This window comes from Lachnoclostridium phytofermentans, assembly GCF_000733755.1.
GTDB classification, from domain to species: Bacteria; Bacillota; Clostridia; order Lachnospirales; family Lachnospiraceae; genus Lachnoclostridium; species Lachnoclostridium phytofermentans_A.
Genome location: NZ_JPOF01000008.1, coordinates 57,672 through 173,014, shown reverse-complemented (window position 1 = coordinate 173,014; position 115,343 = coordinate 57,672). Strand labels below are relative to the sequence as shown.

At 35.0% G+C, this 115,343-nt stretch carries 86 protein-coding genes, 2 pseudogenes and 1 riboswitch (1 of these 89 only partly in view); of the genes and pseudogenes, 10 read left to right on the top strand and 78 right to left on the bottom strand.

Annotated elements, in window-relative coordinates; genetic code table 11:
• Positions 1-245 precede the first annotated feature (245 nt).
• Positions 246-902, top strand: coding sequence for a GNAT family N-acetyltransferase (locus CC92_RS0119385; protein ID WP_029501860.1), 657 nt, complete (start codon positions 246-248; stop codon positions 900-902).
• A gap of 3 nt (positions 903-905) precedes the next feature.
• Here the strand turns inward: CC92_RS0119385 and CC92_RS0119380 are convergent, their stop codons facing one another.
• The 3 genes from CC92_RS0119380 to CC92_RS0119370 are packed head-to-tail and all read right to left on the bottom strand — an operon-like array spanning position 906 to position 2,695.
• Positions 906-1,592, bottom strand: a complete 687-nt coding sequence (locus tag CC92_RS0119380; RefSeq protein ID WP_155998274.1) for a FadR/GntR family transcriptional regulator — start codon at positions 1,590-1,592, stop codon at positions 906-908.
• Positions 1,593-1,619: 27 nt separating this feature from the next.
• Positions 1,620-2,312 (bottom strand): LrgB family protein, encoded by a 693-nt coding sequence (locus tag CC92_RS0119375; protein WP_029501862.1) that lies wholly within the window; start codon positions 2,310-2,312, stop codon positions 1,620-1,622.
• A 5-nt stretch (positions 2,313-2,317) separates the two neighbouring features.
• On the bottom strand, positions 2,318-2,695 hold the full coding sequence (locus CC92_RS0119370) for a CidA/LrgA family protein (protein ID WP_029501863.1): 378 nt from the start codon (positions 2,693-2,695) through the stop codon (positions 2,318-2,320).
• A gap of 467 nt (positions 2,696-3,162) precedes the next feature.
• On the opposite strand from CC92_RS0119370, the gene CC92_RS0119365 reads away from it, so the two are divergent.
• Entirely contained in the window at positions 3,163-3,585 is a 423-nt protein-coding gene (locus CC92_RS0119365) for a PPC domain-containing DNA-binding protein (protein WP_029501864.1), read from the top strand.
• Between the two features lie 88 nt (positions 3,586-3,673).
• On the opposite strand, the gene CC92_RS0119360 is transcribed toward CC92_RS0119365, so the two are convergent.
• The 11 genes and pseudogenes from CC92_RS0119360 to CC92_RS0119300 all read right to left on the bottom strand — a co-directional run bounded on the left by CC92_RS0119360 (position 3,674) and on the right by CC92_RS0119300 (position 15,192).
• Positions 3,674-4,471: an SDR family NAD(P)-dependent oxidoreductase gene (locus CC92_RS0119360; protein WP_029501865.1), complete on the bottom strand. Its 798-nt coding sequence runs from the start codon at positions 4,469-4,471 to the stop codon at positions 3,674-3,676.
• 290 nt (positions 4,472-4,761) lie between these two features.
• On the bottom strand, positions 4,762-5,187 hold the full coding sequence (locus tag CC92_RS0119355) for a flavodoxin (RefSeq protein WP_029501866.1): 426 nt from the start codon (positions 5,185-5,187) through the stop codon (positions 4,762-4,764).
• A gap of 35 nt (positions 5,188-5,222) precedes the next feature.
• Positions 5,223-5,777, bottom strand: a complete 555-nt coding sequence (locus CC92_RS0119350; protein ID WP_029501867.1) for a DUF3793 family protein — start codon at positions 5,775-5,777, stop codon at positions 5,223-5,225.
• 637 nt (positions 5,778-6,414) lie between these two features.
• Positions 6,415-7,062: a potassium-transporting ATPase subunit KdpC gene (kdpC, locus tag CC92_RS0119340; protein ID WP_029501868.1), complete on the bottom strand. Its 648-nt coding sequence runs from the start codon at positions 7,060-7,062 to the stop codon at positions 6,415-6,417.
• Positions 7,063-7,093: 31 nt separating this feature from the next.
• Positions 7,094-9,142, bottom strand: coding sequence for a potassium-transporting ATPase subunit KdpB (gene kdpB / locus CC92_RS0119335; RefSeq protein ID WP_029501869.1), 2,049 nt, complete (start codon positions 9,140-9,142; stop codon positions 7,094-7,096).
• 15 nt (positions 9,143-9,157) lie between these two features.
• Positions 9,158-10,882, bottom strand: a complete 1,725-nt coding sequence (kdpA, locus tag CC92_RS0119330) for a potassium-transporting ATPase subunit KdpA (RefSeq protein WP_029501870.1) — start codon at positions 10,880-10,882, stop codon at positions 9,158-9,160.
• A 40-nt stretch (positions 10,883-10,922) separates the two neighbouring features.
• Positions 10,923-11,000 (bottom strand): K(+)-transporting ATPase subunit F, encoded by a 78-nt coding sequence (kdpF, locus tag CC92_RS23690; RefSeq protein ID WP_155998595.1) that lies wholly within the window; start codon positions 10,998-11,000, stop codon positions 10,923-10,925.
• Between the two features lie 697 nt (positions 11,001-11,697).
• On the bottom strand, positions 11,698-12,516 hold the full coding sequence (locus CC92_RS0119320; protein ID WP_029501871.1) for an immunoglobulin-like domain-containing protein: 819 nt from the start codon (positions 12,514-12,516) through the stop codon (positions 11,698-11,700).
• Between the two features lie 113 nt (positions 12,517-12,629).
• A complete protein-coding gene (locus tag CC92_RS0119315; protein ID WP_155998597.1) occupies positions 12,630-13,133 on the bottom strand; it encodes a peptidoglycan-binding protein in 504 nt (167 codons plus the stop codon).
• A gap of 125 nt (positions 13,134-13,258) precedes the next feature.
• Positions 13,259-13,603, bottom strand: a pseudogene (locus CC92_RS21235) (IS110 family transposase); the annotation flags it as partial.
• Positions 13,604-14,316: 713 nt separating this feature from the next.
• Positions 14,317-15,192 (bottom strand): arginase, encoded by an 876-nt coding sequence (locus CC92_RS0119300; RefSeq protein ID WP_029501875.1) that lies wholly within the window; start codon positions 15,190-15,192, stop codon positions 14,317-14,319.
• Positions 15,193-16,602: 1,410 nt separating this feature from the next.
• Here CC92_RS0119300 and CC92_RS23685 point away from each other — a divergent pair.
• On the top strand, positions 16,603-16,737 hold the full coding sequence (locus CC92_RS23685) for a transposase (protein WP_081842010.1): 135 nt from the start codon (positions 16,603-16,605) through the stop codon (positions 16,735-16,737).
• 354 nt (positions 16,738-17,091) lie between these two features.
• Here the strand turns inward: CC92_RS23685 and CC92_RS0119295 are convergent, their stop codons facing one another.
• The 37 genes and pseudogenes from CC92_RS0119295 to ppdK form a co-directional block, all read right to left on the bottom strand.
• On the bottom strand, positions 17,092-18,120 hold the full coding sequence (locus CC92_RS0119295; protein ID WP_029501876.1) for a 3-deoxy-7-phosphoheptulonate synthase: 1,029 nt from the start codon (positions 18,118-18,120) through the stop codon (positions 17,092-17,094).
• Between the two features lie 389 nt (positions 18,121-18,509).
• Complete coding sequence (locus CC92_RS0119290) at positions 18,510-20,051, bottom strand: hypothetical protein (protein WP_029501877.1); 1,542 nt, start codon at positions 20,049-20,051, stop codon at positions 18,510-18,512.
• Positions 20,052-20,209: 158 nt separating this feature from the next.
• Positions 20,210-22,081, bottom strand: coding sequence for a non-ribosomal peptide synthetase (locus CC92_RS0119285; protein ID WP_051650611.1), 1,872 nt, complete (start codon positions 22,079-22,081; stop codon positions 20,210-20,212).
• Between the two features lie 72 nt (positions 22,082-22,153).
• Positions 22,154-23,200 carry a BtrH N-terminal domain-containing protein gene (locus tag CC92_RS0119280; protein WP_029501879.1) on the bottom strand — a complete coding sequence of 349 codons (1,047 nt, stop codon included), beginning with the start codon at positions 23,198-23,200 and terminating at the stop codon, positions 22,154-22,156.
• Between the two features lie 102 nt (positions 23,201-23,302).
• Positions 23,303-24,010, bottom strand: coding sequence for a 4'-phosphopantetheinyl transferase family protein (locus CC92_RS21930; protein ID WP_051650612.1), 708 nt, complete (start codon positions 24,008-24,010; stop codon positions 23,303-23,305).
• 25 nt (positions 24,011-24,035) lie between these two features.
• Positions 24,036-25,103, bottom strand: a complete 1,068-nt coding sequence (gene aroB, locus CC92_RS0119270; RefSeq protein ID WP_029505417.1) for a 3-dehydroquinate synthase — start codon at positions 25,101-25,103, stop codon at positions 24,036-24,038.
• A complete protein-coding gene (locus tag CC92_RS0119265) occupies positions 25,063-25,743 on the bottom strand; it encodes an HAD family hydrolase (RefSeq protein ID WP_051650613.1) in 681 nt (226 codons plus the stop codon). Before CC92_RS0119265 ends, aroB begins: the two co-directional genes overlap by 41 nt.
• A gap of 14 nt (positions 25,744-25,757) precedes the next feature.
• On the bottom strand, positions 25,758-26,966 hold the full coding sequence (locus CC92_RS0119260; protein ID WP_029501883.1) for a DegT/DnrJ/EryC1/StrS family aminotransferase: 1,209 nt from the start codon (positions 26,964-26,966) through the stop codon (positions 25,758-25,760).
• On the bottom strand, positions 26,959-27,414 hold the full coding sequence (locus tag CC92_RS0119255) for a type II 3-dehydroquinate dehydratase (protein WP_029501884.1): 456 nt from the start codon (positions 27,412-27,414) through the stop codon (positions 26,959-26,961). Before CC92_RS0119255 ends, CC92_RS0119260 begins: the two co-directional genes overlap by 8 nt.
• Positions 27,415-27,423: 9 nt before the next feature.
• Positions 27,424-28,338, bottom strand: a complete 915-nt coding sequence (locus CC92_RS0119250) for an ROK family protein (RefSeq protein ID WP_029501885.1) — start codon at positions 28,336-28,338, stop codon at positions 27,424-27,426.
• 17 nt (positions 28,339-28,355) lie between these two features.
• Entirely contained in the window at positions 28,356-29,408 is a 1,053-nt protein-coding gene (locus CC92_RS0119245; protein WP_029501886.1) for a Gfo/Idh/MocA family protein, read from the bottom strand.
• Position 29,409: 1 nt separating this feature from the next.
• Positions 29,410-30,111, bottom strand: a complete 702-nt coding sequence (locus tag CC92_RS0119240) for a thioesterase II family protein (RefSeq protein ID WP_029501887.1) — start codon at positions 30,109-30,111, stop codon at positions 29,410-29,412.
• Positions 30,104-31,867, bottom strand: a complete 1,764-nt coding sequence (locus tag CC92_RS0119235; protein ID WP_029501888.1) for an ABC transporter ATP-binding protein — start codon at positions 31,865-31,867, stop codon at positions 30,104-30,106. Before CC92_RS0119235 ends, CC92_RS0119240 begins: the two co-directional genes overlap by 8 nt.
• Before the next feature lie 2 nt (positions 31,868-31,869).
• Positions 31,870-33,636, bottom strand: a complete 1,767-nt coding sequence (locus tag CC92_RS0119230; protein ID WP_029501889.1) for an ABC transporter ATP-binding protein — start codon at positions 33,634-33,636, stop codon at positions 31,870-31,872.
• A 70-nt stretch (positions 33,637-33,706) separates the two neighbouring features.
• Positions 33,707-34,939, bottom strand: a complete 1,233-nt coding sequence (locus CC92_RS0119225) for a DegT/DnrJ/EryC1/StrS family aminotransferase (protein ID WP_029501890.1) — start codon at positions 34,937-34,939, stop codon at positions 33,707-33,709.
• A gap of 185 nt (positions 34,940-35,124) precedes the next feature.
• A complete protein-coding gene (locus tag CC92_RS0119220) occupies positions 35,125-36,678 on the bottom strand; it encodes a B12-binding domain-containing radical SAM protein (protein ID WP_029501891.1) in 1,554 nt (517 codons plus the stop codon).
• A gap of 20 nt (positions 36,679-36,698) precedes the next feature.
• Positions 36,699-38,420, bottom strand: coding sequence for a glycosyltransferase family 4 protein (locus tag CC92_RS0119215; RefSeq protein WP_029501892.1), 1,722 nt, complete (start codon positions 38,418-38,420; stop codon positions 36,699-36,701).
• Positions 38,421-38,532: 112 nt separating this feature from the next.
• A complete protein-coding gene (locus CC92_RS0119210; protein WP_029501893.1) occupies positions 38,533-39,594 on the bottom strand; it encodes a Gfo/Idh/MocA family protein in 1,062 nt (353 codons plus the stop codon).
• A 44-nt stretch (positions 39,595-39,638) separates the two neighbouring features.
• A complete protein-coding gene (locus CC92_RS0119205) occupies positions 39,639-40,556 on the bottom strand; it encodes a radical SAM protein (protein ID WP_029501894.1) in 918 nt (305 codons plus the stop codon).
• A gap of 16 nt (positions 40,557-40,572) precedes the next feature.
• A complete protein-coding gene (locus tag CC92_RS0119200; RefSeq protein WP_029501895.1) occupies positions 40,573-40,812 on the bottom strand; it encodes an acyl carrier protein in 240 nt (79 codons plus the stop codon).
• Between the two features lie 13 nt (positions 40,813-40,825).
• Positions 40,826-47,305 carry an amino acid adenylation domain-containing protein gene (locus tag CC92_RS0119195; RefSeq protein ID WP_029501896.1) on the bottom strand — a complete coding sequence of 2,160 codons (6,480 nt, stop codon included), beginning with the start codon at positions 47,303-47,305 and terminating at the stop codon, positions 40,826-40,828.
• Positions 47,257-49,263, bottom strand: coding sequence for a carbamoyltransferase (locus tag CC92_RS0119190; protein WP_029501897.1), 2,007 nt, complete (start codon positions 49,261-49,263; stop codon positions 47,257-47,259). Before CC92_RS0119190 ends, CC92_RS0119195 begins: the two co-directional genes overlap by 49 nt.
• A 103-nt stretch (positions 49,264-49,366) precedes the next feature.
• The gene (locus tag CC92_RS0119185; RefSeq protein ID WP_162175504.1) at positions 49,367-50,335 is read right to left on the bottom strand and encodes a class I SAM-dependent methyltransferase; all 969 of its coding nucleotides are present in this window, start codon (positions 50,333-50,335) and stop codon (positions 49,367-49,369) included.
• A 25-nt stretch (positions 50,336-50,360) separates the two neighbouring features.
• Positions 50,361-51,371 (bottom strand): BtrH N-terminal domain-containing protein, encoded by a 1,011-nt coding sequence (locus CC92_RS0119180; protein ID WP_029501899.1) that lies wholly within the window; start codon positions 51,369-51,371, stop codon positions 50,361-50,363.
• Positions 51,355-54,030, bottom strand: coding sequence for a non-ribosomal peptide synthetase (locus CC92_RS0119175; RefSeq protein ID WP_051650614.1), 2,676 nt, complete (start codon positions 54,028-54,030; stop codon positions 51,355-51,357). The genes CC92_RS0119180 and CC92_RS0119175 overlap by 17 nt, the downstream gene beginning before the upstream one ends.
• Positions 54,031-54,056: 26 nt before the next feature.
• Complete coding sequence (locus tag CC92_RS0119170; RefSeq protein ID WP_029501901.1) at positions 54,057-59,543, bottom strand: B12-binding domain-containing radical SAM protein; 5,487 nt, start codon at positions 59,541-59,543, stop codon at positions 54,057-54,059.
• Positions 59,544-59,866: 323 nt separating this feature from the next.
• Positions 59,867-60,061, bottom strand: coding sequence for a hypothetical protein (locus tag CC92_RS0119165; protein WP_031420704.1), 195 nt, complete (start codon positions 60,059-60,061; stop codon positions 59,867-59,869).
• Between the two features lie 182 nt (positions 60,062-60,243).
• Complete coding sequence (locus CC92_RS0119160) at positions 60,244-60,531, bottom strand: hypothetical protein (protein ID WP_029501903.1); 288 nt, start codon at positions 60,529-60,531, stop codon at positions 60,244-60,246.
• Positions 60,491-60,733, bottom strand: a complete 243-nt coding sequence (locus tag CC92_RS0119155) for a hypothetical protein (RefSeq protein WP_031420703.1) — start codon at positions 60,731-60,733, stop codon at positions 60,491-60,493. Before CC92_RS0119155 ends, CC92_RS0119160 begins: the two co-directional genes overlap by 41 nt.
• Before the next feature lie 104 nt (positions 60,734-60,837).
• Positions 60,838-61,044 carry a TnpV protein gene (locus tag CC92_RS23680; protein WP_242841321.1) on the bottom strand — a complete coding sequence of 69 codons (207 nt, stop codon included), beginning with the start codon at positions 61,042-61,044 and terminating at the stop codon, positions 60,838-60,840.
• A gap of 21 nt (positions 61,045-61,065) precedes the next feature.
• The gene (locus tag CC92_RS0119145; RefSeq protein ID WP_029501904.1) at positions 61,066-61,308 is read right to left on the bottom strand and encodes a hypothetical protein; all 243 of its coding nucleotides are present in this window, start codon (positions 61,306-61,308) and stop codon (positions 61,066-61,068) included.
• A gap of 140 nt (positions 61,309-61,448) precedes the next feature.
• Positions 61,449-61,838, bottom strand: a complete 390-nt coding sequence (locus tag CC92_RS0119140) for an ArdC-like ssDNA-binding domain-containing protein (RefSeq protein ID WP_029501905.1) — start codon at positions 61,836-61,838, stop codon at positions 61,449-61,451.
• Between the two features lie 98 nt (positions 61,839-61,936).
• Entirely contained in the window at positions 61,937-63,643 is a 1,707-nt protein-coding gene (locus tag CC92_RS0119135; protein WP_029501906.1) for a hypothetical protein, read from the bottom strand.
• A gap of 58 nt (positions 63,644-63,701) precedes the next feature.
• Positions 63,702-64,223: pseudogene (locus CC92_RS0119130) on the bottom strand (hypothetical protein); the annotation flags it as partial.
• Positions 64,224-64,307: 84 nt separating this feature from the next.
• Positions 64,308-64,649 (bottom strand): hypothetical protein, encoded by a 342-nt coding sequence (locus CC92_RS0119125; protein WP_029501908.1) that lies wholly within the window; start codon positions 64,647-64,649, stop codon positions 64,308-64,310.
• Positions 64,636-65,253: a ParM/StbA family protein gene (locus CC92_RS0119120; protein ID WP_051650615.1), complete on the bottom strand. Its 618-nt coding sequence runs from the start codon at positions 65,251-65,253 to the stop codon at positions 64,636-64,638. The genes CC92_RS0119125 and CC92_RS0119120 overlap by 14 nt, the downstream gene beginning before the upstream one ends.
• A gap of 380 nt (positions 65,254-65,633) precedes the next feature.
• Entirely contained in the window at positions 65,634-68,261 is a 2,628-nt protein-coding gene (gene ppdK, locus CC92_RS0119115) for a pyruvate, phosphate dikinase (protein ID WP_029501910.1), read from the bottom strand.
• Positions 68,262-69,101: 840 nt separating this feature from the next.
• Between ppdK and CC92_RS0119110 the strand changes: the two genes are divergently transcribed.
• On the top strand, positions 69,102-69,761 hold the full coding sequence (locus tag CC92_RS0119110; protein ID WP_029501911.1) for an SGNH/GDSL hydrolase family protein: 660 nt from the start codon (positions 69,102-69,104) through the stop codon (positions 69,759-69,761).
• Between the two features lie 217 nt (positions 69,762-69,978).
• Here CC92_RS0119110 and CC92_RS0119105 read toward each other — a convergent pair whose 3' ends face one another.
• The 5 genes from CC92_RS0119105 to CC92_RS0119090 all read right to left on the bottom strand — a co-directional run bounded on the left by CC92_RS0119105 (position 69,979) and on the right by CC92_RS0119090 (position 76,730).
• Positions 69,979-71,367: a glycine--tRNA ligase gene (locus tag CC92_RS0119105; RefSeq protein WP_029501912.1), complete on the bottom strand. Its 1,389-nt coding sequence runs from the start codon at positions 71,365-71,367 to the stop codon at positions 69,979-69,981.
• Between the two features lie 247 nt (positions 71,368-71,614).
• Positions 71,615-72,355: a DNA repair protein RecO gene (gene recO, locus CC92_RS0119100; RefSeq protein ID WP_029501913.1), complete on the bottom strand. Its 741-nt coding sequence runs from the start codon at positions 72,353-72,355 to the stop codon at positions 71,615-71,617.
• Positions 72,300-72,473 carry a YqzL family protein gene (locus tag CC92_RS22730; protein WP_155998278.1) on the bottom strand — a complete coding sequence of 58 codons (174 nt, stop codon included), beginning with the start codon at positions 72,471-72,473 and terminating at the stop codon, positions 72,300-72,302. The genes recO and CC92_RS22730 overlap by 56 nt, the downstream gene beginning before the upstream one ends.
• A 193-nt stretch (positions 72,474-72,666) precedes the next feature.
• Positions 72,667-73,584 (bottom strand): GTPase Era, encoded by a 918-nt coding sequence (era, locus tag CC92_RS0119095; protein WP_029501914.1) that lies wholly within the window; start codon positions 73,582-73,584, stop codon positions 72,667-72,669.
• 167 nt (positions 73,585-73,751) lie between these two features.
• Positions 73,752-76,730, bottom strand: coding sequence for an insulinase family protein (locus CC92_RS0119090; protein WP_081841780.1), 2,979 nt, complete (start codon positions 76,728-76,730; stop codon positions 73,752-73,754).
• Positions 76,731-77,208: 478 nt separating this feature from the next.
• Between CC92_RS0119090 and CC92_RS0119085 the strand changes: the two genes are divergently transcribed.
• A complete protein-coding gene (locus tag CC92_RS0119085; protein ID WP_029501916.1) occupies positions 77,209-77,409 on the top strand; it encodes a cold-shock protein in 201 nt (66 codons plus the stop codon).
• Between the two features lie 156 nt (positions 77,410-77,565).
• Here the strand turns inward: CC92_RS0119085 and purH are convergent, their stop codons facing one another.
• On the bottom strand, positions 77,566-79,122 hold the full coding sequence (purH, locus tag CC92_RS0119080; protein WP_029501917.1) for a bifunctional phosphoribosylaminoimidazolecarboxamide formyltransferase/IMP cyclohydrolase: 1,557 nt from the start codon (positions 79,120-79,122) through the stop codon (positions 77,566-77,568).
• Positions 79,123-79,222: 100 nt separating this feature from the next.
• A riboswitch (ZMP/ZTP riboswitch) is annotated at positions 79,223-79,325 on the bottom strand.
• A 196-nt stretch (positions 79,326-79,521) separates the two neighbouring features.
• Between purH and CC92_RS0119075 the strand changes: the two genes are divergently transcribed.
• Both CC92_RS0119075 and CC92_RS0119070 read left to right on the top strand, forming a co-directional pair.
• Positions 79,522-79,806, top strand: coding sequence for a DUF4491 family protein (locus tag CC92_RS0119075; protein WP_029501918.1), 285 nt, complete (start codon positions 79,522-79,524; stop codon positions 79,804-79,806).
• A gap of 135 nt (positions 79,807-79,941) precedes the next feature.
• Positions 79,942-80,934 (top strand): DHH family phosphoesterase, encoded by a 993-nt coding sequence (locus CC92_RS0119070; protein WP_034218363.1) that lies wholly within the window; start codon positions 79,942-79,944, stop codon positions 80,932-80,934.
• Positions 80,935-81,179: 245 nt separating this feature from the next.
• Here CC92_RS0119070 and CC92_RS0119065 read toward each other — a convergent pair whose 3' ends face one another.
• The 7 genes from CC92_RS0119065 to CC92_RS0119035 form a co-directional block, all read right to left on the bottom strand.
• Positions 81,180-81,572, bottom strand: a complete 393-nt coding sequence (locus tag CC92_RS0119065) for a PilZ domain-containing protein (RefSeq protein WP_029501920.1) — start codon at positions 81,570-81,572, stop codon at positions 81,180-81,182.
• 110 nt (positions 81,573-81,682) lie between these two features.
• Complete coding sequence (gene gatB, locus CC92_RS0119060; protein WP_029501921.1) at positions 81,683-83,119, bottom strand: Asp-tRNA(Asn)/Glu-tRNA(Gln) amidotransferase subunit GatB; 1,437 nt, start codon at positions 83,117-83,119, stop codon at positions 81,683-81,685.
• Positions 83,120-83,281: 162 nt separating this feature from the next.
• Positions 83,282-84,793 carry an Asp-tRNA(Asn)/Glu-tRNA(Gln) amidotransferase subunit GatA gene (gatA, locus tag CC92_RS0119055; RefSeq protein WP_029501922.1) on the bottom strand — a complete coding sequence of 504 codons (1,512 nt, stop codon included), beginning with the start codon at positions 84,791-84,793 and terminating at the stop codon, positions 83,282-83,284.
• A gap of 116 nt (positions 84,794-84,909) precedes the next feature.
• Positions 84,910-85,197: an Asp-tRNA(Asn)/Glu-tRNA(Gln) amidotransferase subunit GatC gene (gatC, locus tag CC92_RS0119050; protein WP_029501923.1), complete on the bottom strand. Its 288-nt coding sequence runs from the start codon at positions 85,195-85,197 to the stop codon at positions 84,910-84,912.
• A 56-nt stretch (positions 85,198-85,253) separates the two neighbouring features.
• Entirely contained in the window at positions 85,254-86,591 is a 1,338-nt protein-coding gene (gene aspS / locus CC92_RS0119045; RefSeq protein ID WP_029501924.1) for an aspartate--tRNA(Asn) ligase, read from the bottom strand.
• 501 nt (positions 86,592-87,092) lie between these two features.
• Positions 87,093-89,432: an LTA synthase family protein gene (locus CC92_RS0119040; RefSeq protein WP_051650616.1), complete on the bottom strand. Its 2,340-nt coding sequence runs from the start codon at positions 89,430-89,432 to the stop codon at positions 87,093-87,095.
• A 260-nt stretch (positions 89,433-89,692) separates the two neighbouring features.
• Positions 89,693-90,709 carry a S66 family peptidase gene (locus tag CC92_RS0119035; RefSeq protein ID WP_029501926.1) on the bottom strand — a complete coding sequence of 339 codons (1,017 nt, stop codon included), beginning with the start codon at positions 90,707-90,709 and terminating at the stop codon, positions 89,693-89,695.
• Between the two features lie 594 nt (positions 90,710-91,303).
• Here CC92_RS0119035 and CC92_RS0119030 point away from each other — a divergent pair.
• The gene (locus CC92_RS0119030; RefSeq protein WP_029501927.1) at positions 91,304-93,937 is read left to right on the top strand and encodes a cation-translocating P-type ATPase; all 2,634 of its coding nucleotides are present in this window, start codon (positions 91,304-91,306) and stop codon (positions 93,935-93,937) included.
• Positions 93,938-94,039: 102 nt separating this feature from the next.
• On the opposite strand, the gene CC92_RS0119025 is transcribed toward CC92_RS0119030, so the two are convergent.
• The 5 genes from CC92_RS0119025 to CC92_RS0119005 form a co-directional block, all read right to left on the bottom strand.
• On the bottom strand, positions 94,040-95,254 hold the full coding sequence (locus CC92_RS0119025; RefSeq protein WP_029501928.1) for an LL-diaminopimelate aminotransferase: 1,215 nt from the start codon (positions 95,252-95,254) through the stop codon (positions 94,040-94,042).
• 172 nt (positions 95,255-95,426) lie between these two features.
• Positions 95,427-96,260 (bottom strand): diaminopimelate epimerase, encoded by an 834-nt coding sequence (gene dapF / locus CC92_RS0119020; RefSeq protein WP_029501929.1) that lies wholly within the window; start codon positions 96,258-96,260, stop codon positions 95,427-95,429.
• A gap of 183 nt (positions 96,261-96,443) precedes the next feature.
• Positions 96,444-96,986, bottom strand: a complete 543-nt coding sequence (locus CC92_RS0119015; protein ID WP_029501930.1) for an ANTAR domain-containing response regulator — start codon at positions 96,984-96,986, stop codon at positions 96,444-96,446.
• 30 nt (positions 96,987-97,016) lie between these two features.
• Complete coding sequence (gene glnA, locus CC92_RS0119010; RefSeq protein ID WP_029501931.1) at positions 97,017-98,348, bottom strand: type I glutamate--ammonia ligase; 1,332 nt, start codon at positions 98,346-98,348, stop codon at positions 97,017-97,019.
• A gap of 147 nt (positions 98,349-98,495) precedes the next feature.
• Complete coding sequence (locus CC92_RS0119005) at positions 98,496-99,224, bottom strand: phosphatase (RefSeq protein WP_029501932.1); 729 nt, start codon at positions 99,222-99,224, stop codon at positions 98,496-98,498.
• A gap of 344 nt (positions 99,225-99,568) precedes the next feature.
• On the opposite strand from CC92_RS0119005, the gene CC92_RS0119000 reads away from it, so the two are divergent.
• Positions 99,569-100,312, top strand: coding sequence for an alpha/beta hydrolase-fold protein (locus CC92_RS0119000; protein ID WP_029501933.1), 744 nt, complete (start codon positions 99,569-99,571; stop codon positions 100,310-100,312).
• Positions 100,303-101,070, top strand: a complete 768-nt coding sequence (locus CC92_RS21925; protein WP_051650617.1) for an alpha/beta hydrolase — start codon at positions 100,303-100,305, stop codon at positions 101,068-101,070. Before CC92_RS0119000 ends, CC92_RS21925 begins: the two co-directional genes overlap by 10 nt.
• 115 nt (positions 101,071-101,185) lie before the next feature.
• On the opposite strand, the gene CC92_RS0118990 is transcribed toward CC92_RS21925, so the two are convergent.
• The 9 genes from CC92_RS0118990 to CC92_RS0118950 all read right to left on the bottom strand — a co-directional run.
• On the bottom strand, positions 101,186-102,592 hold the full coding sequence (locus CC92_RS0118990) for a glucosidase (protein ID WP_029501935.1): 1,407 nt from the start codon (positions 102,590-102,592) through the stop codon (positions 101,186-101,188).
• A gap of 153 nt (positions 102,593-102,745) precedes the next feature.
• A complete protein-coding gene (locus CC92_RS0118985; protein WP_029501936.1) occupies positions 102,746-104,893 on the bottom strand; it encodes a glycoside hydrolase family 3 C-terminal domain-containing protein in 2,148 nt (715 codons plus the stop codon).
• Between the two features lie 132 nt (positions 104,894-105,025).
• Positions 105,026-107,062: a hypothetical protein gene (locus CC92_RS0118980; protein ID WP_029501937.1), complete on the bottom strand. Its 2,037-nt coding sequence runs from the start codon at positions 107,060-107,062 to the stop codon at positions 105,026-105,028.
• A gap of 2 nt (positions 107,063-107,064) precedes the next feature.
• The gene (locus CC92_RS0118975; RefSeq protein WP_029501938.1) at positions 107,065-107,859 is read right to left on the bottom strand and encodes a response regulator transcription factor; all 795 of its coding nucleotides are present in this window, start codon (positions 107,857-107,859) and stop codon (positions 107,065-107,067) included.
• A complete protein-coding gene (locus CC92_RS0118970) occupies positions 107,847-109,634 on the bottom strand; it encodes a sensor histidine kinase (protein WP_029501939.1) in 1,788 nt (595 codons plus the stop codon). Before CC92_RS0118970 ends, CC92_RS0118975 begins: the two co-directional genes overlap by 13 nt.
• Positions 109,635-109,914: 280 nt before the next feature.
• Positions 109,915-111,387: an extracellular solute-binding protein gene (locus CC92_RS0118965; RefSeq protein WP_051650618.1), complete on the bottom strand. Its 1,473-nt coding sequence runs from the start codon at positions 111,385-111,387 to the stop codon at positions 109,915-109,917.
• Positions 111,388-111,460: 73 nt separating this feature from the next.
• Positions 111,461-112,339 carry a carbohydrate ABC transporter permease gene (locus tag CC92_RS0118960; protein WP_029501941.1) on the bottom strand — a complete coding sequence of 293 codons (879 nt, stop codon included), beginning with the start codon at positions 112,337-112,339 and terminating at the stop codon, positions 111,461-111,463.
• Between the two features lie 34 nt (positions 112,340-112,373).
• Positions 112,374-113,330, bottom strand: a complete 957-nt coding sequence (locus CC92_RS0118955; RefSeq protein ID WP_029501942.1) for an ABC transporter permease — start codon at positions 113,328-113,330, stop codon at positions 112,374-112,376.
• Between the two features lie 357 nt (positions 113,331-113,687).
• Positions 113,688-115,343, bottom strand: partial view of an endo-1,4-beta-xylanase gene (locus CC92_RS0118950; protein ID WP_051650619.1) — the 3' portion only. 603 nt of this gene lie beyond the right edge of the window; 1,656 of the gene's 2,259 nt are visible here — the last part of the coding sequence; its start codon lies off the right edge, out of view; its stop codon occupies positions 113,688-113,690.

The following is a 115,343-nucleotide window of genomic DNA, read 5'->3' as shown; positions in this document are numbered from 1 at the left end:
ATTCTCATAAATAATTCTTTTGATTGTTACAATAAACTATCTAATATTTTAGCATGAATCCCATTAACTGTAAAATAGATAAAGTACTCTATCTTTATTTATCCTTTCATTTTTTCACAATTTACGAATATCATGTCGCTCCATGATATTCTATGATCCTATGATATTCTGTATTTAATCTTGAAAATCTAAGCCTTTTGATGTATGATTTCAACATGAATACATACCAAAGGTGAGTGAATCCGTTGTATACCGATCAATTATACCGTATCGAAAAAAAAGATTTTGAAAAATTAGAACAATTATTATCAGAATGTTTTCTTAATGATCCTTTATACGCAAATTTAATTCCGAAGGAAGAAACTAGGAAAAAATTGATGCCAGAACTTTTTAAATGTGACTTAGAGGAGTTTTTCAATTCCTGTGAATTCTATGCAGATAGTGAAGATATTAATGGGCTTATTATTGTCTCAGATGAGTCGGAACATTATAACACCCTACGTTATTATATCGATGAATTTATAGCATCCATAAAAACAGAAGGTTATCTGATTAAAGAAGATCCCTCTTTAAAGACACTATGGAATTTTTATCTTGGAAAGGATTATTTAAATTCTAAATGGACGGATGACATAGAGCAAACCAAACGAATGCATATTATCTATCTTGCCGTACGCCCCTCTGCGCAACATCATGGTCTTACCTCCAAAATGATGAAAGAAGTAATACGCTATGCTGATGAGTTTGGTTTAGAGCTTTCCCTAGAAACTCATAACGAACGAAATGTTGCAATGTATGAGCATTTTGGCTTTACTTTGTATGAAATAATTGAAAAACACTTTGATTTAAAGCAATATTGCATGGTGCGATTTGCAGAGAAAGAAAATAAGACTATTGTGTAACAATTATGAAAGGACGTTGTTACGCAGAGCCTGGTCTATGAAATCATAGTGATTTTTTATTCCACTAAGACCCTTCTTAAGATTTTTACTTTCCAGTCCTTCCATTATCATTCTATGACATTCTCTTTGATATTGGCGTTCTTCCTCCTTCATATGATTTAAATTATATGAAATTCCATCCTCAAATGCGTCTGCTAACGCTTCCATAATACCAATCATAAGTGGATTTTTTGTCATAGCAATTAATTCATGATGAAATTCTTTATCGTATCTGCTCTCATCCTCTCTCGTCGCAGCTTCCAAGGCAATCAGTCGATCCATCAGCTTTTTTAGCTGCTCTTCCTTTATATCCTGTATCACACTACAAAAAGCTTGAATTTCCACCGCACAACGTACCTGATTGATCTCAATGTAATTAATTTTTTTCATGTATAACATCATCGTTAAGGTTTCTGTAAAAGCTTTTCCTACCGAGCTTTTCAAATAATTTCCTGAACCTTGCTTACTCTCTATTAATCCCAACGTTTCCATCGTTCGTAAGGCTTCCCTTATGGAATTTCTACTCATATTTAAATCAAGTGACATCTTACGTTCCGTAGGGAGTCTATCTCCCTCCTTTAACGTCTCTGTTTTTACCAGATCTTTAATATAATGAATCACATTTTGATATGTTTTATTTTCTATATTCATATAATAACCCTTAACTCTCGCTTTCAATTACATAAAATTCGTAAAGATGGAGGCTCCAATTACTGTTAATAAACCAGACACAGCAATAGAAAGGCTACTCATTGCCCCTTCGATTTCTCCCATCTCAAGTGCCTTCGCTGTTCCAACTGCATGTGCAGAAGTGCCAATAGCAATTCCTTTAGCGACTGGATGCGTTATACGAAACACTTTACATACCGTTTCGGCAATCATGTTTCCAAGTACTCCAGTGATTATTATCACCGCTACTGTTATCGTTACGATTCCTCCAAGCTCCTTTGATACGCCCATACCAATTGCAGTTGTAATAGACTTTGGAAGTAACGTTACATATTGCTCATGAGTAAATTGAAATAACGCACATAATAGTAAAACGCTAACAAGGCTAGTTAATACCCCTGAGATTATTCCGATGAAAATGGCCTTTTTATGCTGTTTTAGTAACTCCATTTGTTCGTATAAAGGAATTGCAAGACAGACTGTTGCTGGTGTTAGAAGATAGCTAAGGTATTTTGCCCCTTCTTCGTAAGTCTCATAGCCAATATCAAATACGGAAAGCATACCAATTACAAATATTATTGATATCAGCAGCGGATTAAATATTGCTAGTTTCCATTTCTTTTTTAAGAGTAAACCAATTTCATACCCAAGTAGGCTTATACCAACCCCAAAGAATAAAGAATTACTTATGATTTCTTTCATTTATGTTACCTCCTCTTTTGATTCCCTAACTCCTTTTTGTTGTCCTGTGAGATAACTCTTTGCGTAACTCTACCGGTCACCACCATAACAACGACAGTGGTTATGATAATAATCAGAACCAAAGGTAACCAAATATCACTTATCTCATTCCAGGAAATCATTAAACCAACTCCAGCTGGGATAAACATAAGCGACATAATTTCGATTAAGAAGCTTCCAGCATCTTTCACAGATTTGACTGGGACTATTTTTGTCATCATAAGACCTAACATAATAACTAATCCATATATACTTGCGGGTATTGGTAAAGGGATACAGAGTTTTAAAACCTCTCCAATAAAAGTTACCGCTAGAATAATTCCAAATTGCCGAACGTACTTCATAACTTTTCTCCATTCTTGTGTAAATTTATATGTATTGAGATGTTCACCAAAAAAAGAATGAACTAATGAATAAGGAATGAACCTGACTAAAAGTGATATTATCAATATTTCTCTTTTAATCATAATATTATTATCAATAATAATAGATAGTGTCGCTGAAATAAATTTCTGTTCAATATTGGTACTACCAATTATGATTGAATATTACACCTACTCTTTTTATCTGTCAATCAATATCAGTCAGAATTTAATTTTCCAGATACAAGAATTTGCATAGTTTCCTGATTAATTTACCTCATAAATCTTACATTGAGAGCAGATTGTATTCGTGTGAACTCTATATAATTAAGATACACCGATTTTCTAATGCATTTTTTTTTAATGTTATGTATAATTATCTTGATAGATTTATTTCCACATTGAATTTAAAATTGAGGATAAAAGGAAAGAAGGAAAGAAGGTGCATTATGGACTATCGTAGATTTGAAAATCATTATGTAATCCGCTTGGATCGTGGAGAAGATATCGTTACACAGCTAAAAGAATTAGCGAAAAAAGAAGAGATTAAGCTTGCTACTTTAAGTGGGTTAGGTGCCTGTGGGAAAGTCACAGCAGGTGTTTTTGAAACGGCGAATAAAACCTATAAAAGCTATACCTTTGATGGTGATTTAGAAATCGTATCACTTGGTGGAACCATAACATCTATGAAGGGAGAAGTTTATACTCACTTTCATATCAGTATCTCTGATGAGAACGGGAATGTTTATGGTGGACATCTAAATGAAGCCATTATAAGTGGAACCGGTGAATTAGTTTTAACCGTTATAGATGGTATGGTAGAACGTGAATTTAACGAGGAGATTGGGTTAAATTTAATGAAATTCCGATAAATTATCGATAAGAACCTTAATTTTATTAATACGAAAACAATAGTTAGGGCTTTTGCAATATAATATGCAAAAGCTCTTAGACATAGCGTTATCTTTTACTTTTCATTGCAATCATATCCCCATAAACCGGTGTTGGTAACCCAAAACCACCAGAAACATCAACAATCTGACCTGTTGTATACGCAGAGTCATCACTGGCAAAGTAGAAAACTGTTCCAGCTATTTCTTCTGGGGTGCCCATGCGTCTGATTGGGGTATGCTTTAAGAAAAACTCTTTGAATTCATCTGTTAAGTTTTCATTTACTGCATCTGTTGCTGTCATACCAGGTAATACAGCATTACATCGGATATTGTCTCTTGCGCACTGCACAGCAATAAGCTTTGTTAAGTAGTTAATTGCAGCCTTACTAGTACCATAGGCTATCTGTGAAATATCAGGGCGTATTCCTCCAATAGAAGAGATATTTATAATACTTCCACCACCATTTGCAGCCATATGAGGTACCACCGCTTGAGTTGTTAAGAACACACTCGCTAGGTTCATATCTATGGTTCCAATATACTCCTCATACTCAGTTGACTTAATATCTAGATCCTTTCTTGGGTTGGAGGTTCCAAAATTATTGACTAATACATCAATTCTACCTTCTTGCTTCATCACTTCCTCCACCATAGTTTGATAGCTCTCTTTTACGGTAGCATCGTTATAAACTGTTTTAACTTTCCAACCATCTTTTTGTAGCTCCTTTGCAACCGCCTCTGCTTTTTCTAGATTTCTCGCTCCCATGTATACAGTGGCACCCTCCTTCGCAAGACGCTTAACACAGGCAAGTCCAATGCCTCTTGTCGATGCGGTAACCAAAACAATTTTTTCACTTAATTTCATATATCTGCCTCCTATTGTAATTGTTGATAGCTTTTCCAAATTTAAGACTTACTATAACAGGAAATTGTAGCACTCTAGACGAAAAAATCAATGGATAACGTTGGAAATCAATCTATGTTTCATCCCTATTTATTATCTTAATACATGTCAACTAATAAGTGATTATAACTTGAAATAAATGAAAGAAGGTAGGAATGTAGACTGATTTCATAAAACTACATTCCTACCTTCTTATTATATAATTCTATCGTTACCGGTAATCATTCATCTGAATCTAACTATGTATCAGATCATACAACAAGAGTTTTCCCTAATAGAGTACAAGCACTCTTTGCTTCCTCATCTGGAGCATCGTTACAAATAACACTGTCGCATGCTAGAATCGCACCATCGTCTACACAGGTTTCTTCCCATGTTCGCATCCATTCACCGTCTCCCCATCCATAAGAACCAAATAACGCAATTCTTTTTCCCTTAAGTTTTGATTCTATCGAAGTAAACATTGGTTCAAACTCACTATCTTCTAACTCTTCCGAGCCCATAGAAGGACAACCAAATGCAAATGCATCAAAATCATCAATAAGATCCTTTGAGAATTCAGTAGCTGTAAACAATGTTACATCTGCTCCTGATTCTTTTGCACCTTCCACCACATAATTTGCCATAGCTTCCGTATTACCGGTACCACTCCAATATACTACTGCAATTTTACTCATATCGCTAACCTCTTTTCTTATGAAGTATTTATGTGTCAAGCGGCTACTGTGAGCTGCCAAACTGTCTTTCCTTGATTCCAGAGATTTATGAACTCCGCAGTGCATTTTTTAAAACAATAAAATAACTTTTGTGCCTCACACACATCACAATACACCTTCCAACAACCTGTACACTTCGGATTTTTACCTCTGTTTTCAATAAATCCGATGACATCACCAAGTGGATAACCAAGAAATAACCCGATTTCATGTGGAAAACCCTCTTGTTCGTATAAGTGATTATTTAGTATATTTATTGCAACATCAATAGTTATATCTTCATAACCATACTTTTTTAAAAAACCTGCAACACCCTCTTTTTTCAAGTCCGCAGCAAGTTTATCTTTTCGATAAACGTAAATTAAAGCTCTATTATTTTGTACCTTTAATGCCTCAACGAACACACCTTTATAGTTTAGTTGTTCGTTCCACTCCTTGACATGAGCAATCAAATCACTTTCACAATCATAATCGAATCCGAACAGATTGCCAGTTTTTAATGACGCTAATGTCGGAGAACAATGCTCGATTAAATATCGTTCTATACTCATTGACTATACTCCTCACTGTTACAGTATTTTATTGGTTAGTTTATCCTAACTTATAGTGTCAAGAAAAGCGGATACTAGTAGTTCCGCATAATTCATTCTCTTCTTCACAATTCTATGGTTAGTTCATCCTAACCCGTATACTTAAGATAAGCGGAGTATACTCCGCGCTTATGGTTAGTTGTGTCTAACCTAATTACACTTTATCATCTTGTATTCTATTTGTCAATCATAATTTATACCAATACTTTCTATCATAATTTATACCAATACTTTCTATGTATTATTATATAGAGCTATAAACTTTCATATTGAAGTTGTAGTTTGAATCATCATCTTTCTTCAATTTCTAATTACTTCTCTTCTTTTATTACTTCTTCTCTTTTCTTACTTCTTTTCTTTTCTTACTTCTTTTCTTACTTCTTTTCTTACTTCTTTTATTACTTCTCCTCTTTTCCTACTTTTCATCTTTTCTCACTTTTGACCTTATCTCACTTTTGACCTTATCTCTTTGTCTTAGTAAAATAAATGATCAGGGATGCCTTATAAGACATCCCCATTGATTAGCCATATTATCTATATACCATATATCATAAATAGAATCCTAATGACTATACCTTCTGCCTAAAAAGTTTATTGCTTATTCTTGTGCTCCAATCAATCCCATATGTTTTGCAATATCAATGTTTACGCCAAGCACATTCACACGATTTTCTCCAAAGATTCCAAACAATTTATTCTCTGTATTATTCTCTACGATTTCCTCAAGTAGTTCCATCGAAAGTCCGGTAGTCTCCACAAGCTTAGTCAGTTGAATTTTTGCTGATTCCGGTGTGATATGAGGATCTAGACCAGATCCGGAAGCAGTCATTAAATCGGTTGGTATATCATTTGCACTCAGGTGAGGATTTTCCACCAAGAATGCTTCTATATCTGCTTCTACTCGAGCAACTAAGTCAGGATTTGATGGAGCATAATTATTAGAACCAGATGCGACACCGCCGTAAACTCCATTCTCTAACTGTTCTTCACTATAGGTATTATAGTTAACTGCAGATGGACGGCACTTCATGAAATAGTCTTCTTTAAAATCCTGTCCTATCAGCTTCGAGCCAACCGCTTGCCCATCTATATGAATTAAACTACCGTTTGCTTGGTGAGGAAATGCCACCTGAGCAATTGCTGTTAACAGCATGGGATAGCCAAGCCCACACAGGAATAACAAAATTACTGTTATCAGAACGGCCTTTCTTAAACCGCTTAATGATGATTTTAGTTTTTCTTTCATTTTTTATGCAAAACCTCCTATTCCTACTATTTTACAGACCCAACAAGGAAAGCAATGGGTGAATCAACAAGTCTATTATTTTAATTCCGACGAATGGAGTAATGATACCACCAAGTCCATAAACCAAAAGATTACGAATTAACATTCTGTTACTGGACATCGGACGGTATTTAACCCCCCTCATCGCCAGCGGAATCAGACATGGAATAATGATGGCATTAAAAATTAAAGCAGACAATATTGCGCTATATGGTGAAGCAAGAGACATAATGTTCATAACCGATAGTTGGGGAATCGCTACCATAAACATGGCAGGGATAATTGCAAAATATTTTGCAATATCATTCGCAACTGAGAATGTCGTTAAACTACCACGGGTAATTAACATCTGTTTCCCAATTTCAACTACCTCTAATATCTTAGTAGGATCGGAATCTAAGTCAACCATATTAGCAGCTTCCTTGGCAGCAGTGGTACCACTGTTCATCGCAAGACCTACATTTGCCTGTGCCAAAGCAGGGGCATCGTTGGTTCCGTCACCAGTCATAGCTACTATTTTCCCCTTTGCCTGCTCTCGCTTGATAACATCAATCTTATCCTCTGGCTTACACTCTGCAATAAAATCATCCACACCTGCTTCGCTAGCAATGGTAGCAGCTGTCAATGGATTATCACCAGTACACATAATTGTTTTAATACCGATTGCACGTAGACGTTCAAAGCGTTCCTTCATGCCAGGCTTTACGGTATCTTTTAAATAGATTACACCCAAGATACAGTCATCACAGCAAACAGTCAGAGGGGTTCCTCCTAACGTTGCAACCTCGTCTACAAGCTTTTTTAGATTTTCCGGAATACTTCCACCCATTTCCTTAATGTACTGTATAATCGCATCACTGGACCCTTTACGAATTTTCGTACCATTCTCTAAATCAACTCCACTCATACGAGTCTGCGCTGAAAATTCTATAATATTTTTAGTCTTAATATCAGGAATATTATAGCCAAGCTGTTTACCCAAATCTAGGGTTGACTTTCCTTCTGGAGTCTCATCAAATACAGAAGCAGTCATTGATACTCTAATTAACTTTTGTTTGTCTACACCCTTTACTGGTAGAAAATCAGCTGCAAGACGATTGCCATAGGTGATAGTTCCAGTCTTATCAAGAATCATCGTATCAACATCACCACAAGCCTCAACAGCTTTACCTGACATGGCAATTACATTAAATCTAGTAACCCTATCCATGCCAGCAATACCGATTGCAGAAAGCAATCCACCAATCGTAGTTGGTATCAAGCAAACTGCGAGCGCGATCAGAGTAGAGATAGGAAGTACCACTCCACTATATCCACTGATCGGATAAAGTGCAACAATGACAATCATAAAGATGATCGTCAGCGACACCAATAGAGTGTTTAGTGCAATCTCATTTGGTGTCTTTTTACGAGATGCACCCTCAACTAGTGCTATCATACGATCAAGAAAGCTGTTACCTGGCTCTGATGTAATACGTATCTTTAGCCAGTCGCTAACCACTGTTGTTCCACCTGTAACACTGCAGAAGTCTCCACCACTTTCACGAACTACCGGAGCCGATTCACCAGTAATAGCTGACTCATCCACACTAGCGATACCTTCCATAACCTCTCCGTCATTGGGAATCACTTCTCCAGCAGAAACCATTACAATATCGCCTTTTTTCAGTTCACTTGAGTTAATCAAACTCTCGGTTCCATCCTCATTTAAAAGACGCGCTTTCGTATCCTTTTGTGTCTTCTTAAGTGATGCAGCTTGTGCCTTACCTCTTCCTTCTGCCACCGCTTCTGCAAAATTTGCAAATAACACTGTCACAAATAATACTACACATACAATAATATTGTAGGTGCGGAGATGTTCACTGTTGGCTTCTATGATAGAAGGAAAGAAAGATAACAGCAGTGTAATGAAAAATCCTAGTTCTACTACAAACATAACCGGATTTTTCACCATATAGCGAGGATTCAACTTAATAAAAGACTCCTTCACAGCTTGAGAAAAAATCTCTGGTGTAATAAATTTTCCTTTTGATTGTTTCATACTTTCAAACCTCCGTTAATTCCACAGTGTTAAATGCTCTGCCACAGGTCCCAAGGAAAGTACCGGGAAGAAGGTAAGTGCTGCAAAGATATATACAATCAATACCAAGGCAATCGTAAACGTTTTGGTATCAGTTCTTAAGGTACCAATTGTTTCGTTCACAAACCGTTTCTTCATCAAGGAACCTGCAATCGCCATCTGAATAATAATGGACAGGTATCGTCCAAAGAACATCGCAAGACCTGTTGTAATATTCCAGAAATAAGTGTTATCCGCAAGACCTTCAAATCCAGAACCGTTGTTTGCAGCACTCGATGCATATTCGTACAATACTTGAGAAAGCCCATGGAATCCTGGATTTGTAATACCCTCCATACCTGCTTGCGTACCGACAGCTAAAGCAGTAAAAGACAGGATTAATAACGGATGAATAATAATGCACAATGCAGTGAGCTTCATCTCTTTTCCTTCAATTTTCTTACCAAGATACTCCGGCGTACGTCCAATCATCAAGCCACAAATAAATACGGTCAAGATTACATACATAATCATGTTCATAAGTCCAACACCCTTACCACCGAATACCAAATTCAACATCATGTGTAGTAATGGAATCATACCTCCAATCGGTGTCAAGGTATCGTGCATATTATTCACAGTACCTGTGGTAAAAGAAGTTGTGGTTGTGGTAAACAGAGCGGATTGCCCTATACCAAATCTAACCTCTTTCCCTTCCATGCTACCCATGGATTGAGAAAGACCTGCCTGCCCCAGTGCTGGATTACCTGCCTTTTCTGCAAAATAACATACAAATACACCAATTAGAAACATAATTCCCATCGCAGCAAAAACGGTACGACCTTCACTGCCAAACAAACAGCGCTTTGGTTTTGTATTATCTTTTTCTTGTTTTTTTCTATTACGAACCATATTCCCAAACATGATAACACAAGCACCAGGAAGTATCATCATAGAATATAGTTCTGCAATATTAGACAATATTGTTGGATTTTCCAGTGGCGTAGCAGAATTGGCACCAAGGAATCCTCCACCATTTGTACCAAGATGCTTAATCGATTCCAACGCAGCAATCGGTCCCATTGCGATATCCTGCATATTACCTTCTATTGTATTTACTGTAACATTGGCATTAAGATTTTGTGGAACGCCTTGCCAAACAAGGAACAGACCTACGATAATCGATAATGGCAACAAGATACGGGTTATAATTCGAACTAAATCCACATAAAAGTTACCCATATCTTTCTCTTTTCCTGCAAGCCCACGTACAAAAGCAACGCAAGCTGCATATCCACTTGCCGCTGATGTAAACATCAGAAAGATGATTACCATCATCTGTGATAAATAGGAAAGTCCACTTTCACCTGAATAATGCTGTAAATTCGTATTCGTTATAAAACTTATAATAGTATTAAAAGAAAGTGTAGGCTCCATTGCACCAATTCCATTCGGATTAAAAATTGGAAGAGCCTGAATTCTCAAAATCAGATATCCGATAAAGACCATAACAGCATTCATCACTATCAGAGACATTACGTACTTTTTCCATCCCATGCCTTTCTGTGGGTCAATACCGCCAAGACGATAAATAAAACGGTCGACACGGTCGAAAACTGGGTCTGCAAAGGTATGTTTATTGGTAGCAACATGGTACAGATAGATACCCATTGGAATTACCAGCAACATATAAATCATTAATGTAACTATAATTTGAAACATAGCCTATCCTCCTAGTTATATCCCCTATAATTCTCCAACATCAAAACTTTTCCGGATTGATAAGTGCATAAAGCAGGTACAATCCAAGTCCGACAAGGATAACGGCTAAAAAAAACATGCCTATTGACATTTTGATATCCTCTCTTTCCCGTTACTTAGCTTATTGTTTTTCGACCTGATGCTCACACCAATCTACCAGTAATTTCACTAAAAAAAATGATACCGCTAACATAGCTAACATGATGATATCCATACTTTTTACCTCCTTTTTAGTTTATAAACTTAAACTAAATTTTTGTATTGTTTACGCTTGTTAACTTCTTTTCCAATCACTCTATTCCTCCATATCAAGCTTCCTTTCTTCTTCCAAATCTATGTTAAACCAGAACGTATAAAAATGGTCTTAAGATGCTTTGTATGGCATTAAGATTGTATAAATATGAAATGTGTTATTGAAAAATAACTTAACTTTGATTTTATTTATTAAAAATAGCGGTTAGAAAAAAGACTAAAAAAACCCCAAAGCGACATTGTTTAAGTCGCTTTGGGGTTTCACTAACCTAATTTACAAACAGGAACGCTAATTTAGGCATCCCGTCAATTATCTTTTCTTCTGTAGTATATTTATGACATGAAAACTTATCAACTGTCTTATGCCAAAAAGCTTTCGCACGGAAATTACTATCTGTCAAATATACTATGTAAAATTTCCATGTCAATTAATTCCTATTGATATCACCATATCTATTTGATTCACAAACATACCTTGCATGAATAAGTCTCCTTACCTATTCATCAATAAGGAGACCACAAGATTAATCCTCGATTTCAAAGTATGCATAGTAATCATTAGTATCATAATCACCTGTAGCTCTAAAATCCATCACTTCTTTACCAATTCTGTAACTTCCGGAAGGAAGTTCACCATAGAGCCTTTCCCAATTCACTTTCCATTCTGTGCTACCATTCTTAGTGATTATCCAACCTTCTAATGTCCAAGCAACAACATATTCTAACTTTAATGTTTCTACTGGTGTCCATTGATCCTCTGTTTTTACTTCTAGCCAAAATCGACTACCTGTAGACAATTCACCCGACGGTTGACCTCCTGACTGATTACATTCTAAAGTCAACCCAGTTGGTGTGATATTACTAGCAGTTAGCTCGACACCCCAAGCATCCATTTCAGAATTATTCATAGACTCTGTATTCTTTTTGGATTCTTTTTCAAATCGAATCCATTTTTGATCAATCACAATATCAATGCCACCATCTCCAACATACTGATATTCATATCCACTACCAAAATTCGATTGATTATCCTCCGTCGGAATATCTGAACCGTCAACTGTAGAGAGAATCTTTCCATCCATTACACCACATCTGGCTCCAATATCACTTTCCTTGCCTGTATCATAGTAGAGTTCTCCATTGATCATGACCATAGGATGGCTGTCTTTTACATCATGGTCAGTGCCCTCTACTTCTCCAACCTCAGTTATACTAGGTTGATAAAGCGCATTACTATCCGGTTCTGTAGTTCTACTACCCGGCGTTAAAATCTTTGTTCCACAGCCTGATAATAAAATTGGTGTAAAGATACCAACCACAAGTAACGAAATTAATCTTTTCATATTCTGCTCCTATTCCATGACTATTTTAGTTGTTCTATAGGTTAGACGAGTTAAATCGCTAATTGTTTCCATTCTGTGGTTAAATGTTGCTACCTTTATAAGCTATATTTCAATTACTTTATATTTAATGCTTTTTTTACTTCTTTCCCAATGATACCATCTACTGTAAGATTATTATCTTCTTGAAACTTCTTAACGGCTGCTTTTGTCTTTTTCCCATTAATACCATCTGCATCCCCACAATCATATCCAAGTTTATTCAATGCTAATTGAACCTCTTTTACTATATTCTTTTCTATTGTAGTTGATGTTTTACTTGAGTTGTTTTTGCTTGAAGATGGTTGGTTGGATGTTTTATTACTTTTCTTATTACTGTTCTGTGATGTCTTATTAGAACTTTGGTTCTTACTGCTACTTTTATAAGGACATACCCCATTGTCATGTAAATGTGCTGAATAGCCTCCGCAATGAAAATGATAACTACCTAATCCACTCTTATTCTTATTATCCTTATGTCCACCTCTAGAATCGGTTCTACCAGAATGAGCTTCAGCAACAATAATATTTGCATCATTAACAACACTAGAAAAAGGAACTAAATTTAGTACTATAAACATAATAAAAGCTAGACAAAAACATTTTAATTTTCTCATTTTGTAATCCTCCCAATTTTCACATTCGTACCTTTATTATTCTATATTTTACCATATACTAGTAGATAAACCAATAGCTAGCGCTTATAGAGAAAATCCAAAACAGCAGAAAAGGGTTCTGCAATGTGAAGTATTTCCTGCTCGATTTCCTTCTTGTGGGCTTCAATTTCATCAATGTGTGCGAGACATTGACGAAGTTTGATAGCCTGCTCAGGGGAAATGGCACCATCAATAGCAGCCTGGATTTCTTCGATGGGAGTTTTACATCGTCCGTCAATGAAAGGAGAAACATCAAAGCTTTCACCGGGATGGTCAAGCAGGTAGCAGGTAATTGATTTGGAAGATTTGCCGAAGACATCACTAAAAACATCATCAAGCTTCAGGTTAGAGACAGTCAGACAGTTCTGGACACGATTTTTCTCACCGGTCAACATGTTATAAGGTCCTACTACCGGTATATCTTTTGAATACTCTAAAGCAGACGGATAATTTTCAATTGCAGACCCTACATTTTTCATTTTCTTCCCTTAATCATTTTAAAGAATAAGAGAGAGTCTGAAAAATTGATTAATCAGCTTATTAGTATCAGTAAAGATCCAAAGATTAAATTGTACAACAACCATTTTTTCGTTATTATCTACTACTTCTGATAATTTTTAGATTTCTTAAACCGTCATATTTAGAACGGAGCTCTATCCGCAGCCCCATATTCTTGAGCAATAGTTTTTATCTTGCGGTAATAGATCAATTACCTTTGTTCTAAAAATTCAGTTAATCTCCGCAAATCTTCCGTGTTATGTTGATATGCATATCTAGCTGTAACAGCCAGTAATTCTTCCCACTTACTAACAGTCTTTACCAATAGAATATTTAAATTGCAAAACTTCCATAGCAAAGCTTTAATTACATAATCTGGTAATTTGATTAGTATTACGGTAATTTTTGTTTAGAGTAAATTCATCCCTTAAAAATCGCTTTTCCAATCTGTCCCAAAACGCAATACCGTTTCCTGGCTTCAATAACTGATTTGTATTCCCGTACACATATAATATCACATCCTTATGGTTAAGTTCATATATTATGCGATACTCATTAAATGCCATATCTTGTCCAATCCATGCTACAACCATCAGAAATCATAGTAATTTTATACTAACAATGTATTTCTTTCACATATACTATCAATCATGTATAAAATATACTTAGCAGTTTTATCCTCTATATCATAATAATGGTTGAATTCTACAATATCCCAAGCTATTACTTTCATTCTTGCTTTAACAAAAGATATCGTATAATTCATTTCACTGATTTCCAACCCGTCCTCAACAGGCACTGAAACACCTGGGATAATTTTAGGATTCATTACATCGATATCAATGCTAACATGTATTTTTTTATTATCTAAATATTTCTCTATTTTTACCAGTAAGTTATGGATCCCTATTTTTTTTATATCACTACGGGTGTAATACTTAATCTTCAACTCATCCAATAAAGCTTTTTCAGGTGGGTCGATGGCTCTCAATCCTAGCATTACTATATTCTTGGGTTTAATTTTATTTATATCATTCAATATTTTTGTTAATGATGCACTACCTAATCCTAGTAGGGATGCAACAGACATACCATGTATATTTCCTGTAATTGTAGTATCATCTGTATTGATATCGGGATGAGCATCAATCCAAAGCAAACCAAGATCATCATAATTATTACTAGATGCAGAAACTGAACCAATAGATGCGCTGTGATCTCCACCAATAAATAATGGAATTTCCCCCGCTTTAATTATTTTATCTGCCTTTTCTGCTATTACTTTACATGTAGCTAATACGCTATTTAACATTTTCAACTTTTGATTGTTGGTTTCCTTTCTTTTGCAGCATCTTAACAAATCGATAGAAATATGTGTAACGTCTCCAACTCTTTTATTTATTAATTCTTTTTGCAAATATTCAATACTGTTATCTAGACCTTTTGCATTAATACCGTAGTTCATTGGGCAACCATATATATACATTACAAATCACTCTTTCTCTAAAGTAGCGCTAGCTTTTAACTATTTTAAACTTTGTTTGATTATTCCATAACTGGAGGTGGTGATCATATATTAACACTTTTTACGAACTTAGCTTCTATCCTTTTGATAAGTCAGCCCCCATAAATGACACATTCCAATCAAGGGATCATCTTGAGGTTCAGAACCAACTGTCTTTCTTAAAGAACACCCGCGGTATCGGACTGGTAACGCCTCCCAATATGAGTAAACCCTTTGCTCTGCGTTGCATTTCCGATAGTCTAAACAAAACCTTTTTAATGTTCTATACCTGCCTCTTAACATTTATCGAATCAGAGTTTTACCGGCAGTTGTGTACTCAACTGGGACATGACACCAGCAACAGAAAATATCTTATGTTTATCTCCATATAGGAACGGCTTCGTTATCTTCTCAGATAAAAGCATAAGACAATCTTTATGGATGAATGCCAGTATCTTGAGACGGATATTTTAAGGGACTTCATAACTCTATAAATCAGCATTATGACTCGCTCGATAGCTTTGCCCTCGTTATGGTAGGAATTCCACATATGAATGCAGTCCTTGAAAAACCTGTCCACGGAACCCTGAAGTAGCAGATCGTGGTTCACTATAATTACAATGGTCTGTCAGTGGACTAGACCGCTAAATACATATATTCTAGGATCGATGCAGCTGGTGGGGTAATATCAATCATTGATGATACAGCTTTCTGCCCTGTAGCCGGATAATGACAGGAAACCCCTTGTTTTACGGTTTATCAACTAGGTCATATCAAATGCATTTATGCTCGGAGCACAGTAAAAAAACAGTGCATCAATTCAGAAACCATATTGGCTGACAGCAACAGCATCAAACTCGGATAAGCGGAGCTTATGAGTGAAACAAAAAGGAAGCTCTTCAGACAATGAAGCCAAATAACCATATAAACAATTCGCTCTAGCATTAGCAGGGTGTTTAAATATGTTGAACAGAAAACAATTCGTTGTTTACCGGATGATAACACGATTTCCGGAACAATTATGCTACTAAACAACTTTTTTGGCCAGAAAGCTGTGAGCTGTTTGACTGGAGCAGTGACGCCGCACAACTTTATAATAGGTTGCATTGACACCATTGATGTTCGGAGAGATCGCTTTTGCGACACTCCATAAGGAGCCTGAATTGCTAATCAGTAATAGCCCTTTTTGATGTCATAAATGTTAGCCTCCAAAATAGAGTGAAACGCTCGTAATCTCGCTAAGTAATGGAATCAAACGCTTGAAATAATGAAATCTTTTCATTGCAACTCCAAAGCCTGATTAACCTATGCAACCAATCCGCAAAATAACTTAACTTGATTGAAGAACAAATCATTTCTCTGATTCAGGATATTGAGCCCAAATAGCTTACCATACCAGGCATTGGTGCATTATCATCAGCAGTTATCTATGCAGAATATGGTGATTTATCCACATTTAATTCACCTGCTCAAATGCTGTACTTTGCCGGATTAGTACATGGGTATTATGAATCAGGAATTTCGTAACACGGAGGCCATATGGTTAAACGGGGGTCTTCTTATTTTGATTTACGCTTATAAATCTATGCATACCTTTGATTCAGTATACATGGTATTTGCTGAATACTACGCTAAGAAACGAGACGAAGGTAAATCTCACCGAGTTGCCTGCTCGCATGTCATCAAAAATCTTATCAAATTTATCTTTATCTTAGAGAAAAATAGTATTGACTTCGATTCTTCAAAACTCCGCTAATTGAGTGGTGGCAACAGTAATACAAACTTCTCAACTTTAAATTTATAATGATTTATTAAGCTTACCCTTTTTTCTTCTCAGTTTTTTAAAAGAAAAGCTTGATTTTTAATAGCTAGTCACCCCTATCATAACATATCAACTAAATCATAGATTAATCTTTCCGTCTTCGTCCATCCAAGGCATGAATCTGTTACTGACAGTCCATAAGTGGTCCCTTTGATATCTTGATTACCGTCCTTTATGTAACTTTCCAGCATAATACCCTTTACGAGTTTTTTAATAGATCTAGAAAGCATACGACTTCTCATAATATCTTTACTTATCCTTATTTGTTCACAATAATTTTTTTTAGAATTTGAATGGCTCACATCTACAATTAAAGCTCTATTTTTTAACTCCTCTAAATTATATCTGTTATATATATCTAATAGTTCTTCATAATGATAATTCGGCAAGTTTTGACCATCTTTGTTTATGTATCCTCTTAATATCGCATGCGTAAAAGGATTCCCGGAAGACTCCACCTCCCAGCCACTGTAGATAAATTTATGTTTCTGTTGCGATGCAATTATCGAATTAAGCATTACACCAATGTTTCCACTAGTCGGATTTTTCATTCCAACTGGTATATCAAGTCCACTTGCAACCATACGATGCTCCTGATTTTCAACCGAACGTGCTCCAATCGCTATATAAGAAACCAAATCTGAAATATATCTAATGACTTCAGGATACAACATTTCATCAGCAGCGGATAGCCCACTACAATCAATGACTTTTTTGTGTAACTTTCGAACGGCTATTAAGCCTTTTAGCATATCCTCTTCTTCGTTATTAATAGGCTGATGTAACATTCCTTTGTATCCGCTTCCTCGAGTACGCGGTTTACTGGTATATACTCTTGGAATTATTATTATATCATTCTTCAATTCATCTTGAAGTTTTGCTAATCGCAATATATAATCCAATATTGAATCTTCACTATCTGCAGAACATGGTCCAACTATAATCAAGAATTTATTAGAGTTTCCCGACAACACATTTTTAATATCATTTTCTCTTTGTATTTTTATATTTAAAATGTTATTATTCAAAGGATATTGTTCTATTAGTTCTTCTGGTTTAGGTAACTTTAGTAAAAAATCAAGTGACATTTCTTTTCCTCCAAAATAACATAATTCATTATTGATACGTAATCCCTTAATGCGTAATATGTACCGAATGGTGTAAATACCGATAAAAAAGGTTATTATAATTACCAATTACAGTGAATTCCCCAAAGTAAAGTTAGTTTTCAGTAATTGAAAAATACTTTATATGAGATTCTTGCCAAAACTATGATTTCCAAGGATATGTTAGCAACAAATAACCTATTTCTGGCTATGACTTCCGTCACTAATGACATTTGTGTAATTGAGAAAACAAGAAATTCTAATGGATCTACGAATAGTAAAACACCTCTCACGAACTATGTAGAGACATTCATCAATGAACAACCGTGATCGGTCGCCAACTCGGAACTATTCTAGTTATTTGTTTACTTTTATATTAACTCTAAAATTCCTTTAAAAATACTATAACACTTTTTCTCACTTTCACTAAGCGCTCTTAATAAATCCCAAATTTTATTCTCTTTGCTCTCTTGTCTTCTATATCGATTCTTTATCACTAATGATAACACTACGTTAGCCATATCATTAATCTCATTCATATACTTTTCAATTTCTATGTAATAATATTCAGGAAAAAGTCCCCATTCATTAAGATATTTAAATCTCTCTTTCATACACTTTTTGTGTTCTTCTAACAAAAATGCAATTCTTAAATCTGTTAAAAATTCATTTTTATTATCTTCATTATTTAATATCTCCGTATATATATTAATTCCGAATATCCCTTTTTCTTCTGTCACAAGATATTTATGATCTTCTGAACTATTTCTTCCACATAAATAATCACATATCCTATCATAAATGTGTGGAATATCAAGATCATAACTATCAGAATCCGGATCAAATTCAAACGTATTAGCTATTGAATTGTATTCCCCTGCATTTTCCCAAGCCAATTCCACTATTTCAATCGGAACAATATTTAATATTGGTTTTCCATCATAGGTAGAAATCATATAAACAGTATGATCATCCTCATTATAGCCATATATTAGACTCTCATGAATTTTTCCATAGCTCTGATAAGCTTGTAGATTTGGTATATAATATTCGTTTAACCATAATTCAATATATTTATAGTGGTCAATATTAGCTACCACATAGCTCCAAAAATCTGCATACGCTTCTTTTACAAATCTTTTCTTGTCATACGAAAACTTAATCAAAGGATTAATCGCATAATTTTTCCAATCTCTATTAATGAAATCCGCATATCTTAGACCATCATTTTTAATGTATTTTATTTGAATATAATTATTGAAAAGCCATTTATTATACTGATTATAGGATAAGCATACCATTAAACCAAGAGTAACGTTGCCACTTTGAGACAATCCATCAATTTGCTTCTTCTGTACCAATGACCAATCAGCTCCATCGTAGGAAGAATAAGCGCATATCTCATCATTACATATATTTATTTTATACCATTCTGGTGCATCCCAATTATCACAGCCACATTTATATATATTATAATTCCCTTCTATAAAAGAAAATAAATCACCACTGCAATATCTTCCAAAGACATAATCCATCACAGGATAACAATCAATGCGCTCACTATCATTATCTCTATCTACATAGAACAAAATGCAATCCCACCGATTTGTGTATTGTTCATAATCAATGTGAAAGATAACCTCATCCTTCTCTTTGGCTTTTCGATTCATACACTTTAGAGAATCAAAATCATATCCTTTTCTGTAAAAAAGGATTGTTTCATCCTCTATTTCTGTTTCTGAGTCTCTTAAATCGAAATTCCATTCGTTTTTATTAAATCCTTGAATAGTAATACTACCTACTTTATCCGCGTTAGTAAATTCATTATTTGTTATGGCATCTAAAAATAGATATTGAGGAAATGCTCTCATATAAGGTTTGCTGTTTATATGTAATATCTTCTTTTTACCCATAATAATCACCATTTTCTTATTTTATTTTTTCAGAGATACAAAAACAATTAACAATATTATGCTTAATAAGAATAGCTTTAGAGCTCATTGCGTAAACAGCTATTCGACACTTAGGTTATAACCAGCGAGATTCTATAACATGGATAGCAAACAAATTATTATATTTTAGATTCAATATATAAAATCAAACTTTGTAATGTATCAAATTTATCCATGTCCAAATTCTCATCGTCAAATTCTATATCAAATTCATCTTCAATACACACAACCAGTCTAATGAATATTAACGAATCAAGATTTAATACAGACAGATCATCATTAATCTGAAGGTTATCCATAATATTATTCATTAAACATTCCTTAAATATTGCTCTTACTTTATATTCCGTACTATCCTCATTTAAATCAATATTGATTTTATTTACATTGTCATTAGGCAATTCATCAGACTCAAGCTTCATCTCATCTAATGCTTTTCTATCAATTTTTCCATTGGAGGAGAGCGGAAAATCATTTACTTTTAGATATGTAGTAGGTACCATATAGTCTGGCAATTTATTCGATAAAAACTGCTTTATATCCAAAATAGATAATTCCCCATCCATCATCAAATAAGCACATAAATATTTGCTGCCGTCCGGTCTTTCCCTTACGCCAACTATAGTCCCCTTAACACCGCTATAATTTGCTAATACCGCCTCTATTTCTTCCAGTTCTATTCTATAACCCCTTATTTTTATCTGAAAGTCACTTCTTCCAACTAATTCTATATATCCATTTGATAACCATTTTGCCCTATCACCTGTTTTATATATTCTCATGTTAGGATATTGGTCTAGTGTGATGAATCTTTCTTGAGTTAAAAGCTCATTATTGAAATACCCTGGACTTACACCTACTCCTCCCACATATAAATCACCTACACCCTCTGGAGGAAGTAAATTATAATCCTCATCCAAAATATACAATTCTGTATTATAGATAGGTTTTCCGATTGGAATAGATATGCCGCTATCTAAATCTTCTTTTTTTATTCTATAAGAGGAAACAATATCCGTACATTCCGTTGGTCCATAGGTATTAACTAATTCACATTTAATAAATTGAAGCATATTACCAATTCTCTTGGCATTGATATGTTCTCCACCCAAAAAGGCATACCGCAATGATCTTAACCGATGATAATCTGAATTAATATTATAATCAATAAAAGGATAGAATGCACTTGGCGTACAATTAATAAGGGTTATACCATATTTATCAATAATATCCGACATATTGCTATAGTTATAAGGTGACGCATCGCTTAAAAATAATTGACCTCCCGTTAATAGCGTTGCATAAAGATTTTTTTGTGCAAGATCAAAACTTATAGATGCTATAAGTAAATTCTTATCCTCACAGGTGATATCAAATTCATTTATAAACCAAGTAATTAAGTTTGCAAATGCATAATGGTATATCATAACACCTTTCGGTTTTCCTGTAGATCCTGAGGTATAAATTACATACATATAATTATCCGGGGAGCCAACACCCTTCACATTTTCCCCATTACTATGATATATTTTTTCATCCTTTAAATTTACAATTTCACATTGAATCGTTTCATTAAATGCTATTTCTTTATTCACCAATAATATACGAACATTACTATCTGTAACCATGTAATTAATTCTATCTTTAGGGTAATTAGAATCGATTGGCATATATGCTGCACCAGATTTTAATATACCTAGGATGCCAATCATCATTTCAAATGATTGTTCTACCATGATAGCTACAATATCATTCGGCTTTACACCCTTGTCCAACAATAGGCGTGCAACTTGATTTGCCTTAGTGTTTAACTGCGCATAGGTAAGTACCTGTCCTTCATAATTAACCGCTACACTATCTGGAGTTTTTTCTACCTGCTCTTCAAATAGCTCCTGTAAAGTTTTATTATTCGGATATTGAGTATTAGTATTATTATTCTTCATATACCACTCCTGATAACTATCTACATTCATCATTTCACTCTTTTGCATAATCATAACTCCCCTTTTTAATAATATTTGATAAACGTAATGCCAGCGCAAACCTTACTCGAAGCCTTAGTACTACTCTTTGGACACTTTTTGATCTATAATGCTTTCATTATTAATAATATCTTCAAATAAAAGCTTGTTGTATTTTTCCATTTCTATGATATCATCCATTGCATTTATTAATTTATAAATACTCTCATTATTCAATTTTAACGATGCTTTAAAAACCATTAAGATCAGCTTTTGCCAAGCGACGTACAATTTGGAAGTTTCATTAGCCAAATCTCTAATTTGCTCCAACTCTAATATGGCATATGCTTCATTCAAAAATAATTTAAAAAAGTCTCTTCGGCGATTGAAAAAATATAAACCTTTATGTATCTTTTTTAATAATCTTTCTTTTTCTTTGTCGCTATAATCCAGTAAATCTTGAAAATATTCTTTCAATCTTATTGTTGCATAGATTCCGTTATATTCATTTTCAATTTCATTTTTTACATAATACCGTTCATACGAGAGTTTAATCTGATTTAATAATAGAGTTCGTTCATTCGTACACATAGGTTTTTTTGTAATCACTGCCCACTTATTTAAAATTGGACTACCACTAAAAATACCGTCATCAAATTCATTCAATGAATTTCTCGCATCTAAGAATTCCTCTAACGGAATTTTACCATAGAAGCACCATGGTTCTATCCAATCTAGAACACTCACCATATTTGTTTCCTCAATGTAATCGTCTACAATAATGCTGTGCGTACCATGATTTTTTTTATAGGTTGGAAAATAACTTAGATAAAAGGAATCTACTACCGCTATGATTGGTTGACCCTCTTTTATTACTTTTAGATTCTCTTGCCATACCTTTTCTCTCGGAACTTCTTTCGCATAATTATATGGTTGTATTATGTCACTACATGTGGACATAATCTTGCTTGTATTATTTAAAATAATCTCCTTATCATGAATTATAATTCTAAAAAACAAGCTCATATCTATATAAATATTTGGATTTTTCACCCCATAATAAGACAACATTTGTTTGACACAGTTATGAAAACAAAATGTATCATATTCCGTATTATATTCGTATTTTTCTAATTCTGTAATTTTCATAATTCTATTAAGCACCTTTTTCTAGTCGTAATTATTGACATTTTATATCTTGTATTTTATTGAAACTGATGGAAGAGCTTATTCGTTCTGCCAAAAACAGTGTTATGCAAGAAGAGAAAAAGCCATTGTTTCTAATTCATTTTCAGTCATTTTAAACACATCATCTTCCTGATATGGCTGCTCGTTGCAACTGGAGATTATATAATCGTCTATTTCAAAAGTACAAATTCTGTTTGATATCTCAGTATCAAATACATCAAAAGAATTTAATGGTATTGCAAGCCCTTTTCCGATATATTTTATGTATGCTTCCTTTTTAGTCCAAACTTCATAAAAATGTTTGTCTTTTTCTTGTTGATTCGTATATATATAATTTTTCTCTTTCTCTGTAAAAAAACGATCAACAATTCTAAACTCAGCATTCTCAACTTTTTCAATATCAATACCAACAGGACCATCTGATATTGCTACCGCTATAGCACTCCTGGTATGTGATATATTGTAGCTAAAATGACGGTTTCCTATAAGAAATGGTTTACCATATTTATCTTTACCAAATTCAATGCAAGAATTATTTATGCAAAGCTTTTGACAAAGAATAATTCTAACTAGTAAATCAGAATATAAACTAAGCTTTTTATCAATATCAAATCGAAAATGCTTAATTTGTTCTCTTTTTATGTCTGAAGTAAATGCAATAAGTTTATTAAAAGTTGCATCTTCAATATGTGAATTAATCGGTAGATAAAAAAGTCTGTGGTTGAGCATTCCTTTTTTATCTATTACAATATAATGAGATTTTTCATTCATCAATTGGAAGTCCTTCCACTAAAGTTTAATCAGCTAAAATTTCAGCAAGTGTACTATTAATATCAACTTCATAGCTAATCACTTCACCAATATCAACTGGTAAAATAAATTCAACCTTCTCAGATTTACTCTTCTTGTCAAATTGAATTCTTTTTACAACATTAAGCCAATCAATTCCCTCTATTTTTATTGGAAGACCCAAATCACTTAAAATAGTTTTAATATAAATCAATTTTTCTACATTAATAAGTTTAAAGTGGACGCTTAATTTAAATGCTGCTACCACGCCGATAGAGACGCATTCTCCATGTTTGAATTGATAACCATATAATCCTTCAATAGCATGTCCAACTGTATGTCCAAAATTTAATATTTTTCGTATGCCTTTATCCTTTTCGTCCTGCAAAACTACATCCACTTTAATTCTACAATTTCTATAGATGAATTCCTGAATATGATCTTTGGTATCATTACCGTTGCAAGCATTTTCACATATACATTCCAGCAAACTGGAATCCGCTATGATGGAATGAACCATAGCTTCCGCCAATCCACATTTATACTCTCTAACTGGTAAAGTTTTGAGAACATCTGTATTTATGTAAACTAAGAGTGGTTGATAAAAAGCACCAATCATATTTTTATATCCATGAAAATTGATGGCAACCTTTCCGCCCACACTGCTATCTATTTGTGCCAATAACGTGGTAGGAATTTGAATGAACGAGATTCCTCGTAAATATGTAGCAGCTGCATATCCAGCAATATCTCCTATCACACCTCCACCTAAGGCTATAATTAAATCAGTCCTTTCAACATGTCTAGATAATAAAAAGTCATAGATCTGATTTAATACCAAAAAGCATTTACTATCTTCTCCATTCGGTATTGCATAGGAGTATATTGCCGGACATATGTTATGTAGCTCTACCGATAATTGATCTAAATATAATTTTTCTACTATATCATCAGTAATAATTATTATCTTATCTCCCGACCAAACTGAGGCGATTTCACTAGATATATTGGAAAAACTATTCTGAATAACAATATCATATTTGTATTGCGGAAAATTCATATTTAATCTGTTCATTACTCTCCCTACCATCATATATCTGAGTCATTAAGTCGAAAACAGTGTTTGCTACATAAGTTGGTTTATAGTCAACCAATATATCACCAGGAATATCCCCCCATGTAACTGCGATTGATTTTATTCCTGTATTTTTAGCAGCTAGAATATCATTAATTCCATCACCGACCATTATGGTATTGTCTTTTAATGCGTTTAGTTTTTTCATAATATAAAGCAAACTTTCAGGGTGTGGTTTTGGATTTTGCACATCATCAGAACATACAATGCTCATGAAATATTTCTCCAAATTATAATATTGAAGTATTTCAATTGTTCTACTGCGATCTTTTCCAGTACATAAAGCACACTTACAACCTGATTCATTAAGTTTTCTTAGCAGTTCACTCATTCCAACATGAATCTTAATCAAATCGATATTGTCTCTACTAATCTGCTGATAAATTGGAACCATTGCTTGGGGAAGATTGAGTTGTTCAAAAATATTTTTTAAACTGTCCCCGCTAAGGCGAAAAAAATCATCGTATGGCGGGGTTCCATTGCCGCATACAACCTTATATGACTCTGTAAGAGCTTTTACTTGAACATCATGTGAGTTAATAATTACGCCATCAAAATCAAAAATAATATTTTTGAACAACTACTTCACCTCCATTATTTATTATTAACTGCATCCTGAATCTTCTTAATTGCTTGAGCAATCTCTGTCATATCCTGGTTATCACCAAGTAAAGTGTAATGTGGTAGCCATACAACATTTTCTGCAATTATCTTAGAATTAGATAAGTCATTCAATGCAGATTGCTCAAACTTGCCAAGATGCCCATTAAAATCATTGTTTTTAAAGAAGGTAGTCTCCGACAAAACAGGAAATGAAATAAAAGCTGGTATTCCTTCTGCAATCAAATAATCTACGAAGTCTTTTCTTGAAAGACCATTAAAATAGTTTGAATCATAGTAAAACATATACATATAATGTGTAATAAGAGTTGCATAATCCTTGCGACCTTGTGGTGTAATACCTTCTATATCTTGTAAAAGAGAATCTAATAAAAGCGCATTCTCATGCCTCTTTTTATTCATATCCTCCAGTCGTTCCTGTTGAGCAATTAGGATAGCAGCAGAAAATTCATTCATTCTATAATTGGATCCCAAAACCTTATGTTCGTATATACGATCACCATCAGGACGACCTACTCCATGTATTAAATATGCTCTTTGATATAGCTCCTCATTATCTGTAATCAAGGCTCCGCCTTCTCCACAAGTCATAATTTTACCGTTCTGGAAGCTGAAAATTGCCATATCTCCATAAGATCCTAGCATTTTGTTACTGCATTGACCTCCATGAGCGTGAGCTGCATCTTCAATCACTTTAATGCCATGCTTTTTGGCAATCGCACAAATCTTCTCCATATCGCATGCATGACCAGCCATATGTACAGGAATTACCGCTTTGGTATTTGGAGTAATCGCTTTCTCAAAAGCTTCAGGAAGCATACAAAATGTTTCAGGATCAATATCAACTAATACAGGTGTTGCATTTGCGTATATTACAGATGAACCTGTAGAGATAAATGTAACAGCCGGAACAATAACTTCATCACCAGGGCCAATACCCAATGTGGCTAAAGCAAGTTCAATTGCGTGTGTACCATTGGTGACACCAATACAATATTTTACATCGTGTAGGGCCGCAAAACTCTTCTCAAAGGTTTTAACTTTGTCTCCGGCCATGCGCCACCAATTTCCTTCAGAAAATACCTCTCCCACCAATTCAAGTTCTCTTTCATTTGAATATGGCCATTTGGGGAAAGCCTTTGTCTTAGTTTTCTCTCCGTTACTAATTGCTAATTTAGTCATTTTTATTTCCCTCCAAATAATTATTTATTGCTTGTAAGCCTAATTCATAAACATATCCCTTAAGCCCCATAATAAAGCCAACTGCAGTTTCAGTAAAAATTGATTCAGAATGCCAACCGCCTCTTGAAACAATATTCGATAAATGAACCTCAACATATGGTGAATTTAGCGCATTTAGTGCATCTAGAATCGAATAACCTGTTTTAGTAAATGCTGCCGGATTAATGACCACTCCGGATAAATTGTCCATATGTTCTTGAATAAAACCAACGATATCGCCCTCGTAATTTGATTGATAAAACAGCAATTCAGTATCGATTTTCTTGCCAATGGCTTTGACCTTTTGTTCAATTGAATTCCAGTCTTCTGTGCCATAAACATTTACTTCTCTTTTACCTAAAATATTTATATTAGGACCATTAATGATTGCTATCATTTTCTTAGACATAGAAATTTATTATCCTTTCTTTATGTGAACATGGTCTTTAAGGAGCTGTAATGCTCCACATACTCCGCTAAACTCGCCAAGTTGAGCCTTCTCAATTGAGATTTGTCGTTCAAAACATCGCAAGCGTTCATTCGCTCTGTCCTCTATTTTGACTATAAACTCGCTTCCCATATTGCTCACACCACCGCCGATTAGAAAAGTCGAGATATCCAAACACATTGCAAGGTTATATACAACTTCTGAAATACAATTTATCATGTCAGTTAAGCACATAACGGCGTTGGATTCTCCTTGTTTATAACGAGAATAAACTTGCTCTAATGATGTCAGCTTGGTTTTGGCAATTGAATTATAGGATTTTAGTACAGCAGGACCTGATGCTATAGATTGAAAGCACGCTTTATTACCACAGCTACAAACAGCATTCCTATCTGTATTCCCCGTATAAACGTGACCCAATTCTCCAGCAAATCCGTTTTCCCCTAGGAAGATTGAACCATTTAAAACCAAGCCACAACCAATGCCTGTCCCAATGGTTATGTAAGCCATATTCTTAACTATTTCTTTGATAAAACTATACTCGCCTATAGCACCACAATTTGCATCGTCTTCAATGACAATAGGCACTTTGTATCTACTACTCAAATGCTGCACCAATTCGTATTGATTCCAAGATGGGTTGTTTGACCAAGTCTTCACCTTCTTACTACTACGGTCCATTACTGCTGCCAGAGAAATCCCCAAACCTTCCACCTCTTCAGGAATATTATCAACAATTCTGCAAATGTTTGCTTCAACCTCCAAATAAGGATCACCTAATCTTATAAAAGGCTTCTTTTGATATTCTAAAGTATTAGAATTCCAATCGTTTGCCACAGTAAATCTTACATTCGAGCCTCCTATATCCATTGCTACGTAACTCATGCAACCTCCTGTTCCTATCAAACTGATTGATAAAGCCTTTCTATGACATCAACAACATAGATCCCATCAGTAGATATTAAATTCTCCATAGGTTGTCCCTGAATTGAGTCAATAAAATATTGAATCAAATTACGAAATGCATCTATTGCAAATGTATTATTCATGGGGAAGTTAACTGTTTCGTTCTTACCGCTCGCCAATTTCTGGTTGATCACTATATTCTGTCGTGTAAAATTGTTACTAAACCCAAACAATGTGTCCATGCTGGCCACGCCATTTGTTCCTACTACTTTGATTGCTGTAACATCCTGGCTAACATCAGATGCCCAACTTACATCCAATTTCAATATCGAATTGTTGCCAAATACAATCTCGCCTTTAGCCCAAGTCTCGACATCAAAGGGTATCTTCTGCTTCTCATTGTTAATATTCCATTGAGCCCCTTCGTGTTCAGCTTCTTCACTTGTTCCTTTAATCAAATGTGCCTGTTTTATGTCCTTGTTAGATATAAACATTAAACCAATATCAATTACATGAGTCCCAATGTCTTCCAATACGCCACCTCCGGCTATTGCTTTGTTGGTAATCCATGTACCCGGTCTGGGTATTCCAGATTTACGTATCCAGCTAACTTCAACTTCTTGAATCTCACCAAGGCAAGACGCTAACTCTTTGAATTTTAATATGTCTGTTCTAAATCGATTAACAAATGCAGGAAGAAAAATTCTCTGGTTGGCCTTTGCTATAGAAAGTGAACTCTCTACGTCAGAACGTGTAAATGCCACGGGCTTTTCACATAATACATGCTTACCGGATTCCAGCGCCAAATTTGTATAATATGTATGCGTGTTGTTCGGTGTTGCAATAATTACAGCATCGATATCTGTAGCCATGAAGCGGTCTATATTATCACATAGATCGGATACGTGGTATTGTTCCAATTCATTACTTGCTTCATGAATATTAATGTCATAAATACTGCATATCTCCACATCCCTCATTGTTGCAAGTACCGGTAGATATGCTTTTTTTACAATCCATCCACAGCCTATTATTCCTATCTTCACCATATTAAACTTCTCCCATAATCAGAATTCTTTTAATACAATCGATTACCTCTTCCGTGTGCTCATTAATGAAAAAATGGCCTCCTTTAAATAAATGATAATCGAAACTTCCTTTCGTAAGTCCACGCCAACTGATTACCTTTTCCAAAGGAGTCTTAATATCTTTCTCTCCATATAAGATAGAGATATCCGTGTTTAACGGCATTCTATCAAGAGGATAACGATAGCTCCTAAGTAAACGGTAATCTGCTTGGAGAATTGGCATAAAAACATCATATAAATATGGATTACTCCATATCTCTTCAGGCATCCCGCCTAATTCTTGGACAATCTCTTTAATATCCTTATCCAAATCGTCTTGTGGCAATTGTGGTGCAGGGTAACCGGATATGATTAGATGCTTCGGTTGTTTCACTTTGCTGCTCTCTAATCGATTACATAATTCATATGCCAAGAGAGCTCCCATACTATGTCCAAATAATACATACTCTGAATTACCAATTACATTCATTGTCTTCTCATAAAGATCATCAATAGCATTGTTCATATTCTCATAATAATCCTCATCACATCGCATGCCCCTACCAGCAAGATCTAACGGATATACCGTTACACTGTGATCAAAATATGTACTCCACTTGTTGTAGTTGTATGCCGAACTTCCCGCGTAAGGAATACATAATAACTTTATTGATGAATTATTCATAACAAATACTTGCTCCATCCTTATTTATTGATTGTAAATCAAATAATTTTTTATATATGCTGTTATTTCTATGTAAGCTATTGTGATCTCCCTGTTCAACGATCTGACCATCATTTAATACGAATATCCAGTCCGAATTTTGAATTGAATTTAAACGATGTGTAACAACAATAACCGTACGCTTACCCAGTATTTGATCCAATGATTGCATAATATCTAACTCATTCTCAGCATCAAGTGATGAAGTAGCTTCATCAAATAATATAATTGGTGCATCTTTTAATAATGCTCTGGCTATAGTAATTCTTTGTTTTTGACCACCGGACAAGAATATACCATTTTCTCCGACGATTGTTTCATATCCATCCTCAAGACTCATAATGAAGTCGTGTATATTAGCCATCTTTGCAGCATGAATAATCTCATCCTTTGTTGCATTTGGTTTTCCAAAACCTATATTCTCTAAAATAGACGCGTTAAACAACACAGGTTGCTGTGAAACGTATGCTATTTTATCTCTTATCTCGGAAAGGGTAAAATCTCCAAACGCTTTATTATAAAAGGATATCTTTCCTTCTGGTTGGTAAAAGCCCAATAAAAGTTTTATAAAAGTTGATTTTCCGCTTCCGTTATGTCCAATCACTGTTAATTTCATATTTTCTTTGATATTCATATTTAGATTGTCCAAAACTTTTTCATTGGAATTATACGAAAAACTAACCCCTTCAAACGATATGATATCACCCTTTTCACTTATATCTGATTTACGCAAATCATATCTTGGTTGCTCGACAGGAGTATCCAGTAGTTCAAATACTCTATTTACACTAGCCAAATTCCCCTGCATGTTAGCAAAAAAGCCACCTAATGAAACAAACATATTTGTTAAGCCACCTTGTAAGGAGACAACACCAGCCACGGAACCAATATCTAATTGATTGTTCATAACCATGATTAATCCAAGTACAAGAACAAACATGGAAGATGCATTGCTAACAAGGCTAGATAAATTGTTTTTTAGTATTTCCTTTTTGATTACCTGAATTGCCGTTTTAAATAGCTTTCTATTTGCAAAATTAAATTGATTTACTAGAATGTTTTCTTTACAAAACATTTTGGCAGTATGTCCACAGTTATATGTTGTAACAAAGTACTGCACTAATTCAGAATTCTGCTCCTGTTTTTGTGTTCCCAGACTTCTCATAACCTTTGTAAACGATTTATTAACAATAAAAGTAATTATTGAAAAGAATAGTGAACATAACGCTAGTTTATAACTAAATATCATCATTGAGATAAAAGCACCCACACCGAAAAAAATCGATTGCACAATATCTCTAAAGCTACCTCTATAAATAGGTTCAAATGAATCAATATTTGATGTAAGTCTTAAAAGAATATCCCCACTGTGATTTTTCTCAAAGTATGAAATAGGTAAATCCACTGTATGTTTAAACGCTTTATTTTTAATATCATAAATGGTCTTATTAACTAATTTTCCATTATAATAATTTGCAAACGGTTCTATTGCACACTGAATTATTATCGCTGCTATAAATAGAATACAAATATTAATAAATAAGGAAGGCTTATTAAATTCAATTGCATTAATGGAGCCCTTATATGCAAAGGAAAAAATGATATTTATGCAAGGATATGCTAAGCCTGTTATTAAAATAGAAATAAAATATTGCAATTTCTTTTTTCCAAGAAATGAATAGACACGACCCAATTCCTTAAAATACTCACCTATCATAATTAACTCACCTCTTCCTTATCGTGTGTAATATCATATAAATAAATATTTTTATAATATTCATTCTTTTCTAAGAGTTCAGTATGATTTCCCTCGTCAATAATACAGCCCTCTTTGATCAATAGAATCTTATCAGACTGAATAATTGATGAGAGTCTGTGAGATATGATGATTACTCCTTTATTATGTACAAGTCGTTTTATTGACTCATTAATAGTATTCTCTGATTGAGCATCTAACGAAGAGGTTGGCTCATCCAATAAAACAATTGGTGCATCCTTTAGAAAGGCTCGAGCAATCGATATCATCTGTCTTTCTCCGCCTGATAGATTTACTCCATTTTCATCAAGCATTGTGCTATATCCTTCAGGTAATTTCATGATAAATTGATGCGCACCAGCAAGCTTTGCTGCTTCGATTATACGTTCCTGTGATATATTCTCATCCGCACTGCCTATTGCTATGTTTTCACTTATGCTAAGAGGAAAGATGGTTACATCCTGTGACACTAAAGCCATTTTATTTCTAATGCTTTTTAGTGATAACATATTATATGGTTGTCCATACAATCGAAAAGATCCCGAATTAACCTCAAAATCACCTGTAATCAATTTGATTATGCTGCTTTTTCCACATCCGCTTTTTCCAACTAAGGCAACCTGTTCACCTTGTCTTAACTTAAAGCTAATATTATTTAAAACATTCTTATTTTCTATATAACCAAAGGACACATTCTCTGCCTCTAGTAAAGTTGTATTATTCTCGAATTGAGCAACATTCTCCCCATTTGTACGTTCATCAGAAAGGGCTAAAACTGAATCTACTCGTTTTATTGATGTACCTGCGGATGTTAACATAACAATTATTTGAGGTATTGAAATAATTGGTGAAATTACATAATCTAAAAGCATTACGAATCCTATTAATTCTTCCAATCTTAATTGCCCATTTATGGCCAACCAGCCTCCAAAGCAAATACAGGTAAACTTAGGAAATTGTCTTAGCATTATTGTTAGCATTAAAATTGGCGAAAATATTTTATGTATATTAATCCAGCTATCAAGACTTCCCTTATAAAATTCACTAATCTTATTGCACATCAGATTTTGCATATTATAGGATTTAACCAAGTACATGTTTTGGGTTGTCTCAGTTGCTACGATATTTGATTTTCCACGACTTTCTGAATCTACTTGAAAATAATCACCCATTTTATTTTGGAGAATATTTAAAATATACATGGCAATCGGTAAAAAAATCATACTAACTACAAGTAACTTCCAGTTAATAAAGCTTAAGTAAATTGCTGCTATAAGTGCCATAACAACCTGAAATATAGTGTTGTTCAGACCACCTGGAACAAAATCAGTTATTACATTTAAATCATAATTGAATATAGAGATAACATCGCCAGAATTAAGCTTATCTTTGCTGGATTTAGGCAAAGATACTATTTTCTTGTTAAATTTCTCTTTCATACTAAAGGCTACTTTTGCACTTAATCTTCCACCGATATAACTTTGAATGGATTGAAATAATATCTGTACTAGGGTAAAAGATATAAGGAAAATTATACTCTTAATAAATTTGTCTTTTTCTTTAGTTACATTTTGTATTGCCATTTGAGTCTGATAAACAATAACCAAATTTAGTGCCGTTAAAGCAAATCCCAGTAATAAGTTTAATAAAAATTCAATTTTGAACGCTTTGATCTTCTTTAGAGACCATAATAATATATAACTGATTTTCGTTTTATTTTTCTCTGCCATAAATATCTCCTATTAACAGCTTTTTCTTAACCCAGATTTACATAACAGTATATTATTTTCATAATATTCTTTATTGCCTAATGATTTCGATGATGCTTTTTAGCTTAGCATTATCCGAACGATTATTGAATCCATACTGCAATAAGTATTCTTTTTTCTTCATAAGATCATCATTTACATTCCTATTGATGATTACAGATGAAATAAGCTCTGCTAATATATCAATTCCTTCCGGAGTAATCTGCTGTTTTGTTATTTCCTGAACTCCTACACGAATACCCCATTGCATATCCATAGAAGGTATTAATGTACCATTGACTGCAATGTTAAGCTTGTTTAAAAGTTCAATAACCTCGTCAATATCATCTTTTTCACCACAGTCAATCCACAATTGATGACTTGTGGTGAATTGAAGCTGCGGCATTTGGACCTTAACTCCTCTTTGATATAGTTTTTCTGCCAGTGCCTTGGCATTATTAACTATTTCGGAGGCATATTGTTGAAAATAAGAAGCTCCACGTTCAAGTACCAAACCCAAACATGCAACATCGGCAATGTGATGATGGGAAATATAATGCCTGCTTTCCTGTAAAAACAACCAATTGAGGAGGCGTTTATTTGTTGCAAAAACAGCCTTATGTGGTCCTGGCATTGTCTTATGAGTGTTGGCAATGATAATATCTGCTCCCTCTTCTAAGGGTTTTTGAAATTCATTTCCAATAATTAAACCTAGAACATGGGATGCATCATAAACGATTAATACTTTATCGGAACATATTTCCTTAATCTTACGTAATGGCTGAGGGAAAAGCACCATGCACATATCAAGATAAATCATTTTTACATTGTACTTATCTATAGATTCTTTCAGCTTTTCAACGTCAATTTGCCAGGTATCACGGTTGAATGGGAGGTAAACGGGATTTAAGTTAAGTCGAGTCAATATTTGACTTGTTTCACCGTGTCCTCCATCTCTTGGATCCAAAATCATAACTGAATCCCCTAATTTATTAAAGGCTGACATTACAGTAATCATTCCATTGAGACCGGATATCGGCTTTAAATTCACATATTTGCAACCAAGTAGCTCTTTCATCATATCTTCTGTTTCTCTTTCAATATCATCCAAACAGTAAGTTAAAGCTTTCCAAGGAGCATCCTTATCAAAAGAATATCTCGCAAATAAATCCGTTATGAATGGTAACCGTTCCTCTAAATCAGGAAGATTTTCGTTCGCAACGAGACGAATTGTATCCTGAGCGTGGGACTCATATCTCATTATTAAATCAAAAATGTTTTCCATTCCATTTATCCTCCCGTTTCTATGCATCTCCCGGATATACCATTAACAATATCTTTGAAAATGTATATCAATATGTAAATCAAGAAATCAAATACGTTCCGTTAAATATGTTTCCAATTCACATCTATTTATGGCTTTCTTTAATACGTATTTATATTGTTTTTTAGTAAGCGATATTAGAATATTTAAACCATATTATCGCGAGGTGCAGTATTCATGTAGTGTATATATTTTTTTCGTACTCGATATAATAACATTTGACATTTACTATATTCTAAATTCATTGCATTCTCGAAAGCCTTAAAGTTTTCATCACATTTTTGAATGTCTTTAGTTACATACAAATCTGTAAAATATTCTTGTAATAGGGATAATAAGTTGTTGAAGACATCTTGAATTTCCTCATTTAAGTCATCCATTGCAACCATATCCTTTATCATAAAATACAACTCACAAAGTTCATTAAAGAATAGTTCATTCTTAAATAAATCAGATTTATAAAACTTCTCTTTAATAAACTCAGAAACTTCATTAACATCAGAATGTAAGAACTTGTATATATCATCTTTAATAATTAAGTTATCCTCTTTGATTCTTTTATAAATAGCAGTATTTAGGATAATCTTAAGATCACTTACATATTTACTGAGGTAGCAGCTCCTTTGGCTTAAGAGAAAATTAAAATTCTCAACGATATTATCCATTGTAGAATATGGATTAAACATGATAAATCCAAAATCTGATGCATAGATATTAGCATCATTCATCAAGGATAATACTTTGTAATTATCCTCCATAACAGCTCTCTTATTAAAGACCTTTAAATCAAATTCATTGCCTGCTTCTATCCCAATGAAAACATAACTAAATCCGCTTTTTTTCATAAGTAATAGTAGTTCTTTATCAGAATCATCAAAATTCTCAGCTCTTAAATAACATCGCAAAGAGAACTTAACTGGATATTCTAATAACAATTTACATAATGCCTCAATTCTTTCTTTCCCTCTTTTGCCGGGTATTTCAAAGCTTCCACTGGTAAAATAGAATATTCGAATACCTGTAGTGTTATAGATGTGAATTAATTCCTGCATTAAATCATCTGCTGTTCTGCAAGTAAGTTTCATCTTTGCATGTCGTAGTCCACAAAAGGAACAATTTCCGTTGCACCCATGCATGTCACATACATAAGCAAATAAGGATGAAGTTGTTTTTAAATTGCTTCTATCCGGCCATGGTAAAGTATTAATATCAAGACTGCATACTTCTCTATCTGTGTAATTTTTTTTGGTTGCGATATATACATTGTTTTCTGCAATATTACATACCTCTCCTCCATTTTCTAGATAGTTAATTGCGTATAAGAATGTAGTTTCACCATCACCGAGAATAATAAAATCAACTAATGCCATCTCATTTATTAGATTTTCATAACATAAGGATGCATATTTACTGCCTAAACAGATAATTGCATTTGGTTTTTTTTCTTTTATTATCTCTATAAGCTTGATAATTTCTTTTCTGTTTGAATGATAAATTGAGAAGCCAAAAATATCACATGAAAAATCAATTTTATTTGCCACTTCAGTAAATTCATTCATAGTATAATTTAATACTAGATTGATGTAAGAAGTCCTTACATTTACATTATTGTTATTTAAAAATGCTTTAATTCTTTCTATACCTAAGCTCTCTAAAATATTATGACCTAATGCATCAACCGAAAATAATTGAACTTTCATTAATCATCTCATCCTTTTTTTTATATTTTTATCTCTTTATATATTTCCACAAAAGCATCCGATTTTAGTTCTATAAATCCTTGTTTAAATAACCACATTACACTTCTTTTTATTACCGACTGATTCACAGTGCTTTCATACAAGGCAATAGCATCACACATCGTAAAGCTTTCACGAAGAGAAAAGTCAGCTAGTATTTTTATTGCTATCTTTGTTTCATTCAACAACTTTTCTTCTGGATAATGCCACGGTATTATTTTTTCATCTAATATCAACTCGTAGCCTAATTTTGTAATATGAAACGTTGTGAACTCATCCAAAATATGCGTTGCATAGTGCGAAAACATATCAAAAAAATTAGGATTATATAGATCAAGCTGAGATTCTCTATTGTATGTAATCCTATTTTTGATCGAGACTAATTCATCCCAAATCGTCTCATAAGACCTGATTGTTTTTTTCAGTGTATAATTATTATGAAATACTTCCAGCGAATTCTTTGACATAGAATTACGCATTATTTCATTATCTAATAACTGTTGAAAATAGTTCTCGTAAGCAATCAAGTCAATTGCTACTGATTGAGCTAATAAATGATGACTGTAGAAGCGATCCGAATTAAATTCTTCTGTTAATGCATCTGGATACGCACTAATATCCTCATCACAACGGCACCAGTAGGTAGGTACCTTATATCCGGTTGTGCCGTGAATTATGGTTTCTTTATATCCATTCCAATCGGATACTACCTGCGGTATACCACAAGCCATGGCTTCAAGTGGTGTCAAGCCGAAGGTCTCTTGAATACTATCTGTTGGAGAGGTGAAAACATCGGAAGCTGAATATAAAACATTGCGATTATTAAAATCAAAGGATTCAAAAAGGGTTATGTTCTTATCCATACCCAATATTGATATGTATTGTTTAATCTGCTTATAGTCATTGAAACCATTGTAATCAGCTCCAGCGATGATTAGCCTAATATTTTTATCTGGATTATTAACACATAAATTTTTGACCACCCTAATCAAAGGTAATATATCACCCTTAAAGAATGCTGAAACTCTTCCCAAATAAAGTATTATAAATTCATTTTGTGGTAGGTTTAACAACTCTCTCGCTTGCTTTTTGTCAATTGGCTTAAATTCTTCGTCATCAATGCCAAGTGGTACAACATCCATTCTGAAAGTAGGCTTGATTTCTAAGCCATAAAGCGCTTTAAAATTATAACAAAGCTCATTTATTTGCTTTTCAAGGACCTTTTTAACCGCTTCCGAACTGCAAAAAAAGGTATCAAACGGTTTTAATCCCATTAAAACGGAAGGCATTAGAAAATTTGAAATAGCATCAACCTGGCTAGCGCAATGGATAATAATTGAAATCGGGGAATATTGCTTTGAATAATACTCTCTCAAATAAATCGCTTGCTTAAAATTTTCCACACAATCGCATATGATATCAGCATCAAATTTCACATTTTTTTGTAGCAAATCAATTCGGTTAACTAATGTTAACTTTTTTTCACTCATATGAGTTCGATTAATTTTTTTATACAAACGATTGATCATTTGATACTGATAATAATCTTCTACATAACAAAAGCATAATTCTTCTGCTGTTGTATGTTTTAAAAAATTAACCAAGATTTCTTTTGAAGCAATATTTCTACCAAATATAGTCTCACCTAAACTGCTACCACGTAGATAGTACCCGGAAAATGCAACACTTTTAACATTTTTCATTTTGCAAACTCCTTTTTTATAAAGCAATTATTTTATTATATCAGTATTAGAATCTTAGTTTTCAGAATTATACTTTTAATATTCTGTCATAGTAGAAGCTTCTAATGCTTTGTTATATACACGTATGAATTGCTTCGTTTTTTTCTGCAGATTCAAAAGCTGCTTCCATAACCTTTATAACTCGTAAACATTGCTGTGGGGTAATGATTAAAGGAGCTTTTTGGTCAATTGCATCTACCATTTGATCATAAACTGTACAAAGTTCACGGAAATCGAAACCATTATTTGCTTCATTTAATATGATAGTTTCTACGGATTCTGGACTTCTAGGTGACATTGTTTTAGTTGGTCCAGCTTTTGATTGAGTTATTTCTTTATCCCATTTGTCTTCCCTATTCAAGCAACGTATGATTTTTCCATCACAACTCCAGTCATCGATTTGTAATGTTCCCTCATTCCCTAATACATACCAACGAGGATGAGTTATGAAATTATTGGTTGATACTTCAATATGAGCAGTTAATCCACTTTCAAAAGTCATGGTTAATCTAAAGTTATCATCTACATCTTTGTAGTTAATACTGTACATTTTACAGAAAACGTTTGTAACTTTTTCCTGTCTCATATACATGATCTGATCAATGAGATGAACTCCCCAGTCTAGCATCATACCGCCACCCATGGACTTTATTGATCTCCAGCCATCTGGTATTCCTTTGGAACCCTCTACTCTTGATTCAATTGCATATACATCACCTATGGTTCCATTTTCCACATACTTTTTCATAAGAAGAAAATCTTTATTTACTCTTCGATTCTGGTTAACAGTAAAGATTTTTTTCTCATTTTCTGCACTCTTAATGATTTCTTCCAGATCTGCAGAATTCATCGTAGCTGGCTTTTCACAGAGTACATGTTTACCTGCTTTTAAAGCCTCTATTGAAAGTTCCTTATGTATTTCATTGGATGTTGCCACTAAAATAATATCAATCTGTGGGTCGCTTAAAAGTTCTTCCTTTGATTTATAAGCTTTTAATCCACGACATTCAGCATATCTTTGCCTTACACGATTAATGTCATACGCACCTACCGGTTTTATTTTATCGTACTGTAGTAAATGCGAAAGGTGATAGCCGGCCATCTCTCCAAATCCCCAAAAAGCTAAATTATACATTGATCTACTCCTTATATTTAAGTAAATATGTTTTTTGAACTCGTTTATTTATAGATAGCACAATTGTAACAATTTAATGTTTCTGGTAGCTTATGTTCCTTATTTAACAGTTTTCTCTTAGACTCCATAATTTCTTCATAAGTATTATTATGGATGTTGCCATAAACAAATCCTGTATCATCTTTATCAAAAGGACAACGCATACAACTACCGTGTAAATTAATAGATATTCTATGATCCAGCCAGATACAGTTACTAAAATTATCATATTTCGGCTGTGCTCCGAAATTTATGTTATATTGATTTAGAAGCTTATCGTTCTCATAAAAAATAAGTTTTTCTTCCGCAGGTGTAAATGCTTGATTATTTAAATCATCGCCATAATTTTTTGTATAATGAGATACCTTGATTAAACAGTTATACATTACCCCTGCATCTAAACCTAATTCTTGATATAGCTTTAGTATCTTTTCAAACATATCTTTCGTTTTTCGAATTACGGTAATAGCAAAACCAATTTTGAGTTTACCTAAATTGTTTTCATTTCTAAGTTGCACAAACCTTTGTAAATTCGAAACTAATTTATTATAGTCACCACCTCTTCGTATGGACTTATACAGCTCACTATCAGGAGCTTCAATTGATATATAAACAACATCAATCTTAGATTCTAATAGTTTCATAATATTCTCATCGGTTAGTAGACTTCCGTTTGTAATCGTGATTACATTCAAACCTGCATTTTTAGCATATGTAGCCATATCAAAGAAGCTTGGATTAAGTAATGGTTCCCCTTCTCCTTGAAGTACGATATCTTTAAGGTGAGGAAACATATCAATTGCTTTTTTTACCGTCTCAAAATCCATATCTCTTTGTTCCATATGTCTACCCGAACAGAAAACACAATTAAAATTACATCTTGTTGTTACCTCAATCTGCATATATGTTATATCATTCATCATTTTAGGCTCCTATTTGCTATACAATACTTCCTATAGTTTCTATCATTTTGCCAACTGTTTCATACTGACTAATATCTAAATATTGGTTTTCTACCTCTATTTGAAATTCCTCTTCAATCGCTACGACAAACTTAATAAAATTCAATGAATTAATATCACTTTCGCTAAGCGATTTGTTCCAACACTCCATCACATCATCATTTTCAAGTGTTTTACCAAATATCTCCTTAATCTTCTCTATGTTCTCCTGTTTCATTTCAATTTCCTCCTTAAAAATTAAATTCAATTGTTTGGCTTAATAGTGAATTATTTCTTTCTTTATCTTTTTCTGTAATTAACTCATTCATTAAGATTGATGGATTATTACAGATTTGATCAATAATTAACTTGTAATCACCTATAAATGATTCCATAGTGCTCTTTTTATATAACTTTTCTGAAAATGTTAATTTAAATTCTAATGCATCACCATCATAAACATACAGCACACTGTCAAAGATGGTAGCCTGATCGATTACTGAATAGTGCTTTGTTATTATGTTTGGTATCTCCAGATTTTGCGTTTCTATGTTTTGGAAAGCAAACATTGTGTCAAATATCGCATTTCTTCCCAAATCAGGCTTTAAGTCAAGTGCTCTTACCAACATATCATATTGATAGTCTTGATGAATAAAAGCATTTATAAATGTTTCATTCACCTCTACTACTAAATCTGTAAATCCTTTTTGATAGCTCGGGTAGGTACGTATTGGTAAGGTATTAACAAACATGCCCATCATTTGTTCAAATTCCGGTTTAGATCTACCCACGGAAGGTATTCCTACTGTGATATCACTCAAACCGCTATATTTTTTTAGTAAAATGATGTACATCGTGAACATTACTATGAATAACGATACCTGTAATTCATTTGCAAGATTATTTAATTTTTTGGTAAGCTCAGGTGACAATTCAAACATAAGAGACTCCCCATGAAAATCCATTACTTTTGGTCTTGGATAGTCTATAAAGAGCTCGTCCTCAAAATTAGCATTTGAAAATTGCTTTAACCAATATTCTTTGCTGAGCCTCATTTCTTTAGAATTAATTTGCTCATTCTGCCATACTGCATAATCTTTATACTGGTAAAACAGTTCATCCAACTGAATTCCTTGATACAGATCGGATATTTCTTTAATCAGTATATTTCTTGAAAAACCATCAAATGCAATATGATGAATACAGATATATAATATATGGGTTGAAGAAGTTAATGTAGCTACTAAAACTTTAATAAGTGGAGCACTTTCAAGATTAAATGTTGTATTAAAGTCATTGAATATATTTTCTAATTTTGATGGTTCTGCCTGCACTCGATATAAATTTAACTTTACATTATCATTAATTTTTTGCACAGGTTCACCATCTTGAATGAAATAAGAAGTACGCAATATCTCATGACGTTCCAACAAGGTTTGAAATGCCGACTCCAGTTTGATGAAATCAATTTCTCCTTCCATAGAAAATGCAATGGTCGCATTGTTATCATCATTTGCACTACTTTTAAATAAACTTGATAGAAAAATACGTTTTTGAGCAGAGGAAAGTGGATAATACTCACTATATTCCGCCTTTTTTAATTCAAATGTGCTGTTGTCCTTTTTATGTATATATTCCGTCAACTCATTTATTGTGAACAAATGATAAAGTTTATTTAAAGGTAACTCAATATTATGATTCATTTGCAGTTTTGAAATAACCTGCATTGCTTTAATTGAATTCCCTCCCAAATGAAAGAAATTATCATAAATGCCCACTTTATCAACACCTAGAATTTCAGACCATACATCTGCTAAAATTTGTTGCATTTCATTTTCTGGCGGACAATATATTGACCCAGTCTGCAAATTACTAACCGGTTCCGGTAGCTTATCTTTGGCCAGTTTTCCGTTTATATTCGTAGGAATTGATGTTATTGATACAAATACTTCAGGTATCATATATTCTGGCAAGTAGTTCATTAGTTCCTGTCTTATTTCAGCTACTGTCATTATTTTATTGAAAATACAATAGGCACATAAAAATTTGTTACCGGAATTATCAACATAATCTACTATGATCGTTTCTTTTATGTTATCTATCTTTAATAAATGTTTTTTTATTTCATCCATCTCAATACGATAACCACGGATCTTGATTTGATTATCCATACGACCAATGTAATGAATTGATCCATCTGGCAGCCAACGAGCCAAATCTCCTGTAGTATATAATTTGCCACTCTCTTCAAATGGATTATCAATAAATTTTTGATTTGTAGCCTCTTGATTATTTATATAACCTGCACTTACGCAATCACCAGCAATACAAAGCTCTCCTACTGCACCAATTGGTTGTAATTGCTTATATTTATTAAGAATATAAATTCGTGAGTTATTTAATGGTTTTCCGATTGGAATTACATCCGGAATATTATCTCTATCACATATATAATAGGTAACATCTACCGTAGCTTCTGTCGGACCATATAGATCACACAAAACAGGTTTTGAAAATAGCTTATAAAAACGCCTTACCATGGAAGCTGTTAATGCTTCACCACAACTAAAAACATATTCCAAGGAATTGCATTTATCAATTTCAGATGGATTGTTCTCCATATACAGTAAAAATGCATTTAACATGGATGGTACAAAGTTTATGTGAGTAACATTGCTTTTCTTTATAGCCTCAACAATCTTTACTGGATCTTTTTCATCTCCCTGTTCTAGTACACTTAAGGTGGATCCATACATACCCCACCATAATATTTCTCGCATTGAAGCATCAAATACAAATGGTGTTTTTAATAAAATTACACTCTTGTTACTAATATGAAATTTAGATTGCATCCAAACAAGAAAGTTTATAATTGACCGATGTTGTACTGCTACCGCTTTTGGAAGGCCTGTAGTTCCTGAAGTATAGATTACGTATGCAATATCCTCTGGCTTGCATATAGAGATATCCTTTGAGCCATCATACGATGTAGTATCTAATTCATCTAAACAAACAACTTCACCACTAAAATCCAACTCCGTCATAACTCTTGAATCAGTCAGTAAAATATCAACTTTACTATCTTCGAGCATATAGGATATCCTAGAAACAGGATAATCAGGACTTATTGGCAAATATGCTGCACCTGCTTTATGAATTGCCATAATTGCAAGAGGCATATACTGTGAACGTTGTAGCATTATACCAACAATTTGATTTCGCTTTACCTTTTTATCTAATAAGAAACCTGCAAGTTGATTAGTACGTATATTAAACTCATCATAACTCAGAACGATATCTTGATATTTCACAGCAGCATGTTTACTTGATTTTACTACTTGATTCTCAAACATTTTGTTAATAGTCATATTAATTGGAAAATCTGTTGTAGTATCATTAAATTTATCTAATTTATCAATATCCAAATCCGTAAGAATAGGGAAATCTAAAATCAAACTGTTCGGATCTACAACCAGTTGTTTCACAATTGCAAGATAATGTGTTGCTAAGTCTTGTACGAACTCCTGATTCAAACGAAGTGGATTGTATTTGCAAATAAAATGAATTCCATCCTCTTCTTCCATCGCTTCCATTGCAAGATCATACGCTGTATTATTCGCACCTACGTCATACCGTTTAAATAGAAGCTCAGATACTTGAGGAGTAGTATGATTCATAATTTGAAGTACAAACAGCAAATTAAACAATGAGGATCTATCCGCATGGTTATGTCCTTGAATTTCTTCTACAATTTGTTCAAAAGGCATATCCTGATGATCCAGAGCTTGAAGTACACTGCTCCTTACTTCCATGATCATATCCTGAAAACTCATCTCACTATTGATATGGCTTAGGATAGGTAACATATTTATAAACAATCCAAGCATTTTCTTTTGCTCAATCGTATTGCGTCCTGCTACCGGTATACTAACAACAATATCTTCTGTAGCATTGTAGCGGAACAGCAGAATGTTATATACTGCTAGCAATACAGTGAATAATGTAGTGTTGTTTTCATAAGATAATTTCTTTAAAGACTCCGTAGTATCAACATTGATGTTGAAATGTACAGCTTCTTGTGTTACCGTTTTGGTTTTTAAATCTGCTACCTGTGGAAGTATGTAAGGAGAAACCGGTTCTGAAAACCTCTTCTTCCAGTATTTGGCCTGTTTTTGCAATAAGAAATCATTTGCTGCATTATCCTCCCCTTGAATATAATCAAAATAATCATATTCTTGGATAGGCAGTGTTCCCCCACTGTAAAGAATAGAAAATTCATTTAGTAATATAGTTACCGAAGCTTCATCAGCAATAATATGGTGAACATCAATAATAATTATATTCTTTCTTTCACTTATTGCTAAAACACCAACACGGAACAATGGTGGCTCACTGATATCGAATTTTCTTATAAATTCATTCATCCTGTTGGTAACATTCTCTTCTGTACATTTATAAATTTCTAAGTCAATTTTAACGTTAGTTTTGATTTCTTGCATTGGTATGCCATGAATTGTACAAATACTGGTTCGCAGTATTTGATGACGATCAACTAATTGTTGAAATACCCCTTTTACTTTATCTACATCAAGATAACCATCGACCTGAAAAGCTATTGTCTGATTATAGGCTGTCTCCGAAGCAGTCTGAGCCATATGAAGAAATATTCTTTTTTGTGAAGATGACAATGGTATATATTCCTTCTCAGCTGTTTTTTCAACGAATGTCGTTACATTATTCAACTGGGATTCTACAGGAAGCTCTGAAGGGACGTTTTCTTCTTTCATTTTCTCTTCAATGAGTGCTGCCATGTCCACAAACTTTAATACTTCAAATAATTCTACTATATTCAAATCAATACCAAACTGGAATTTGACTTCTTGTATTAATGACATCATGTGCAAAGAATTTCCACCCATTTGTATAAAGTTTTTCTGTAATGTAATATCCTCTACCTTTAATAAAGATGTCCATATTGCTGCAAGTCCTTTTTGTATCTCATTAAATGGCTGTTGAATATTATCTTCGCTTACTTTTGCTAACTGTAAAATTTTATTACGATCAATTTTTCCATTTGGTGTAAGTGGAAATTCCTCAATATAAATCAGTTGTGATGGAATCATGTATGTCGGAAAGCTCTTTCTTAATATGTGAAAAGAAGCTTTTTCATCCAATTTTTCTTTATTATTTGTTGTATAATAAAGAACTAGTGTTTTTTCATCTTGTTTTGTTAGTTCTACGACAATTAAACACTTATCAATAGGGAATAGGGAAAGTATAGTTGCTTCTATTTCTGCAAGCTCAACTCGGTGCCCTTTAATCTTAACCATATTATCATTGCGACCTAGATATTCCATTTGACCATCTGGTAGGAGTCTACCCATGTCGCCACTTTGAAAAATTCTTACAGAACCATTGCATTCAAAAGGGGTAGCTTCTACAGGTAAATGTGTACTGTTCCAATATCCTGGTGTGATGAATTCACTTTCATATACAATTTCCCCTACTTGGTTTTCACTTGTTAATTCATCTCTATTTTTTAGTGTTACATTAACCCCTTCGACAAAACGTCCGATTGGAATAAGATTTTTATCAGGAGCAATATGATGATCCAGATAGCAAAATGATGCAGTTAATACTTCTGAGGCACCATAAAAATTCACAAAAACGCAACTTTCCTTACAATGCAATCGATAAAGCTCCCAATCCTTAACATTAACACTTTCGCCACCCAAAACAATCAATCGCAAATCATTCAAGACTTCGTCTTGTTTTAGATTGTTCATTACATAACGATATAAGGTAGGTACAGAATGGTATACTGTTATTTTTTCATCCTTTAACCACGTATGAAGTTTTACTTCCTCGGATGATGACCGTACATTATATGGAAGTAAGATTGCACCGGTAAAAAAAGTGCTTAACAAGTCAATGAATGCTACCGCATGAGTATAGTTGGTTAATAAAGCCACTCTGTCATTTTGATTGATTGAGAGACTATTAATGTATGCTGCAATATGAAATAGGATATTCCGATGTGTTTGTATTACACCTTTTGGCTTTCCCGATGATCCAGATGTGTACAATAAAAGAGTACTATCTTGTTCCTCTATATGGGGTCTCTTATAATTCACTCCATCCTTTTTCTGCTTTATTTGTTTATAAAATCGTACAGAAATATGATCTTCTTCTGAAAAATGCAAATCATCTAAGAGTGATTCCATATTTTCACCAACAATTAACACTTTAATATTGGCATCCTTAATAATCTCATGTAACTTGTTAACTGGTGTAGCGGTATCTAAACAAACAAATGTTTTTCCTGAAAGAAACGCTCCAATAATACCCATGATCATATCCAAACCATGATTAAACAATAACGCTACTGTTTCATTTTCATGGAAGTTTTCTTCTAAAATCGTAGAAGCCACTTTGCTCGCTTCATTGTAAACAGTTTGATAAGTAAATTGATGGGATCCCATTTTAATTGCGATACGATTTGCATAACGTTCCATACATTGTTCAATATATTGTGCAATCGTCATACCCGGTAATTTTGAAATAAATATAGGCTCATAAGTGATCTCACGAGGCAAAACGGGATATTCGCGTGGCTTCAATGATATAAAATTGTTTTCCTGATTCAATCCCTGTTCCATCTGATTCCCTTCCTTATTAAGTATTATACTGAATCCCGTTGAGGTGTAATGATAATCAATCGATTTTCCCATAATTCAATCAATTCCTCAATCAACTGCACTTCTTCCTTCTTACATTCTAACCTGTTCATAATCTGTTTCATTGTTGAACTCTCATCCAAACTCATTAGAAACTCAAAGCATAATTTACTTACAGGAAGATTGATGGAAGAATCATAATTAACAGAAATACTGTATTCTGTTTCAAAATCACTTGTTTTTACTGACTTCGATTGTTGAACTCGTACATATGTAGGTAAACTTACTGTCATATCCAAATAAGCATTCATTTCAACATTCTTCTTCTCAATTAAATAATCGCCAATGACGAGATGATGCAGTTTTGTTGTTAGGTAGCATACAATTGCATCTTCTACAGAATCCACAATTGGTTCACAGTTATTATTGAACGATGTGTTGAGTATTACATGTACTCCTGTGAGTTCTGCGAACTGGCAAATCAGTTCCCAGTATCTCGGATTTGTCTTTTGAGAAACTGATTGAATTCTTGCTGTTCCATCTATATGAGTTATTGCTCCCAGTAAAGCTCGTTTATCTTCTTTTACCTTTAACACTGCATTCATATAGTCATAAGGTACATGACATGAGGGAATTTCAAAATACTCCCTCATATGCTCTTCTAATACAGAAGGAGCAAACGGACGGTAGGATTCTCTCTTTTTAACCATTTGATTTATAATCTTTTTGTTTTCCTCTGGTCTTGGATCCGCAATTATACTTCGATTTCCTAAAGCTCTCGGTCCAAATTCAGAATTACCTTGAACCCAGCCAATAATTTTTCCTGAAGCAAGAAGCTTCGCAGTCTCTTCTTCAATGCAATTTACCTTTTTATAAGATATTAAAGATTCCCACATATCTAATGTCTTTTTAATATCATCGGAACAACCAATATCTGTTCCCCAATATACATGCTCCAATTTAGCAGGTTTCGGGTTTTCACCACATGATTGATTGTATACGGCTAGAGCCGCTCCTAATACTGCACCAGCATCATGTGCTGCGGGTTGAATAAACACATCAGTAAACAATCCATTCTCTATAATCTTTCCATTAGCAGAACAATTATGTGCAACTCCTCCTGCAAGGCAAAGATTGGTATGTCCTGTTTTTGACTGGTAATAGGCTAAAACATATAATATTGTTTCCTCTAAGGTTTTTTGTATTGCTGCTGCAATATCTTTGTGTATTTGTAAAAATGGTTCCCCCTTACGTCTCGGCTTTTCAATATCAAACAATAAGGAATAGTAATTCTTTATTTCGTATTTACCTTCTGGAAGAAGATTAACAATTTTATTATAATATCTTTTATATTTATGATAATCTCCATAAGGAGCTAAGCCCATTACTTTATATTCATCATTGGGACGATATCCTAAATAATTTATTGCATTTATATAAAACAAACCAAGGCTTTGTGCCACCGAAATCGTATACAATAATTCTGTATTACCGTTTCTTCTGCTTTGAATCATACCTGCACTATCATCGCCCATTCCATCCGTTATAAATACAAGACAATCTTCAAAACCGGATTGTAAATATGCACTTTCTGCATGTGCTTCATTATGAGGAACAAATATAATCTTATTTTGGTCAAAAAACTCTCCACATGCTTCAAAGATAAATCTCTGAATATAATATCTGACATCTTTATATTCTTTTTGTCTATTTTGTTTTAAAAACTTATCTTTTAAAATTGAATTGATGGTATCTTCTTTATAACTAACTGCTATGTAATCGATATCCTTTAAACCTATATTAGCTTTTTGAAGACAGAAGCGAATCGCCTCAATTGGAGCCTTATTTGAATGTTTTATTCTATCAAGTCTTTCCTGTTCAATAGCAGCCTCAACGAATCCATCATGAATTAATACCGCTGCAGAGTCATGACCTGACCCAGAGATACCCAAATCGTCAAACATATTTTCATGCGATAGTGCTAGTGACGGTGATATACCCAAAACCCTCATAATTACCTCCATTTTGCCGTAAACTTGCGAATTTTTGTGAAACCACAAATTCGCCGATTGTAAAATCTTTGATTATTCAAACTAATATTATCCTTCTTATAAGTTATATAAAGTCAATTTTGTTTTGCTCAAATAGTAATGGCAATTCCCCATTCCTGTTCTTTCCCGCTGCAACTGTAAAGCCTGTTGGTTTTACCAAAGCCTCTATTGCATGTAATTTACTTCTATTATCCAAATCTTTATAATACGAAAATGCGCGAGGAGACTTAAGCAACATGTCCATATCAATTTCCCAAGGTAGTATGTTGTCCGTATCTAAATTGATAAAACTACCTTTCTCTTCATAACATATTTGAAATATGGAACACCAATCCATCCTTGCTTCTTGCATGAGCCGAAAGGCGGCTACAAAATCGAAAGAAGTTACTAATGGATTTAAAAATGCATCTGCATCTCTTGTTAAAGCATCCTCATCACTTAGCTCATAGTTGCCATATCCGTTGCCATATCGATTACTACTAATATGGAAATCCATTTCTTTTAACAGTGCGACAGATGCTAGCTTATCTTGAAACTTTTCGCCAAGGAGTGTAGATAATAATTGACGCTTTAGTAGCCTGTCATATTCACCGTATGTATGATAAAGCCATAGAATACATACACCGTCATCTTTTAAAAAGGAACGCATTTTTTGCACACCATATAAAGGATCTGGAAGATGATGAACCACTCCCATAGATATTACAAAATCATATTGCTCTTCCACTGGGTAGGTCAAAAAATCACTACATATAAATTCAATATTACTCATGCTTCCTTTTTGGATATTCGCTAACTCTATGCTTTTTTCAGAGAAGTCAATACCGACTATATTAGCCAAGGGAAATTTTCTGGCAATGTCAATACTTCGATTACCAGTACCGCAGCCAACATCGAGAATCTTTTTTCCGGCAAATCCATCATTATTCATCTCAGCATCTAAAAATAAGAAAATTGTTTCTCCATTCACCTCACTGTTCTCTATTGCATCAGAAAAAGGATAGGTAAAATTATTGTAAAATTCTTTCATCATATAGTTTTTATGTAATTCCTTTCTTTCATGACAACAAGTCATGATTTAAGATTATGTTATGCCAGAAATTCTCAATATTAATTAATTTAGAAAATAAATCATTCAAGGTCAAAAAATCATCTTTTTTATATACTCCTGAATAGGAATATCTTGCAAATGGAATACGAATTTCATTCCATACATTCGCAATATCGTTTTGCTCTGTTCGTATCTCTTTTCCAAACAGATTATCAATTTTATATTGCTCTGCTTTTTTTGCATTCACAATATTATTCATTGAATATAGTAAATCATTAAGATTTTCCTTTAGTAAGTCTTCATCCCGAACAATTTGATTTATTAATTCAAAATAACTCTGTAAAAATTCCATCTCCTCTTGAAATCCATTCAACCCATTTTGCAACTTCATATAATAATCAATTGCAAATTTGCTGCTGTTTAAGTCCTCTGATGTATGATTAAAATTATCCATTAATTTATACTCATAACATGAGTTGATACGAAATTCAGAATAAAAGTTTGTTAAAAATCCATAATATGCATTGCTTAAATCAGATAGGGACAAAATCTTATATTCATATGTTAAGGAATCCATTTCCCGATGGTCGATAATGTAACACTGCCTCTTCTCTATATCAACTCCATAAACCAAAATGGTGTGAGGATTATGAAATTTTTGATAAGTGTCTTTTCTAAATGGCAGGTAATAGCAATCCGCCCAAATAATCACTGGACTTCCCTCTTTTATACTTTTACAGAATACTTCCATAATGTCACATTCTTTATCAAGATATAATTCTTGCATATCTATCCCAATTTCTGATAATACATTTTTAACTGAATCAGTTGATGTGTATACAATTCCTGGGAAAGAGCCCTTTTTTGTTTCTGCCATGCCGTAATGGATTGTATCATTCACCAATAGAGATAAAATACTTTTGCCGTAATGGTGGATTACAGGAAATAAGGAATTATAATAACAACTTCTATAATATAAATTTTTATATGGAACAATGTTATCAATTACCATTTGCATATTTATAACCTTTACTATCTAAATAATTTGCGTAATTCCTTATTGTCTTGCAATTATAAATATCAGTATATTCTACCGGTATATTATTCTTTTGCATTTCTACTTCCAGCATAACTGCACGTAAGGAATGTCCTCCAATTTCAAAAAAGTCCTGATTAACTCCAACTTTTTCAATATTCAATACCTTACACCAAATCTCTACTAACAAACGTTCCAAATCCGTACTTGGCTCAAGTAATCCTTCTGAATTCTGAAGTTGTTGAAGTGTTGGAAGTGCTTTACGATTCACTTTTCCGTTTGAATTAATCGGCAACTCATCTATTTGAGCAAAAAAGGAAGGTAGCATGTATTCTGCGATACTGGTAGAAAGAAACTCTAATAGTTCTTTGGCAGTAATTTTACTGTCTGCCACATAGTACGCGCATATGTATTTTTCATCTGCCATATCTTTATTCGTTATTACTACTGCATGTGTGATTCCTGGATACTGATGCAAATGATACTCAATTTGACTCAGCTCAACACGAAATCCCCTAACCTTTACCTGGTGGTCAATGCGGCCACAATATTCCATATCTCCATTAGAAAAATATCGAACAAGATCTCCTGTTTTATATAATCTTTCCTCCTGGTTATAGGGGTTTGTAATAAATCTTCTATTGGTAAGCTCCGGATTATTTAAATAAGATCTTGCCAGCCCATAGCCAGAGACGTATAATTCACCAATCATACCACTTGGAAGTAAATTCATATCTTCATTCATAATATATCCGTGTAACGAAGGTAGAATTTTTCCTATATTACTAATACTTAATTCAATATCTTCATAACTTAATAGTTTAAAGGTATTATGAACTGTGGTCTCTGTAATTCCATACATATTTGCTAGTTTAGTACTCTGATATCTATCAGCCCAGGGTTTTATTAAGCCTACATTAAGTGCCTCTCCGCAAAAAATTATATATCTAAGAGCTAAATTCGCATCCTTATGATCCAGTTCTTTTTGCATTAACAGATAAAAAGCACTTGGCGTCTGGGTTAAGATAGTAATCCGCTCTTCTTTTAGTAATTGCAAATACTTATTCATATCTTTCGCGATATGGCCTGGTACTAAGACTAATTTTCCGCCATATAACATGGCACCATACATTTCCCAAACAGATGCATCGAAACAGATCGAGTGAAACATCGTCCATATATCTTGGGAATCTATTTGAACAGGCAATCTCTTATCCATCAAAAAACTAATGACATTTCTATGTTCAATTTCAACACCATTTGAATGTCCTGTCGTCCCTGAAGTATAGATAACATAAGCTAGATTATTTGGCATTGATATAGTCTGAATGCGACTATTACTCATATTTTCAAAAGATACAAAATTAGTGTCTATATACTCATCAACTTTTATATTTTTATCAATGGTATTCTTATAAATTCCTGTATCCACGCCATTTGAACCAGTACCAACTAATAGTAAATATTGAAGGGTAGAACATGAAACTATCAACTGCTGGTTTTCAAATTCACTTTTCGTGATTATTATTTCTAATTTTGCATCATTGATAATGTCTTGCAGATGATTAAGCGGATAATCTGGATTTAACGGTACATAGGCCCCTCCAGCTTTTAACACTCCCAGAAAGATAGGGATTAAATCAATATCCTTATTCATCATAACACCAACCAGTGTGTCCGGTTTTAAGGCGTATTGCTCTATTAAGTAGTGTGCAATCTGATTTGCAAGTTGATCCAATTGTCTGTATGTTAACTTTTCACTACCATAAACAACTGCAATGTTATCTGGTGTTTGATCTACTTGAAGCTCAAACAATTCATGTAACGTTTTATCTTGTGGGAATTGTGGTACTATTTTTTCACCTAAAAAGCTTTGTACTTCTTCTTGCGAGATAAGTTGGATATCTTTAATAAGTATATCCATGTCACTCATTACTTGAATCATAATTCGATTGAACAAGTTAGCAATTCGCTCCATCGTAGATTTCAGATATACATTAGAATCATAATGTAAGTAACCTTTGAAATTAACATCCTCCCCTTCAAATACAAATGAAAGTTTACTCTGAGAATCTTTATGTATAACGACATCCATGCTAGGATGTACCTTATCAAAGAAGAACGAAACGAAAGCCGCAGGCACACCCTCTGTTGTGTTAAAAAAATTATTATAAATATCTTGAAGAGAATAGTCCTGATGCTTCATTGCTTCCATGACAGAATTCTTTACATGGTTGAGTATGTCTCTAAACTTCATCTGACCATTAATCTTAAGTTTTAAAGCTATCAGATTATTATGCTTTTCTACCTCATTACCATTATGAAAAGCCGGAGTTCCAACCATGATTTCTTCATAACGGTTATACTTGTATAACGTAACATTCAGAATGCTAATAAGGTAAATGAGCACAATGAAATTATTATGATTTGAGGTTTTTGCTAAGGATTCATATATATCTTTTGTAAAGGGTACTAAGACATCATCATATTGCGGTTCAGTAGTTGTTTCTTCATTAAGATCATACTGAATGCACGGTTGGCTTGTTAAATTTTCAAATATTCGATTCCAATATTGTTTATCTTGAAAACGTTTTTCCAATGATAATCTCTCATCTTTTAATTTATTATTCAAATCTTCCATAGCAGTCTTTTCCTCCTGAACTACTTTTAAAAAGTAATATCTTTAAATTCACTTTCAAATGAAGTTTCATCCTTATATTCATAAGTTCCTATTTCACTCAAAAGTACATCTGGTTGTTTGATAATGGTTTTTATTATATCGAGATATTTTGATGCAAAGTAAGAAATACTTTCAACATTAAATAGACTAGTTGAATATTCAAAAGTTAATTGTATTTCATTCTCTGTAGTCAAAGCAAAAAGTGATAAATCGTATTTTGCTTTTTTATATTCAATTGGATATTGTGTAACCTTTAAGGAATCCATATTCAAATCTAATGATCCGAAATTGGACATATCAAACATAACTTCAAAAACCGGATTTCGATTAGTTTCCTTATGTGTTTTTAGCTTTTTAATCAACTCCACATATGGATACTCTTGATTCTCAAAACCGGATAAAGTATGTTCCTTAACTTCATTTAAGAAATCGACAAAACTCATTTCTTTCTTCGGATAATTACGCATCGGTAATAAATTCAAGAAAACACCAAGCAATCGTTCCAATTGCTCATTTGGTCTTACAGAGACTGGTATTCCAATTACGATATCCTCTTGTGATGTTATTTTTGAAAGTAGAATATAATAAGCGGATAGCAATAGCATAAACCAGGTAACATTACATGATGATCTCAAGGTTTCCAGTTTATTCATATCCTCCTGCTCAATATAAAATACATACCTACTTCCATCAAAATTACGGCTATTAGGACGTCTGAAATCAAGTGGAAGCTCTGTAAAAAGTGGATATCCTTCCATTTTCTTCAACCAATAGTTTTCTTGTTTATGAATTCTTTCAGCGACTACATCGCTCTTTAGCCATTCACTATAATCTTTATAGCTAATCGTCTTATTAGGAAGCTGTTTTCCATTATAAAGAGCACTCAATTCCTGGCAGAATACATTTAACGATGCTCCGTCCAAAATCACATGATGCATGTGGAGAAATAAAACAGATTTTTCATCATTAATACGCAGCAGAAAAATCTTAAATAGAGGTACTTCTCCAAAATTAAAAGCAGTCATATGATCATCAATAAAACGCTCTATTTCAGATCCCTCAACTCCTACAAATTCTATTTGAGGCTCAATAGACTGGTGTATGTATTGTACATACCCTTCCTCTTTTATCTGAAAAGAAGTTCGTAACGAGTTATGTCGTTTCACTAATTCTATGTATGAATATTGCAATTTCTTCTCATCCAATTTTCCATCTATCATAAATCCAATTGATACGTTATAACATGTACTCTCAGGATTTAATTTGTCTGATAGAATAATTTGCAATTGAGCATTTGACACTGGATAGTACTCTTTATTCGGTGCGTTTTGAATTCCATCATACTGGACATTATTTAATGATTGTATATAATCACCAAAGGAACGAATGGTTGAATTCATAAACAATTGACGAATTGAGATCTTAATATTGAGTTCCTTTTTCACTCGTGAAATGCAAACCGCAGCATTTAACGAATGTCCACCCAACTCGAAAAAGTTATCATCCAATGTGATGTTTTCCAATCCTAATATATCCTGCCAAATACGAGTCAAGTTTTCGTAGATTGGATTTTGCTCATTACTCCTATCTTCGATTATTGTAGAAGATACTTCAGTTTCCGGAAGCAAATGTATATCAAGCTTTCCATTTAACGTATATGGTATACTACTAATTTCTATAAAATGTGTCGGTACCATGTAATACGGTAGCTGGCTGGATAAATAGGATTTGATTTCCTTCCAATCAACGAGATGATTCAAGACTACATAAGCGTATAGAGAATTATTTCCCGTTTTATCCGCTCGTGCTATTACGACTGCATCCTTAATAGATGCATGCCCAAGCAATGCATGAGTTATTTCACCCAGTTCAATTCGAAATCCTCTTACTTTTACTTGATTATCCTCTCGACCACAAAACAGAAGATTACCATCCTTACTCCACTGTACTAAATCTCCTGTTCGGTACATAATTTTGTTAGGATAATACGGATTTGCAATGAATTTTTGTTGTGTTAAGTCTTGATCGTTAATGTATCCTGATGAAACACCTTGTCCAGAAATATACAATTCACCTATATATCCCTTTGGTAGTAAAGCTTGATTTTGATCTAATACATAAAGGTAATACTGCGGAAGTGGTTCACCAATCGGAAGTATTGTATTAAGTTCTTTTTGTTTACATTCATATACCGTAGCATTAATTGTAGTTTCTGTTGGTCCATAAATATTAAATATATGCTCTGGCTCCAGACAACAATTAATCTTTTGAAGTAATTTACTAGAAAAAGCCTCGCCGCCAATATATAAATATTTAACTGGATATTTGTTCTGCATGGCTATCTCGTCTAACATTGCATCCAGATATGTAGGTGTAAAATTCAATACATCAATTGTTTTATCCTTAATAAATGCCCATAATTTATGAGGTGTTTTCTTCTCTTCATCCGAAATCAAGTGCAGGGTTCCGCCTGATGTAAGCGACATAAAGATATGCATAACAGAGACGTCAAATGTAAAGTCGGCAAGTAGAATATATTTTAATCCCTGTTCTATCTTCATTTTCTCAATAAAACCTGTTATCTGATTTGATAAATTATCCTGGCGGATTTTTACCCCTTTTGGTTTACCAGTTGAACCAGAAGTATATATGATATAAGCCAAGTTATCAGTATAATCAATATTCTCAGGATTACAGCTTGGATATTCTGATATCACCTCTTGATATAAATCTATAGGAAATAACTCTACTCCCATTCGTTTCGATTTACTCTTATAGTTAGGGTCCAAAAATGCAATTCCTGGTATATCACTCATATCCATAAGCTTAGGTAACCTATAATCATTCTTAATGATTGCTTCTAATACTTCATTGATTGTATTTTCACCTTCACCAATCAAGACCATATCTACATTTTCATCTTTGAGTAACTGTTCATAGCTGCTTGTAGCATAAGGTCCACCTGCCAAAATAGCACCCTCAAATCCCCATTGACGGATAGCTACTACAGTCATATGAAAGAAATTACTATAATAATTTAATGATCTTATACCAATAACATCTGGTTTAAACGTATTTAATAATTCTCTTAGTTCATCAAAGCTATCATAATCCATTCTTGATTTTGCTATTTTTCCATTTACCTTCGATCCAAACTTTCGGTAAATACTTGTCATAAGATAGATAAGACCGAGTGGTGGTTCATAAACATCATATTGTAAGTTCTTTGAATCAGAAAAATATTGTGATACGTCTAACAACAAGACCTTTAATGCATCCTGATCATATGATTTTACACCAAAATGCTCTTGTATTTTAAGGTTAAGTCCTTCTACTCGCCCATAATCATTGGGTAAAAATTCGTGACCGGCAAGCTCTTCCCTTGTAAGACCCAAGTTATCCAATAATTCCTGAAAGTTACGTATTTCGGTAGGAAGATAACCGTTATATACATCAACAAGTTCATCTTCTGTAAGGATTTTCATTTGATATGGCAATACACTTAAAAGTCTTTCTTTTGATAAAAAATACTCATTTAAAAACTCTGATTGAATTTGCTTTGTAAATTGATGACTAAAAGGTAATGTCGTTGGCAACTCGTGATATCCTAATTTCGAAGAAGATTCAATATCTTCTGGTGAAACTCCATTTTCTATTGCTATTTTAGCCATTTCTGTATTAGGAAATATCTTTAATATATGCATATATGGGAAGTGTATCCACTTTAAAGATTTTATGAATTCCAAACAATCCTTACTTTCTTCCTCAGTCTCAGTAGGGATGCCGTGAAGTATTTGGAGTTGTAAAATAACTTGCGGATATTTCTCAATAATATAATCAATATTTTCTTTTAATCGTTCAATATTTAAGTTTTTACGTATTAATTTTTGAAGACGCTTTGAAGTAGTTTCCAAAGCAAAATCAATATTAACAGCACCAGCCTTAATCATTAAATCGATATAATCTTTCGTAAGAATATCTCCACGAATTCCATTTGGATAATGTAATTGAACCTCCATATTGTTATCAATAATCATCTGGTACAATTTGCTGCTGACTTCAATATTAAAATTCGGCAAATCATCCACAAAGCCAAATCTTCTAATGCCCATGTCATAATATATCTTCATTTCATTAAATATATTTTCAGCAGAACGTATGATATAATCATCCGGCCAGATTTTAAAGCAATATGCACATTTAAACATACATCCCCTACTAAACTGGAGAGTGATTGAATTTTTCACCATGGATTGACCAATAAATGGCGTATACTTTTCATAATCAACAAAGGATCGGTCAGGAATTTGAATACTATCCAAATCTTTGATTTGAGCACGCGGTTTTGTAATATATAAACGGCTCTCACTTAAACCAGATGAAATCAAATCAACATATGGAAAAACATCAATATGATTACTTTTACTTAATAGCAATCTCACATTACTATCATTTAGTAAAGAAACAACTCGTTCTTTTGGATATGTTGGACTAATTGGCAAATACGCACATCCCGCTTTCATAATAGCTATAATCGATACAATCATATCGATTGAGCTTTCCATCATAATTCCGATGATTTCATCTTTTTCAACGCCTTTTTCAACAATAATATGAGCTAATTGATTTGACTTATCATTTAATTCTTTATAGGTCATATACTTATGATCATGATACAACGCATATGCCATAGGTTTTTCTATCACTTGTTTATTAAACATATTAATAACACTATCTATAGTTGAAGTTTGTAAGTCATTGTCATTGTCTATGTTTAATAACTTGCTCTGTTCAATTTCATCTAAAATATTGTAATTGATTATTTTTTTATCTGCATTAGAAAGGGATTGTTTTAAGATCATAAAGTATCTCATTGAAAAATCAATAATATCATCTTTTTCAATCAGATTATCATTATACTGAATACATAAAGATATATTCTCGCCATTTTCTTCAAAAGCGAAAAGAATATCAAACATGAAATCATCGAATTGGTCGATTTTATGAATAGTATTTAGATTTAGCGTAAATCTATCTAGGAAAATAAAATTATCACGGGACATACCATTGTCAAGTAAGTCATCATTCAAATGAGTTAAATTTTTGTTTGCACTTAAAATATCCTCTCCTGTCTTCATAAGTAATTGACGGAAAGTTAGATTATTATCCGAAGTATCCCATATAAATATTTTATTAGTTTTATTTTTATCCGTACTATTAATTGCAGGGGATGAAATAATTATTTCATCATTTCTAGAAATCCGATACAGTAAAGTCTTAAGTGTCGTCATGAGCAAAACATAAAGAGATAAACTTGAATGTTTACATACACTAAAAACACTTTGACTTAGCTCATTATCTAATGGAATGTTAAAACTTTTTATAATTCTGTCTGAATTCCTTTGTATTTTTACACTAAAAGGAAATTCTGTAGGTTTCAATTCTGATAATAATTTGCCATTGACTCTTAACATGTAAATCCTCCACATTTACCTTTTTTAATGATTTATAATGATTGTTACTAATTATTACTAATAATTATACATCCTCAATCTTTTTCACCATTTTATTCTAATATATCCCATTATTATACATTCTATACATTATATTACTATATTTGTATGTTTATGTAAAGTATAAAACAATAATATTGTAAAATAAATGTAAATGTAAATGTAAGATGAATGTAAAATGAATGTAAAATGAATGTAAAATAAATAAATCCTTGAATGTAAATCGAAATTCCTCTAGACTACAGCAAAGTTTTTTGTAATCGTAACCTCTACTTTATTTAATTTTACTGGTTTATCTTACATTTACTTTTCATTATAGCTACAATAGAACTGTGGACACTGTTTTCAGTTGTTTTTTGCGTACAAAAAAAGCAGACGTCTGGAAAACACCAGATTTCCGGTGAGGTATAAAATGCATTATTAACTGTCGCTCTTGCTGCTACATAATCATCCTTATAAAGCAGGTTCTTAAGTTCCATATATTCATGACTCCAGGAATTATCTACCGAATTAAATATCTGGGATAAACCACCCAAGCCTAAGTATTTGGCTAATACCTTCTGCTCCTCCCGAGTAGCAAGCCTACCTTCATTCTCAATCTGAAATAAAGTACGGATTGCCTCTACATTCCATTTATATCTAGATATTGCTCCACCCGTTTCTATATCCCGCAGGTTGTTATGGTAGTTACTCTTGTTAATATTAGAAGTTCTTTTTTAGGAATCAATCTTATCAACTTTCGATATAATGTCAGCCATGTTCTCCGCATCCATATTGAAACTATCTGCATCGGAGGTATCTTTTTCAATACTATCCTTTTCAAATCTGTCTTCTTTAGTTTTCTCTTTTTCAGTTCTTTCTCTTTCACATCTTTCTTCTTTAGTACTATCTTCTTCAGTTTTTCTTCTTCAGTTTTTTTCTTCAGCCATGTGATTATCAGCAGTTTCAATGAAATCATCCAGTCGAATTCGTTCTTGAGTATACTCACTGGTTAAGATCAATGCTCCGATTTCAGGTTCAATCAAAGACCAGCTTACATAACCTTCCTTATCTCCTTCTTCATCAATCTCTTTTATTATCTGTTTCAGTTCTAATGGAACTTCAGTACGATTTCCTCTACCTGCAGCTTCGCCTGTTCCCTTTTCCTCCACATCTCCATTGTGAAATTGGGATCTTCCGGTTTGTTCTTTACCAGATAGCTTTCCATCAATGTATCCAGAAGCTGATTCGCTTCCTCGTCCACCTCGTGCATCTTCTACGCCAGCAGTCCGAATCGGTAAAGCGTCTTGTATCTGGATGGTTCGTTCTCCTTCAGATAATTTAATGCCCTCATTCCGTATTTCCCGAGATTCAAGAGATCTTTTCTTCCTCCTCCGGTAATTAGTGGTTCGGGTATAAGATTCCTTCCCTCTCTGAATAAGTCAATGCTATCTCTGCCATGTGTAATTCCCCTTTCTTCCATTTGTAATCTCTGTTTATCAATTTATTTCGGGTTTCTTGAAAATTCGTTTAAAACGTTACAGGAAATATCACTGATCAGTGTTCCGATCAGATACACCCCTTCTTCATTCTGATAAAGAAGAATCATACTCAAATCCTGTTCGTCCATATTCAAATCAAAACTACATCTTTTTCCAATTGCGTAGAATGCGCTTTGATAAATAATTTGAGCAATGTGACTATCTAGCACTTCCTCCGTTTCATTCACGAAGCTTTCATCATCCACGATTATATCTCCGGTCATCCTCGAAAGTTCGAAAGCTCATTCATATGTTCTGATTAATCTTCCTTTATTGTAATCAAACATATGTTCTTATAAAGTTTGAGCAGCTTTATCAGAAATTCTCGATTATTCTATTGTCCTTATCAAAATCCGTTTCCATTAATCCCTTTGATTGAATAAGTTACATAGTCAGCTAGATTTTCACCTTCAAGGCTCCAGGTTAAGTTATGCTTCTTTCCACCGGTATCGCTGATGTCAAATACATATCTCATTCTTGGGCTTAGTGCTCTTGAAAGATAGAATGCAATTCCTTTGCTACCTCTCTTGACATAACGATTTACTTTCTTCCATGTATCAAAATCAGCGACCAGAGTTGCATGTGGTCGCTGAGCATATATCATCAGAATATTGTCAAACTCATATCGATATAGTTGTCCAATTAAACAGCAAATATCTCGCCATTTTGCTTCACTTGTTGTAACCTCCCGAATCATTATGTCATAGATTTGCCTTACCTGATAATCAACTCCCATTTCAACACCTCCACTCTAATTTCTTTAGATTGCACCAAATTAACCTTCCACGGGTTGAAACAAATCTTTAAAAATCAGGTGTTCTTCCTTATCAAGTACTACAGAGAACTCACAGTCGATTCCTTTTTTATTTGTCCTCTGCTCTTTGCGTAATATCTTTTTATTAACCTTAACAAAATATAATTTTGTTTGGTAAGTTGGATACTTTGCTCAAAGGTCATTTCTTCATGCTTTAATAATTCTTGACGATCTGCGATATCCTGCTGCAGATTTCGGTTTACTTCATGAACTTCCTCTATTTGAAATACAACAGTTGCACTTGTTTTACCACTGCTTTCCCATTCCTTCTGAAGTTCCACTAATAGATATTCCATATCCTTCTTTAATTCCATTATTGTATTGTAAATTGAATAGTTCGTAGTGGTACCATCCTCATTTTCAACGGTCTCGGATGAAACCGATGTCCGGAAGCTACACATATCATCAAATACTCCCTTTAGCTTTTCTCTTGTCGTGTCATTCATGACAGATGCTGTATCCCCAACACCATATTTCACCATGTAAACCACCATGATATCATAATAGTTGTCCGTCATTGATCCTGTATAAGATATGCTTCCCCCATCATAACCGGCGTGTTCATGTGCAAGTGTTGTAACTTCACGATTAAAATCTTGGATATAGGTACTTGTCACACTCATCACGGTATCACCTTTTTCTAATGGCGGAAAAAATATTGCCAAAGGAGAATTGTATATTACAGCAATAACTAGCATGACAGGTAAACAGGTAATCGCAATAAGTAAAACCAAATTTAGTAGTAATCCTCCGATATATCCCGCAATATGTTTCACCACCACAGACATACGCATCATTATTAAATCTTTTAATAGTGCTCCTATGTTGTCTCCATTATCACTCTGTTTTGACTTATTCATAAAATAATTGAGCAATCTGCTTCTCGTGTTGTTCTTTATTGCTGACCGATTAAAGCTATGTCCCGCTGCTTTGCCAATCGCTTTACTCGTAGTTTTTCCATTCACTTTACCAATATCTTTTAAGGCATCTTTTCCAACTGACGTTCTTCGCGATATGCCTCTTGCCCCAGTTACTACTGAATCTGCAGATGCTCCTCTTAAAGAACTCCATGCTTTACTTTTTACCCTCGACTCTTTCGTATAATTACTGCCCGCCATTCTAATTACCTTTTTATCGGTACTGCTGCTCATTTTACTTCTTACTCGGTTCCCTGGATCTACTCGTTTCAACTTCATGGCTAGCCTTTGTTCTTTTGATTTATTCCGATATAAATCTCTTCCCTTGGAAGAAGCTCTGGTAAAAGCAGTTAATGCTAATCCTGCTATAGCTACACTGTCACGTAGCTCTTCTCCTCCTTCAATCTGTTCTGAAGCAACAGAGGCTCCGATCATTCCAATCGTCTGTGCAGTAGTTGAGTAATGCTGATTTCTTATATCCGGTTTCATAGCATTTGCTGTATCAGAAGATTTCTGAATGCTTTTTCTTCTTGGTTCCCGTAAATTATGACCACTGAGTTTCTTATTGATCTTTCCGTCGGAACAATTGTACTTATCTGATTTTGCACTCCTATACAAACTTCCCTTATATCTTCGGATAACATCAACTGGAACTTTTAGATGTCTAATACTTGGTCTGCGTCTTAGACGCAATTGTTTCATTGTAATCGATGGTTTGTTCCTTTTCTTGATACGATGAATATTGATTTCTGACTTTCTATGAAGCCGTATCGGTTTCGCTTCAACCTTATTAATCTTCGTCGTTCTCACCTCCTCTAGAACCGGTTAGGCACCTAGATATCCCGGTGCCACCTTTCGGCTCAACTCCTTACTCCTGAACTGCTTTCCGTTTCTTCGCAATCTTTTCATGGAGGTTAGTATTATATAGCTGGTATAAATCCGTATCCTTTGATATGGTATTATCAAAAGGTATGACAACATTACCTCATTTCAATAAACCCATTCCACTCATTGAATTCATGACAAAACGTAGCTGTACATCAGATATACCAATCACTTCCGCTAACTTTGAACTGTCGGTGTTAGCCTGCTTCAGAATTGCCACAAATTCTGAATTAGCCAACATGGTTGTTGCTACATAATTTTGTAAAAGGTCAAGTATATTCTGGGTAATACCTGTACAAAGCCCTCCCTGCTTTCGTACCTTTTTCCAAAGCTGTTGCAGATACTTAGCACTGTATTCACGGTTCAGTAACACATGGAATTCATCCAGATAGAGCCAGGTTGCTTTTCCTTTCTTGGCATTTTCCATGATCCGGTTTTGAATATTCTCCATCATCACCAACATGGTGATCGGAGAAAGCTCCGCACCCAGATCTCTGATACTAAAGTAATGACTCTGTCATCCTCATATGTTACCTTCGCCACAAATGGAATCTGAATTCCCTCGGTTGTTTGTACAGGGTATGTGACATTAATACCTGTGACCATTCGGAAGAACGATAATGAATAAGGTTTTATAGTTCCTGACTCCTTTATTCGTATACGACAAAGTGTAATATCGTCCTGCTCTGTCATATACGTCCTTGTCAAATCCGGTAATCGTAAAATCCGAAGGACTAAGCTTCACTTCCCCATTGATATTGAATTCTGCATATACCGTTAAATTCAAGTCCTGTCCTTTATAAATCGTCAAGGAATCTGAACTCAATTTTAGGTCATATAGATCTGCAAGAACCTCAATGGTCACAACATTGGATACACTTATACCATTTAATTCATAGGAAAAGGTGATATCTTCGTTACCGACGGTCATATTGTCGTATGAATTGATTACCGGAGTTACAGTAGGTAATCAATCCTTGCGGAATCGTTACACACTGTTCGATATCCGGTTTCTGATTTGAGATCGGCATGATATCAATAGTCCAACTTCCAATATCAACTACCAAGACCTCTCTTCGAAAACTTCCTAACCGGTCTGCAACTGCCGCATAACATTGAGGGAATACGGATACCCGTTCAATGCAAACACTGTATTTAATATTCTCAAACTTGAAGTTGATCTCTTTCTTTTTCATAAGATAATCAATGAAACCTTTCTTCTCTGCACCAAACCGTGTCAGCGGTAACCCCACGGATAAGAATAGGTTCGCTCTTCGTAGCCTCCTCCGGTTCAGCTCCCTACCGATCGAAGCCAGCGTCAGAATGTAATAGTTCTCATCCGTAACCTTGGTATCCTTAACTTCAAGTCTTTTTCCACCAACCTTGAAATATTTCCCCTCAAATTCCACAACATTATCAAACAATGCCGGTTCCGTTGTAATTTCTTTCACACCGGAGGTAAAAATACTGCTTACCGTCTTCATATTCGACCATCCATGATCTATCCCAATAATTTCGATCCTCTTTTCTTCCATACAAATCCTCCATTCCGCCACTAAGGCAACTCAATTTTTGTAATCATGATTTTCTTAATTTTTGTCAACAAAAAAGACCAACCAGTAATTCTTTAGCTTATAAAAATCTAACTAAAAGTTTTACTGATTGGTCTTCTGAAATTGTATTGTTGAAGTTAGCCGGATTGTCTGCCTGTGGCAGCCAACCGATAAAAAAATCGGGAAGCGAATCAGCTTCGCTTCCCGATTGAACATTCTATTACTAAAAAGTAATAATTAAGACTATATCTTTCTAACCATTCACTTTTTTGGTCTCTGGATGGTACTTCCTATACTCTGATAAGTAGTCTTTCCGAATCACGAAAGTGCCCAGTTTTAAAGGCTTTTCAGCCGTTTCAGTCTTAACCCCTAGGATTGTTGAGCGCTGCCTGTGCTGCTGCCAATCTAGCAATTGGTACGCGGAATGGAGAACAGGAAACATAAGTTAAACCTACCTTATGGCAGAATTCAACGGAAGATGGATCTCCACCGTGCTCACCACAGATACCAAGCTTAATGTTTGGACGAACCTGTCTACCTTTTTCACAAGCCATCTTAACTAATTGACCAACACCGTTTTGATCAAGTCTTGCAAATGGATCTGACTCGTAAATCTTGCTCTTATAGTAAGCATCTAAGAACTTACCAGCATCATCACGGGAGAAACCAAAAGTCATCTGAGTTAAGTCGTTTGTACCGAAGGAGAAGAATTCTGCTTCATCTGCAATCTCATCCGCAAGTAAAGCTGCACGAGGAATCTCGATCATAGTACCGATATGGTACTCGATGTCAGAGTTCTTTTCTTTCTTTACTAATTCAGCTGTTTCAACAACGATATCCTTAACAAATTTAAGTTCTTTCTTCTCGCCAACGAGTGGAATCATGATTTCTGGAATGATATCATAGCCCTTCTCTTCCTTAACTTCAATCGCAGCCTCCATTACGGCACGAGTCTGCATTCTAGCGATCTCTGGATAAGTTACAGCAAGACGACAACCTCTATGACCCATCATTGGGTTGAACTCATGAAGGGAATCACAAGTAGCTTTTACTTCAGCTACCGTAAGATTCATATCTTTTGCAAGCTCTGCAATATCCTCTGGATCGGTTGGTACGAACTCATGTAGAGGTGGATCTAAGTAACGAACTGTCATCGGTCTTCCTTCAAGAGCTTCGTACATACCCTTAAAGTCTGCTTTCTGGAACTCAAGAAGCTCATTTAATGCGGATTCTCTTCCTTCTACAGTCTTGCTTAAGATCATCTTACGAATCTTAGGAATTCTTTCTGGCTCAAAGAACATATGCTCAGTACGGCAAAGACCAATACCCTCTGCACCTAACTTCACTGCATTTAAAGTATCAGAAGGGGTATCTGCATTTGTTCTAACCTGAAGAGTTCTAAACTGATCAGACCACTCCATGATTCTTCCAAAGTATCCGCTAACACTAGCTTCCACTGTCTTAATATCTCCAAGATAAATCTTACCGGTGGAACCATCTAAGGAGATGTAATCACCTTCTACGATTCTTTCTCCACCAAGTTCGAAGAATTTTTCTTCTTCACTAATCTTAATTTCTCCACAACCAGATACACAAGCAGTACCCATACCACGAGCAACTACAGCTGCGTGAGAAGTCATACCACCACGAACGGTTAAGATACCTTCGGATGCATGCATACCTTCGATATCTTCTGGAGATGTTTCAAGACGAACTAAGATAACTCTTGCACCCTTCTCATGAGCTTCTTTGGCTTCATCTGCGGTAAAGTAAACCTTACCGGCAGCAGCACCAGGAGATGCTGGAAGAGCAGAACCAATCACATGACCTTCTTTTAATGCCTTTGGATCAAACGTAGGATGTAATAACTGGTCTAAGGACTTCGCATCAATACGAAGAACTGCTTCCTGAGGAGTAATCTTTCCTTCATCTACTAAATCACAAGCAATCTTGATTGCAGCTGGAGCTGTTCTCTTACCATTACGTGTCTGTAAGAAGTATAACTTACCTTCCTGAATCGTAAACTCCATATCCTGCATATCGCGGTAGTGATTCTCTAATTTATTTGCAATCTCCATAAACTGCTTATAGCAATCTGGAAGATCCTCTGCTAATCTTGTGATAGGTAGCGGTGTTCTAATACCAGCAACAACGTCTTCACCCTGAGCATTGATTAAGTATTCACCGTAGATACCATTCTCACCAGTAGAAGGGTTACGTGTAAATGCTACACCAGTACCGGAAGTGTTACCCATGTTACCGAATACCATTGCTTGTACGTTTACTGCGGTACCCCAATCGCCAGGGATATCATTCATACGACGGTAAACAATCGCACGTGGATTATCCCAAGAACGGAATACTGCTTTTACAGCCTCCATTAACTGAACCTTAGGATCCTGTGGGAAATCCTCTCCCATCTTACTCTTATAAATTGCTTTATATCTTGCAATAACTTCTTTTAAATCATCTGCAGTTAAATCTGTGTCAAACTTAGCGCCCTTAGATTCTTTAACTTCATCTAAGATACCTTCGAAGAAGGTCTTACTCATCTCCATAACTACGTCAGAGAACATTTGAATGAAACGTCTATAAGAATCGTATGCGAATCTTGGATTACCTGTTTTTGTTGCAAATCCTTCTACTGCAACATCATTTAAACCAAGGTTCAGAATTGTATCCATCATACCTGGCATAGAAGCTCTTGCACCAGAACGTACAGAAACTAATAATGGATCTTCATTATCACCGAATTTCTTTCCCTGAATTTCTTCCAATTTACCAAGTGCCTCGAAAATCTGAGATTGAACTTCTTCTGTGACTTTCTTGCCGCTGTTATAATAGTCGGTACAAGCTTCTGTAGTAACAGTAAAACCTTGTGGAATTGGAAGACCAAGGTTAGTCATCTCTGCTAAGTTAGCACCCTTACCACCAAGAAGATTTTTCATATTGGCGTTGCCTTCTTTGAACATATACACCCATTTTGCCATGTGGTATTACCTCCTAAAAATATTTGACTATATATTGAGGCTTATCCTTATGTACTTTTTAATCAAATTTGAAAGCCTGACTATAGTCGCCATATACGATTATAGCACATTGTTAATCCATTGGAAATACTTTTTTGAATAATTCGATATTTTTTACGACATTTATAGCCATTATTTTGTGTATTGTGCACAAATGCTTAAAACTGGTTTTTTGTAAATACTTACATAGAACAATATGTACAAAAAAATGAAGTTATGAGTGAAAGTACTTACATATAAATACAGCTATGTGCTATATAATGGAATATTTCAAGTAATTTTCCACAAGTTAAAATCTTTTAAAAGCTTTTTATTGTCCTACTTATACAAAGTTTCATATATCATTTTTTTCAACTACTTTTATGTGATTCTTTACACTTTTAACTATATTATGGAAACTAAGATTTATTTTCTAAAAAAGTAAGAACTTACAAAAAATCATACTTACGGGTGTTCAACATTTGTTTTCTATTATGTGCTATAAACTTGAAAAGGAGTTCGGTTATGGTTTCCTTTTATAGAGTATGGTATAATAATTTCAGATTATTTTTTACATCTATAGAACACAACAATTCTCTAATTTCTAAGTATTACATTAGGTTGGGGTTGGATATAGTTGGATTTTATAAGTTTTCTTATCTTAACATTTCATATCTCATAGAATCACTGAATTACAAGCAATTCTATCATGAAATAAAAAATATGATTTTACATTTGTTTCTGCTTGCTAATCTTATATACACAAGTATTACACAAACACACACAGAAAGGATAATACTCTTTTTAGGGTAAGAAAAAAGAATGAAAATTGAAGCAGGTAGCAGATTACTATTTACCGGTGACTCTATTACAGATGTTGGTAGAGTTCGTCCAATAGGGGAAGCTCCCTATGGTCTTGGCGAAGGGTATCCAAAGTTAGTATCCGGCATGTTAACCGCCTTTTTACCGGAATTAAAAATCCATGTGATGAATACAGGCATCAGCGGAAATACCATACGTAATTTACAAGCACGTTGGCAAGCAGATGTTTTAGATCAAAACCCAGATTGGGTATCCATAATGATTGGAATTAATGATGTATGGAGACATTTTGACCATCCTTTTGAACCAAAGCTTTGGGTTAGTGAAGAAGAATACATAACTACCTATCGCAATCTGATTGAAATGACAAAAGATAGAGTAAAGGGTATGGTTCTTATCGCCCCTTACTATATTGATAAGAATGAAAATGATCCAATGACCGCTATGGTCCGGAATTTTGCATCAGTTGTAAAAGAACTAGCAGAGGAATATCAGGTTATTTTCTGTGATGTTCAAAAAGAATTTGATGACGTACAAAAGAACCTACATCATATGGGTATTTCTAATGATCGAGTTCACCCGAATGGTGGGCACTCTCCTGGTCACTTTATTTTAGCGAAAGCTTTCTTAAAAGCAGTCGAGTGCTGGCCAGTCCAATAAAATTATCTCTCTAGTAAAAAGAAAAGGGTAAGTAAAATGCCTCAGTCGAAATAATCTCGAAACAGCATTTCACTTATCCCTTTACTTAATACGTTTATTTTATCTACACTTATCTGAACCTTCTACTCTTACTATGAGAAAGACTCATTCATTACTTTCACAAAATACGAATAATGACTAGTTAATTCCTTTCAAACTATAAAAAAAGATTCCTATATTAGAACTCAAATTTCTTCTCAAAATAAGCCTTTAAGTCTTCAATCTTAATTCTTTCCTGCTCCATGGTATCACGGTCACGTACAGTAACTGCACCATCTGTCTCAGAATCGAAATCGTAAGTAATACAGAAAGGAGTACCGATTTCATCCTGTCTTCTGTAACGCTTTCCAATATTTCCTCTATCATCAAATTCACAGTTATAATACTTACTTAACTCTGTATAAATCTTTTCTGCATTCTCACTTAGTTTCTTCGATAATGGGAGCACGCCAATTTTAACTGGTGCAATTGCTGGGTGGAAATGAAGCACAGTACGTACATCACCTTCTGCAATTTCTTCTTCATCATAAGCTGCACAGAGGAAAGCTAAGGTTACACGGTCAGCTCCTAAGGATGGCTCGATTACATAAGGAATGTATCTTTGACCTTTTTCATCATCGAAATAGCTCATATCTTCTTTGGATACATTCTGATGTTGTGTTAAGTCATAATCTGTTCTATCTGCAATACCCCAGAGTTCTCCCCATCCAAATGGGAATAAAAATTCGATATCTGTTGTTGCTTTGGAATAGAAGGATAATTCTTCTTTCTCATGATCACGAACACGCATCTCATCTTCTTTAATACCAAGTGTCTGTAACCAATCGATACAGAACTGTTTCCAATATGCAAACCACTCAAGGTCTGTATCTGGCTCACAGAAGAACTCTAATTCCATCTGCTCAAACTCTCTGGTACGGAATGTAAAGTTACCAGGTGTAATTTCGTTACGGAAGGATTTACCAACTTGTCCGATACCAAATGGAATCTTCTTTCTGGAAGTTCTTTGCACGTTTTTAAAGTTTACGAAGATACCTTGTGCTGTTTCTGGTCTTAAGTAAACTGTATTTTTTGCATCCTCAGTTACACCCTGGAATGTTTTAAACATTAAGTTAAACTGACGGATATCTGTAAAGTTATGCTTTCCACAGGTTGGACATGGAATATTGTTCTTCGCAATGTAAGCAGACATTTCTTCATGAGACCAAGCATCAACAGAACCTTCAAGGGTAAGTTTATTCTCTGCAGCATAATCTTCAATTACTTTATCTGCACGGAATCTCTCACGACATTCCTTACAATCCATTAAAGGATCAGAGAAACTACCAAGATGTCCACTTGCTACCCAAGTCTGTGGATTCATTAAAATGGCACAGTCTACACCAACATTATATGGATTCTGTTGAATAAACTTTGTCCACCAAGCCTTCTTTACATTATTCTTAAGCTCAACACCAAGATTACCGTAATCCCAAGTGTTCGCAAGTCCACCATAGATTTCAGACCCCGGATATACAAAACCTCTTGCCTTTGCTAAAGCAACAATTTTCTCCATTGTCTTTTCCATCACAATCATCCTCACATTTCATCATTCTATCATTTCTAAAACTTACGAAAGCCACCAAATACAGCTTTTATATGAAGTTTCTACTAATTGTAATATTGTAACCTTAATTTCATATATTTTCAAGCATAATTTTGGTGATTATCCCCGTAAATACTCTAATTCTCTCAACTTTTATGAAAGAGTTCTCTCATAACTTATAGATGAGTACAAATAGATGATACAAAACTTTTATCTTTTACAAATACAATTAAAGAATCGATAATAATTCTAACGACTTCATACGATGCTCAATACGTTCTTCACGATAACAATCAATGCACAGCTTTAGCTCGCGAAATACTTCTTCGGTAACCGTAAAGTTATATAACTTCTCTACATCAGCTGATATTATGTATTGCAAAGTATACAATGTTGACGTTAAAATCCTTTTACCATCTATCGCCTTTTGTCTACACCCTTCACAAATACAACCACCAGCACTGGCACTAAATCTACTTAAATTCTCCTTTGTACCACAATTAAGACACTCAAATACTTGTGGTGCTTCTCCTCCTAGACTTATTATCTTTAATTCAAAGATATATCTTACTAGCTTTGTCCCGATATGAGGATTTAGTAAAGCCCTGAGGGATTGATACAATAGTTTAAGCATTTCCGTTTCGTCATTCCCCTCTCGGGTCATATAATCAGTAAACTCACAGAAGTAAAGTCCATAGTATACGAAACTCATATCTTCTCTTAGCTCACCAAAATAATTCTTGATATTAACGGATTGAATATTATAAGAATTACGGCCTGCATACAGTTGAAATTCGCCAAAAGTAAATGGTTGAGAGCATGCCAATAAGGCGCTATTTGGTCTCCTAGCGCCTTTGGCAAATGCTCCTATTTTTCCACGTTCCTTTGTCAGTATCGTGAGTCTTTTATCATAATCACCGATGGGTATTGTTGCTAACACAATCCCTGTAACTGTAACCGTACCGGTCATCTCTTGTCTCCTTCTTAGTTTCAGGCTCTCTCTCTCTCGTACAAGCTGTGTAATTCAGATAATCTTTAATATCACCTGTCTGTTCAAATACCTTCCAAAACTCTTCGTTTTTCACCATTCATGCCCCCTAAATGATTTTTTATGAGCTCAAAAGATCCATGGATAAAACCTCCATGTTAAGTAACATCATTCCTTTTGTTTTCTTTTGTAGCTTACAATAATATCATCTCCGAAGCTTACGATTCTAAACTGATAATAATAGACTAGGTCATCTAAAATTTTTCCCCTTGACAAGATAAGAGTTCGCTATTCTAATATTCGGAATCCTCTCGATATCCGTAATTTTTAATTAAGAAGTCACTATCTCTCCATTCCTTCTTAACTTTCACCCATAATTGAAGAAATACTTTGGTATCTAGTAAATTTTCAATTTCCATTCTTGCTTTCATACCGATATTTTTTAACATAGCACCTTGTTTTCCAATGATTATTCCTTTGTGGGAATCTCGTTCACAGATAATCGTAGCATCTATGTCAATCATCTTACCGTTCGGACGTTCTTTCATACGATCAATTGTTACAGCAATTCCATGCGGAATCTCATCGCTTAACAAGCGTAATGCTTTCTCACGAATCAATTCAGCAACAATCTGGCGTTCTGGTTGATCTGTTATCGTATCTTCATCATAATACCTTGGACCATCTGGAAGATACTTAAAAATTACATCAATTAATTGTTGTTTGTTTTCTCCCTTTAAAGCGGATACTGGTATAATTTCAGCAAAATTACACTGATCCTTATAAGCATCAATAAATTTAAGAATCTCTGCTTTTTTTACTGTATCTATTTTGTTTATAACCAATATAACTGGTGTCTTACTTTTATTTAACTTTTCAATAATATGCTGTTCTCCAGCTCCGATGAAGGTTGATGGCTCTACCAGCCATAGGATTACATCTACTTCATTGATTGTACGTTCCGCAATATTTACCATGAACTCACCGAGCTTATTTTTTGCCTGATGAATTCCTGGTGTATCTAAGAAGATAATTTGTCCCTGCTCCTCAGTTAATACCGTCTGTATTCTATTTCTTGTGGTCTGTGGCTTATCTGAGGTTATCGCAATTTTCTGACCAATAAGTTGATTCATTAATGTTGACTTCCCTACATTTGGTCTTCCGATTAGGGTTACAAAGCCTGATTTGTATTTCTTTTCTTGGTAATTCATCTTTCGCTCCTGTTCCTTTTAGAGGGTACAGTGACAAAATACTGTCACTGTATCTACCTTAATTATATATTTTAAGACAGTTTACTTCCCTTTTTGTTATAGCTTTCCTTGAAAATGATTATTTCTAATGTTCTTTCTATACCTCTTCGTCAGCAACCTTTCATTCTTTAAAATAATGCTTTAATTTCCTGAAACATCTGCTCATTGTTCTTAATTTTTTCTTCATTACCGATAACACAGAGGTTATCTGCCTGATAAACTGCTTTGACAATCGGTGCCATCTTACGAATTTCATTTTGAGTTGTACTTAAGATTTCGCCACGATCACGATTAATATCCTCCATTGTAATTCCACCCATATAGGCATTTAAAGAGCGGCTCCCTTTCATCAAAGGGGTAAGTGGAGTATCTACCGTACTCATCGTTCCTATGATGTACTTTGTCATATCCCTTTCCTCTGCAGTAAAGTTTTCCGTATACTCATATGCCTTACGATAAGTTTCATCTGTCTCTACAAGGTTTGGATCACGGTAAGATACCATATAAGCCGAGCCATCTAAGCCTGCAAACTGGCACATACAACCATATGCCCCACCTTTTACACGGACATTATTCCATAAATAATCATAGGACATAATTGTTCTTAATACTTTTAATGCACCATTTGTTTTAAACCCTGCGTTCACATAATTGGCACAACGAGCAACGTATTGTACCTGACCAGAATACATAAAACCTTCGTTTAATTTCTCTACAGGGAAGTTATAGTTTGCAGGTTTTAGCGTATCTTTCAGTGTCTTAACCTTATTGGTATCTATCGCTCCAGATAAGGTATTATTAAATTCTGGCAATACCTTGGTTAACTGTTCGTAACCATCCTGTTCTGCTGTAATACTAATAGCCATAGCATCTTTTGTAAAGATAGTTTCACTAAGCTTTCTTAGAGAAGTAACTATTTCTTCTTTTCTTGCTTCAAATTCCTGTTCTAGAGTTGCTAGAAATCTAAAGTAACGTATCCCTTTTGTTTCCTCTGTATAATATCCACTCTGTGTAATATAGGAAAAAGCACGGTCAACTGCGACGGAATGACCCGCAGAATTCATACGCATTTGAATTCTAGACTTAACTTCTCGAATAATTTCATAGAGGCGCTTGGTGTCACCTAATTTAGAATGATGAAGGATTTCATTTATTAATTCAAATAATTTATCCATTTTTTGATACAGCACCTTGCCACTGATAGAAAATACAGGTGTATACGTATCAGGATCCATCTTCTTATTAAAGGTAATCAATTCCGCACTCATACCACCAGTATGGATATTGATTTCATTCGATAACTCTAAGAAACTATAATTATTCGTATCAATATATCCAAGAACGGTTGCTAATAAATTGAGATAAGGAACAAGTTCTTCTGGTACCTTACTTAAATCAAACATACATTTTATATAAGCAATTCCATTCGTAAATACTTCATGGTGAAGAACAGGAATGTTCTGGATGGTGCATTCTTTATTATAAAGTGGCTGTGCCTCTTTTTTAATATCTTCAATCGTAAGAAGTGGAATCTTTTCTAACTCTTCTTTTGTCGAAGGTGCTTCCTGATACTCTTTTAAGTGCTTAGTTGCAGCGACTATCGCTTCCTTCTCTTCTGTCGATAAAGAATTCTTATACTGTTCAAGCTTTTCTTTTAATTTTGTCTCTTTCTCCCCAGTCAATCCCTTTTTCGGTTTTAATACCAAGTAAGTTGCATGAGTATTATTTAGTAAATACTTCTTTATAAGTTCTTCATAATAGCCAGTATTAATTTTGCTCTTTAAGAACTGAAAGATACGATTCCCATGCATATAATCAAATGCTTTCGTATCATCGTATAGCCAGCTTCCAAACATCTGAATACCAAAGAGCAACCCTTTTGGAAATTGTCCAAAGTCAGCTTCGCGATAGCGGAACTCTAAATTGTTAATTGCAGCTAATAATGATTTTTCATTTAATCCCTTTTTAACAATATCCTCTAAAGTTGATGTAATAACAGAAAGAAACTTCTCTAACTGCTCCTCATTCGCATTCTTAGCAATAATTGTAAAGGTCGGTTGTAGGATTTCATTATCATAGCTACTTAAGATATCTTTTCCGATCCCAGCATCTAGTAAGGCTTGCTTTAGAGGTGCTCCAGGAGCTGATAGAAGTGCTGCTTCAAGAACCTGGAATGCCATACACTGTGAAGTATCAATTGAGGTTCCAATCACTGCATTATAACTTAGATAGGTATTATCAACTTCATTTTCACTGTCACTTAGAGGGTATAACGATATTATCTTCTTAGGACCATCAAAGGCCTTTTGCATTGGGATTTCAGAATCCACTTTTAGTGTATCAAATTTATTTAAGTAAGCCTCATCAAGCCAGTTCAGTTTTTCTTCTACATCCATATCTCCATACAGGTAGATATAACTGTTGGATGGATGATAGAACTTTTGATGAAACTCTAAAAATTCCTCATAACTTAACTCTGGTACGTAATCAGGATCACCACCAGATTCTACTCCATATGGAGTCTCTGGAAATAAGCTTGCTTGAATCTCACGGAATAATTGTTGTTCTGGTGAGGAGAAGGCTCCCTTCATTTCACTATAAACAATACCATTATATTTTAACTCTCCATTCACATCTAAAAGTTCGTAATGCCATCCCTCTTGTTCAAATATCTCTCTACGATGATAAATATTAGGATAGAATACCGCATCCATATAGACATGAATCAGATTCTGAAAATCTTTCTCATTGCAACTTGCTACAGGATATATTGTTTTATCCGAGTAAGTCATAGCATTTAAAAAGGTATTTAAAGAGCCCTTTGCAAGTTCAATAAACGGGTCTTTTGCAGGAAACTCTTTCGATCCGCAAAGTACCGTATGCTCAATAATGTGAGCTACTCCCGTACTGTTCTTTGGTGGAGTACGAAAACCAATTGTAAATACTTTATTCTCGTCTTCATTCGATACCACACAAATTCTAGCACCTGATTTTTTATGACGAAATACAATTCCTAAACTATTGCTATCCTTTAACTCCTCTTCGTATTCTAATTGATATGCTGGCATATGAAGGAGTTCTTTACTTTGTTTAATGCATCTAGACATTCTTTTCCCTACTTTCCTATTCATAATCGGAAGTATTTTCGTTTCCTTCCAATGGTAACCATACTGTAACTTAGTGTAACACTGATAATTCATAATTATACGAAATCAATTTATCATATTTACTTCGTTTTTGCTCACTTTCTCTTTCAAAACGAGTCTGGATTCAGTACGTAAATTTATTTTGTTAAGGACACATCTCAATTGGTACTATTAAATTCTTAATAACATATGATTATGTAACATCTATGTATTTTCTAATTATATCATAATTCCCATGGATTGTCATACAAAAAACTAGATTGAAGTATGTCCTTTTTTAAAATTAGCGACAAATATTTTCTTGAAAAAACAAAATTTTCTACATAAATCATAAAGAGAAATTGACAATTTATTAAAATTATGTTAAATTATTCAATAGATTATCCTATCGATAATTGAAGCACTACATATTTTTCAACAGTTTTCAGGAGGCACTTTTATGAAAAAAGGTACAGTTAAGTGGTTTAATGCAAAGAAGGGTTTTGGTTTCATTTCTGATGAAGAAGGAAACGACGTATTTGTTCATTTCTCAGCGCTCAATATGGATGGCTTCAAAGTTCTTGAAGAAGGCGAAGCTGTTGCATTTGATGTTGTAGAAGGTGAAAAAGGACCTCAAGCAGCTAACGTAACAAAGTTATAATCAGACTGAAATCATACTTTTAGTATAAAGTTCGATTTATAAGGTTGTAACAAGCGAAATGGATGAAAAAAGTGGGTAATTCAAAATGAATTACCCACTTTTTTGTACTATCTACTTTTCCTATCACATCTGCTTATCTATGTGATAGGAAGCATGTTAATGCTTAAAATGTCTCATTCCTGTGAATACCATTGTGATTCCATACTCATTACATTTTTTAATCGAATCTTCATCACGGATAGAACCACCTGGCTGTATAATTGCGGTAATTCCTGCCTTATGTGCCTCTTCTACACAATCATCAAATGGAAAGAAGGCATCCGATGCAAGGACAGCGCCCTTTGTCGCATCAGGACTAATTAATTCTTCTGCATGATCAATACTTTGTTTTGTTGACCAGATACGACTTACTTGACCTGGTCCAATACCGATGCTTTGTTTATCTTTTGCTAAAGCAATACCATTTGATTTTACAAACTTCACAACCCGGAAAGCAAATAAAAGATCCTCCATTTCTTTTTCAGAAGGAGCACGGTCAGTAACTACCTTTAGCTCTTCTTCTAATAACAATTTGCTGTCAATGGTCTGTACAATCAAACCACCATTTACTTTCTTGAGATCATAAGCATTCTCCTCCTGTGGAACTTCAATTCCCTTTAATTCTAAGATTCGAATATTCTTCTTGGTCTGAAAGATCTCAAGCGCCTCCTTTTCATAACTTGGAGCAACAACTACCTCAAGGAAAACGCTCTTCATTTTTTCTGCCATCGCTAAGGTGATCTCACGGTTTGCTACTACAATTCCACCATAAATCGATACTCTATCTGCTGCGAATGCCTTATCCCAAGCTTTTTCAATATCGGTATCACTGCCTACTCCACATGGATTTCCGTGCTTGCAAGCGACTACGGTTGGCTCTGTAAATTCTTTTAATAATTCAAGAGCTCCATTGGTATCATTGATATTATTGAAAGATAATTCTTTTCCATTTAACTGAACTGCATCTGTAATAGAGCCTTGTTTCTTCCCTATTTCTCGATAAAAAGCAGCCTTTTGATGAGGATTCTCACCATATCTCATATCCTGTACTTTTTCAAATGTCATCGTTAAAGTTTCTGGAAGTTCATAATCATTTCTTTGTTTTCTTAAATAATCTGCAATCATCGTATCATAACTTGATGTATGCATAAATACTTTCTGCATTAAATAAAACTTAGTATCTAAAGATACTGTCTTTTCTTCTTTTAATTCCTTCAATACAAGACTATAATCTGCTGGGTCTACTACCACAGCAACATCCTGATAATTCTTAGCAGCAGAACGAAGCATGGTTGGTCCGCCGATATCGATATTTTCCACAGCTTCTGCTCTTGTAACACCATCTTTTAAAATAGTAGCTTTGAAAGGATAAAGATTTACTACTACCATATCAATCGTTTCAATATTTAAGTCCTTAAGTTGCTTCATATGGCTCTCATTACTTCTCATCGCCAATAACCCGGCATGCACGATTGGATGTAAGGTCTTCACTCTTCCGTCAAGACACTCTGGAAATCCAGTTAATTCTGAAATCTCAATTGCAGGAACCTTTGCCTCCTTTAGTTTGCTATAAGTACCACCGGTAGAGATAATCTCAATACCAAGAGAAACTAATTCCTTCGCAAATTCTACTATTCCTGTTTTGTCCGATACACTGATTAATGCTCTCATCATCCATTCATCCTTTCTCTTATCGTTACGGAGTTTATAATTTTATGCATAAAAAACCACCTGAGCTACTGCCAACGGATATCTATCATCAGATATTATCGAAGGTGGTGGCCCAGGCGGTCGGCTCTTATTGTTATTATATGTACTCCCTGTGGGTTAAGCCCACCTGTAGTCACCTACAGTTTCCGCCAGTCGTACATCATGGTCTCATATTACTATACTTTTTTAGTAAGTGCAAGAGTTTGTTACTATCTTTCGCAAGAATACTCATAGTCTTTTATATGAAAACAGACAGCATTTTTCATTTCGTATTCTTTATCATCGAAAGAAATTGTGATAAAATTCTAATATCGTACATATGAGAATACTAATAACAACTATAAAATATCTTAAGGAGGTCTCATGGGTTATACTGGCATAATCATTGGTCTCATCTCTTTTTTAGCAATCGCACTATACCATCCTATTGTAATAAAGGCAGAGTATTATTTTACTAAAAAAATATGGCCTGTTTTTGCTTTTGTTGGTATTGTAATGCTGGTTTTATCTTTATTTGTGTCACAAGTTATCGTAAGTGCAGGTTTCGCTGTGCTTGGAATTACAAATCTATGGAGTATAGGGGAATTAATACATCAAGAAGAACGAGTGAAAAAAGGTTGGTTTCCAAAAAATCCAAGAAGAAAATAAGCACTATAGTTTAGAATACCTATACAATATATATTCATTACTGGTTTACAAAATATTACAAAACAGATAGATTATGTACAAGAACTTTAAATATGTTATAATAAAACTATACTTTCTAAAGAAAGGAACGGTTCCATGACTAAGTTAGATGAATTGCTTGAATGCATCGAACATCCTCACGTATACATATTAATGCATAATTATCCCGATCAGGATGCATTAGCTTCTGCGTTAGGATTACAAACCTTATTTGAGGCAAAAGGAAAACATGCAACAATCATCTATCATGGGATTATCGATAAAGTCAATACATTAAAGATGCTAGAACTCCTATCCATCGAAATCTATCCCTTGCAAGATGTTTTCTTGGCACCAGAAGATGAAATCATCATTGTAGATGGTCAGAAAGGCAATATTAATATGGCGGATACCAATGGTCTTGTCATTGCTTGCATCGATCATCATCAATTACAAAATACCGCTTGTTATCGTTTTTACGATATTAGAAGTGATGTTGGTGCATGTTCTTCCATTATAACAAGCTATTTCTTAGAAAATAATATACCGATTACTTCCGATTTAGCAACAGCACTTCTTTATGGAATTAAAATCGATACCGCTAATATGACAAGAGGGGTTAGTCTCTTAGATATCACTGTTTTTAGTCATCTATACCACTGCTCTAACAACAAAAAGTTACGATCGTTAGAGAAAAGCAGTATTCAATTATCCGATTTAATTAGTTACAAAAAAGCAATTGAAAATTTGAAAATTTACGGCTCGCTAGCCATTGCAAACATCGGCAACGATTGTTCCGAAGCTATGATTGCAACTGTAAGTGATTTTTTACTTACAATTTCAGAAATTGAGTTTTCTTTCGTTTACTCCTACCGTGGAAGTGGAATTAAGTTTTCTGTCCGTAGCGCAATGTTATCCGTAGATGCTAGTGATCTTATTAAAACTATTCTTTCAGGGTTTGGTGATGGTGGTGGACATTCGAATATGGCAGCTGGATTTGTCCCTAACATCGCTACAGAGGAAGAAGCCATTCAGCTTGTAGAGTTCATAATCTCAAGAACTATTTCTTATATAAATCAATTCACTCCTTTTCAAATTGAAACATATTAATCTAAGTGGATTGAAACATATGAGATATGGCGTTCTATAGATACGAGCAATCTTCATATCATACTATAGTAAACAAGAAAAAGCATGCTTCGCAATCTTTTCCTTGGCATAAACAAGAAAAAGCACGCTTCGCGAACTTTTCCTTGTCAAAAAAATAGCATAGAGTATTCCTATAAAAGCACCGAACTTTTCTAAGGAATCTCTATGCTATTTTTAATTTCAAACCCATACCATACAGTATCTATTCATTCTTCCATGGACTTCTCAAAATCATCAAAGATATAGGACAATACAGGTGCCATTCCAACAAATTCGCAACCATAACGATAGATACTTTGTCCTGTTTTCTCTTCGCTGTTATATGTTACATAGGAAGTATCCTTAACTTCTTCCACCCGTATGATCTTAACAACACAATAAAGCTTCGCGTCTTCATCCCCCAGTTGGATACATGCATTAAAATAAAATCCAATCGGTAAATTACTCCTTGAAAGAAATCCAATCCCTCCACGTGAAATATTTATTACCGTTATTGGAGCTTCAATGTCATGAACTAATACATTATCTTGTTTAAATAAAGAAGAAATCTTTAAAAAAAGCGTTAATTCGATTCTTTTCTCTCTCCTTTTTTCCTGCACAATTCTCCTCATTTCTACACTGCTTATTGTCTTGCTGGAAGGGCAATGAGTATCCATATGTTTCCATTTCTATTATAGCGATTGAGGTTTAGATTTGCAACAAATATTACTTAAACTTTAGATAACAGCTCACGTAAAATTTCATTTATGACGCTTGGATTTGCTTTTCCCTTCATTACCTTCATCGTTTGCCCAACTAAAAAACCAAACGCTTTTTCTTTTCCATTCTTGTAGTCCGATACAGACTGTTCATTCTCTTTTAAGATGTTCTCTATTGTACTACGAAGTAAACCATCGTCGCTCACCATCCCGAGTCCATGTTCCTCGATATATGTTTTAGGATCAACATCTGACTTAAAAATCTGCTCAAAAACTTCCTTCGCAATAGTACGATTGATTTTTCCTGCATCAATTAGTTCAATTAAGCTTGCGAACTTAGCCGGGGAAAGTTTTAACTCCTCTACTTCTTGTTCTGACTCCTTTAGCAAACGCATTGTCTCAACCATGATCCAATTGCTTACTTCCTTGGGCTTATTACATAAAGCTACCGTAGCTTCGAAAATATCTGCAAGATTTTTAGAACCTGTGATAATCCCTGCATCATATTCTGGAATTTCATACTCTTTGACATAGCGAAGCATCTTGGCATCTCTAAGCTCTGGCTCTCTCCTCTTTATCTCAGTAAGCCATTCCTCACTAATTTCAATCGGAACTAAATCTGGTTCAGGAAAATATCGATAATCCTGAGCATCCTCTTTGCTTCTCATTGCAAAACTTGTGTCTTTGTTATCATCCCAACGTCTTGTTTCCTGAATTACTTTCTTCCCATATTCAAGTACTTCTATCTGACGTTTTCTTTCTCCCTCAATAGCACGGGCTATCGCCTTAAAAGAGTTCATATTCTTCATCTCAGTTCGAGTACCAAACTCCGTTGCCCCGACTTCTCGAATGGATAAGTTAATATCTGCACGAAGGGATCCCTCTTGCATCTTACAATCCGATACACCAAGATATTGTAGAATTAATTTTAGTTTCTCAAGGTAGGCAATGACTTCTTCTGCACTGCGCATATCAGGTTCACTAACAATTTCAATCAGTGGTACCCCACAACGGTTATAATCAACTAAAGTACAGTCCTCCCAAGGGTCATGTACGAGTTTTCCTGCATCCTCTTCCATATGAATTTCGTGTATTCCAATGCTTTTCTTCACACCATCCACTTCTATATCAATACTACCATTTCTACAAATCGGCAGATAAAGCTGAGATACCTGATAGGCCTTTGGTAAATCCGGATAAAAATAATTCTTACGGTCAAACTTGCAGTTTCTAGTTATCTCACAATTCAAAGCAAGACCTGCTGCAATAGCAAATTCTACAACCTTTTTATTTAACACCGGTAGAGTTCCTGGCATTCCCATACATACAGGACAACAATGGGTATTAACTTCTCCTCCAAACTGTGTAGTACAACCACAAAATATCTTAGATTTTGTTGCAAGCTCAACATGAACCTCGAGCCCGATGACTGTTTCATATGCTTTCACGCTAACCTCCTATCCGCGTGCTTTAACACGCTTACAAATCAAGCTGTTGAAAAATTAATCACTATTCTTCAACTTATATACTGCCTAGTACATTAACACGCTTACTATTTATGAAGTCGAACTATTTATCGACTTAATTACTCGTTGGTACTTTCGCAGCCACTAATCATTTAAAGTTGGTCTTAGATAGGAATTGGTCTTCTCCAAAGTATAGGCAGCTCTTATAATATCTCTTTCTCCAAATGGTCTTCCGATTAATTGTAATCCAATCGGCATTCCATATGACTTGCTGGATGGAATGCCATCCGACTTATTGGATGAAACTCCACCCTTACTTAACCCACAGGGTATGCTAATTGCTGGTAAACCTGCCATATTAACAGAAACTGTGTAGATATCACCAAGATACATTTTTACAGGATCCGATAAACTATCTCCAAGCTTTAATGCAGTTGTTGGTGCTGTTGGACCAAGGATAATATCAAAACGTTCAAAAGCACGGTCAAATCCTTGCTTTATCAAGGCTTTTACTTTCAGCGCCTTGTTATAATAAGCATCATAATATCCAGAACTTAATACAAATGCCCCGATCATCATTCTACGTTTTACTTCTTCACCAAAGCCCTCACTTCTTGTCTTTTTATATAATTCTTGCAAACCATCAAAATCTGCTGATCGATATCCATATTTAACACCATCATATCTCGATAGATTAGAACTGGCCTCAGCAGATGCTATGACATAATAAGCCGGTATTGCATAATCTACAGCATCCAAATCAAATTCTTCTACTATAGCTCCCTGTTCCTTAAAAACAGCTACTGCACCTAATACGCCCTTTTTAACCTCTGGATCCAGACCTTCCGAAAAATATCCTCTTGGTATCCCTATTCTTAATCCCTTAACATCTGACTTTAACGCACTCATATAATCATAAGAGGCTGATTTGACACAAGTAGTATCTTTGTCATCTGCACCAGAAATAACTTGAAGTGTCGCAGCACAATCGGATACACTGCGTGCAATTGGACCTATCTGATCAAGGGAGGATGCATATGCAATTAATCCATATCTGGATACAGTTCCATAGGTTGGCTTTATACCTGTCACGCCACAGAAAGCACTTGGTTGTCTAATGGAGCCACCTGTGTCAGAACCCAAGGCAACGAATGCTTCTTCTGCCGCAACTGCCGCCGCTGACCCGCCACTGGAACCTCCTGGAACACAATCGGTGTTCCAAGGATTTTTCGTAGCCCCAAAATAGGAAGTTTCTGTTGTACTTCCCATTGCAAATTCATCCATATTGGTCTTTCCTAAAATGATAGCTCCTGCTTCCTTTAAACGGTCTACCACAGAAGCGTTATAAGGAGGTATAAAATTCTCTAATATCTTAGAGGCACAAGTCGTAGCAACCCCTTTGGTACAGATATTATCCTTAACTGCAATTGGCACTCCTACAAGAGGAGAATCTGCAAAGTTTCCGGCCTCCAATGCAGCTTGTATTTTACGAGCTTGCGCTAGAGCATCCTCTTCCATTACAGAAATATAACTTTGATAATATGGCTCTCTTTTTTTTATCATAGACAGTGAAGCCATCACTGCTTCCTCTACCGAGAGCTCCTTTTGTTTTATTTTGTTTGAAAGCTCAATGGCAGTTAATCTTGTAATCTCCATGATTTACCTCATTTCTGCGCTACTTTTTGCCTTGCTTATAAGACAATGCGTATTATCAAGTCTGTGTTGCAGCGCATACACAAACTCTTCTAGTTAACGTTATCGTTCACACTGCACTAATCTACGGTCTTTGGAACCATAAAACACCCATCCTTTTGCTTTGGCGCATTCTTAAGAAGTTCCTCGCGGTTATCTTCATTCGTAACCACATCGTCACGAAATACATTCTTCATAGAAAATGCATGCGACATAGGTTCTATTCCATCGGTATCTAATTCCTTCATCATATCGATGTAGGTAAGAATATTACCAAGATCTTTTTTGGCTTTTTCCTTTTCTTCGGGTTGTAAACTTAGCTTTGCTAACGCAGAAACATATTCTATGGTTTGATCGGTGATTTCCATGTAATACTCCTTTCTATTCTAAAACTCAGGCTTCGTTGTTCAATGCTTCTTCTCTCTTATGGTTCAAGTCGTGATACGTCTCTTGGGAATAACGTTGTCTCTCTAACATTTGCTTCGTCTAATAAACGCATAGTCAAACGCTCTAACCCAATTCCTAAACCTCCATGTGGTGGCATTCCATGCTTATGAATCATAAGATAATGTTCAAAATCTTCTATATTCATGCCACGATCCTTCATCTTTTCTACTTGTTCTTCATAACTATGGATTCTCTGGCCACCAGTTGTTATCTCCATTCCCTTAAACAGCAGATCAAAACTTAAGGTAAACTTCTTATCACTTGGATCATCCATCGCATAAAATGGTCGCTTTTTCGAAGGATAGTGTGTAACAAATACAAAATCTGAATCATATTCTTCTTTAAAATAACGTCCAATTAAAACTTCTTCTTCTGGTTCTAAGTCATAAGGATTTTTAATCTTGCGGTCATATTTCTCTGAAACCAGCTGCTTTGCTACATCAAAACGTACTGCAGGAATTTTATCCGTTTTCGGTAAGGAAATTCCTAGAATGTCACATTCCTTTTGATATTCCTTAGTAATAAGCTCAAAGATATAGGTTAGCATTGCAGTTTCCATATTCATAATGTCTTCAAAGGATTCAATATATCCCATCTCAAAATCCAAACTTGTATACTCATTTAAGTGTCTTGTTGTATTATGCTTTTCTGCGCGAAATACTGGAGCTGCCTCAAACACTCTGTCATATACTCCAACCATGGTCTGCTTATAAAACTGAGGGCTCTGTGCTAAGAAAGCCTTTTTCCCAAAGTACTCAAGTTTAAAAACATTCGCTCCACCTTCTGCATTTCCTGCAACAATCTTTGGTGTTCTAACTTCGGTAAAGTGCTCAGAGAATAAGAAATCACGAAAACCTCTTACTATTCCCTCTTGAATCTTAAAGATTGCACGTTCTCTAATATTTCGAAGAGCAATCGGTCTAAGGGAAAGCTTTGCCTCCAAAGAAGTATTTAACTTCCATTTCGATATTGGCAGCGGCATGGTACTATCCTTTGCTGGTTCTGATAACACCATTAACTTTGATAAAATAATTTCATAGCCATTTGGAGCTCTAAGTTCCTCATGGGCCTCTCCTTGTATTTCTACGGTCATGCCTTCTTTCAGTAAAGCTACCATATCCTTTGTAACTTCAATCGAAGTAACACATTGAATAATCCCTTCAAAGGTTCGAATTACAAGAAACGAAAATTCACTCATATCCCGCACGGCATGGACGAAACCTCGTATGGTTACTGATTGGTTAACGTAATTACCCGATGTGATCTCACTTAATAAAACTGTTTTTTTCTCTCTTTTTCCTGTTACAAAATCCATACTGTTTTCTCCTTTTCTAGATAATTTTATCTTTGTTCCAGGAAACTTCTTTTACCTAGAAAAGGTATATTATAAGTAATTGCATTCAATTTCTTATAAATAAAAAAGTCCCGGAACAATTGCGTCGTGAAAAATCACGATACAAATATTCCGGGACGAGAATTCTATTAACATAAGGCAAGCATAGTCTCTAATAAAATCACAAGCCAAATTACTGCCCTAAGATTCCCGCGGTACCACCCACGTTGAGAAACGCCCTTGCTTCTCCTCTCTTTACACTTAACGCGTGTGACGCATGAACCTACTACCGACTAAGTCGATTCAATTCACGAGCTCCAGAGTGTTCCGTAATACACATAGAGTCAAAGACACGCTCTCAGTCGGTGACGCGTCATTCCTGTCGTAAAACACATCTGTATACTAAAGTCTCCTTCATTGCCTTTTATCATATAAAATGATTTCTTATATTACCATGAATATCGTAGGGTTGCAAGGGGTAATTTATTTTTTATCATAGGTTTCTAAGCCAAGGTAGCTTAAAATGCTATGATAATAATTATTTTTTATCATACTTCCAGATACATTGAATTTGTTTCGTACAATGTTTACATAGGCTTTTACATAGTTCTCCGGTAGCTCCTCATCATCAAGTTTTACAATCTCACCAGTTTTTGAGTTATACATAATGTGGTCTGTGATAAAACTCTGATTCGACATCATAACGAGAGCTGGCGCATCGGAAAGAATATCTTGCCCCATAAATAATCTAGAATCATAAGGAATTCCAAATAAGTTATATACGGTTGGCATAATATCAAGGCTGGAACAGTATTTATCCACAATAATTGGCTCTTCTATCTGAGAATTCCACAAAACTAAATTATTTTTATACAATTCAAAGTTTTCCTCCACCTTATGTCCTGCCAGTTCGTTAATTTCATCCATGGAAAGTCCATATGGATAATGGTCTGCACTCATAACAATCACTGTTTTATCCAAAACTCCTGCTTCATCTAAACTTTTTATCAGATATTCAAGCGCTAAATCAAGTTCTTTATTGCAGGCAATATAAGCTTTGCAATCATCGGAATATGGCAAGTTTTCCACATAACTTTTGTTCTTTACTGACATTGAATTACCCAAAAACGTATATTCCATATGACCACTCACCGTCATATAGTAGGTGTGAAATTTTTCGTCCTTGATATACTCTGGTAATGTAACCTCCATCATCTCAAGATCAGATTCCGGCCATGTTGGTTTTACTTCTAATCCACCGCCATTCGCTCCTTTGTAATCATAGCCCATATTAGGGTGCGTTAGATTTCTATTATAATATTTGTAACTATGATTATGGTATGCTCTTGTGCTATAGCCAAGTTCTTTAAACTGCCAGCCCAAGGCTAATGGCATATCACCTTTTGCTGATTTCGTAAAACTATTTGTCCCGTTCGGTATTAAACCAGTACAAGCAACAAATTCACCATCACTTGTGCTCGTCCACCAAATTGGAGTATAGAAATTCTCAAATACAAATCCGGAATGGGTAAGTTTATAAAGTGTTGGTGTTACAACTGGGTCAACTGCCCATGGAGAAAAACCTTCCGCAGTGAGAAAAATTAGATTATACCCTTCAAACATTCCCGTATACTCATTTTTATTTGTTGGAGTTACGGTAGAGAAATATTGATGTAGATTTTTAATCGTCTTCTCTTTCTCTCCTTCTGCTAGATTAGCGAAATCTATCGTAAGAACATTCGGTGAAGTATCAATTGGTGTAGGGGTTGGAAGTGGTGACGGGGTCGGTGAGGTACCACTCGATGCTGACTGATCTCCATTATTCGTCGGTACTTCCGTAGGTAATGGTGCTTTCGTAACCTTTGGTAAATCTACTGAGGCTATCACATCTCCCCCCATCTTAAAATCAGGTGCACCAAATACCACATTTCTAATATCAAACCGCGTTGCAGTAAGCAATCCAATTTTTTCAATTCCAAGATCTTGAACAAAATCGGTATGGTATAAATCATAAGGAGTATGTGGCATCTTCCCTGGAAGTAAGAGTAAGAGTAAGAAAATAAAATAACATCCGATTCCCATTAGAACCTGCACTCCTGCATAAAGTGGATGTCTTTTCTCTTTCATAGATACTTTTTTTAAGAGTAGAACTAATACTGGTATTGGCAGTAATAAAAGAAAAATACCTGGCAATTTTGCTAGAATTCCATTCAATGCCTCTCTCCAGAATTCTAACACATCACCACCGTTTTCTCCGACACTATAAAGTGATAAAAAAGTTCTAAAAATATGTTCAAAAACTAATTGAACACAAAACCATATACTAATCATTATAGTTAATATTACTGTAAGTACACGATTGATCCGTTCTTTCCATATACTTGTTACTGCTGTAAGAAAGAACCCCACAACAATACCCATTACTATCGGATATATAATATTACTATCTAACTTTTTAAAAACTAGAAGATGAAAACTTAACTCGATGTATATTAATAGACATGGGAAAAAAAGCATCGAGAGAGTTCCTTTATTTTTAAATTCGCCTCTCATGCTCACTTTAAGTAAATCCCAATAATTATTGTTTTTCTTTTCCTTAGATTCTTCGTTATCTGAGGTATGATTAACTTTATGACTCGGCTTCTGACTTTTTGCTTGATTGATATGATCCATAGTTTTTTTGTATTCATCCTTTGTAGATTTTACATAGGAAAGAGCTGTATTTTTTATTTCCCTACATCTTCGAACTGTTTTTCTAAAAAAGTGACCTATCCTTTTTAGCATTCGTAATACGGAATTATCCTTCTCCCTCTCCTCCTTCATAACAAAGAAGAATCTCCTTTCTAAAGCTTCATACTTTGCACGTAATTCTAAGCTATCGCTACTCAAGTTACTATCTATTGTCGCGCGCCACGCGCATCCTTATCGGACATATGATATCTATCCTACTCGATTATATCACTAAAAATTGGAATATCAAGATATTTCTATCATAGCATATTTATCTTTTCTATTGTTTTATATTCTTTTACATTTTCATTAAAAAAAACTTATTTTAAACTTAAACGCTATAGCATTTTCTCTTAATCTTCTGCTTTTTGATAGATATATCCTGATTTGCCTTTGGAATAGACCTTTCCCTTAGCTCCATTGATGATTGCCATACGAGGTGGTTTATGCCCAAAATCTGCATCGAATATAATCGGAACCTTAAGCTCTTCTAATATGGATAAGATAGCCTCTTCATATGTGGTGTCTGTATGTGTTTCAAAAAAGCAAGGACGACCAAAAACAAATCCCTTGGCATATTGAAACCATCCTGCTTCTCTTAAATTCCATAAGCCTGTAAATAATTCTTCAGAATCTCTACTAAAGCTTTCTAGATACCATACGATTCCATCCTCTTTATATTTCTCTATAAACTGTGTCGTTTTATCATATTTTGTTCCGACAATGTTAAGTAAAACATCAAGGCACCCACCAAGAAATCTTCCCTCTATTAGGATTTCATCTTCTCCACGAGCATTTCTCCAGCAAACTTCTTTGTCAGAATCATACCCTTCATATCCAGTTACCTTACTCTTAAATCCATCCATAAAAAAATCAAAACTTTCTTGTTTCACACCTTCCCCTTGTAAGAGTTTTAGGTTATTCTCTAAGGAGTGATGCCATTCCCCCATACCAAAATCAGAAAAATTGCAACCATAAACTGTTGCAATATCACATCCAACTGTAATGGTATATAAAAGTCCCGTTGGATCAGAATATCCTTGAATCCATTTCGGATTCTCTATAAATTTATCATAATCAAGAAGCGGTAACATCTCTAACAAATAATCCCCACCAGAGACCATTATAATTGCCTTTACTTCGTCATTCTCAAATAATTCCTCCAGCTGCTCCTTACGCTCCATTGCAGAAGAACTACGGTTTTTAAAACTCGTTCTGGTATTTTTAGTCTCAAGAACTTTATAACCTATCTTATCTAGCTGCACTTTAGCATGATCAAGCCTTACTGCATCCAATACATCAGGTTTTCCGTCTGAACAAGCCGTTACACCTATCGTATCACCTTTTTTTAATAATGATGGGTATATCATATCCTTCATCCTTTCTAAACAAACTATATTTAGTTTAAGCAAAATTCAGATATATTACAAGGGAAAACTTGTAGTTCTGTTAAGGAAACATTAAAAAATGATGAAAAGACTTGATTATTCAAAAAAATCTGTTATCATTGGTCTGTAACAAATGGTTTCCATTTGATCATTGTAAATTTAATCTAATATCCAATATAGAGTGAGGGAGTAATTTACGTAAACTTTTGCTTACGCGGCAATTCCAACATCATGGCTTTATGCCTGGTTTGCCTTAGAGAATGAGACTCATGTATAACTTTTTATTATTTAAGTTATGCATGAGTCTTTTTGCTGCGTAGTATAAAAATGCTATCAATAGATAACATATTGTAAGTTTTATGAAAACATATTTTATAATTTCTACTTCAAACTTCAATAAAGCATAGCGTTATGATAATAAACAAAATTACGTATGAATATCTTCACATCGGATTAGTATGGTGTATTTATTTATCAATTAAAAATGCATCAAAAGATTAAATAAAAAAAGAACATACATATGCTTTCAACCAAATGCTATGTAGACAGTTATACTTATAAGAAAGGAAGATTGGAATGAATTATTACTTAAAATCTACTGACGATGTATTAAAAGAGATTGGGAGTCAATCTACTGGTCTTACATCGAAGGAAAGCGAAGACAGGCTTTTAAAAAACGGTAAGAACAAACTGAAAGAAGCAGAAAAAGTATCTCTGATTGCTAGGTTCTTTTCCCAGATGAAGGATCCGATGACAATTATCCTGTTGTGTGCAGCAACCGTATCCGGTATTACTGCTGCTTATGCAAACGAATCCTTCGCCGATGTATTAATTATTCTTGCTGTAGTTATTATCAATGCAATCCTAGGTGTAACTCAAGAAAGTAAAGCAGAAAAAGCAATTGAAGCTCTTCAAGAAATGGCAGCAGCCACAAGTAAAGTTCTTCGTGATGGTGTGATTCAAAGCATTAAAAGTGAAGACTTAGTTGTTGGTGATGTTATTTTACTTGAAGCAGGCGATGCGGTTCCTGCAGATGCGAGATTATTAGAAAGCGCAAGCCTAAAAGTAGAAGAAGCTGCTCTTACTGGAGAAAGTGTTCCGGTAAATAAAAAAGTGGAGAAATTAACTCTTGGTAAAGAAAAAGATATCCCACTTGGTGATAGAAAAAATATGGTCTATATGGGTAGTGTTATCGTATATGGCCGTGGTTCAGCAGTTATCACTGCAACTGGTATGGATACCGAGATGGGTAAGATTGCAGATGCACTTGCAAATGCAAAAGAGGGACGTACTCCATTACAGATTAAGTTAGCTCAGTTAAGTAAAGTCCTAACTGTACTAGTTATTGGTATTTGTGCATTTATCTTTGGTTTTAGTTTGCTGACTGCTGGTGAAATCAACGGAGAAGTTGCTTTAAATACTTTTATGGTTGCCGTAAGTTTGGCCGTTGCTGCAATTCCAGAAGGACTTGCTACTGTAGTTACTATTGTACTTAGTATCGGTGTTACTAACATGAGTAAGAAAAATGCGGTTATCCGTAAGTTAACCGCAGTAGAAACACTTGGTTGTGCACAGATTATCTGTAGTGATAAAACTGGTACTCTTACTCAGAATAAGATGACTGTAGTAGAACACTACGGAGAAAATGAAGACTTATTAGCGACAGCAATGGCACTTTGTTCCGACGCTCAACTTGATGAAACCAATAATGCAGTTGGTGAGCCGACCGAATGTGCACTTGTAAATTATGCTACAAAATTATCTCTCAATAAAAATAAATTAAAGGAACAACAACCACGTGTAGCAGAGGCACCATTTGATTCCGTTCGTAAGATGATGAGTACTATTCATAAGACCGCAGATGGAATTGTTCAATACACCAAAGGTGCTCCGGATGAAGTTTTAAAATGTTGTACTCATGTATTATATCAGGGTAAAGTCGTTCCATTAACAGACGCTATCCGTAAAGAGATTCTTTCAAAAAATAAAGAAATGGCAGATAAAGCGCTTCGTGTGTTAGCTGCTGCATACAGAAATTATGAGAGTGTTCCAACCGATGTTAGCCCTGAGAACTTAGAAAAAGAGTTAATTTTCGTCGGTCTAACTGGTATGATTGATCCTATCCGTCCAGAGGTAATTGGAGCGATTGAAGAATGTAAAAAAGCCGGTATTCGTCCTATTATGATTACTGGTGACCACCGCGATACTGCTGTTGCGATTGCTACACAGCTTGGAATTATCAAAGATGCCAAAGAAGCTATTACTGGTGCTGAATTAAATGAAATCTCTGAGGAGGCATTTAAAACTGAAATCGAACGTTATTCTGTATACGCTCGTGTACAGCCTGAACATAAAGTTCGTATCGTAAATGCTTGGAAAGCAAAGGGCAAGATAACTGCAATGACCGGTGACGGTGTTAACGATGCTCCAAGTATCAAGTCTGCTGATATTGGTGTTGGTATGGGTATTACAGGTACTGACGTTACAAAGAACGTTGCTGACATGGTACTCGCTGATGATAACTTCGCAACCATCGTAAGTGCAGTTGGAGAAGGTCGACGTATTTATGATAACATCCGTAAAGCAATTCAGTTCTTACTTTCCAGTAACTTAAGTGAAGTATTAAGTATATTTGTTGCTACAATTCTTGGATTTACAATTTTAAAACCAGTTCACCTGTTATGGATTAACCTGATTACAGACTGTTTCCCAGCGCTTGCTCTTGGTGTAGAAAAGGCTGAAAAGGATATTATGGAACGTAAGCCAAGAAGCACCAAGGACGGTATTTTTTCCGGTGGTCTAGGTGTAGACGTATTATACCAGGGTGCTATGGTTACCGTTATTACCTTAGCGGCTTATTTTATCGGTCACTATATGGAAGCTGGTGTTTGGGAAATCGCTAACAGTGAAGATGGAATGACAATGGCATTCCTTGCGATGTCCATGGCAGAGATTTTCCATTCCTTTAACTTACGTAGCCAAAGAAAGAGTATTCTTCATATGAAACACCACAATATCTACTTAATTGGTGGTATGGCACTTAGCCTTGTTCTTACCACAGCTGTTATTTACCTCCCAGGTATCTCCACAGCGTTTGGTTTCGAGCATATTTCATTACCTGAATACTTCGTGGCTTTAGGACTTGCTTTCTTAACAATCCCTATTGTCGAAGTGGTAAAATTCTTCCAGCGTAAGTTTGGCAAGCACTAATCATTACTATACATGATTATAGTAGTTTCTATAAAACAAAAGATGGATCATCGGCGATAAGCTGATGGTCCATCTTTTGTTTTCAAGTTATTTTATCCTGCATTATAAATTCTTAATTCTTCTTAAGGCTTCTAGCGTATTTTCATACGTACCGAATGCAGTCAATCGGAAATACCCTTCTCCACTTGGTCCAAAGCCAGAGCCTGGTGTTCCAACCACAGATGCATTTTGAAGGAGATGATCAAAGAATTCCCACGATGTCATTCCATTTGGTGTCTGTAACCAGATATAAGGAGCATTGACACCACCAGATACCTGATATCCTGCTTCTAATAAACCATCGCGAATAACGCGTGCATTATTCATATAATAATCGATCTGCTCTCTTGTTTGTGCAATTCCTTCTGGGGAGTAAACGGCAGCACCTGCGGCCTGAATAATATAGGGAGCACCATTAAATTTAGTACCATGGCGTCTTGCCCATAAATTATTTAAAGGAACTCCGTCACTAATTAATTCCTTTGGTACTACTGTAAAACCAAGCCTAGTACCAGTAAACCCAGCATTTTTACTAAAGCTTCGAAGTTCAATGGCACATTTTTTTGCTCCATCACATTCGTAAATGGTATGAGGACAATCATCCTCGCTAATGTATGCCTCATATGCAGCATCATAAATGATTACTGCTCCTTTTTCATTCGCATAATCTACCCATTTTTGAAGTTCATTCTTCGTAATTGCTGATCCTGTTGGATTGTTAGGAAAACATAGATAGATAATATCTGGAGTTTCCTTTGGTAGCATTGGTACGAAATTATTATCTTTCGAGCAAGGCATATAAATTACATTGCTCCACTTACCAGTAGTAGAATCAAACTCTCCTGTTCTACCAGCCATTACATTCGTATCCACATAGACAGGATACACTGGATCACAAACTGCTATTTTATTGTCTTCTGCAAATATATCACCAATGTTACCAGAATCACTCTTAGCACCATCACTGATGAAGATTTCATCAATTGCAATTTGTACTCCTCTAGCTTCATAATCGTGTTTTGCGATTGCACTGCGTAAAAATTCGTATCCTAAGTCCGGGGAATAGCCTTTGAATGTTTCTTTTGCTGCCATCTCATCGGTCGCTCTGTGAAGCGCACTAATTATACTGGGTGCAAGAGGAAGTGTTACATCACCAATTCCAAGACTTATCACATTCTTATCGGGATTTTCTTCTTTATAGGTACGTACCTTTTTTCCAATCGTTGAAAAAAGATAACTACCTTGTAATTTTAAGTAGTTTTGATTTATTTTAAACATTGTAACCTCCATTCTATTGTGCATTTAACAAGCATCTTTTTTGTACTGAGGTTTACGTAAGCTCTTGTCAATTCTCTGAATTAGCATTTATTGCATAGCAAATCTTAGAGCAGATTAGATACTACCAGAAATAAAAAGCGTATAAAATACTGCTTTATTTTCTCACTACTTCCTATATCTCTATCTCACCATCAAAAACCGTAACAGCAGGTCCCGTCATAAAGAGACGATTCTTCTCTCTATCATAACGAATAACAACATCACCGCCTAACATATGAACTGTCACTTCATCTTCCGTTAAGCCATTTAAGATTGCTGCATACACAGAACTCGTAGCTCCGGTTCCACAAGCATGAGTTTCCGCAGAGCCACGCTCCCAAACTCGCATATTGACGGTCTTACGGTCAAGAATTTGTACAAATTCTGTATTCATCTTTTCAGGGAACAATGGATGTTCTTCAAATAATGGGCCATATGTTTCGATGGGGAAAGATTTTGTATCATCTATAAACGTAACCGCATGAGGGTTTCCTACCGATACACCAGTGATGAAAAATTCACGATTCGCAATCGTTATTGGCATATTTAATACCTGTTCCTTATCGACTGCAATCGGTATTAATTTAGGATCTAATACTGGTTCCCCCATATCAACGGTTACTTCTGTTACTTTTCCGTTATCAACAATTAAGTCTAAGTATTTCACACCACCTAAGGTCTCAATAGCTAGACTTGTTTTTTGTGTCATACCATGGTCATAAACATATTTACCAACGCAACGAATCCCATTTCCGCACATTTTCCCTTGAGAACCATCTGCATTGTACATATGCATTGTAAAGTCTGCAATATTGGAAGGTTTAATTAATATGAGTCCATCGGAACCAATTCCAAAACGTCGATCACTTACCTTTTTTGCTACTTCATTCGGATTATTTAATGCTTCTTCCAAGCAATTTACGTAGACATAATCATTTCCGCAGCCTTGCATCTTTGTAAATTTCATTTTAACCTCCATTCTGGCGCTTTGGCGCCTTATCTTAAAAGGGCAACTTTGTGAGCCTGCACAAATTGCCGTGGCAAAATATCTGATGATTTATTATATACATCAATTATCTTAAATGCAAGATTCTAGCCACTTTCATAGCATAGGAATTTCGAATTCCAATGATGTATAATATGAATAGAACTACATCATACTCAAGATCATTTCTGCTGTTTCTACCATATTGGTGCCACTATCCATACTAGTCTTTTGGATGTAACGATGTGCCTCTTCTTCTGTCATCTTGTTACGTTCCATTAACAGAGTCTTAGCTCTGGTGATAATTTCCCTCTGAGCTGTAGTACGATCTTTAGGTTTATTCTTATCTCTCTTCTTTCGGCGCATGTAATTGTAAGTCATCAACTGAAGAGTGTTTAAAAAATCTTGTAACTTGATTGGCATACTAAGGCTTAGGATATTACCATCTGCATACTCTAATAACTTTTGTGGTGAAGCTAATAAAAGCATCTCAAATCCACGAGGCAGGTAACTATTTAGCTCTCGATATAGCATATCCGCTAGACGAAATCCACAGATAACAATTCCTTCATCAAGTTCATTTGCTATAGTGATTGCTTGCGCACCGGTAGTACAGGTCGCATTCACTTCATATCCGCCACGTACTAAGATATTTCTTATGTTATTCGCGTCCTCAATCTTTGGGAATACTATGATTATACTCAGCAAAATTGACCACCTCCGTTATGATTTATACTCCTAAATACGGTTAAGGTATTGGTCAATTTCCCATTCTGAGACTTGCGTACGATACTGGATCCATTCTGCTCTCTTTGCTTTTATATAAGTATAGAAAGCATGACTTCCTAATACTTCTTTCATGAACTCACTGTTTTCAAATTCTTCTAAGGCCTCTCCTAAACTGCCAGGAAGATTGCGAATTCCCAAATCAAGTCGATCCTGTTCGCTCATAGAGAAGATATTCTTATCAACATGAGCAGGAGGAGTCATCTTCTTTTTAATTCCATCTAGTCCTGCCGCAAGACATACTGCTAGAGCTAGATATGGATTCGTTGCTGGATCTGGGCTTCGTAACTCCACTCTAGTGCTATCTTCTCTTCCATCTGGAATTCTGATCAGTGGGCTACGATTGACAGAAGACCATGCAATATAAACTGGTGCTTCATAACCAGGAACTAATCGCTTATAAGAGTTAACCAATGGATTAGTTATTGCAGTCATACTAGGAACATGATGCATTAATCCTGCTATAAACTGATAGGCAACTTCACTTAATCCTAATTTATCATTTGGATCATAAAAACTATTCTCCCCATCTTTCTCAAGAGACATGTTAATATGCATTCCAGAACCATTGACACCAGACTTTGGTTTAGGCATGAAGGTAGCATGCATGCCATGACGTCTTGCGACGGTGCGAACAGCCATCTTAAAGGTCATAATATTATCTGCGGTAGTTAAACCGTCTTCATAATGGAAATCAATTTCATGTTGAGCTGGTGCAACTTCATGGTGAGATGCTTCCACTTCAAAGCCCATCTCTTCCAAGGTTAGTACCATCTCTCTTCTAGCATTTTCACCAGCATCCATAGGTCCTACATCAAAATAACCGCCTTTTTCCCTCGTTTTTGTAGTTGGTAACCCATTCTCACCTACATCAAAGAGGAAAAACTCGCATTCTGGACCAACATGAAATGTGTATCCAAGGTCTTTCGCTTCTTGTAATACACGTTTTAATATGTATCTTGGATCTCCTTCAAATGGTGTTCCATCGGTACGATATACGTCACAGATAAATCTTGCAACCTTTCCTTGTTGTGGTCTCCATGGAAATATTTCAAAGGTATTTAAGTCAGGGTGCAAATACATATCAGATTCCTCAATGCGTACAAATCCTTCGATGGCAGAACCATCAAACATACATTTGTTATTTAATACTTTTTCCAATTGGCTTGTTGTCACTGCTACATTTTTAAGATTCCCGTACATATCGGTAAACTGAAGGCGGATAAATTCTACATCCTCTTCCTCTACTAATCTTAAAATATCCTTCTTAGTATAATGTTTCATAAGTTACCTCCCAAACAATTAATTATTTTAATCATACTCTCAAAAATTGCAAAAAAAAGACAAAGGCACCTTTTCCAAGACGCCTTTGTCTATAATGTAACATCTTAACAGTGGACAAATTATTTGTCAATGGAAATCGAATGAGAATTATTGAATACTATTTCTGCGCTTTTTTATCATTTGAAGTAGTACTTCCTTGGAATGATTGATTACCAAATCTTCTGGGAACATCGCTTCTTTTACTATCTCTTTTACATATTCATGATTTCCTATATCGTATGCTGTATGCGCATCGCTGCTCATAATAACTGGTACTTCATATTGCTTACAATACAAAAGCATCGTAAGGTCATTTTCTCTGGTATTTGGTCGAAAACTTCCAGGAGCTAAAGAAGAATTATTAAGTTCTAGTATTACTCCAAATTCCTTTGCCTTTTTTACTACAGTCTCATAATCAAGCTCGAATCTACCATCGTCTGGGTGACCTATAATATTAACATAAGGGTTTTGCATCGCGCCAACAATTGCATTCGTATTCTCCTCAATGGTACCTTTTTGATAACAGGGAGGATGGATGCTAGCGATACAAATATCTAGTTTTTTGAGCACTTGATTGGGTAAATCAAGAGTTCCCTTATGGTCTAAAATATTTAACTCACTTCCAAGGAGAAGTTGTACCCCATACATTTCTCTAGGAACAACGTGAAGATTCTGAAAATAAAACTCATGACAAGTTCCAGGCATGGTTGGTGCATGTTCGGTTATTCCAAGTAATTCAATTCCCCTTTCAGATGCCTCCATTGCCATTTCTTTTATCGTATTGTACGCATGACCACTTGCCAGGGTATGGGTGTGAACGTCTAAGATGTCTTTCATGGTAATCCTCCAAAGTCATTTTATCCTGATCGTCAACAATTTATGATAGTTGACAGTAATTACATTTTATCCGTTTCATTCTCTCATATTCTTTCTGGGTTGTAAAGTGGGGAGCTTACGAAATAATAGGGATAAGCATTGCAATTTCTAGATTTTTGGTCTATAACTGATTAAGGACACTACGACAAAAAAGATGTGGAATTTACTATATAGTCGGTGATTAAAATTTCAACATTGTTTCGAGTGAACCGTTTTTGCGAGGAGCAAAAGCGAGTTGTGAGCGAAAAAAGAATGTTAGAAATAAATCACCGACTATATATACTAGATAAAGAAAGGATATACCTATGAGATGGATACAAACACAGATACAATCTAGCGCATTAAAGATGCCAATTGGTTTCGATGTCTTACTTCCAGAATCTAAAGAACCGATGAATTCACTCTATTTATTACATGACTCAAACATGGATCACAGTCAATGGCTTCGACTTGGAATAGAGTCATTCTTTGAGCATAGTAATTGTGCATTAATAATGCCACAGGGGAATAATAGCTTATTTTTAGACACTAAAAATAATTATAATTTTTTTCAATTTCTAACGAAAGAATTGCCTTCTCTATGTTCCACTTGGTTTCCATTAAAGAAGGAGCAAACCTCTCGCTATATTGGAGGAATTGGTACCGGTGGATATACTGCTATATTAGCGGCGATAACTGTTCCATCCTTCTATCAGAAAGTGGTTACCATTGAAGGGCAATTTGATATCAATGATTTCTATAATAAAGAGAATTTAAACGACATCTCCCTTTGGTTAGGTGATCAAGATTCTTTTCAAAATAGTGCTCAAAATCTCTGGAATCCTAATATAATCTCTGTAGATAGTTTTAATACAGATATTACTCTAATCACGAATTCTCTGAGCAATGTGTACAAACAAAATTGTGAATTATGTAACCACCTTTCCCAATACCACAATAAAAAGGTCCATCTTGAACTTCTTCCTGATAAACAGTTTATATTTCAAGCAATGAACAAATTATCGGAAGTTATCACCAATATATCAAAGGAGGTGAGCCCATGGCAGTAATGCAATTACACCTTCCTAGTAAAGTATTAGGGATGATAATGGAAGTACTTGCAATTGTACCAGAACAACTCTATGATGAGAATGGTAATTTACCTAGAATACTCTGGCTCTATCATGGAGGCAGTGGTGATCACATGGCTTGGGCATTAGAGACAAACTTAATAGAATTAGCAAAGAAAGAACATCTCGCAGTATTTTGTCCACATGTCTATAATTCTTGCTTTATCGATATGGCAGAAGGAGAGCGTTATGGAACATACGTAGGAAAAGAACTCCCTGAAATGATACATTCTATGTTTCCTTTACTACCAAAGGATCGCTCAAAAAATATTGTCTCTGGTTTTTCAAATGGTGGATATGGCTGTTTTCAAGCTGGATTAACCTACCCTGAAACCTTCGGATATATTGCTGCTTTTGGCGCTGGTGATAAAGCGGATGCGGATTTTTCCTATCGCCCTATGCAAAAAAGAGTGTTGTTTGGAGAAGGAGACCTTCAGAAAACAAAATATAGTATCAAGCATCTAGCGCAATCTTTGATTAATGATAAGCGCACTTTACCTCAGATTTTCCATTCCTGTGGAGAATCCGATCCTTGGAGATGTGACAATGAAAAGATGAGAGATCTTATTCTTTCTTATGAAAACAATCCTTTTCACTATCAATTCCATCTATTTGATAATATGGGACACAGCTATTCTTGCGCAGAACATGGACTTATAATGTTTTTTGAGAAATATCTAAAGACACGGGAATATTAAGAGTAGCTGCTAGATTAAAATAATTACAAACAAAAAACTATCAAAGTGATACTTGAAGAAAAATACTACCTTGATAGTTTTAAGATTATTTTTTAGATATTTTTAGATCTATTCTTTAGATATATTTTTTAAACCCTTCCGGTAAATACTTAATCGTATTTCGAATCATCGCAGTAAGTAACTCTCTTGCATCTGCCTCTGATAGTTTTCCTTTTACCAAAGGATCTGAGGTAAATGCTTTGAGTGCAAGTTCAAAGTCACAAGTAAGTGCTGCTTCTAGAATCATCTCATGATCCTCAACATGAGGCATAATGAGGTCACGAATTCCTTCTGGTAATCTACCAGAAACAACTGGTTTGATGGAATTTCGCTCAAATACTGCATTCGTTTCAACGACAGCAGTATTTGGAAGGTTTGGTATCTGACCATTGGTATTTGGAATGTTAACATTACTTACTACTCTTCCAAGACCACACAGTGCTTTAATTAACATGATACCTTCTTCACCTGTTGGCTTTAACTCGATATCTTCCTCTCCATTCATTAAGCGAACTGCTCTTTCATTACGTTCTTTTTGTGTTACCTTTCTTTGCTCCACTGTGGTAAGCGCAAACTTCCAGGACTTCACAGTTTCAGGGTCTTTTAGATACCAATCACCTGGTAAGAATTCAGCCAAATGGCGATCTCCCGCCGCAGCAATTAAGCCAAATTTCTGAAAGAGATCAAACTTTACTCTATGTGCACAGTTAAAGGTCCCATTTGCCCAGTTTCTATCTGGGTCATGATACCCTTCTTCAAAGCTTTCTTCGATAAATTTACGATAAATAGGGAATAGGTCTATTCCTTTATAAGAAGCCTGATCAAACCATGTAAAATGGTTAATACCAAGGACATTGACGAATATCTCATTTCGTTCAATTCCTTTTATTCCAGTTGTAAGCTCACAAATATTTCTTAAAATCTTTTGTGTTCCAAACACCTCATGACAGCAACCAAACGCTTTTATTTCTGGAAAGACATGATACAATGTCTTAACACATAAGGTCATAGGATTCGTATAATTGATGACCCAAGCATCTTTAGAATATTTCTTTATAGCATTCGCAATCTCTACATACATAGGAATGGTACGTAGTGCACGAAGCAATCCGCCTGGTCCTGATGTATCACCAACAGATTGATAAATTCCGTAACGTTCTGGGTAATGTACATCGGATTGCATCTCTTCAAATGTACCTGGTAATATAGAAATAAGAACAAAGTCTGCGCCGGTTAATGCCTCCTGTAAAGATCCTACCGTTGTAAAATCCCACTTTCCAACTACGTCGTCACGACGGAATAAACGCTTTGCTATACATTCATTATTCTTTGCTGCTTCCATGTCAATATCGTACAAACGTATTGTTCCACTGATTGCAGACTCCCTTGCTAAGTCTGTCATAAAAGTCCAAGCCCATCCATGGCTACCACCACCGATATAAGCTATTTTTACATCTGTTACTTTGTTATCTGCATAGATCATTTGTGTTCTCCTCTTCTTATTGATGTCTTTCTTGATTCTCTTTTTTAGAAAAGTAAGTGATAGCGTTTCTCTTGTATATTGGGGATATCAAGATATGGGCTATAACTTGCATCACATTTTTTTAACTAAGATACTGCGCATACTATGTATCTTCTACGATACATGATTAACCTGTAGTTCAAGTACTCTCTTATCTGTAAGTTCTCTGCTTCTTTCATCTGGTGCCTGCGTTCCGATATAGAAAGAAAACCTGCTTCCGTCCACTTTTTTGTTTCCCTCTTCATCGACAGTAAAAAATGCACTCTTTGGTATTGTAAGATTGAATTCTTCCTTCTTCCATGCACCAATTGTGATACTTTTAAAAGCGCAAAGGCTAACGTTGCGAACTGCGTGAAGAGAATCATGATTCTTACAGTAAACCTGTATTACATCTCTAGTAGCGATATCACTCTCATTTTGAAGGGTTAAATGTATCTGAAGCTGATCTTCCATCACATTTACTGGATGATCATTTGCTTCAACACCATTGCTTAACATCGTTGCTTCTTTACAAATTACATTGCCATAGCTAAGTCCATAACCAAATGGATAAAGTGGCTTTTCCTCAATGTAACGATAAGTACGATTTTTCATACTATAATCAGTAAATTCCGGTAGTACGTTCTCTGGACCATAAAATGTAATCGGTAATTTCCCGCTCGGTGACTCCTTGCCAAATAATATCTGTGCGAGGGCGCTACCACCTCTGGCACCAGGGTACCAAAGCATTAATATGGCATCGCATCGGTTCTCATATTCACTAAGATCGATTGCACTTCCTGCCATAAGGCATAATATAGTAGGTTTTCCGACCTTTAGTACCTCTTCTATTAAAGTCCGCTGCACCTCTGGTAACAGCAAATCTTCCTTGTCGCCACCAGCAGCTTCACCAGTGCTGATATGATGTGCTTCCCCTTCTATTGTTTCATCAAGGCCAACACACAAAACGACGACATCACTTTGTTTTGCAACAATTACGGCCTCCGAGATACGATCCATAGGAAGGGCTAAGCGCTCCGTACGATCTGACTTAAGTTCACAGCCATTCGAGTATAAGACAGCCACCTGTTCTGATACTTCTCTCGTTATTCCTTCTAGAATAGTAATGTAATTAGCAGAGGTTCCATGATAATTACCATGAAGAGCTACTCTAGAATCCGCATTCGGTCCTATTACACCTATCGTTTTCAATTTACTCTTTTGTAATGGTAACGTTCCATTGTTCTTAAGTAAAACCATGCTTCGCTTTGCCACTTCCTCATTGAATAGCTGATGCTCCTTACAATCGACAACAGAATAAGGAATTTGATCCCATGGTGTTTCATCAAAACAGCCAAGCAGGTATCTTGTCGTGAAGGCTCGTTCACAGGCAGTTGTAATCTCATCTTCTGTAACCAAACCTTCCGTAAGTGCCTTAATTAAATGCAGATACATCGAGCCACAGTTTATATCACAACCAGTATGTAGTGCTAATGCTGCTGATTCGGCTGGTGTTGCGGTTACCATATGATGCTCATGAAAATCTCTTAATGCCCAACAATCCGAGGCAAAGTATCCTTCAAATCCCCACTTACCACGTAACACATCGCGCATTAGAAAATAACTACCACAGCAAGGTTCATCGTTTAAGCGATTATACCCTCCCATAGCACCTTCTACATTTCCTTCCTTGACGCACATCTCAAAGGCAGGTAAATAACTCTCCCATAGGTCTTTCTTTGATACTTTTACATTAATTTCATGACGAAGTACCTCTGGTCCAGAGTGTGCAGCCAGATGCTTTACACAAGCGGCTGACTTTAAATAATTCTCATCTTCTCCTTGCAATCCTTTGATAAATGAGGCACCCAAGGTTCCTGTAAGATAAGGATCTTCCCCATATGTCTCATGCCCACGCCCCCACCTAGGGTCGCGAAATAGATTTATGTTTGGAGACCAGAAGGTTAACCCCTTGTAGATTCCTGTGTCACCTTCCTTTGCATACGCATGATGCTTTGCTCTTCCTTCGGTAGCAATGACATCACCAACCTGTCTCATCATCTCTTCATCAAACATAGCTGCCATCGCTATTGCTACGGGAAATACGGTTGCAGTCCCTGCACGAGCTACCCCGTGCAGAGCTTCATTCCACCAATTATATGCTGGTACCTTTAGCCTAGGGATTGCGGGAGAATCATATCTTAGTTGAGATGCTTTCTCGAAAATATCCATCTGGCTGACTAATTCTTTCGCTTTTCGTTTTGCTTCCTCTCTCTTTTGCATGTATTACTCCATTTCTATGCACATTTTTAGCTACATGCTATACATTTTCAGCTAAATGCTATACCTTTTCTCTGATATTCGTATTCCACTTAGCTATTTCAATTTGAGTATCTATGAAGTATAGGACTCTCTTTATTTTCTAGGGTCTTCCTGAAACGTGATATAGGACTTATCTGGGAAGGAATATTCTCCACGATAATTAGAAGCATTGTAATGAGGATACTTTACAGGTTGATAATCACATTTCATTGGTGCATCCTCCTGAGTATAGATATAGAGCGAATGATAATCCCATACTACTATTTCATCACGGCAATCTTTACATAAATCAATTGCTTCACAGCACATCACTGGATGTCCATCCTCTGGAAATGATACTACCTGTCTGCCATAGCCATCCATCAAACCACCACGATTCACATCCGGATTCAATAAGAATAAATCAGTTCCATCACCCTTCCAGTTTACAGGAGCTAAAATATTACCATTAAGTTCATTTTCATATTCCCACATTGGATTACCATAACAGTCATAAGCGTAAATAATTCCTTGATGTCCCCAGAAATTACTTACAATTAATTCAAATCCTTCTTTATCAGGGCAGTAATTTCCCACACTGACACGTTGTGCGTGACCGATTTTATCTCTCATAATGATATTTCCTTGGAAATCACCAAGGAAGAATCCTTCGGTTCCTGAAACACAGGCAAAGTATCCCTTATCACTACCAGCCATAAACTTACCCGCCACAATTTCATCGGTATGGTCAAGTTCAATCGGATAAGTCCATAGTTCTTTTCCATTGCAATCAAGTAAGGTATAGCCGCATAATAATTCATCATGACCATCCCCATTGATATCAATTGCAAGAGGATAATGACCAGTATTTTTTGGACTCTTATATTTCCACATCAGATTTAAGTCAGAATCTAATGCATAGACACGACAATAACGGTCTTTTATTAGGATATCACTTGGTCTTTCTTTTCCAGAAAAATTAGCGATACGAATTCCGTCGGGATTAATTCGATCAAATGCGTAAATTTGATATGGTGCCCCTATCACAGTGCTATCTTCATCGTCTGCAAGTGGTGTTTTAGCACGTTTTTTCACTTCACCGGTTCTACCATCCAAGATAAGGATTTCAAAATTGTGAGCAGTGATTACTTCATCAACACCATCTCCATCAATGTCATAAACTTGAAGAGGTAAATCAGCGGAAATTTTTCCAAGGACAGGAGTGTCTTTGGATGGTTCACCTCTTTGCCATAAAACATTCCCTTCTAAATCAATTGCAGTGATGCAGCTTACATGTGCATAAGCATCTCGGTTGATACGTTTTTGTGCTTGTGCCAATACGATATACCACTCTTTCGTTCCAGTTAAGTGTCCAAATCGTACTTGCCTACTTGCACCAAAATCTTTTAAATCTATCTTTTTCCACAGCTTCATCTTTGGCTGTTGTTCTTGTAGTTCATACCTTATTACTTCTGCCTGTTTTACTGCATCCTCTATTTGCTGCTTGGTATCTTCACTCACTTTTACTAGTACTTCCGTAAACTGTGTAGGGCAATCTGCAGTAATACCAATTTTTCCACCTTTCACAAGTTCCCCCTCATAACTAAGGAGTAATTTACCATCTATATAACAGTTAACCTTATTTCCTTTGAGTGTTACACCTAAGGTATAATAGGTATCACAATCATGTAAGAAGTCCACTTTTGCTAAGATTTCTACTTCTTCTTTATGGCGATAAACTAAGCTAACCTCATTCTTTTCCAGCTGAAAAACTAATGTATTTAGACTATTTTGCATGCAAAATGCAATACCCGCAATTCCTTTCGTAGAGAGTCTTCGAACGATTGCTTGATAATGATAGTCTCTCCAAAATGGAGTACCTGTTTGAAGTGTTGGAAACATGCGATGCGGTTTATTTTTCTCAATGCGCATCTGCTCCATGTAATGCTTGCCTTCTGACTCTGTAATAATCCAGCTTGGACCAGTTCCGTTATAACTATAATTACATACCTGATCCACCCATTTGCCTGCATACCCTGAATTTATAACATGGTGATATTCTCCGGTTGCAGAATGATCCTTATCATATGGAAATTCACCGATTGGGAACTCCTTAAAATTGTCATAAAATAATGTTACTAGCTGCTCCATCCTTATGCCTGCCTTTCCATCTTCCTTGTAGTAACAAAACGATTTTTGTATTCTTGCGGAGTTAATCCGGTTACACTTTTAAACATGGTAGAAAAATATTGAACACTGTTATAACTAAGTGTATTCGATATCTCATATATTTTCATGTTAGAGGTATCAAGTAGTTCCTTTGCTCGTTCAATCTTTAAGTTTTTCACATAATCAATAAAGGAAATACCCATATCCTCTTTAAAATACCTGCTAAAATAGGAGGGATTCATGTGCATATACTCTGCTACCTCTGTCATCATGATACCTTCATCAATATGTTCTTTCATATATTCGATTGCACGTTCGATTGCACTTTGTGGAATATTCTCTTTTTTCTCTTCTGTCTCTTTATTCTCCTGAAGCGCTTTTAGAGCTTTTCTCCCTAGTCTTCGCTCCTTTAGTTTCTCTTTTGCTTGTGTAATCTGTTCTATGACTTCCATCTTAAGAACCGGTTTAGTAATAAATCCAGTAACCCCAAGTTCGATTGCCTTCTTTGCATATTCAAATTCCTGAAATGCGGTAATCACAACAAATTCAGCATCCGGTAATTGCTCTTGAAGCTCTTCAATTGCCTCTAATCCATCCATCTCTGGCATACGAATATCAGTTAAAATGATATCTGCCTCTTCTTTTACAGCCGTACGGACTAAATCTAATCCATTCGTTGCTTTTCCTACCACGATTATGCCATTTTCTTTCCATGCAATCGTGTCCGCAATACCGTCAAGAACATTTTTCTCATCATCTGCAATTACTAGTTTATACATAACGGTTCCTCCTCTGACACCCTTAACACCACTAAGGTCCATTCACCATAAGAGCTATCGATCGTAATTTTTCCCTTACCTGGATAATACATTCGTAGCCGCTCTGCAATATTGGTTAATGCAAAAAACTCAGTTCCTTGATACCCCTCTTGATTAATTGCTTTTCTAATTTGTGTAAGGCGCTCTTTATCGATTCCCGACCCATTATCATAGAACTCAAAGTATATTTTACCTTCTTTTCGGTATCCTTTGATTCTGATCTCTGTTTTTCCTTCTTTTCTTGTAGCGCCATAGTTAATAGCATTCTCTAAGATAGGCTGTAACAAAAGATTAGGTATCCCTACAGACAAAATATCTTCATCAAAGTTTATCTCGCAATCAAACTGATTCGGAAAACGAATCTCTTGAATCTTAGAATAATACTGTAACTGTTTCAAATTATCTGCAAGACATATGAGGCTTTGTCCAAAATTTAAACTTGACTTATAATACCCTGCTGTTGCATAGATCATTTGTTCTAATCCCTCATAGTTTTTCTGCTCTGACATCCAAATCATATTATTAAAGATATTGTATAAAAAATGTGGTTTGATTTGAGATTGTAACATCTTTAATTTACTATCTTTCATTCGTAGTCGCTCCATAATGAGTTCTTCAATTAACTCTTTACTACGTGCTGACATGTGATCAAAGCAGATGAAGATTTCACCAAAGACATCGTTTCGTACTTCCTTTATCTGAATACCAAATTCTCCTTCCTCAATCCGTTTCATTGCTTGTTGCAAGGTCTCTACAGGCTCGATAATTTTCTTTTTCGAAATGCGGATAATCATCGCATAAGCAGCAATTAAACTAAGAAGAAATAGAACACAACATAAAAGAAATGGTAATTGATCTAGTGGTAAATACACATGCGGATAATAAGTTAAGAATGTCCATCCAGAGCGCGCAGAGTTTTCATAAACACAACGATAGCGTTGCCCTTCATAATAAAAATCAACACTTCCCTCCTTTTTTTGGGCAACCTCTTGAATGATTCCTTCTTCCTTGCTCCAGTCATTAATAATATTCTTATTATGAGTTTTATGGGTAAGAATCTTCGCATCTTTAATAATAGCAAAGCCCTCTTCTCCACTGTCCTTTTGATTGATTAATTCATTAAAAGTTTTCAATGGAATCTCTATACTAACTAAACCTATTTTTTTCCCTGTCGCAGTAGAATAGATTGGACGTATATGAGAGATCATCTGCCTCTTTATGATTACATCATCCGTTAGCCTATCTGCGAAATCAAGTGCCCAGGTGGATTCCTCAAGAGAATCCATCCATCCCCTATAGTAATCAATGGTATCTTCACTTAACTTATAAAAGACACCATTTCTTGAGGTGACTAACGTATTGGTATCCGCATAGAACAGGCGAATTCTATAGATAGAGCTCACACTAAGCTCCATATTTGTTAAGTAATTCATACAGTCTAAAAAAGATAGGTAATCTATTTTTTGTAGATTTGCTGCCTTTAGTCCTTGAACCTGTGAACTTGTCCAGATTGCCTCCCCTATCGATTCCACTTCTTCCATAATACGATCAGCATAGGTTATCGTCTGATACAGCATCCATCTTCTGCCAGAAGCTACTACTTCTTGCTCTCGGTATGTAAAAAAACACAGCAAAACTAAATTAATAAATATCCCAGTTAGCAATAAGACTTTTAAAAAATATACATATAGCTGTTTCTTAAGGGTATCCCCTTTCTTCTTTCGAAATCTGGTCATCTGGTGTACCTCCTAACTTCTTTCCATACTTATGATACCAGATTTATTTCTGAAGAACTATACAATTTAAATAATGAAGGTACTAATAAGATCTACAAGATAAACTGATCTTTTCTTTGCATCCGATATGGATACGTATTAGTAAAAAAACAGACTGTAATAACATACTGTTTGTTGGAACAATACAGATATCTTATCACAGTCTGTTGACATTATTATATCTTCAATTTTTATCTCTCGGAAGAACCTTCCGATGCTTTCTATTATCCTAGGTATATTTCTACTTATCGTTTAATTCCTTTAAGATAGTGTCTCCATTAACACTCTTCCAGAAATCTTTGTAATTTTCCATACCTTCTTCAGCAGAAACTGTTCCAAGTACAACCTGAGAAACGATTTCTTTCCATGTACTAGTAATGGAAGCAGCAACTTCATCATAGGTATCAGAAACACCAGAAGGTATCGCATACTTAGGTCCTTTTTGTAACTGTGCCTCATCCATAATCATATTCTGTGAAGATAAAGATTCTTGAATTTCAGGACTTGGTTTAAAGTTTACCTTGAACTCATCTAAGAAAGTTTCATAAAGGAATGTAAAGGTTGGTTTGTATCCAGAGTTCGCTGCTTTTTCTGTTGGAGCTAAAAAACCATTTTCGTCAACAGTATAGTGTTCACCTTCTACACCAACGTTAAAGAAGGTTGGGTACATCTCTTCATCAAATATTAATGTTTCTAGTACTTCAATTGCTTTCTCTGGATTTTTACAATCTGCTGAGATAGCAAAAGCAGTTTGTACGGATTCGTTTAATCCGCCACCTTTCCCATTTGGTCCAAGGATTGCATAAATAGGATATACATCCGTCTCTGCTCCAGCTGCTTTGGACTGGGATACATAATTGGTGTAATTTGTTGTATAATCAAGAGCACTTGCTGCTTTACCAGTATATACATACTCTCTCATGGTAGCATTTTCTGTTGTGATAAATTCCTGATCAATAATACCGTTTGTATATAACTCGCGAAGATAGTTTAAAGCATCCATCATCTGTGGCTCTTGGAAACCATCCACATATTCTCCATTTACATTTTGATAAATTCCGGCATAGGCATCAAAGGAATTCATAAAATATTGGAAGTTGTCAATCCACTTTGGAAAACTAAAAGGAATAATTCCAGTACCTTTTAATTTACTCATTTCTGTAATAAACTCATCTGTCGTAGGTGTATTAGACAAGTTGATACCATATTGCTCCATAATATCCTTACGTAAGTAAATAATCTTAACCTTTGGATATTGATATGGAATGTGATAGATTCCACCATCTACACTAATTGCATCATAAAGCTCTTGTGGAATGGAAGAAAGCTTTTCAGACTTTGCTATGTAGTCATTTAATTTTAAAACTTTACCTCTAGCAATGTAATTTGGAAGCTTTGTCATTGCCTGAGAAACACAGAAAATATCTGGAACGTCTCCACCAGCAATCATTGTTTCAACTTTTTCGTTGTAACTAGAAACAGGTGGAATAATTGTCTTTAAACTAGTACCAGTTTTCTCTTCTAACATTTTTGTTACTGCTTTTTGTAAATCAGCATCGGTACAATAACCGAAGGTGTTGTCTGCAGAACTTAATGAAAGTTCCACTTTTTTTGTTCCATCTGCGGATGTGTTACCACCCTTGTCTTTGCCACAAGCGGATAGCATAGAAACTACCATAGCTAAGATCAATACCATAGTTGTAACTTTTTTCATAATCTTCTCTCCTTAATGCTTTTGTTTATAATTTTTTACGAAGGGGGAATCCCCCTCGCTAAAAATTCATTGGTTATTCCTTTACGCCGCCTAACAATAAGCCACTGACGAAGTAACGCTGAACGAAAGGATAGATAATTAATACTGGCAGCATACCAAGAACCATAACTGCCATCTTCATATTGTCATAAACAATATTATTGTCTCCCAAGGACCCGTCGCTTTGGAATACTAAAGCACGAAGCATAACCTGAAGTGTATATTTGGAATTACTGTTAATAAACATTACTACTTCGGTATATCGATTCCAGAATGACACAAAATAAAATAGTGTTACTGCTGCTAAAATAGGTACGGATAAAGGTAATACAATTCTTATTAATGCAGTGAAATCATTACATCCATCTAGTTTAGCGGATTCAATTAAACTCTTTGGAATCGAAGTCATAAAGTTTTTGATAATAATAAGGTTAAATGTAGATACTGCAAAAGGAAGGATAAGGGATAAATAACTATCAATCATTCCAAGATTTTTAATTAATACATAGAATGGAATTAATCCAGCATCAAATACCATGGTAATCGTAACAAGCTTCATCAAAACATTACGACCAACCAAATGCTTTTGAGCAAGAACAAATCCCATTGGTACAGTTACCACCATAGCAAGTATCGTACCTGATACCGCTACAAATAGTGAATTTAAGAAACCATCCATATATCCACTTTGTAATACTTTTGCATAATTCTTTAGAGTGAAAGATTTTGGTATCATTAAGTAGACACCACCCATTACATCTTTATCTTCCGCAAATGATGTGATCACAACATTCCAAATTGGTATGATAACTATTAAACATATGGAAGCTAATAATATCGTATTAATAATTCGAAACACAATTCTTGATTTTGATTCTTTTATATGATTATTTATAACTTTAGTCTGGCTCATCTTTATTGATCTCCTCTCTTACAACAAGCTTATTTTAAAGTACCGAGTCATCCAAGAACTTCTTACTAGCAAAATTGGTACCTAATACCAAGCATAAGCTGACTACTCCGACAAACAAGCTGACCGCTGTGGAATAAGCTATATTTCCAGAAAGGATACCTTCTCGATAAGCATAAGTTTGTAATACATCGCTTACGGAATATACCGAAGAGTTATACATTACAAGTACTTGTTCGAAGATCAATAAAACATGAGATAGATTTAAAAGTAACATCGTAACAATTGTAGACTTAATACTTGGTAATGTTACATATAACATTTTACGGAATCGTCCACACCCATCGATAGAAGCTGCTTCATAAAGTTGTGGGTCAACCGTAGCAAGTGTTGCAACATAGATTACCGCACCATAACCCATCTGCCTCCATATGTAGGAAACAATCAGTGTTGGTCGAAACCAGTTCGTATCTGCTAAGAAATAGATAGAATCAAAACCAAAACTATTTAAAATCTTATTCACGACACCAGAGGAAGGGGATAGTAAAGTTACAAAGATACATCCTACCACAACCCATGAGAAAAAGTAAGGAATATAAATCATAAACTGTACCGCACGTTTTGCAAACAAGGACTTCAGTTCATTAATCATTAGCGCAACAATCAAAGGAAACGGAAAATAAAAGATAATGTTGCATAAACTAATAATGATTGTATTACGAAATGCATTCCAGAAAACCGAAGATTGGAACAAACGTGAGAAGTTCCTTAACCCTACAAAGGATACTTCATCTCGAAAACCATAGTTGGTAAAAGCGAAGGTTAATCCAGCATACGTACAATATTTAAAAACGATAAACCATATGAGTCCTGGTAGTATCATAAACCATAGGTACCGTTGATTATAGATGGTAGACCAAATTGATCGTTTTTTTGGTGCAATCGAATTTTTCTCGTTTTTTGCACCTTTAAAAGACGTTTTCTTTCGTTGCATTATAATTCCTCCATGTTTTTAGATAACTTTAATTTGCTATATCAATTGATTAAATTATATCATTGTTTTTTTACTATAAAAACATAAGACTTTTTACATTCTGTTCGTTTTTTTTACTTTTTTCATAAAAATTTTATGGATCGCATCTAAATATTGTATAAGCTGCTTAGCTTTCTTAATAAAAAAAACGTTGTTTTTGGTTAAGTTTTAGAAAATGGCACAAAAAAAGGACATATCGTATCATAGACATAAGGTCTAAAATACAACACATCCTTCTTGATATTACAGTTTTTATCACTTTTCTTTGTCATGAATAAAAGCGCTGGAGTCAATTTAGCACAAGCACTTTTATTATCTTTATTGAACTTGAACTCCGTTGTAATAAACCTTTACTACAAAATTGGATATTGTTCCAAACGCTGACCAATCTATCTTAGCAAACCGCAAATCGATTACAAGTTTTCCTGTTCCTTCGGATAGCATCGTACTCTTACTGATACTAACCACCAGCTTTTGATTAGTTAACTGACCAGATACATTTCCATTTAGTGGTGTATACCACGGCTCAACCGTTAATTGTAGCGCTGCGTTATCTACCCAAACATTATGCGCCTGATTGTTAATACCATCTGCTGTAAACTCTATGGATACTTTCGATAAGTCAATCGTACCAACAGCAGAAATTGTATATTGTTGACTTATTGTGTTTCCATTATTCTTGGTAGTTACCGCAACTATCGGTTTTGATCCCTCCACTGGTATTGTGGTAGGGGTCGGGGTTACCGTTGGTGTTACCGTCGGGGTTATGGACGGCGTTACCGTTGGTGTTACCGTCGGGGTTACTGTCGGGGTTATGGACGGCGTTACCGTTGGCGTTACTGTTGGCGTTACTGTTGGCGTCACAGTCGGGGTTATCGGCGTCACCGTTGGTGTTACGGTTGGCGTTACTGTCGGAGTAATTCCCTCTATGATAGAATAATATGCCGGCTTCGCTTGATAATTTCCATCAAATAATAATGGATATCCACCCAACCAGCTCGTCTTATCTGTAACACCCCAGAAGATAACTCCTGTGATATTCATTCCTTCTTTCTTTAAACTAATTACTTTGTTCATTAGTAGTTTATATCTGTTTGCTTGAGCTGCCAATGCTGTAGTACTATTGTCTGGCTGCTTCATATCTAACTCTGTTAGTTGTATTTCCAGTCCTAAGGTATTGTACTTACGAACAGCTGTCTCAAACATGCTGATACTTGGATACTCCATAACCCAATGAGACTGCATACCCATGCCATCTATTAATCCCTTTTCCTTCAATCCTTTCAAGATATTAAATATAAAGGCACTCTTTTTATCCTCATATTCGTTATAGTCATTATAAAATAACTTACAACCAGCTGGTGCATATTTTCTGGCATATTCAAAAGCTTTTTGAATATATTCTTCTCCTATCGTTTGCATCCAAGGAGAATTACCAGCAGTTACGCTATTTGATCCAGGATTTCTCATACCAGTTGCTGTATTTGGATCTACCGCTTCATTCACTACATCCCATGCATAGAACTTTACTGTTGGATAGGTTGATGCTATTAATCCCATCACATTTTTGATGTAGTTTTCTAATCTTTGAAGCATTACTTCCTTAGAAACCCAAGCTGCATTTGCATCCGTCGAATAATTCACTTTAAAGAACCAATCTGGCGTTTGACTATGCCATACTAAGGTATGTCCTCGAACTGGGATGTTATTAGCTTTGGCATATTCTAGTAAAGTTTTTGCAGCCCTTAGATTCACTTGAGGATTCACTTGATTTCCACCATTTGCTTCCATATAGGCAATTGTTGCTGCATAATCCAATACAGAATCTGGCTTTAACTCATTCCCAGGAGTTAAGCTATTATAATGTTTTGCTACTAATTCTTTGGCTGGAGCTGGTGCAATCTCACTTGCAGTTGCTGCTCCACCTACAAAAAAGTAACTAGAAAAAACATCCTTTAAGCTAGGGATATCTTT

Coding starts and splice junctions, on each gene's coding strand:
- CC92_RS0119380 (WP_155998274.1), bottom strand. CDS start 1,592: ATGAATATAGAAAATAAAACATATCAAAATGTGATTCATTATATTAAA.
- CC92_RS0119375 (WP_029501862.1), bottom strand. CDS start 2,312: ATGAAAGAAATCATAAGTAATTCTTTATTCTTTGGGGTTGGTATAAGC.
- CC92_RS0119370 (WP_029501863.1), bottom strand. CDS start 2,695: ATGAAGTACGTTCGGCAATTTGGAATTATTCTAGCGGTAACTTTTATT.
- CC92_RS0119365 (WP_029501864.1), top strand. CDS start 3,163: ATGGACTATCGTAGATTTGAAAATCATTATGTAATCCGCTTGGATCGT.
- CC92_RS0119360 (WP_029501865.1), bottom strand. CDS start 4,471: ATGAAATTAAGTGAAAAAATTGTTTTGGTTACCGCATCGACAAGAGGC.
- CC92_RS0119355 (WP_029501866.1), bottom strand. CDS start 5,187: ATGAGTAAAATTGCAGTAGTATATTGGAGTGGTACCGGTAATACGGAA.
- CC92_RS0119350 (WP_029501867.1), bottom strand. CDS start 5,777: ATGAGTATAGAACGATATTTAATCGAGCATTGTTCTCCGACATTAGCG.
- kdpC (WP_029501868.1), bottom strand. CDS start 7,062: ATGAAAGAAAAACTAAAATCATCATTAAGCGGTTTAAGAAAGGCCGTT.
- kdpB (WP_029501869.1), bottom strand. CDS start 9,142: ATGAAACAATCAAAAGGAAAATTTATTACACCAGAGATTTTTTCTCAA.
- kdpA (WP_029501870.1), bottom strand. CDS start 10,882: ATGTTTCAAATTATAGTTACATTAATGATTTATATGTTGCTGGTAATT.
- kdpF (WP_155998595.1), bottom strand. CDS start 11,000: ATGTTTTTTTTAGCCGTTATCCTTGTCGGACTTGGATTGTACCTGCTT.
- CC92_RS0119320 (WP_029501871.1), bottom strand. CDS start 12,516: ATGAAAAGATTAATTTCGTTACTTGTGGTTGGTATCTTTACACCAATT.
- CC92_RS0119315 (WP_155998597.1), bottom strand. CDS start 13,133: ATGTTTATAGTACTAAATTTAGTTCCTTTTTCTAGTGTTGTTAATGAT.
- CC92_RS0119300 (WP_029501875.1), bottom strand. CDS start 15,192: ATGTATATATATGGTTGCCCAATGAACTACGGTATTAATGCAAAAGGT.
- CC92_RS0119295 (WP_029501876.1), bottom strand. CDS start 18,120: ATGTCACTTGATTTTTTACTAAAGTTACCTAAACCAGAAGAACTAATA.
- CC92_RS0119290 (WP_029501877.1), bottom strand. CDS start 20,051: ATGGGTAAAAAGAAGATATTACATATAAACAGCAAACCTTATATGAGA.
- CC92_RS0119285 (WP_051650611.1), bottom strand. CDS start 22,081: ATGCAAAAGAGTGAAATGATGAATGTAGATAGTTATCAGGAGTGGTAT.
- CC92_RS0119280 (WP_029501879.1), bottom strand. CDS start 23,200: ATGAAAATTACAGAATTAGAAAAATACGAATATAATACGGAATATGAT.
- CC92_RS21930 (WP_051650612.1), bottom strand. CDS start 24,010: ATGAATGAAAAATCTCATTATATTGTAATAGATAAAAAAGGAATGCTC.
- aroB (WP_029505417.1), bottom strand. CDS start 25,103: ATGAACAGATTAAATATGAATTTTCCGCAATACAAATATGATATTGTT.
- CC92_RS0119260 (WP_029501883.1), bottom strand. CDS start 26,966: ATGACTAAATTAGCAATTAGTAACGGAGAGAAAACTAAGACAAAGGCT.
- CC92_RS0119255 (WP_029501884.1), bottom strand. CDS start 27,414: ATGTCTAAGAAAATGATAGCAATCATTAATGGTCCTAATATAAATATT.
- CC92_RS0119250 (WP_029501885.1), bottom strand. CDS start 28,338: ATGAGTTACGTAGCAATGGATATAGGAGGCTCGAATGTAAGATTTACT.
- CC92_RS0119245 (WP_029501886.1), bottom strand. CDS start 29,408: ATGGTGAAGATAGGAATAATAGGCTGTGGATGGATTGTAAAAAAAGCA.
- CC92_RS0119240 (WP_029501887.1), bottom strand. CDS start 30,111: ATGAATAATTCATCAATAAAGTTATTATGTATTCCTTACGCGGGAAGT.
- CC92_RS0119235 (WP_029501888.1), bottom strand. CDS start 31,867: ATGATAGGTGAGTATTTTAAGGAATTGGGTCGTGTCTATTCATTTCTT.
- CC92_RS0119230 (WP_029501889.1), bottom strand. CDS start 33,636: ATGGCAGAGAAAAATAAAACGAAAATCAGTTATATATTATTATGGTCT.
- CC92_RS0119225 (WP_029501890.1), bottom strand. CDS start 34,939: ATGGAAAACATTTTTGATTTAATAATGAGATATGAGTCCCACGCTCAG.
- CC92_RS0119220 (WP_029501891.1), bottom strand. CDS start 36,678: ATGAAAGTTCAATTATTTTCGGTTGATGCATTAGGTCATAATATTTTA.
- CC92_RS0119215 (WP_029501892.1), bottom strand. CDS start 38,420: ATGAAAAATGTTAAAAGTGTTGCATTTTCCGGGTACTATCTACGTGGT.
- CC92_RS0119210 (WP_029501893.1), bottom strand. CDS start 39,594: ATGTATAATTTAGCTTTTTGGGGATTTGGAGAGATGGCCGGCTATCAC.
- CC92_RS0119205 (WP_029501894.1), bottom strand. CDS start 40,556: ATGATGAATGATATAACATATATGCAGATTGAGGTAACAACAAGATGT.
- CC92_RS0119200 (WP_029501895.1), bottom strand. CDS start 40,812: ATGAAACAGGAGAACATAGAGAAGATTAAGGAGATATTTGGTAAAACA.
- CC92_RS0119195 (WP_029501896.1), bottom strand. CDS start 47,305: ATGGGAAAATCGATTGATTATCATTACACCTCAACGGGATTCAGTATA.
- CC92_RS0119190 (WP_029501897.1), bottom strand. CDS start 49,263: ATGAGGGTTTTGGGTATATCACCGTCACTAGCACTATCGCATGAAAAT.
- CC92_RS0119185 (WP_162175504.1), bottom strand. CDS start 50,335: ATGATGAAAGAATTTTACAATAATTTTACCTATCCTTTTTCTGATGCA.
- CC92_RS0119180 (WP_029501899.1), bottom strand. CDS start 51,371: ATGCAAATGGTAATTGATAACATTGTTCCATATAAAAATTTATATTAT.
- CC92_RS0119175 (WP_051650614.1), bottom strand. CDS start 54,030: ATGGAAGATTTGAATAATAAATTAAAAGATGAGAGATTATCATTGGAA.
- CC92_RS0119170 (WP_029501901.1), bottom strand. CDS start 59,543: ATGTTAAGAGTCAATGGCAAATTATTATCAGAATTGAAACCTACAGAA.
- CC92_RS0119165 (WP_031420704.1), bottom strand. CDS start 60,061: ATGGAACTTAAGAACCTGCTTTATAAGGATGATTATGTAGCAGCAAGA.
- CC92_RS23680 (WP_242841321.1), bottom strand. CDS start 61,044: ATGGAAGAAAGGGGAATTACACATGGCAGAGATAGCATTGACTTATTC.
- CC92_RS0119140 (WP_029501905.1), bottom strand. CDS start 61,838: ATGGGAGTTGATTATCAGGTAAGGCAAATCTATGACATAATGATTCGG.
- CC92_RS0119125 (WP_029501908.1), bottom strand. CDS start 64,649: ATGACCGTCGGTAACGAAGATATCACCTTTTCCTATGAATTAAATGGT.
- CC92_RS0119120 (WP_051650615.1), bottom strand. CDS start 65,253: ATGGAAGAAAAGAGGATCGAAATTATTGGGATAGATCATGGATGGTCG.
- ppdK (WP_029501910.1), bottom strand. CDS start 68,261: ATGGCAAAATGGGTGTATATGTTCAAAGAAGGCAACGCCAATATGAAA.
- CC92_RS0119110 (WP_029501911.1), top strand. CDS start 69,102: ATGAAAATTGAAGCAGGTAGCAGATTACTATTTACCGGTGACTCTATT.
- CC92_RS0119105 (WP_029501912.1), bottom strand. CDS start 71,367: ATGGAAAAGACAATGGAGAAAATTGTTGCTTTAGCAAAGGCAAGAGGT.
- recO (WP_029501913.1), bottom strand. CDS start 72,355: ATGACCGGTACGGTTACAGTTACAGGGATTGTGTTAGCAACAATACCC.
- CC92_RS22730 (WP_155998278.1), bottom strand. CDS start 72,473: ATGGTGAAAAACGAAGAGTTTTGGAAGGTATTTGAACAGACAGGTGAT.
- era (WP_029501914.1), bottom strand. CDS start 73,584: ATGAATTACCAAGAAAAGAAATACAAATCAGGCTTTGTAACCCTAATC.
- CC92_RS0119090 (WP_081841780.1), bottom strand. CDS start 76,730: ATGTCTAGATGCATTAAACAAAGTAAAGAACTCCTTCATATGCCAGCA.
- CC92_RS0119085 (WP_029501916.1), top strand. CDS start 77,209: ATGAAAAAAGGTACAGTTAAGTGGTTTAATGCAAAGAAGGGTTTTGGT.
- purH (WP_029501917.1), bottom strand. CDS start 79,122: ATGATGAGAGCATTAATCAGTGTATCGGACAAAACAGGAATAGTAGAA.
- CC92_RS0119075 (WP_029501918.1), top strand. CDS start 79,522: ATGGGTTATACTGGCATAATCATTGGTCTCATCTCTTTTTTAGCAATC.
- CC92_RS0119070 (WP_034218363.1), top strand. CDS start 79,942: ATGACTAAGTTAGATGAATTGCTTGAATGCATCGAACATCCTCACGTA.
- gatA (WP_029501922.1), bottom strand. CDS start 84,793: ATGGAGATTACAAGATTAACTGCCATTGAGCTTTCAAACAAAATAAAA.
- gatC (WP_029501923.1), bottom strand. CDS start 85,197: ATGGAAATCACCGATCAAACCATAGAATATGTTTCTGCGTTAGCAAAG.
- aspS (WP_029501924.1), bottom strand. CDS start 86,591: ATGGATTTTGTAACAGGAAAAAGAGAGAAAAAAACAGTTTTATTAAGT.
- CC92_RS0119040 (WP_051650616.1), bottom strand. CDS start 89,432: ATGAAGGAGGAGAGGGAGAAGGATAATTCCGTATTACGAATGCTAAAA.
- CC92_RS0119035 (WP_029501926.1), bottom strand. CDS start 90,709: ATGATATACCCATCATTATTAAAAAAAGGTGATACGATAGGTGTAACG.
- CC92_RS0119030 (WP_029501927.1), top strand. CDS start 91,304: ATGAATTATTACTTAAAATCTACTGACGATGTATTAAAAGAGATTGGG.
- CC92_RS0119025 (WP_029501928.1), bottom strand. CDS start 95,254: ATGTTTAAAATAAATCAAAACTACTTAAAATTACAAGGTAGTTATCTT.
- dapF (WP_029501929.1), bottom strand. CDS start 96,260: ATGAAATTTACAAAGATGCAAGGCTGCGGAAATGATTATGTCTACGTA.
- glnA (WP_029501931.1), bottom strand. CDS start 98,348: ATGAAACATTATACTAAGAAGGATATTTTAAGATTAGTAGAGGAAGAG.
- CC92_RS0119005 (WP_029501932.1), bottom strand. CDS start 99,224: ATGAAAGACATCTTAGACGTTCACACCCATACCCTGGCAAGTGGTCAT.
- CC92_RS0119000 (WP_029501933.1), top strand. CDS start 99,569: ATGAGATGGATACAAACACAGATACAATCTAGCGCATTAAAGATGCCA.
- CC92_RS21925 (WP_051650617.1), top strand. CDS start 100,303: ATGGCAGTAATGCAATTACACCTTCCTAGTAAAGTATTAGGGATGATA.
- CC92_RS0118990 (WP_029501935.1), bottom strand. CDS start 102,592: ATGATCTATGCAGATAACAAAGTAACAGATGTAAAAATAGCTTATATC.
- CC92_RS0118985 (WP_029501936.1), bottom strand. CDS start 104,893: ATGCAAAAGAGAGAGGAAGCAAAACGAAAAGCGAAAGAATTAGTCAGC.
- CC92_RS0118980 (WP_029501937.1), bottom strand. CDS start 107,062: ATGGAGCAGCTAGTAACATTATTTTATGACAATTTTAAGGAGTTCCCA.
- CC92_RS0118975 (WP_029501938.1), bottom strand. CDS start 107,859: ATGTATAAACTAGTAATTGCAGATGATGAGAAAAATGTTCTTGACGGT.
- CC92_RS0118970 (WP_029501939.1), bottom strand. CDS start 109,634: ATGACCAGATTTCGAAAGAAGAAAGGGGATACCCTTAAGAAACAGCTA.
- CC92_RS0118965 (WP_051650618.1), bottom strand. CDS start 111,387: ATGAAAAAAGTTACAACTATGGTATTGATCTTAGCTATGGTAGTTTCT.
- CC92_RS0118960 (WP_029501941.1), bottom strand. CDS start 112,339: ATGAGCCAGACTAAAGTTATAAATAATCATATAAAAGAATCAAAATCA.
- CC92_RS0118955 (WP_029501942.1), bottom strand. CDS start 113,330: ATGCAACGAAAGAAAACGTCTTTTAAAGGTGCAAAAAACGAGAAAAAT.